General features: G+C 69.8%; 114 protein-coding genes and 3 tRNA genes (2 of these 117 running past the window's edge). 73 read left to right on the plus strand and 44 right to left on the minus strand.

Features of this window, described 5'->3' with window-relative positions; genetic code table 11:
• The 3 genes in view from Q9R19_RS05335 to ffh are tightly spaced (at most 13 nt apart) and all read left to right on the plus strand, a layout consistent with a single transcriptional unit that may run on beyond the window.
• Positions 1-105, plus strand: the final stretch of a protein-coding gene (locus tag Q9R19_RS05335) for a TetR/AcrR family transcriptional regulator (RefSeq protein WP_311255292.1). The gene continues 480 nt to the left of window position 1, outside the view; only the last 105 of its 585 coding nucleotides appear in the window; its start codon lies beyond the left edge, outside the window; it ends in the stop codon at positions 103-105.
• A gap of 3 nt (positions 106-108) precedes the next feature.
• Positions 109-1,140 (plus strand): acyltransferase, encoded by a 1,032-nt coding sequence (locus Q9R19_RS05340; protein WP_311255293.1) that lies wholly within the window; start codon positions 109-111, stop codon positions 1,138-1,140.
• A 13-nt stretch (positions 1,141-1,153) separates the two neighbouring features.
• The gene (gene ffh, locus Q9R19_RS05345; protein WP_311255294.1) at positions 1,154-2,704 is read left to right on the plus strand and encodes a signal recognition particle protein; all 1,551 of its coding nucleotides are present in this window, start codon (positions 1,154-1,156) and stop codon (positions 2,702-2,704) included.
• On the opposite strand, the gene glpK is transcribed toward ffh, so the two are convergent.
• From glpK to Q9R19_RS05360, 3 genes are all read right to left on the minus strand, one after another.
• Positions 2,701-4,215, minus strand: a complete 1,515-nt coding sequence (gene glpK / locus Q9R19_RS05350; RefSeq protein WP_311255295.1) for a glycerol kinase GlpK — start codon at positions 4,213-4,215, stop codon at positions 2,701-2,703. The genes ffh and glpK overlap by 4 nt on opposite strands.
• Before the next feature lie 51 nt (positions 4,216-4,266).
• Positions 4,267-5,979: a glycerol-3-phosphate dehydrogenase/oxidase gene (locus tag Q9R19_RS05355; RefSeq protein WP_311255296.1), complete on the minus strand. Its 1,713-nt coding sequence runs from the start codon at positions 5,977-5,979 to the stop codon at positions 4,267-4,269.
• A 139-nt stretch (positions 5,980-6,118) separates the two neighbouring features.
• On the minus strand, positions 6,119-7,267 hold the full coding sequence (locus Q9R19_RS05360) for a glutamate--cysteine ligase (RefSeq protein WP_311255297.1): 1,149 nt from the start codon (positions 7,265-7,267) through the stop codon (positions 6,119-6,121).
• Between the two features lie 209 nt (positions 7,268-7,476).
• Between Q9R19_RS05360 and rpsP the strand changes: the two genes are divergently transcribed.
• From rpsP to trmD, 4 genes are read left to right on the plus strand one after another with little or no spacing between them, the layout of a single operon-like run.
• Positions 7,477-7,917: a 30S ribosomal protein S16 gene (gene rpsP, locus Q9R19_RS05365; protein WP_311255298.1), complete on the plus strand. Its 441-nt coding sequence runs from the start codon at positions 7,477-7,479 to the stop codon at positions 7,915-7,917.
• A gap of 6 nt (positions 7,918-7,923) precedes the next feature.
• Positions 7,924-8,154: an RNA-binding protein gene (locus Q9R19_RS05370; RefSeq protein WP_071644715.1), complete on the plus strand. Its 231-nt coding sequence runs from the start codon at positions 7,924-7,926 to the stop codon at positions 8,152-8,154.
• Between the two features lies 1 nt (position 8,155).
• Positions 8,156-8,776, plus strand: a complete 621-nt coding sequence (gene rimM / locus Q9R19_RS05375) for a ribosome maturation factor RimM (protein ID WP_311255299.1) — start codon at positions 8,156-8,158, stop codon at positions 8,774-8,776.
• Between the two features lie 7 nt (positions 8,777-8,783).
• A complete protein-coding gene (gene trmD / locus Q9R19_RS05380) occupies positions 8,784-9,503 on the plus strand; it encodes a tRNA (guanosine(37)-N1)-methyltransferase TrmD (protein ID WP_311255878.1) in 720 nt (239 codons plus the stop codon).
• Here trmD and Q9R19_RS05385 read toward each other — a convergent pair.
• Positions 9,500-10,093, minus strand: coding sequence for a histidine phosphatase family protein (locus Q9R19_RS05385; protein ID WP_311255300.1), 594 nt, complete (start codon positions 10,091-10,093; stop codon positions 9,500-9,502). The genes trmD and Q9R19_RS05385 overlap by 4 nt on opposite strands.
• A 61-nt stretch (positions 10,094-10,154) precedes the next feature.
• Positions 10,155-10,937, minus strand: a complete 783-nt coding sequence (gene map, locus Q9R19_RS05390; RefSeq protein ID WP_311255301.1) for a type I methionyl aminopeptidase — start codon at positions 10,935-10,937, stop codon at positions 10,155-10,157.
• Between the two features lie 102 nt (positions 10,938-11,039).
• On the opposite strand from map, the gene Q9R19_RS05395 reads away from it, so the two are divergent.
• The 9 genes from Q9R19_RS05395 (at position 11,040) to Q9R19_RS05435 (ending at position 18,098) form a co-directional block, all read left to right on the plus strand.
• Complete coding sequence (locus tag Q9R19_RS05395; protein WP_311255302.1) at positions 11,040-11,531, plus strand: MFS transporter permease; 492 nt, start codon at positions 11,040-11,042, stop codon at positions 11,529-11,531.
• A gap of 170 nt (positions 11,532-11,701) precedes the next feature.
• Entirely contained in the window at positions 11,702-12,049 is a 348-nt protein-coding gene (gene rplS, locus Q9R19_RS05400) for a 50S ribosomal protein L19 (protein WP_311255303.1), read from the plus strand.
• A 138-nt stretch (positions 12,050-12,187) separates the two neighbouring features.
• Positions 12,188-12,922 carry a signal peptidase I gene (lepB, locus tag Q9R19_RS05405; protein WP_311255304.1) on the plus strand — a complete coding sequence of 245 codons (735 nt, stop codon included), beginning with the start codon at positions 12,188-12,190 and terminating at the stop codon, positions 12,920-12,922.
• Positions 12,919-13,584, plus strand: a complete 666-nt coding sequence (locus Q9R19_RS05410) for a ribonuclease HII (RefSeq protein WP_311255305.1) — start codon at positions 12,919-12,921, stop codon at positions 13,582-13,584. The genes lepB and Q9R19_RS05410 overlap by 4 nt, the downstream gene beginning before the upstream one ends.
• A gap of 47 nt (positions 13,585-13,631) precedes the next feature.
• Complete coding sequence (locus Q9R19_RS05415; protein ID WP_311255306.1) at positions 13,632-13,958, plus strand: DUF2469 family protein; 327 nt, start codon at positions 13,632-13,634, stop codon at positions 13,956-13,958.
• 97 nt (positions 13,959-14,055) lie between these two features.
• On the plus strand, positions 14,056-14,418 hold the full coding sequence (locus Q9R19_RS05420) for a YraN family protein (protein WP_311255307.1): 363 nt from the start codon (positions 14,056-14,058) through the stop codon (positions 14,416-14,418).
• A complete protein-coding gene (locus Q9R19_RS05425) occupies positions 14,415-15,944 on the plus strand; it encodes a YifB family Mg chelatase-like AAA ATPase (RefSeq protein WP_311255308.1) in 1,530 nt (509 codons plus the stop codon). The genes Q9R19_RS05420 and Q9R19_RS05425 overlap by 4 nt, the downstream gene beginning before the upstream one ends.
• Positions 15,941-17,116, plus strand: coding sequence for a DNA-processing protein DprA (dprA, locus tag Q9R19_RS05430; protein ID WP_311255309.1), 1,176 nt, complete (start codon positions 15,941-15,943; stop codon positions 17,114-17,116). The genes Q9R19_RS05425 and dprA overlap by 4 nt, the downstream gene beginning before the upstream one ends.
• Positions 17,117-17,195: 79 nt before the next feature.
• Positions 17,196-18,098, plus strand: a complete 903-nt coding sequence (locus Q9R19_RS05435) for a tyrosine recombinase XerC (protein WP_311255310.1) — start codon at positions 17,196-17,198, stop codon at positions 18,096-18,098.
• 17 nt (positions 18,099-18,115) lie between these two features.
• Here the strand turns inward: Q9R19_RS05435 and Q9R19_RS05440 are convergent, their stop codons facing one another.
• A complete protein-coding gene (locus Q9R19_RS05440; RefSeq protein ID WP_311255311.1) occupies positions 18,116-18,619 on the minus strand; it encodes a M23 family metallopeptidase in 504 nt (167 codons plus the stop codon).
• A 401-nt stretch (positions 18,620-19,020) separates the two neighbouring features.
• On the opposite strand from Q9R19_RS05440, the gene rpsB reads away from it, so the two are divergent.
• The 8 genes from rpsB to Q9R19_RS05480 all read left to right on the plus strand — a co-directional run bounded on the left by rpsB (position 19,021) and on the right by Q9R19_RS05480 (position 24,936).
• Positions 19,021-19,917 (plus strand): 30S ribosomal protein S2, encoded by an 897-nt coding sequence (gene rpsB / locus Q9R19_RS05445; RefSeq protein ID WP_311255312.1) that lies wholly within the window; start codon positions 19,021-19,023, stop codon positions 19,915-19,917.
• Positions 19,918-19,963: 46 nt separating this feature from the next.
• Positions 19,964-20,791, plus strand: coding sequence for a translation elongation factor Ts (tsf, locus tag Q9R19_RS05450; protein ID WP_311255313.1), 828 nt, complete (start codon positions 19,964-19,966; stop codon positions 20,789-20,791).
• Between the two features lie 101 nt (positions 20,792-20,892).
• Positions 20,893-21,609: a UMP kinase gene (gene pyrH, locus Q9R19_RS05455; protein ID WP_311255314.1), complete on the plus strand. Its 717-nt coding sequence runs from the start codon at positions 20,893-20,895 to the stop codon at positions 21,607-21,609.
• Between the two features lie 74 nt (positions 21,610-21,683).
• Entirely contained in the window at positions 21,684-22,238 is a 555-nt protein-coding gene (gene frr / locus Q9R19_RS05460) for a ribosome recycling factor (RefSeq protein WP_311255315.1), read from the plus strand.
• Between the two features lie 5 nt (positions 22,239-22,243).
• A complete protein-coding gene (locus Q9R19_RS05465; protein WP_311255316.1) occupies positions 22,244-23,335 on the plus strand; it encodes a phosphatidate cytidylyltransferase in 1,092 nt (363 codons plus the stop codon).
• Positions 23,335-23,922, plus strand: a complete 588-nt coding sequence (locus tag Q9R19_RS05470) for a DivIVA domain-containing protein (RefSeq protein ID WP_311255317.1) — start codon at positions 23,335-23,337, stop codon at positions 23,920-23,922. Before Q9R19_RS05465 ends, Q9R19_RS05470 begins: the two co-directional genes overlap by 1 nt.
• A gap of 63 nt (positions 23,923-23,985) precedes the next feature.
• Entirely contained in the window at positions 23,986-24,639 is a 654-nt protein-coding gene (locus Q9R19_RS05475) for a transglycosylase SLT domain-containing protein (RefSeq protein WP_311255318.1), read from the plus strand.
• A 9-nt stretch (positions 24,640-24,648) separates the two neighbouring features.
• Positions 24,649-24,936, plus strand: a complete 288-nt coding sequence (locus Q9R19_RS05480) for a hypothetical protein (protein WP_311255319.1) — start codon at positions 24,649-24,651, stop codon at positions 24,934-24,936.
• A 13-nt stretch (positions 24,937-24,949) separates the two neighbouring features.
• Here Q9R19_RS05480 and Q9R19_RS05485 read toward each other — a convergent pair whose 3' ends face one another.
• Positions 24,950-26,029, minus strand: a complete 1,080-nt coding sequence (locus Q9R19_RS05485) for an AI-2E family transporter (protein WP_311255320.1) — start codon at positions 26,027-26,029, stop codon at positions 24,950-24,952.
• Between the two features lie 164 nt (positions 26,030-26,193).
• On the opposite strand from Q9R19_RS05485, the gene Q9R19_RS05490 reads away from it, so the two are divergent.
• Both Q9R19_RS05490 and Q9R19_RS05495 read left to right on the plus strand, forming a co-directional pair.
• Entirely contained in the window at positions 26,194-27,996 is a 1,803-nt protein-coding gene (locus Q9R19_RS05490) for a glycosyl transferase (protein WP_311255321.1), read from the plus strand.
• Positions 27,993-28,925: a tetratricopeptide repeat protein gene (locus Q9R19_RS05495; RefSeq protein ID WP_311255322.1), complete on the plus strand. Its 933-nt coding sequence runs from the start codon at positions 27,993-27,995 to the stop codon at positions 28,923-28,925. The genes Q9R19_RS05490 and Q9R19_RS05495 overlap by 4 nt, the downstream gene beginning before the upstream one ends.
• Before the next feature lie 28 nt (positions 28,926-28,953).
• On the opposite strand, the gene glgB is transcribed toward Q9R19_RS05495, so the two are convergent.
• The 3 genes from glgB to glgX all read right to left on the minus strand — a co-directional run bounded on the left by glgB (position 28,954) and on the right by glgX (position 35,405).
• Positions 28,954-31,161, minus strand: a complete 2,208-nt coding sequence (gene glgB / locus Q9R19_RS05500) for a 1,4-alpha-glucan branching protein GlgB (protein ID WP_311255323.1) — start codon at positions 31,159-31,161, stop codon at positions 28,954-28,956.
• Positions 31,158-33,260 (minus strand): maltotransferase domain-containing protein, encoded by a 2,103-nt coding sequence (locus tag Q9R19_RS05505; protein ID WP_396653447.1) that lies wholly within the window; start codon positions 33,258-33,260, stop codon positions 31,158-31,160. The genes glgB and Q9R19_RS05505 overlap by 4 nt, the downstream gene beginning before the upstream one ends.
• A gap of 75 nt (positions 33,261-33,335) precedes the next feature.
• Positions 33,336-35,405, minus strand: a complete 2,070-nt coding sequence (gene glgX / locus Q9R19_RS05510) for a glycogen debranching protein GlgX (RefSeq protein WP_311255324.1) — start codon at positions 35,403-35,405, stop codon at positions 33,336-33,338.
• Between the two features lie 104 nt (positions 35,406-35,509).
• On the opposite strand from glgX, the gene Q9R19_RS05515 reads away from it, so the two are divergent.
• The 6 genes from Q9R19_RS05515 to Q9R19_RS05540 all read left to right on the plus strand — a co-directional run bounded on the left by Q9R19_RS05515 (position 35,510) and on the right by Q9R19_RS05540 (position 42,516).
• Complete coding sequence (locus Q9R19_RS05515; protein ID WP_311255325.1) at positions 35,510-36,712, plus strand: cysteine desulfurase family protein; 1,203 nt, start codon at positions 35,510-35,512, stop codon at positions 36,710-36,712.
• A gap of 60 nt (positions 36,713-36,772) precedes the next feature.
• The gene (gene mnmA, locus Q9R19_RS05520; protein WP_311255326.1) at positions 36,773-37,867 is read left to right on the plus strand and encodes a tRNA 2-thiouridine(34) synthase MnmA; all 1,095 of its coding nucleotides are present in this window, start codon (positions 36,773-36,775) and stop codon (positions 37,865-37,867) included.
• Positions 37,868-38,003: 136 nt separating this feature from the next.
• A complete protein-coding gene (locus Q9R19_RS05525) occupies positions 38,004-39,062 on the plus strand; it encodes an OmpA family protein (RefSeq protein WP_311255327.1) in 1,059 nt (352 codons plus the stop codon).
• The gene (locus Q9R19_RS05530) at positions 39,059-39,649 is read left to right on the plus strand and encodes a hypothetical protein (protein ID WP_396653448.1); all 591 of its coding nucleotides are present in this window, start codon (positions 39,059-39,061) and stop codon (positions 39,647-39,649) included. Before Q9R19_RS05525 ends, Q9R19_RS05530 begins: the two co-directional genes overlap by 4 nt.
• A 40-nt stretch (positions 39,650-39,689) precedes the next feature.
• Positions 39,690-42,008 (plus strand): NAD-dependent DNA ligase LigA, encoded by a 2,319-nt coding sequence (gene ligA, locus Q9R19_RS05535; RefSeq protein ID WP_311255328.1) that lies wholly within the window; start codon positions 39,690-39,692, stop codon positions 42,006-42,008.
• On the plus strand, positions 42,001-42,516 hold the full coding sequence (locus Q9R19_RS05540; RefSeq protein ID WP_311255329.1) for an AAA family ATPase: 516 nt from the start codon (positions 42,001-42,003) through the stop codon (positions 42,514-42,516). The genes ligA and Q9R19_RS05540 overlap by 8 nt, the downstream gene beginning before the upstream one ends.
• A 9-nt stretch (positions 42,517-42,525) precedes the next feature.
• Here the strand turns inward: Q9R19_RS05540 and Q9R19_RS05545 are convergent, their stop codons facing one another.
• Both Q9R19_RS05545 and Q9R19_RS05550 read right to left on the minus strand, forming a co-directional pair.
• Entirely contained in the window at positions 42,526-44,406 is a 1,881-nt protein-coding gene (locus Q9R19_RS05545) for a DEAD/DEAH box helicase (RefSeq protein WP_396653449.1), read from the minus strand.
• A gap of 45 nt (positions 44,407-44,451) precedes the next feature.
• Complete coding sequence (locus Q9R19_RS05550) at positions 44,452-46,152, minus strand: long-chain-fatty-acid--CoA ligase (protein ID WP_311255330.1); 1,701 nt, start codon at positions 46,150-46,152, stop codon at positions 44,452-44,454.
• 46 nt (positions 46,153-46,198) lie between these two features.
• On the opposite strand from Q9R19_RS05550, the gene gatC reads away from it, so the two are divergent.
• The 6 genes from gatC to Q9R19_RS05580 all read left to right on the plus strand — a co-directional run bounded on the left by gatC (position 46,199) and on the right by Q9R19_RS05580 (position 51,783).
• Positions 46,199-46,498 (plus strand): Asp-tRNA(Asn)/Glu-tRNA(Gln) amidotransferase subunit GatC, encoded by a 300-nt coding sequence (gene gatC, locus Q9R19_RS05555; protein ID WP_311255331.1) that lies wholly within the window; start codon positions 46,199-46,201, stop codon positions 46,496-46,498.
• Positions 46,495-48,009 carry an Asp-tRNA(Asn)/Glu-tRNA(Gln) amidotransferase subunit GatA gene (gene gatA, locus Q9R19_RS05560; protein ID WP_311255332.1) on the plus strand — a complete coding sequence of 505 codons (1,515 nt, stop codon included), beginning with the start codon at positions 46,495-46,497 and terminating at the stop codon, positions 48,007-48,009. The genes gatC and gatA overlap by 4 nt, the downstream gene beginning before the upstream one ends.
• Entirely contained in the window at positions 48,009-49,535 is a 1,527-nt protein-coding gene (gene gatB / locus Q9R19_RS05565) for an Asp-tRNA(Asn)/Glu-tRNA(Gln) amidotransferase subunit GatB (RefSeq protein WP_311255333.1), read from the plus strand. Before gatA ends, gatB begins: the two co-directional genes overlap by 1 nt.
• A gap of 73 nt (positions 49,536-49,608) precedes the next feature.
• Positions 49,609-50,862: a DNA polymerase IV gene (gene dinB, locus Q9R19_RS05570; RefSeq protein WP_311255334.1), complete on the plus strand. Its 1,254-nt coding sequence runs from the start codon at positions 49,609-49,611 to the stop codon at positions 50,860-50,862.
• Between the two features lie 38 nt (positions 50,863-50,900).
• Positions 50,901-51,218 (plus strand): hypothetical protein, encoded by a 318-nt coding sequence (locus Q9R19_RS05575; protein ID WP_311255335.1) that lies wholly within the window; start codon positions 50,901-50,903, stop codon positions 51,216-51,218.
• Positions 51,202-51,783, plus strand: a complete 582-nt coding sequence (locus Q9R19_RS05580; RefSeq protein WP_311255336.1) for a hypothetical protein — start codon at positions 51,202-51,204, stop codon at positions 51,781-51,783. The genes Q9R19_RS05575 and Q9R19_RS05580 overlap by 17 nt, the downstream gene beginning before the upstream one ends.
• 33 nt (positions 51,784-51,816) lie before the next feature.
• Here Q9R19_RS05580 and Q9R19_RS05585 read toward each other — a convergent pair whose 3' ends face one another.
• From Q9R19_RS05585 to orn, 5 genes are all read right to left on the minus strand, one after another.
• A complete protein-coding gene (locus Q9R19_RS05585; protein WP_311255337.1) occupies positions 51,817-52,305 on the minus strand; it encodes a DUF2017 family protein in 489 nt (162 codons plus the stop codon).
• Positions 52,302-52,592: an ATP-dependent Clp protease adapter ClpS gene (clpS, locus tag Q9R19_RS05590; RefSeq protein ID WP_311255338.1), complete on the minus strand. Its 291-nt coding sequence runs from the start codon at positions 52,590-52,592 to the stop codon at positions 52,302-52,304. The genes Q9R19_RS05585 and clpS overlap by 4 nt, the downstream gene beginning before the upstream one ends.
• Positions 52,589-52,933, minus strand: a complete 345-nt coding sequence (locus tag Q9R19_RS05595; protein WP_311255339.1) for a metallopeptidase family protein — start codon at positions 52,931-52,933, stop codon at positions 52,589-52,591. Before Q9R19_RS05595 ends, clpS begins: the two co-directional genes overlap by 4 nt.
• 88 nt (positions 52,934-53,021) lie before the next feature.
• Positions 53,022-53,097: transfer RNA gene (locus tag Q9R19_RS05600), tRNA-His, on the minus strand.
• A gap of 36 nt (positions 53,098-53,133) precedes the next feature.
• Entirely contained in the window at positions 53,134-53,760 is a 627-nt protein-coding gene (gene orn, locus Q9R19_RS05605) for an oligoribonuclease (protein WP_311255340.1), read from the minus strand.
• A gap of 48 nt (positions 53,761-53,808) precedes the next feature.
• Here orn and Q9R19_RS05610 point away from each other — a divergent pair.
• Positions 53,809-53,880, plus strand: a tRNA-Arg gene (locus tag Q9R19_RS05610).
• A gap of 2 nt (positions 53,881-53,882) precedes the next feature.
• On the opposite strand, the gene Q9R19_RS05615 is transcribed toward Q9R19_RS05610, so the two are convergent.
• The gene (locus tag Q9R19_RS05615; protein WP_311255341.1) at positions 53,883-54,146 is read right to left on the minus strand and encodes a hypothetical protein; all 264 of its coding nucleotides are present in this window, start codon (positions 54,144-54,146) and stop codon (positions 53,883-53,885) included.
• Between the two features lie 67 nt (positions 54,147-54,213).
• On the opposite strand from Q9R19_RS05615, the gene Q9R19_RS05620 reads away from it, so the two are divergent.
• Positions 54,214-55,116, plus strand: coding sequence for an alpha/beta hydrolase (locus Q9R19_RS05620; RefSeq protein WP_311255342.1), 903 nt, complete (start codon positions 54,214-54,216; stop codon positions 55,114-55,116).
• Here the strand turns inward: Q9R19_RS05620 and Q9R19_RS05625 are convergent.
• Positions 55,088-55,561 carry an Lrp/AsnC family transcriptional regulator gene (locus Q9R19_RS05625; protein WP_311255343.1) on the minus strand — a complete coding sequence of 158 codons (474 nt, stop codon included), beginning with the start codon at positions 55,559-55,561 and terminating at the stop codon, positions 55,088-55,090. The two genes, Q9R19_RS05620 and Q9R19_RS05625, sit on opposite strands and share 29 nt — an antisense overlap.
• Positions 55,562-55,725: 164 nt before the next feature.
• Between Q9R19_RS05625 and pdhA the strand changes: the two genes are divergently transcribed.
• Genes pdhA through Q9R19_RS05640 form a run of 3 tightly spaced genes read left to right on the plus strand, consistent with a single transcriptional unit; the run spans position 55,726 to position 59,220 of the window.
• Positions 55,726-56,838 carry a pyruvate dehydrogenase (acetyl-transferring) E1 component subunit alpha gene (pdhA, locus tag Q9R19_RS05630; protein WP_311255344.1) on the plus strand — a complete coding sequence of 371 codons (1,113 nt, stop codon included), beginning with the start codon at positions 55,726-55,728 and terminating at the stop codon, positions 56,836-56,838.
• A 1-nt stretch (position 56,839) separates the two neighbouring features.
• A complete protein-coding gene (locus Q9R19_RS05635; RefSeq protein ID WP_311255345.1) occupies positions 56,840-57,859 on the plus strand; it encodes an alpha-ketoacid dehydrogenase subunit beta in 1,020 nt (339 codons plus the stop codon).
• Positions 57,856-59,220: a dihydrolipoamide acetyltransferase family protein gene (locus Q9R19_RS05640; protein ID WP_311255346.1), complete on the plus strand. Its 1,365-nt coding sequence runs from the start codon at positions 57,856-57,858 to the stop codon at positions 59,218-59,220. The genes Q9R19_RS05635 and Q9R19_RS05640 overlap by 4 nt, the downstream gene beginning before the upstream one ends.
• Before the next feature lie 56 nt (positions 59,221-59,276).
• Here the strand turns inward: Q9R19_RS05640 and Q9R19_RS05645 are convergent, their stop codons facing one another.
• Positions 59,277-59,870, minus strand: a complete 594-nt coding sequence (locus Q9R19_RS05645; protein WP_311255347.1) for a TetR/AcrR family transcriptional regulator — start codon at positions 59,868-59,870, stop codon at positions 59,277-59,279.
• A 97-nt stretch (positions 59,871-59,967) separates the two neighbouring features.
• Between Q9R19_RS05645 and Q9R19_RS05650 the strand changes: the two genes are divergently transcribed.
• Genes Q9R19_RS05650 through Q9R19_RS05670 form a run of 5 tightly spaced genes read left to right on the plus strand, consistent with a single transcriptional unit; the run spans position 59,968 to position 65,892 of the window.
• The gene (locus Q9R19_RS05650; RefSeq protein WP_311255348.1) at positions 59,968-61,521 is read left to right on the plus strand and encodes a carboxyl transferase domain-containing protein; all 1,554 of its coding nucleotides are present in this window, start codon (positions 59,968-59,970) and stop codon (positions 61,519-61,521) included.
• Positions 61,522-61,526: 5 nt separating this feature from the next.
• Positions 61,527-63,443, plus strand: coding sequence for a biotin carboxylase N-terminal domain-containing protein (locus tag Q9R19_RS05655; RefSeq protein WP_311255349.1), 1,917 nt, complete (start codon positions 61,527-61,529; stop codon positions 63,441-63,443).
• On the plus strand, positions 63,440-64,603 hold the full coding sequence (locus tag Q9R19_RS05660) for an acyl-CoA dehydrogenase family protein (RefSeq protein ID WP_311255350.1): 1,164 nt from the start codon (positions 63,440-63,442) through the stop codon (positions 64,601-64,603). Before Q9R19_RS05655 ends, Q9R19_RS05660 begins: the two co-directional genes overlap by 4 nt.
• A gap of 9 nt (positions 64,604-64,612) precedes the next feature.
• Positions 64,613-65,089 (plus strand): MaoC family dehydratase, encoded by a 477-nt coding sequence (locus tag Q9R19_RS05665; protein WP_311255351.1) that lies wholly within the window; start codon positions 64,613-64,615, stop codon positions 65,087-65,089.
• A complete protein-coding gene (locus tag Q9R19_RS05670) occupies positions 65,089-65,892 on the plus strand; it encodes a CoA ester lyase (RefSeq protein ID WP_311255352.1) in 804 nt (267 codons plus the stop codon). The genes Q9R19_RS05665 and Q9R19_RS05670 overlap by 1 nt, the downstream gene beginning before the upstream one ends.
• 114 nt (positions 65,893-66,006) lie before the next feature.
• Here Q9R19_RS05670 and Q9R19_RS05675 read toward each other — a convergent pair whose 3' ends face one another.
• Complete coding sequence (locus Q9R19_RS05675; protein ID WP_311255353.1) at positions 66,007-66,591, minus strand: histidine phosphatase family protein; 585 nt, start codon at positions 66,589-66,591, stop codon at positions 66,007-66,009.
• A gap of 9 nt (positions 66,592-66,600) precedes the next feature.
• The gene (locus tag Q9R19_RS05680) at positions 66,601-67,413 is read right to left on the minus strand and encodes a Sir2 family NAD-dependent protein deacetylase (protein WP_311255354.1); all 813 of its coding nucleotides are present in this window, start codon (positions 67,411-67,413) and stop codon (positions 66,601-66,603) included.
• A gap of 38 nt (positions 67,414-67,451) precedes the next feature.
• Between Q9R19_RS05680 and Q9R19_RS05685 the strand changes: the two genes are divergently transcribed.
• A complete protein-coding gene (locus Q9R19_RS05685) occupies positions 67,452-68,267 on the plus strand; it encodes an RNA methyltransferase (RefSeq protein WP_311255355.1) in 816 nt (271 codons plus the stop codon).
• A 9-nt stretch (positions 68,268-68,276) separates the two neighbouring features.
• Here the strand turns inward: Q9R19_RS05685 and Q9R19_RS05690 are convergent, their stop codons facing one another.
• Positions 68,277-69,107: an SGNH/GDSL hydrolase family protein gene (locus Q9R19_RS05690; RefSeq protein WP_311255356.1), complete on the minus strand. Its 831-nt coding sequence runs from the start codon at positions 69,105-69,107 to the stop codon at positions 68,277-68,279.
• A gap of 115 nt (positions 69,108-69,222) precedes the next feature.
• On the opposite strand from Q9R19_RS05690, the gene Q9R19_RS05695 reads away from it, so the two are divergent.
• Both Q9R19_RS05695 and Q9R19_RS05700 read left to right on the plus strand, forming a co-directional pair.
• Positions 69,223-70,962 carry a DEAD/DEAH box helicase gene (locus Q9R19_RS05695; RefSeq protein WP_311255357.1) on the plus strand — a complete coding sequence of 580 codons (1,740 nt, stop codon included), beginning with the start codon at positions 69,223-69,225 and terminating at the stop codon, positions 70,960-70,962.
• A 167-nt stretch (positions 70,963-71,129) separates the two neighbouring features.
• Entirely contained in the window at positions 71,130-72,212 is a 1,083-nt protein-coding gene (locus Q9R19_RS05700) for a VIT1/CCC1 family protein (RefSeq protein WP_311255358.1), read from the plus strand.
• A 15-nt stretch (positions 72,213-72,227) separates the two neighbouring features.
• Here the strand turns inward: Q9R19_RS05700 and Q9R19_RS05705 are convergent, their stop codons facing one another.
• The 8 genes from Q9R19_RS05705 to Q9R19_RS05740 all read right to left on the minus strand — a co-directional run bounded on the left by Q9R19_RS05705 (position 72,228) and on the right by Q9R19_RS05740 (position 79,091).
• Entirely contained in the window at positions 72,228-73,103 is an 876-nt protein-coding gene (locus Q9R19_RS05705; protein WP_311255359.1) for a carbohydrate ABC transporter permease, read from the minus strand.
• A complete protein-coding gene (locus Q9R19_RS05710; protein WP_311255360.1) occupies positions 73,100-74,056 on the minus strand; it encodes a sugar ABC transporter permease in 957 nt (318 codons plus the stop codon). Before Q9R19_RS05710 ends, Q9R19_RS05705 begins: the two co-directional genes overlap by 4 nt.
• Positions 74,057-74,059: 3 nt before the next feature.
• Entirely contained in the window at positions 74,060-75,349 is a 1,290-nt protein-coding gene (locus Q9R19_RS05715) for a sugar ABC transporter substrate-binding protein (protein ID WP_311255361.1), read from the minus strand.
• A 43-nt stretch (positions 75,350-75,392) separates the two neighbouring features.
• Positions 75,393-76,613, minus strand: a complete 1,221-nt coding sequence (locus tag Q9R19_RS05720; protein WP_311255362.1) for a Gfo/Idh/MocA family oxidoreductase — start codon at positions 76,611-76,613, stop codon at positions 75,393-75,395.
• Complete coding sequence (locus tag Q9R19_RS05725) at positions 76,610-77,806, minus strand: ROK family protein (protein WP_311255363.1); 1,197 nt, start codon at positions 77,804-77,806, stop codon at positions 76,610-76,612. Before Q9R19_RS05725 ends, Q9R19_RS05720 begins: the two co-directional genes overlap by 4 nt.
• Positions 77,807-77,881: 75 nt before the next feature.
• Positions 77,882-78,400 (minus strand): SRPBCC family protein, encoded by a 519-nt coding sequence (locus Q9R19_RS05730; protein ID WP_311255364.1) that lies wholly within the window; start codon positions 78,398-78,400, stop codon positions 77,882-77,884.
• Positions 78,401-78,436: 36 nt separating this feature from the next.
• Complete coding sequence (locus Q9R19_RS05735; protein ID WP_311255365.1) at positions 78,437-78,877, minus strand: MarR family transcriptional regulator; 441 nt, start codon at positions 78,875-78,877, stop codon at positions 78,437-78,439.
• A gap of 129 nt (positions 78,878-79,006) precedes the next feature.
• Positions 79,007-79,091: transfer RNA gene (locus Q9R19_RS05740), tRNA-Leu, on the minus strand.
• 110 nt (positions 79,092-79,201) lie between these two features.
• On the opposite strand from Q9R19_RS05740, the gene Q9R19_RS05745 reads away from it, so the two are divergent.
• Both Q9R19_RS05745 and Q9R19_RS05750 read left to right on the plus strand, forming a co-directional pair.
• A complete protein-coding gene (locus tag Q9R19_RS05745) occupies positions 79,202-80,497 on the plus strand; it encodes a M20/M25/M40 family metallo-hydrolase (protein WP_311255366.1) in 1,296 nt (431 codons plus the stop codon).
• 48 nt (positions 80,498-80,545) lie between these two features.
• Complete coding sequence (locus Q9R19_RS05750; protein ID WP_311255367.1) at positions 80,546-81,376, plus strand: undecaprenyl-diphosphate phosphatase; 831 nt, start codon at positions 80,546-80,548, stop codon at positions 81,374-81,376.
• Positions 81,377-81,399: 23 nt separating this feature from the next.
• Here Q9R19_RS05750 and Q9R19_RS05755 read toward each other — a convergent pair whose 3' ends face one another.
• Positions 81,400-82,242, minus strand: a complete 843-nt coding sequence (locus tag Q9R19_RS05755) for a PAC2 family protein (RefSeq protein WP_311255368.1) — start codon at positions 82,240-82,242, stop codon at positions 81,400-81,402.
• Between the two features lie 97 nt (positions 82,243-82,339).
• Between Q9R19_RS05755 and Q9R19_RS05760 the strand changes: the two genes are divergently transcribed.
• The 9 genes from Q9R19_RS05760 (at position 82,340) to lnt (ending at position 92,028) form a co-directional block, all read left to right on the plus strand.
• Positions 82,340-83,017: an HAD family phosphatase gene (locus tag Q9R19_RS05760; protein ID WP_311255369.1), complete on the plus strand. Its 678-nt coding sequence runs from the start codon at positions 82,340-82,342 to the stop codon at positions 83,015-83,017.
• Positions 83,014-84,024, plus strand: a complete 1,011-nt coding sequence (locus tag Q9R19_RS05765) for a tRNA (adenine-N1)-methyltransferase (protein ID WP_311255370.1) — start codon at positions 83,014-83,016, stop codon at positions 84,022-84,024. The genes Q9R19_RS05760 and Q9R19_RS05765 overlap by 4 nt, the downstream gene beginning before the upstream one ends.
• Positions 84,025-84,034: 10 nt before the next feature.
• Complete coding sequence (locus Q9R19_RS05770) at positions 84,035-84,946, plus strand: hypothetical protein (protein WP_311255371.1); 912 nt, start codon at positions 84,035-84,037, stop codon at positions 84,944-84,946.
• Positions 84,943-85,938, plus strand: a complete 996-nt coding sequence (locus Q9R19_RS05775; RefSeq protein WP_311255372.1) for a WYL domain-containing protein — start codon at positions 84,943-84,945, stop codon at positions 85,936-85,938. Before Q9R19_RS05770 ends, Q9R19_RS05775 begins: the two co-directional genes overlap by 4 nt.
• Entirely contained in the window at positions 85,935-86,921 is a 987-nt protein-coding gene (locus Q9R19_RS05780) for a WYL domain-containing protein (RefSeq protein ID WP_311255373.1), read from the plus strand. The genes Q9R19_RS05775 and Q9R19_RS05780 overlap by 4 nt, the downstream gene beginning before the upstream one ends.
• A gap of 30 nt (positions 86,922-86,951) precedes the next feature.
• Entirely contained in the window at positions 86,952-87,209 is a 258-nt protein-coding gene (gene tatA, locus Q9R19_RS05785) for a twin-arginine translocase TatA/TatE family subunit (RefSeq protein ID WP_311255374.1), read from the plus strand.
• A 3-nt stretch (positions 87,210-87,212) separates the two neighbouring features.
• Positions 87,213-88,028, plus strand: a complete 816-nt coding sequence (gene tatC, locus Q9R19_RS05790) for a twin-arginine translocase subunit TatC (RefSeq protein ID WP_311255375.1) — start codon at positions 87,213-87,215, stop codon at positions 88,026-88,028.
• Positions 88,025-90,499 (plus strand): DEAD/DEAH box helicase, encoded by a 2,475-nt coding sequence (locus Q9R19_RS05795; protein ID WP_311255376.1) that lies wholly within the window; start codon positions 88,025-88,027, stop codon positions 90,497-90,499. Before tatC ends, Q9R19_RS05795 begins: the two co-directional genes overlap by 4 nt.
• A gap of 89 nt (positions 90,500-90,588) precedes the next feature.
• Complete coding sequence (lnt, locus tag Q9R19_RS05800; RefSeq protein WP_396653463.1) at positions 90,589-92,028, plus strand: apolipoprotein N-acyltransferase; 1,440 nt, start codon at positions 90,589-90,591, stop codon at positions 92,026-92,028.
• A 1-nt stretch (position 92,029) separates the two neighbouring features.
• On the opposite strand, the gene Q9R19_RS05805 is transcribed toward lnt, so the two are convergent.
• The 4 genes from Q9R19_RS05805 to Q9R19_RS05820 all read right to left on the minus strand — a co-directional run bounded on the left by Q9R19_RS05805 (position 92,030) and on the right by Q9R19_RS05820 (position 94,692).
• Positions 92,030-92,413, minus strand: a complete 384-nt coding sequence (locus tag Q9R19_RS05805) for an RNA polymerase-binding protein RbpA (protein ID WP_311255378.1) — start codon at positions 92,411-92,413, stop codon at positions 92,030-92,032.
• Positions 92,414-92,531: 118 nt separating this feature from the next.
• Positions 92,532-93,299, minus strand: coding sequence for a glycerophosphodiester phosphodiesterase family protein (locus Q9R19_RS05810; protein ID WP_311255379.1), 768 nt, complete (start codon positions 93,297-93,299; stop codon positions 92,532-92,534).
• Positions 93,296-94,222, minus strand: coding sequence for an SPFH domain-containing protein (locus Q9R19_RS05815; protein ID WP_311255380.1), 927 nt, complete (start codon positions 94,220-94,222; stop codon positions 93,296-93,298). The genes Q9R19_RS05810 and Q9R19_RS05815 overlap by 4 nt, the downstream gene beginning before the upstream one ends.
• An 8-nt stretch (positions 94,223-94,230) precedes the next feature.
• Entirely contained in the window at positions 94,231-94,692 is a 462-nt protein-coding gene (locus tag Q9R19_RS05820; RefSeq protein WP_311255381.1) for an NfeD family protein, read from the minus strand.
• Positions 94,693-94,808: 116 nt separating this feature from the next.
• On the opposite strand from Q9R19_RS05820, the gene Q9R19_RS05825 reads away from it, so the two are divergent.
• Positions 94,809-95,573, plus strand: coding sequence for an SDR family oxidoreductase (locus Q9R19_RS05825; protein WP_311255382.1), 765 nt, complete (start codon positions 94,809-94,811; stop codon positions 95,571-95,573).
• Here Q9R19_RS05825 and Q9R19_RS05830 read toward each other — a convergent pair whose 3' ends face one another.
• Complete coding sequence (locus Q9R19_RS05830) at positions 95,574-96,164, minus strand: DUF308 domain-containing protein (RefSeq protein ID WP_311255383.1); 591 nt, start codon at positions 96,162-96,164, stop codon at positions 95,574-95,576.
• A gap of 134 nt (positions 96,165-96,298) precedes the next feature.
• Here Q9R19_RS05830 and Q9R19_RS05835 point away from each other — a divergent pair, with 134 nt between their 5' ends.
• From Q9R19_RS05835 to Q9R19_RS05860, 6 genes are all read left to right on the plus strand, one after another.
• Entirely contained in the window at positions 96,299-96,745 is a 447-nt protein-coding gene (locus Q9R19_RS05835) for a helix-turn-helix transcriptional regulator (RefSeq protein WP_311255384.1), read from the plus strand.
• Positions 96,746-96,755: 10 nt separating this feature from the next.
• Positions 96,756-97,355 (plus strand): glyoxalase, encoded by a 600-nt coding sequence (locus tag Q9R19_RS05840; protein WP_311255385.1) that lies wholly within the window; start codon positions 96,756-96,758, stop codon positions 97,353-97,355.
• 103 nt (positions 97,356-97,458) lie between these two features.
• Positions 97,459-97,869: a VOC family protein gene (locus Q9R19_RS05845; protein ID WP_311255386.1), complete on the plus strand. Its 411-nt coding sequence runs from the start codon at positions 97,459-97,461 to the stop codon at positions 97,867-97,869.
• A 2-nt stretch (positions 97,870-97,871) separates the two neighbouring features.
• Positions 97,872-100,217: an excinuclease ABC subunit UvrA gene (locus Q9R19_RS05850; protein WP_311255387.1), complete on the plus strand. Its 2,346-nt coding sequence runs from the start codon at positions 97,872-97,874 to the stop codon at positions 100,215-100,217.
• Positions 100,210-100,731 (plus strand): GrpB family protein, encoded by a 522-nt coding sequence (locus Q9R19_RS05855; RefSeq protein WP_311255388.1) that lies wholly within the window; start codon positions 100,210-100,212, stop codon positions 100,729-100,731. Before Q9R19_RS05850 ends, Q9R19_RS05855 begins: the two co-directional genes overlap by 8 nt.
• Positions 100,728-101,528 (plus strand): class I SAM-dependent methyltransferase, encoded by an 801-nt coding sequence (locus Q9R19_RS05860; RefSeq protein WP_311255389.1) that lies wholly within the window; start codon positions 100,728-100,730, stop codon positions 101,526-101,528. Before Q9R19_RS05855 ends, Q9R19_RS05860 begins: the two co-directional genes overlap by 4 nt.
• 8 nt (positions 101,529-101,536) lie before the next feature.
• On the opposite strand, the gene Q9R19_RS05865 is transcribed toward Q9R19_RS05860, so the two are convergent.
• The gene (locus Q9R19_RS05865) at positions 101,537-102,460 is read right to left on the minus strand and encodes a zinc-binding alcohol dehydrogenase family protein (protein WP_311255390.1); all 924 of its coding nucleotides are present in this window, start codon (positions 102,458-102,460) and stop codon (positions 101,537-101,539) included.
• Positions 102,461-102,518: 58 nt separating this feature from the next.
• On the opposite strand from Q9R19_RS05865, the gene Q9R19_RS05870 reads away from it, so the two are divergent.
• Positions 102,519-102,965, plus strand: a complete 447-nt coding sequence (locus Q9R19_RS05870) for a MarR family transcriptional regulator (RefSeq protein ID WP_311255391.1) — start codon at positions 102,519-102,521, stop codon at positions 102,963-102,965.
• Between the two features lie 42 nt (positions 102,966-103,007).
• Here the strand turns inward: Q9R19_RS05870 and Q9R19_RS05875 are convergent, their stop codons facing one another.
• On the minus strand, positions 103,008-103,244 hold the full coding sequence (locus Q9R19_RS05875) for a hypothetical protein (protein ID WP_311255392.1): 237 nt from the start codon (positions 103,242-103,244) through the stop codon (positions 103,008-103,010).
• 242 nt (positions 103,245-103,486) lie between these two features.
• On the opposite strand from Q9R19_RS05875, the gene Q9R19_RS05880 reads away from it, so the two are divergent.
• The 3 genes from Q9R19_RS05880 to Q9R19_RS05890 all read left to right on the plus strand — a co-directional run bounded on the left by Q9R19_RS05880 (position 103,487) and on the right by Q9R19_RS05890 (position 106,303).
• Complete coding sequence (locus Q9R19_RS05880; protein WP_311255393.1) at positions 103,487-103,930, plus strand: GNAT family N-acetyltransferase; 444 nt, start codon at positions 103,487-103,489, stop codon at positions 103,928-103,930.
• Between the two features lie 44 nt (positions 103,931-103,974).
• The gene (locus tag Q9R19_RS05885) at positions 103,975-104,526 is read left to right on the plus strand and encodes a GNAT family N-acetyltransferase (RefSeq protein WP_311255394.1); all 552 of its coding nucleotides are present in this window, start codon (positions 103,975-103,977) and stop codon (positions 104,524-104,526) included.
• A gap of 451 nt (positions 104,527-104,977) precedes the next feature.
• Positions 104,978-106,303, plus strand: a complete 1,326-nt coding sequence (locus tag Q9R19_RS05890; protein ID WP_311255395.1) for an MFS transporter — start codon at positions 104,978-104,980, stop codon at positions 106,301-106,303.
• 3 nt (positions 106,304-106,306) lie between these two features.
• Here the strand turns inward: Q9R19_RS05890 and Q9R19_RS05895 are convergent, their stop codons facing one another.
• From Q9R19_RS05895 to polA, 5 genes are all read right to left on the minus strand, one after another.
• Positions 106,307-107,035 carry an SUMF1/EgtB/PvdO family nonheme iron enzyme gene (locus Q9R19_RS05895; protein ID WP_396653464.1) on the minus strand — a complete coding sequence of 243 codons (729 nt, stop codon included), beginning with the start codon at positions 107,033-107,035 and terminating at the stop codon, positions 106,307-106,309.
• An 18-nt stretch (positions 107,036-107,053) separates the two neighbouring features.
• Positions 107,054-107,710 (minus strand): hypothetical protein, encoded by a 657-nt coding sequence (locus tag Q9R19_RS05900; RefSeq protein ID WP_311255397.1) that lies wholly within the window; start codon positions 107,708-107,710, stop codon positions 107,054-107,056.
• Entirely contained in the window at positions 107,707-108,462 is a 756-nt protein-coding gene (locus Q9R19_RS05905; protein WP_311255398.1) for an SGNH/GDSL hydrolase family protein, read from the minus strand. The genes Q9R19_RS05900 and Q9R19_RS05905 overlap by 4 nt, the downstream gene beginning before the upstream one ends.
• Positions 108,463-108,504: 42 nt before the next feature.
• A complete protein-coding gene (locus tag Q9R19_RS05910; RefSeq protein ID WP_311255399.1) occupies positions 108,505-110,178 on the minus strand; it encodes a DUF885 domain-containing protein in 1,674 nt (557 codons plus the stop codon).
• A gap of 74 nt (positions 110,179-110,252) precedes the next feature.
• Positions 110,253-112,107, minus strand: partial view of a DNA polymerase I gene (polA, locus tag Q9R19_RS05915; protein WP_311255400.1) — the 3' portion only. Its footprint extends 779 nt past the window's final position; only the last 1,855 of its 2,634 coding nucleotides appear in the window; its start codon lies beyond the right edge, outside the window; the stop codon is at positions 110,253-110,255.

The following is a 112,107-nucleotide window of genomic DNA, read 5'->3' on the forward strand; positions in this document are numbered from 1 at the left end:
CTGTCGTCTCTGCGCGTGTGGGCGGAGCAGGGCGCCGGACAGGCGTCGCTGGAGGTGCAGTTCGACGAGGCGCTGCGCAGCATCCACGACCTTCCGTGGGAGTGACGGGTGACCGGCCACGACCGCGCCCGTCCGCACAACAACTTCGACGTGCTGCGGATCATCGCTGCATCGATGGTCGTCATCGGGCACGCGTGGCCGCTGACCGGCCACGTCGGGGTCCCGCGCCTGGGCGGCATCTCGATCCACCACCTCGGGGTCTACGTCTTCTTCGCGATCAGCGGATTCCTGCTGGCGACCTCCTGGGCGCGGGATCCTCGCGCAGGCGCCTTTCTGCTGCGGCGCGCGCTGCGGATCCTCCCCGCGCTGATCGTCGTGGTCCTCGTCAGCATGCTCGCGATCGGGCCGCTGATCACGACTGCGACCGCTGATGAGTACTGGCGATCCTCCACGACCTGGACATACCTGATCAACATCGTGCTGCTCGCGCAGTACGACCTCCCCGGGGTGTTCACCGGCAATCCGACATCGGCGGTGAACGGCTCGCTGTGGAGTCTCGGGCCGGAGTTCAGCAGCTACCTCATGCTGGTCGTCGTCGGCATGATCGGCATCCGCGCCTCGCGCTGGCTGCGCGGCGCACTCGGAGCCGGTATCGCCGGTCTCACCCTGCTCCTGCCGCTGCACGGCGCGCTGCGCACGACCGCGGCAGCGGTGATCTTCTTCATCGTGGGGAGCCTGATCGCGGAGCTGCCCCGCGCCTGGCGGCTGCCGATCTGGCCGGCGGTCCTCGGTCTGGTGGCTCTGACACCCTGCTCCGGGACGCTCGGCCTCGCGATCTCCTGGCTGGTGGTGCCGTACGCGGTGATCGTGATCGGGACCCGGTCCGCCCCGATCGCCGCATGGACGAGGCGCATCGGCGACCCGTCCTACGGAATGTACCTCTGGGCGTTCCCCGCGCAGCAGCTGCTCGTGATGTGGTGGCCGGACGTGCCGATCGCCCTGTGCATCGTCATCCTCATCCCGGCCACCGCAGCGATCGGCGCGCTGTCCTGGCACCTGATCGAGCACCGGGCTATCCGCCTCGGATCCCGCTTGAGCGCGAGGCGACGACGACGCGAGACCCTCTGCGGCGTCCCGTAGAATCGGAGGCACCATGGCTACCTTTGGCACGCTCTCCGATCGGCTCACCGAGACCTTCCGCAACCTGCGCACGAAGGGCAAGCTGAGCCCGGCCGACGTCGACGGCACCGTCCGCGAGATCCGTCGCGCCCTGCTCGACGCCGACGTCGCACTCGCCGTCGTGAAGGACTTCACCGCGAAGGTGCGCGAGCGCGCCCTGGGCGACGAGGTCAACAAGGCGCTGAATCCCGCGCAGCAGGTCGTGCAGATCGTGAATGAGGAGCTCGTCGCGATCCTCGGCGGCGAGCAGCGTCGGCTCGAGTTCGCGAAGACCCCGCCGACCGTCATCATGCTCGCCGGCCTGCAGGGATCGGGAAAGACCACGTTCGCCGGCAAGCTCGCTCGCCAGCTCGAGGCCGACGGGCACACCCCGCTGCTGGTCGCCGCCGACCTGCAGCGCCCCAACGCCGTCACCCAGCTGCAGGTCGTCGCCGAGCGCGCAGGGGCTGCGATCTTCGCGCCGGAGCCCGGCAACGGCGTGGGAGACCCGGTGCAGGTCTCGAAGGCCGGGGTGGAGCACGCGCGCCGCCAGCAGCACGACGTCGTCATCATCGACACCGCGGGCCGCCTCGGCGTCGACGCGGAGCTGATGAAGCAGGCATCCGACATCCGCAGGGCGACCAGCCCGGACGAGGTGCTGTTCGTGATCGACGCGACGATCGGCCAGGATGCCGTGAACGTCGCCAAGGCGTTCCAGGAGGGCGTGGACTTCACCGGAGTCGTGCTGTCCAAGCTCGACGGCGACGCCCGAGGCGGAGCAGCGCTGTCTGTGGCGTCCCTCACCGGCAGGCCGATCATCTTCGCCTCCACCGGCGAGAACCTCGAGGACCTCGAACCGTTCCACCCCGACCGCATGGCGAGCCGCATCCTCGACCTCGGCGACATCCTCACACTCATCGAGCAGGCCCAGCAGGCCTTCGATGAGGAAGAGGCCACGAAGATGGCCGAGAAGCTCGCCAACGAGGCCTTCACGCTGGAGGACTTCCTCGAGCAGATGCAGCAGATGCGCAAGATGGGCTCGATGAAGAAGATGCTCGGCATGCTGCCGGGCATGGGCCAGATGAAGCAGCAGCTGGACGACTTCGACGAGCGCGAGGTCGACCGCACCGAGGCGATCATCCGCTCGATGACCCCCGCTGAGCGCCGCAACACGAAGATCCTGAACGGCTCGCGCCGGCTGCGCATCGCGCGTGGATCCGGCATGACCGTCACCGACGTGAACCAGCTCGTGCAGCGCTTCGAGCAGGCCGCCAAGATGATGAAGACGGTCGCCCGCGGCGGCACCCCGCAGATCCCCGGCATGGGCCCGATGGGCAAGCCGGGGGCTTCGGCCAAGCGCGGCAAGAAGAGCGGCAAGAGCAAGGGCGGCTCCCGCTCCGGAAACCCGGCCAAGCGCGCTGCGGAGAACGCGGGCCTCGCCACCACGAATGCCAACCCGAGCGGATCCGGCTTCGGGCTCGGCGGGCAGAAGGCGCCGACCGAAGCCGACATGGCCGAGATCCAGAAGCTGTTCGGCAAGAACTAGCGCACGTCGTCGTCGACCCAGTCCATCGACTTGGTGACGGCCTTGCGCCACAGGCGCAGCAGGCGACCGCGTTCCGCGGCGTCCATCGCCGGCTCCCAGCGCCGGTCCTCCTGCCAGTTCGCCGACAGTTCGTCGAGGTCGTTCCAGAACCCTACGGCCAGGCCTGCGGCGTAGGCGGCGCCCAGCGCCGTCGTCTCGGCGACCATGGGACGCACCACCGGAACGCCCAGCACGTCGGCCTGGAACTGCATGAGCGCGTCGTTGGACACCATTCCGCCGTCCACCTTCAGCTCGGCCAGCGTCAGGTCGGCGTCGGCATTGACCGCATCCAGCACATCCGCCGTCTGGAACGCCACCGCCTCCAGCGCCGCCCGGGCGATGTGGTTGCGGTTGGCGAAGCGGGTGAGCCCCACGATCGCCCCGCGCGCGTCCGGTCGCCAGTACGGGGTGAACAGACCTGAGAATGCTGGCACGATGTACACGCCGCCGTTGTCGTCGACCTGTGAGGCGAGCTTCTCCACCTCGGGTGCGGAGGAGATCAGGCCGAGCTGGTCGCGCAGCCACTGGATCAGCGAGCCCGCCACGGCGATCGAGCCCTCGAGGGCGTAGTGCGCGGGCGCGTCGCCGAGCTTGTAGCCGACCGTCGTCAGCAGACCGTTGTTCGAGCGGACGATCTCCTCGCCGGTGTTGAAGATCAGGAAGCATCCGGTGCCGTACGTGTTCTTGCTCTCGCCGGCGCCGAACGCGGCCTGGCCGAAGGTCGCCGCCTGCTGGTCGCCGAGGATTCCGGCGATCGGCGTCTCCCGCAGCAGCGACCTGCTCTCGGCGGTGCCGTACACCTCGGACGAGGAGCGGATCTCCGGCATCATCGAGCGCGGCACCCCGAACGCGTCCAGGATGTCGTCGCGCCACTGCAGGGTCTCCAGGTCCATGAACATGGTGCGCGACGCGTTGGTGACATCCGTCGCGTGCACGCCGCCGTCGACGCCGCCGGTCAGGTTCCACAGCACCCAGGTGTCGGTCGTGCCGAACATCAGCTCACCGGCATCCGCCTTCTCCCGCGCACCGTCCACGTTCTCGAGGATCCAGACGATCTTCGTGCCGGAGAAGTACGTCGCCAGCGGCAGGCCGACGATGTCGGCGAACCGTTCCATGCCGCCGTCGGCGGCCAGTCGGTTCACGATCTCCTGCGTGCGGGTGTCCTGCCAGACGATGGCGTTGTACACCGGCTCTCCCGTGCGCCGGTCCCAGACCACGGCGGTCTCGCGCTGATTGGTGATGCCGACGGCGGCGATGTCGTGGCGGGTCAGGTGCGCACGGGTGAGCGCGAGACCGATCACCTCCTGCACGTTGCGCCAGATCTCGGCGGCGTCGTGCTCGACCCACCCGGCGCGCGGCAGGACCTGCTCGTGCTCCTTCTGGCCGGATGCCACCACCTTGCCGGCGCGATCGAAGATGATCGCCCTGCTCGACGTGGTGCCCTGATCGATCGACAGCACATACTCGGCCATACGGCCCTCCTTCAGCGGATCCTCGGCGACCCGCGCCTCACCAGTGTGCCGTCAGCCGCGGACCGGCACGGCGAGCGACAGGCCGTGCGCGTCGTTCAGCAGCTGCACGGTCGCCTCCACCTCGGCATCCCGCCGATCATCGTCCCATCCCCGCAGGGGCGCCAGCGCGTCGGCCAGCTCTGCCAGCAGCTCGCCGGTGACGTCGCCGACGAACGCGATGTTCGAACGGCGCAGCACCACATCGGCGAGCCGGACCACGAGCTCGTGCTCGACCATCCACTCCAGCTCGCGCACCGACAGCGCGCCTCCGGCCAGCGGCCGGTCCTCCTGCTGCGCGATGTGCGCCCACACCTGGGCGGCGCGGGTGCCGTAGCGCGTCAGCAGCGCGTCTCCGCGAGCCGGGTCGGCACCGGGAAGGTTCGCCTGCTTCCAGGCCGCACGGGCCCGGGTGGTGCGCGGGAATCCCTGACCGCCGCCGATCGGCAGACCGGCCGTGGACACCGATCGGGGGCGCCCGAGCAGGTCGAGCACGCGGTTCGCGAGGTGCTCGCCCAGCGCGCGGAACGTCGTCCACTTGCCGCCCACCAGACTCAGCTGCGGTGTCGTGCCGCTCTCGTCGAGCTCGATGCGGTAGTCGCGCGAGACGAACCCGGGAGCGGTGTCCTCGTGACGGGGGAGCGGACGGATGCCCGAGAAGCGGTAGACGATCTGATCACGATCCACCGCGATCCCGGGGAACACGTGGTGGACGAGGTCGAAGAAGTAGTCGACCTCCTCCTCGGTGCAGCGCGCCGGTTCGCGCGGATCTGCCTCGATGTCGGTCGTGCCGACCATCACCCGGCCGCGCAGCGGGTAGATGAGCACGATCCGGCCGTCGGAGTGCTCGAAGAAGATCTCCCGTCCTCCCGTGGCCGCCAGCAGTTCGGCGTGGTCGAGCACGATGTGCGAGCCCTTGGTGCCACCCATGAATCGCGTGGCATCGCCGAGCGCGTCATTGGTGAGATCCGTCCACGGACCGGAGGCGTTGACGATCACGTCGGCGCGCACGGCGAAATCCTCAGCGCTCTCCCGATCGCGCAGGACGACCGCGTCGCCGTCGCGTCCGACCGCCTCGACGTAGTTGAGCGCGTGCGAGCCGGGGTTGGCGGAGCGGCCGTCCTGCAGCACGTCCAGGGCGAGACGCTCGGGATCGTGCATCGACGCGTCGTAGTAGGTGGCCGTGTACTTGACCGCCGGATCCAGCTGTGGCAGCTCGCTCAGCGACGAGGAGCGCCCCAGGAAGCGGTGTCGGGGCACCGAGCCGCCATCACGGGAGAAGAGGTCGTAGATGGTCAGACCGAGCTTGATCAGCACGGCGCCGCGCTCCTGCGGCCTGCCGCTGCGATGGGTCAGGAAGCGCAGGGGAGCGGACAGGATGCCCGAGAAGGTCGAGTAGATCGGGATGGTGGTGCGCAGCGGCTTGACATAGTGCGGTGCGACGCGCAGCAGTCCGTTGCGCTCCTGCACGGATTCCCGCACCAGCCGGAACTCTCCGTTCTCCAGGTAGCGGATGCCGCCGTGGATCATATGGCTGGATGCCGACGAGGCGCCGCCCGCGAAGTCGCCGCGGTCGACGATCACCGCATCCACGCCCTGCAGGGCCAGGTCGCGGAACAGCGAGATGCCGTTGATCCCCGCGCCGATGATCAGCACTGTCGTGCGCCCGGTCTCCCGGACCGATGCCAGCTCCGCCTCGCGTCGCGTGCCTCGCGTCTGCGCAACCATGGTGCCCCCTTCGTACCGAGTCCAGTACGTGCCGACTTCCAGCATCCGACCTCTGACGGGATCATGCAAACGCGGTGCCGCGTCTGCTCGTCCACGCAGGGGGACGCGGCGCTCACGCGTCCGCGCGACGAGGACGGACTCAGTCCGCCGTCCCGTTCTCCGGACCCTCCCGGAACTCGCGGATGAGATGCTGGACGACCTCTCGCAGGTCGCCTCCGGCAGCATCCGCCGCCGCCAGCTGACGCGCGTAGCTCGCCCCGCCCCGCAGAATCGCCTCCACTCCGCCGAGCTCCCGCTCGCAGGACAGGTCGGCGGCGATGGGCCGCAGGTCGTCCAGCACCGCTGCGAGATGATCGCGCACGGGGACCTGCGAGCCTGCGGAGTCGACGATGATGCGGGCGTCGAGCCCGTAGCGGGCCGTGCGCCACTTGTTCTCGCGGTGGAACCAGGGCTGCAGCGCGGGCAGCTCGCGATCCTCGTCCAGCTCGCGCGAGAAGAACTCGACCAGGCACTGGGTGAGGGCGGCGACCGATGCCAGCTCGGTGAGCGTGGACATCCCGTCGCAGGCGCGCACCTCGATCGTGCCCCAGCGCGGGGCCGGACGGATGTCCCACCGCACCTCAGACGCGTCGCGCATCACGCCCGTGCGGACCATGTCGTCCAGGTACCCCTCGAAGTCCCGCCAGGTGCGGATCGGCCAGGGCAGGCCAGCGGTCGGCAGCTGCTGGAACACCAGCGAGCGGTTGGAGGCGTACCCGGTGCGCTCGCCCGCCCAGTACGGACTGGATGCCGAGAGTGCCTGCAGATGGGGGAGGAACGCCGACAGCGCGCCGATGATGGGAATCACCTTGTCGCGATCCTCCACGCCCACGTGCACGTGGATGCCCCAGATCATCATGTTCCTGCCCCACCACTGCGTGCGCTCGATCAGCTGGCGGTAGCGGGTCTTCTCCGTCACGCGCTGGTCGAACCACTGCGCGAACGGATGGCTGCCGGCCGAGAGCAGCTCGATGCCGGCCGGGTCGGTGGCCTGCCGGACAGCGGCGATGGCCGCGGCGATGTCGTCCACGGCATCCTTCACCGACGAGCCGACGCCGCTGGTGACCTCGATCGTGTTGGTGAGCAGCTCTCCGGTGACGGTGTGCCGCTCGGAGGCGCTCTGCGCCTCGAGCAGACCGAGCAGCTCGGGCGCGCGCCCGACCAGATCGCCCGTCTCGGGATCGGCGAGCATGACCTCCCACTCCAGACCGACGGTGGAGCGGTCCGAGGGCGCGAATTCGATCGGCACGCGCACAGTCTGACACGCCTTCGGCCCTCGGCGCGCGACACGTGCCCGCGGGTTTCGCGCCGGGGCCGGTGATCTGGCAGAATAGAGGGTCGGACGGCTGCTCGACCCTCTATCCAGCATCCGTTCCCCCATTCAGAGCGTCCACCGGGTTGTGCACCCCACTCTCCAGGTGATCAGTTCGTCTTCCTTTCCACACATTCAGGAGAATCGTGGCTGTCAAGATCCGTCTCAAGCGCTTCGGCAAGATCCGTGCGCCCTACTACCGCATCGTCGTCGCCGACTCGCGCACCAAGCGCGACGGTCGTGTGATCGAGGAGATCGGCAAGTACCACCCCACCGAGCAGCCCTCGTTCATCGAGGTCGACTCGGAGCGCGCGCAGTACTGGCTGTCCGTCGGCGCTCAGCCCACCGAGCAGGTCGCCGCGCTGCTGAAGCTGACCGGCGACTGGGGCAGGTTCAAGGGCGACAAGAACGCCAAGTCCACCGTTCAGGTCGCCGAGGCCAAGGCGGGCTTCGAGGCCGACTCGTCGAAGAAGTCGGTCATCAAGCCCAAGGCCGAGAAGAAGGCCGAGGAGCCCGCTGAGGCCCCCGCCGAATCCGATCAGTCGGTTGCTGAGCCTGTCGAAGCACCCGCCGCCGACGCAGAGTAATCCGCTGTGCTCGCCGCCGCGCTCGAACACGTCGTCAAGGGGATCGTCGATCACCCGGACGACGTCCGCATCACCGCATCCGCGTCGCCCCGGGGCGACCTGCTCGAGGTGCATGTGCACCCGGATGACCGTGGTCGCGTGATCGGGCGCGGCGGCCGCACCGCCAAGGCGCTGCGCACCCTCATCTCCGCCCTCGCCGACGGGCGCCGCGTCCGCGTCGACGTGGCGGACGACTGACGTGGCGACCGAGAGGAACCAGCTTCGCGTCGGCCGCCTGCTCAAGGCGCACGGTCTCAAGGGCGCGTTGAAGCTCGAGCTGTACACCGACAACCCCGAGCGCCGCTTCGTGCCCGGCGCCGAGTTCACGCTGCAGGTGCCCGAGGCATCGGCCTGGCACGGCAAGACCGTCACGATCCGCGACTACCGCGTGATGAACGGCAGTTCCGTGGTCTTCCTCGAGGGCGTCGACGATCGCACCGCGGCGGAATCCCTCGTCAAGGCCATCCTCTGGATGGATGAGGACGACGAGGTCGAGGACGACGCGTGGTACGCGCATCAGCTCGCCGGTCTGGATGTCGTCCGAGACGGCGAGGTCATCGGGCATGTGGTGCGCGTGGAGCACCTGCCCGCGCAGGACTTGCTGATCGTGAAGACCGAAACGGCCGAGGTCATGGTGCCGTTCGTCTCTGCGATCGTCCCCACGGTGGACATCGCCGCCGGCCGAGTGATCGTGACCCCGCCGCCCGGCCTCTTCGAGGAGCTGCCGCCGGCAGCGGATGCCGCAGAAGAAGCGGATGCCGCAGAAGAAGCGGATGCCGCAGAAGAAGCGGATGCCGCAGGCGAGTCCGCCTCCGAGTGAGCACGTCATGCGCATCGACGTCGTCTCGATCTTCCCGTCGTACTTCGACGGCCTGACCCTTTCCCTGCTGGGGAAGGCGCGGGACTCGGGCATCCTCGATCTGAACGTGCACGACCTGCGCGACTGGACCCACGACCGGCACCGCACCGTGGACGACACGCCCTACGGCGGCGGCGCGGGCATGGTCATGAAACCCGAGCCCTGGGGCGAAGCGCTGGATGCCCTGACCTCGCCTCCGGTCGTCGAACGAGCGCAGCGAGACGAAACGCAGGCGACCCCCACCATCATCTTCCCCTCACCCGCCGGCGAGGTCTTCACGCAGGCCACCGCCCGCGATCTCGCAGCCCGCGAGCACCTGATCTTCGGCTGCGGTCGCTACGAGGGCATCGACGAGCGCGTCTTCGAGTACGCCGCCGACCGCGGCGAGGTGCGGCTGATCAGCCTGGGCGACTACGTGCTCAACGGGGGAGAGGTCGCCGTCATGGCGATGGTCGAGGCGATCGGCCGGCTCATCCCGGGCGTCGTCGGCAACCCCGAGAGCCTCGTGGAGGAGTCGCACGAGGACGGGCTGCTCGAGTACCCCTCCTACACGAAGCCCGCTCTCTGGCGCGACCGGGAGGTGCCGCCGATCCTGCTCAGCGGCAACCACGGCGCCATCGCCGCCTGGCGCCGCGACCAGCAGCTCGAGCGCACCCGCGACCGGCGCCCTGACCTGCTGGGCGGCTAGAGGATCCGCTCGACGCCGCGCTCGATCTCGAACACGACGCCGTGCGGATGCCGCAGCGCGAGCGCCTGCCCGGCGTCCAGACCGCGCAGCTCGGCGCGCAGCATCCGCCCGATCATCTCGTGCGTGACCAGCAGCGGGGCAGAGTCCGTGGCCCAGCCGCAGGCGGACAGGGCCTCGCGTGCGCGGCTCCGCGCCTGCGCGTAGCTCTCACCGCCGGGGAAGGACCAGCCGTACCTGTTCTCCGCACGCTGCTCACGTGCACCGGGATGCAGCTGGTCGACCTCGTCCCAGGTGAGGCCGGCCATCTCGCCGTGGTGCACCTCCGCCAGCTCGGGCACCTGGACGAGCTCGGCGCCGATGCGGTCGGCGATGATCACGGCGGTGCGCAGCGCGCGGCCGAGCGGGCTCGAGCACACCACGGAGATCCCTCGGCCGTGCAGGCGCTCGGCGGTCTCGCGCGCCTGACGGATGCCGTCGGTCGTCAGCGGGGAGTCGAGCTGGCCCTGCAGGCGGTGCTCGACGTTCCACTCCGTCTGCCCGTGCCTGGCCAGCAGCACGCGCTCCGGGACGTGACGGTCGCGCGGGATCATGCAGTCAGGATGCCACAGCGGGCGCGGCGCCGGAACGGCTCAGCGCCGGAGCATCGCCGGCTCAGTCGACCCCGAGGAAGCTCCGGTCGGTGAGCACGATCGGGCCATCCTTGGTGACCGCCACGGTGTGCTCGGAGTGCGATCCGCGGGAGCCGTCGGCGCTGCGCAGCGTCCAGCCGTCGGCATCCGTCCGCAGCTCGTCCGTGGTGGCGAGCAGCCACGGCTCCAGCGCGAAGACCAGGCCCTCGCGCAGCGGGAAGCCTCGCCCTGCGCGACCGTCGTTGGGCACGTGCGGGTCGCCGTGCATGATGCGCCCGACGCCGTGTCCGCCGAACTCCGTGTTGATCGAGTAGCCCTCGCCGTGTGCGACGGCGGCGATGGATGCCGAGATGTCGCCGATCCGATTGCCGACCACGGCCGCGGCGATCGCGGCGTCCAGGGACCGCTCGGTGGTGTCGATCAGCCGCAGGTCCTCATCGCGCGGCGTGCCGACCACGAAGGACACCGCCGAGTCCGCGACCCAGCCGTCGACGGAGACCGCGAAGTCCAGCGACACGAGGTCGCCGTCGCGCAGGGCGTAATCGTGGGGGAGGCCGTGCAGCACGGCGTCGTTGACCGAGGTGCAGATGACCTTGCCGAAGGGGCCGTTTCCGAACGAGGGCGCGTAGTCGATGTAGCAGGACTCCGCCCCCGCCTTGCGGATCAGATCGTGAGCGTGGCGGTCGATGGCCAGCAGGTTGGTGCCCACCTTCGTCTCCGCGCGCAGGGTCGCCAGGGTCTCGGCGACGAAGCGGCCGGCGGCTCGCATCTCGTCGATCTCGGCGGGCGTGCGCAGTTCGATCATGGGGAGGTCCTCTCGTCGGCATCCATTCTCTCCGATCCCGGGCCGGGCATGCTCACAGCGAACACCTCCCGACAGGAGGACGCGCCGACGTACGATCGGAGCATGTGGTTGCGTGAGGCGTTCTTCCGCTGGCTTCTGCCGGCGGCCTTCCTGCTGCCGCTGTGGCTGTTCGTGGGATGGGCGATCTTCGGCCGGAGCGCGGGGAGCCTGCTGTGGGTGCTGCTGATGGCGATGCCGACGGTGTTCGCCGGCCAGCTGATCCTGACCCTGCTCACCCGCTCGCGTCCTTCGGTGCGAGCCGAGCGCGCGCTGTCCTGGTGGGATGTCGTCGGGTTCGCCGTGTGGCACCTCCTGACGATCGGCGTGGGACTCTTCCTCGACGGTGCGTTCGGCTGGCTGCTGACCGGTGCGATCATCGCCGCGATCGCGCTGTTCTGGCTGCAGCTGTGGCAGCTCTGGAACGAGGCGCGGGGCACGGGCATCCGCTTCCGCGAGACGGTGGGCTGGCGCACGGCGGCGCGCTCGGACGACGACCGCGCGGCGCGGGCGCAGCCCGAGGTCGTCGTGATCGAGGAGAGTCGCACCAAGGACTGAGCGCACCGGTTTTGAGGCGGCCCGGGTTCATGGCAGAATGGATGCTTGTGCCGTGAACCGGTTCTGCCCCAGGGGAACCCGCGGACGCTCTGCGCGCCGCTCGACACACACCCGTTCTCATTCCTTTGAATCATGCACGCGACCTGAGGCGAGTGCAGAGAGAGACGATCATGCAGATCCTCGACGCCGTCGATGCGGCTTCGCTCCGTTCCGACATCCCTGTCTTCAACCCCGGTGACACCGTCAAGGTGCACGTGAACATCACCGAGGGTTCGCGTTCGCGCATCCAGGTCTTCCAGGGCGTCGTCATCGGCCGCCAGGGCGATGGTGTGCGCGAGACGTTCACCGTCCGCAAGATCAGCTTCCAGGTGGGCGTCGAGCGCACCTTCCCAGTGCACTCCCCGGTGATCGACCACATCGAGGTCGTCACCCGCGGTGACGTGCGTCGCGCCAAGCTGTACTACCTGCGCAACCTGCGCGGCAAGAAGGCCAAGATCAAGGAGAAGCGCGACAACTGACGCGCAGCTGATCACGCAGAACCCCGAGACACTCCCGTCTCGGGGTTCTGTCGTCTGTGCGGCGATGTGCGACCCTTGTAGATGCCGCGTCTGCGCGGATGCCGCGTCTGCGCGACGACCCGGAAGAAGAGAGAGCACATGAGTTCTGAAGCCGCCGAATCCGCGGAGCAGGCGCCACGGCGGCGAAGCGCATGGGTCTTCCTGCGCGATGTGCTCGTGATCGTGCTCATCGCCGCGCTGGTCTCGTTCGTGGTGAAGACCTTCGTGGTGCGCTCGTTCTACATCCCCTCCGGTTCGATGGAGCGCACCCTGCTCATCAACGACCGCATCCTCGTCGACGAGCTCACGCCGCGGTGGGCGGGATACGACCGCGGCGACGTGGTGGTGTTCGAGGATCCCGGTGGCTGGCTCCCGCCCGCACCGCAGCACCCCGCGCGACCGTTCATCGTCGAGGCGGCGGACTGGGTGCTCACCTTCGTGGGCCTGTCCACCACCGATGCGCAGGATCACCTGGTCAAGCGCCTCATCGGTCTGCCCGGCGACCATGTGGTGTGCTGCAACACCCTCGGTCAGATCACCGTGAACGGCTCGCCGATCGATGAGCTCTCCTACCTGGATCTGCCCTCGGGGGATACGGCCGCCTCCAACGTGGACTTCGATGTGACCGTGCCCGCCGGCTCGATGTGGGTGATGGGGGACAACCGCGATCGCTCCCAGGACTCGCGTGCGCATCAGGAGCTCCCCGGCGGCGGATTCGTGCCGCTGGACGACGTCGTGGGGCGCGCGTTCCTGACCACCTGGCCGCTGGATCGCTTCGGTCTGATCGACACCCACGACGAGGTGTTCCGCTCGGTCCCGGAGCCGGAGAAGTGACGGTCGTCGCGCCCACCCTCCGGCTGGAGCGCCGTCTGCTCAAGGAGGACTTCGAGCTGATCATCGCGCTGGACGAGGTCGGCCGGGGGGCGCTGGCGGGACCCGTCGCGGTGGGGGCGGCGGTCATGGATGCCGCGGGCTCGCGCCGCCGGGTGCCGGATGGCCTGCGCGACTCCAAGCTGATCCCCGAGCGGCGGCGGCCGGAGATGGCAGCCAGGGCGGCGGACTGGGTGCTCGCCTCGGCCGTGGGCTGGGCGAGCGCAGCAGAGGTGGACGAGGTCGGCATCATGCGCGCGCTCGGGCTGGCGGCCTCTCGCGCCGTGCAGGCGGTGGTGGAGCTCGGCGCCTCGCTGGAGCGCACCCTGGTGATCCTGGACGGCAACCACGACTACGTGTCGCGCGTGCACCCGGATCGCCTCGCCGTGCGCACCATCGTGAAGGGTGATCGCGACTGCGCCTCGGTGTCGGCGGCGTCGGTGATCGCCAAGGTCGCCCGCGACGGGCTGATGGCTGAGCTGCATCCTGACCATCCCGTCTATCAGTGGGACCGCAACAAGGGCTACGCGAGTCCGGAGCATCGGCTGGCCATCCGCGAGCAGGGTCTGTCTCCGCTGCATCGCGCGTCGTGGGCGATCGCCGACGCGGCACCGACCCTGTTCTAGGCTGCCGCTCCGCCCTGGCGCCTGGTCTCTCCTAGGATGGAGTCATCATGGATGAGGATGCCTTCGACGACTACGACCGCGAACTCGAGCTCGCGCTGTTCCGCGAGTACCGCGACGTCGTCGCGCAGTTCCAGTACGTCGTCGAGACGGAGCGGCGGTTCTACCTGGCCAACGAGGTCAACGTCGTCCGACGCGACACGGAGACCGACTTCTACTTCGAGATCTCGATGAACGACGTGTGGGTGTGGGACATCTACCGCGCCGACCGCTTCGTGAAGTCCGTGCGGGTCCTGACCTTCAAGGACGTGAACGTCGAGGAGCTGCAGCGGCGCGAGTTCGAACTGCCCGACGAGCTCTCCCTCGACGGCAGGTGAGCCGACTGGTTTCCACACTCCGCTGATCCGGACGGGCTCTGCACAGGTCGCGTGATTCGGGTGCTCGGGCGTCCGTGCGCGCCGTCAGGCTGTCGTCATGGCAGCGAAAGACGAACTCGGGCGCGCGGGTGAGACGCGCGCGGCACGGCACCTCCGTTCCCGCGGATACGTCATCCTGGATCGCAACTGGCGGTGCGATCAGGGTGAGATCGACATCGTCGCTCTGAGTGACGACCGGCTCTGCGTCGTGGAGGTGAAGACGCGGCGCAGCGACCGGTTCGGGCATCCGTTCGAGGCGATCGACGAGCGCAAGCGCCGGCGGCTGTGGCGCCTCGCGTTCGCCTGGGCGGCCGCGCATCCCGACACCGCGCGGCGACGGGAGATCCGGCTGGAGGCCATCGGCCTGACCGGCGCGGATGCCGAATCGGCGCGGCTCGAGCATCTCGTGGACCTGCTGTGAGCACGGCGCGCACCTGGGCGGTGGCTCTGACCGGCGTGGACGGGCATCTGATCGAGGTCGAGGCGGACTTCACCTCGCAGACACCGGAGTTCAAGATCATCGGACTGCCCGACAAGGCTCTGGGCGAAGCGGTGCAGCGGGTGCGCAACGCATCCAGCAACGCGGGTCTCGACGTGCCCAGGCGCAGGCTGACGGTGAACCTGTCCCCGGCGAGTCTGCCCAAGCACGGCTCCGGATTCGATCTCAGCATCGCGATCGCGACGGCTGCCGCAAGCGGGGCGCTGCCCGCGGACGCGATCAGATCCACGGTGCACATCGGCGAGCTCGGACTGGACGGGCGGCTGCGGCCCGTTCCCGGTGTGCTTCCCGCGGTGTACGCGGCCGCCCGGGCCGGTTTCGGACGGGTGATCGTTCCGCACGCGAATGCCGCCGAGGCGGGGCTCGTGCCCGGGATCGAGGTGCGTCCCGCTGCGTCGCTGGCCGAGGTGGCGGCCCTGCACGGCGCCGACGTGGAGGTGGAGGAGGTCGACCCCGTCGAACTCGCGGCACCGGCGGCCGAGGACGCGTCGAGCCTGGACCTGGGGGATGTGATCGGGCAGGACGAGGCGGTCAACGCCCTGATCGTCGCGGCCGCAGGAGGGCACCACCTCATGCTGAGCGGCCCGCCGGGAGCGGGCAAGACGATGCTCGCCCGGCGGCTCCCCGGCATCCTGCCGCTGCTGAGCGAGGACGAGGCGCTCGAGGTCGCGGCGATCCGCTCGCTGGCCGGCGACCCGATCGACAGCCTGGATCGCATCGCGCCGTTCGTGGCGCCGCACCATAGCGCCTCTCCTGCGGCGATGGTGGGCGGCGGAAGCCGCGTGGCGCGCCCCGGTGCGATCGTGAGGGCGCATCGTGGCGTGCTGTTCCTGGATGAGACGCCCGAGTTCCAGCGCGGCGCGCTGGACTCCCTGCGACAGCCGCTGGAGTCCGGGCGGATCGAAGTGCATCGCGCAGGATTCACGGCGAGCTATCCCGCCCGCTTCCAGCTGGTGCTGGCGATGAACCCCTGCCCGTGCGGGAATTACGGCGTGCGCGGGGCCGAGTGCACCTGTCCGCCGATGGCGATCCGCCGGTACGCGGGCAGACTGTCGGGGCCGCTGCGGGATCGCATCGACATCGACCTTCAGGTGGCGCGCGTCGCCGCCGCACGCGCGACCTCGGGGGAGCGCTCCGGACTCACCTCCGAGGTGGCGCGGGCCCGGGTGGTCGCAGCGCGCGGCGCGGCCGCCGAGCGGTGGCGGAAGACCCCGTGGCGGGTCAACGGCGAAGTGCCGGGCGACCGGCTGCGACTCGGGTCCTTCCGCCTGCCCCCGGCGGTGCGCACTCCGCTGGACCGCGCACTCGAACGCGGCACCGTGACGCTGCGCGCCTATGACCGGGTGCTGCGCACGGCGTGGACACTCGCTGACCTCGCCGGGCTGGCGACGCCCGGCGCCGACGAACTGGGCACCGCTCTGTTCCTGAAGAAGGGGTTGCTGGCATGAGGAAGACGATGGAGGGGATGCTGGACGACGCGCGACTGATGCGGGCCGCCGAGCGCCTGCGACCGGATGCCGATCCGGCCGAGGTGGCGGCTCGCGCCGCGTGGTCGGTGCTGGTCGAACCCGGTGACGGCGTGGCCGGGGCGCTGGTGGCCGCGCACGGCGCGCAGGAGGCGCTGGGGCTCGCCCTCGACCCGCATCGTCTGCTGACTCCCGGCGTCGTGGACGCGAAGCTCCTCGCCGAGGCTCAGGAGCGCTGGCGGCCACGCGCCCGCAGTCAGTCGGTGGTGGATGCGATGGACTCCTGCGCAGAGGTCGGCGGACGGCTCCTGCTGCCCGGCGACAGCGGGTGGCCGGCGGGGATCGACGACCTCGGGCCGCATGCGCCGCTGGTGCTGTGGGCCCGCGGCGACCTCGACGCCCTCGTCGACCGCCCCGCCGTCGCCATGGTCGGCGCACGCGCGGCAACGCCGTACGGGGAAGCGGTGGCGGCCGAGATCGGCGGCGACCTCGCGCGCGACGGCATCGTCGTGGTGTCCGGCGGTGCGTACGGGATCGACGGCTCCTCCCATCGGGCCGCCCTGGGCGTCGGCGGCACGACGGTGGCCTTCCTGGCAGGGGGAGTGGATCGCGCGTATCCGGTGGGGCATCAGCAGCTGTTCGATCGAATCCGCCGAGGCGGTGCCGTGCTGGCCGAGGTGCCGTGCGGAGGCGCGCCGACGAAGTGGCGGTTCCTGCAGCGGAACCGGCTGATCGCCGCCGCGAGTCTCGCGACAGTCGTCGTGGAGGCCGGATGGCGCAGCGGAACGCTGAACACCGCCGGGCACGCCGCAGCTCTGGGCCGCCCGCTCGGCGCAGTGCCGGGACCGATCACCTCGGCAGCATCGTCGGGATGCCACCGGCTCCTGCGGGAGTACGACGCCGTCTGCGTGACCAGCGCTCAGGAGGTGCGCGAGCTGTGGGGCGCAGCGCCTCTGACGGCATCCCCGTCGGAGCGGGAGAGCCCCGAGCAGGTGCGGCTGCGGGATGCGATGAGCACGCGCACCGCGCGCGAGCCCGCCGACCTCGCCGCGCGCTGCGGACTCGCGGTCGATCAGGTGCGCGGCCTGCTCGGACTGCTCGCTCTGGAAGGAGCGGTCGTGCAGACGCCGGAGGGCTGGCGGCGCACCTCGTAGCGCGGGCTGTGCCGCGGCTTCCCCGCCCTCCGCGGCGCGGGACGGCGCAGGCGGGCCGGCGGCGGTGCATGCTGAGTGGATGGAGTACGCCGAAGCGGTCGACGGATTCGTCAGGCAGCTGGCGCTGGTGCGCCGGCTGTCGCCCGCGACCGTGCGCGCCTACCGCTCCGACCTGGCGGACCTCGGTCGGGTGATCGGCGAGGAGCCGCTCGAGAGCGTCGACCTGGAGACGCTGCGCGACTGGCTGTGGCAGGCCACGCAGCGCGGCGACGCCCGCTCCACACTCGCCCGCCGGGCGGCCGCCGTGCGCTCGTTCTTCGGCTGGGCCCACGAGAACGAGCTCATCCCGCTCGACCCGAGTCTGCGGCTGGTCACCCCGCGCCGCCCCAAGACGCTTCCGGTCGTCGCGTCCGCCGACGGCATGGGGCAGGTGCTGGATGTCGCGCGCGACGCGGCGGTCGAAGGCGATCCGATCGCCCTGCGGGACCATGCGATCCTCGAACTGCTCTACGCCGCGGGCATCCGCGTCTCCGAGCTGTGCGGCATCGACGTCGACGACGTCGATCTGCACCGTCGCACCGTGCGAGTGCTCGGCAAGGGAGCGAAGGAGCGGGTGGTGCCGTTCGGCGGCCCGGCGGCCGACGCGCTCGCGGCGTTCCTCACCCGTGCTCGCCCCGCGCTGCTGGCCCGCGCAGCCAGACCCGCGCCCGCGCTGTTCCTGGGCGCCCGCGGCGCCAGGATCGGATCGCGCACCGTGTACGCGCTGGTCGCACGCGTGCTCGGACCCGTCGTGGGCTCCGAGCATGTCGGTCCGCACGCGCTGCGTCACTCCGCGGCCACCCACCTGCTCGATGGAGGAGCCGATCTGCGGGCGGTGCAGGAGATCCTGGGGCACGCGAGCCTCGGCACGACGCAGATCTACACACATGTGTCCGCCGAGCGACTCACCGCCACGTATCGGCTCGCCCACCCGCGAGCGTGACTGATCGCCCGGACGCGTCAGTCCCGGCAGCAGGGCAGCAGCACCGCGCGGGGCGCGAGTCCGAAGAAGCCGCGCGGGTTGACGTACTCGCCGTCGATCCGGACTCCCACGTGCAGCGAGCCGCGCACGGCGTGCCCTCCGTGAGACACGCTCCCGACGACGTCGCCCGCCTTCACCGGCTGCCCTGGACGCAACTCGGATGCCACCGGCTCGAGCGTGCTGACGTGGCCGCCGCCGTGATCGATGGTGATCAGCGGACGGTCGACCACCACGCCGCGGAATGCCACCACACCATCGGCGGGGGAGCGCACCGGGGCATCCGGCGCCGCGGCGACATCCATCCCGCGGTGACCGGGACCGTAGTCGTGCGTCGGCATGCGGAACGGCTCGACCACCTCGCGCGCTCCGTTCACCGGCCACTGCCAGGGGTGACCCGGCGCATCCGCCCGCGCCGTCGGGGCGCGCATCGCGCGCTCCGCTCCGGACGCGCTCGGCCCGGCAGGCGCCACGAGAGACAGCATGCCGAGCATCGTGCACGTCAGCGCGAGCGCGCGGACGCGACGTCGTACCCGAGCCTGAGATCGCACCGCCATACGCCCACCCTGACACGCTGCCCTTCCGCCGCGACCGCCGATTCCCGCGACCGGTGGAGAACCGCCCGAGCCCCGGCAGATGTGCAACGCAGTCGCAGGCAGGCGGCGATGCTCGGCCGCCGCCGCATCCTGTATGCTGGAGGGGCATCCCGGCATCGGGATGACTACGCGTGCCCAGAGCGACCTCGCCGTCAGGCGCAGGACGCGGCATCCACTCCCACAGGTCCCTTCTCACCGAGGGCGGGTGTGCGCCGGGCACCAGGGCAGCCGATCACCTGATCGGCGAGACAACCTCAACGACGCGAGAGCGTCAGAATCAGGAGACGACCATGGCTGTGGTCACCATCCGCCAGCTGCTCGACAGCGGTGTGCACTTCGGACACCAGACCCGTCGGTGGAACCCGAAGGTGAAGCGCTTCATTCTCACCGAGCGCAGCGGCATCCACATCATCGATCTGCAGCAGTCGCTGTCGTACATCGACAAGGCCTACGACTTCGTCAAGGAGACCGTCGCGCGCGGCGGCACGATCCTCTTCGTCGGCACCAAGAAGCAGGCGCAGGAGGTGCTCGCCGAGCAGGCGACCCGCGTGGGCCAGCCCTTCGTCAACCAGCGCTGGCTGGGCGGTCTGCTGACCAACTTCTCGACCATCGCGAAGCGCCTGGCCCGCATGAAGGAGCTCGAGGAGCTCGACTACGAGAACCCGGCCGCTTCGGGCTTCACCAAGAAGGAGCTGCTGCTCAAGAAGCGCGAGCTCGACAAGCTGCACAAGTCGCTGGGCGGCATCCGCAACCTGTCGAAGACCCCGTCGGCACTGTGGGTCGTCGACGCCAAGCGCGAGCACCTCGCGATCGACGAGGCCAAGAAGCTCGGCATCCCGGTGATCGGCATCCTCGACACCAACGCCGACCCGGACGACTTCCAGTATCCGATCCCCGGCAACGACGACGCCATCCGCTCGGTTTCGCTGCTGACGCGCATCATCGCCGACGCCGCCGCCGAGGGCCTGCAGCAGAAGCACAACCCCGAGGGCGACGCCGAGCCGCTCGCCGAGTGGGAGCAGGAGCTTCTGCAGGGTGACGCCGCCGAGGCTCCGGCCGCCGCCGAGGCTCCGGCCGCCGCCGAGGCTCCGGCCGCCGCCGAGGCTCCGGCCGCCGAAGAGGCGCCCGCCGCCGAGGAGGCTCCCGCCGCCGACGAGGCGCCCGCCGAGGCCGCCGACGCCAAGTAAGCAACCAGCACACAACGCACAGACACGAAGCAAGGAGCCACCACACATGGCCAACTTCACCATCGCCGACATCAAGGCGCTGCGCGAGCAGCTCGGAACCGGAATGGTCGACACCAAGAAGGCGCTCGAGGAGGCCGGCGGAGACGTCGAGAAGGCCACCGAGATCCTGCGTCTGAAGGGTGCCAAGGGCAACGCCAAGCGCGCTGACCGCTCCACCAGCGAGGGCCTGGTCGCCGCTCGCGAGACCGAGGGCGCTGTGACGCTCATCGAGCTCGCCTGCGAGACGGACTTCGTCGCCAAGAACGAGCGCTTCATCACGCTCGCCGACAAGGTGGCCGACGCCGTCGCCGCCGTCGGCGCGGACTCGCTGGAGGCGGCCCTGGCTGCCCCGGCCGGCGACGCGACCGTCGAGCAGCTCATCTCGGACGAGGCCGCCATCATCGGCGAGAAGGTCGAGCTGCGCCGGGTGCGCACCGTCACGGGCGACGCCCTGTCGGTGTACCTGCACCGCACCAGCAAGGACCTGCCGCCGCAGATCGGCGTCGTCGTCGCGTACTCCGGTGCCGACGCGGACACCGCTCGCAGCATCGCGCAGCACATCTCGTTCGCCAACCCCTCCTACCTGACGCGCGAGGACGTCCCCGCCGCCGAGGTCGAGAAGGAGCGCGAGATCGTCACCGAGATCTCCCGCAACGAGGGCAAGCCCGAGGCGGCGCTGCCGAAGATCGTCGAGGGTCGCGTGACCGCGTTCTTCAAGCAGGTCGCCCTGCTCGAGCAGGACTACGCGAAGGACAACAAGCTGTCCGTCGCGCAGGTCGCCAAGGATGCCGGTATCACCGTCACCGACTTCGCCCGCTTCAAGGTCGGCGCGTAACACCTCGGAAGGGGTTCGGATCCACAGGGTCCGAACCCCTTCTGCATGCCCGGGCCAGGCCGAGGCACTATCTTGAAACCGGACGAGAGGACACCACACCCATGACAGAACGCAGCGGACGCCGACGCGTCCTCCTCAAGCTCTCCGGCGAGGCCTTCGGGGGAGGGCAGCTGGGTGTGAACCCGGACGTCGTCAGCGGCATCGCCAGGGACATCGCCGCAGCCGTCGACCGCGTCGAGATCGCCGTCGTCGTCGGCGGCGGAAACTTCTTCCGCGGCGCCGAGCTGAGCCAGCGCGGCATGGACCGCGGCCGTGCGGACTACATGGGAATGCTGGGCACCGTCATGAACGCGCTCGCCCTGCAGGACTTCCTCGAGCAGGCCGGAGCCGCGACGCGAGTGCAGTCCGCCATCTCGATGACGCAGGTCGCCGAACCGTACATCCCGCTGCGCGCCGAGCGGCACATGGAGAAGGGGCGCGTGGTGATCTTCGGCGCGGGTGCGGGCCTGCCGTACTTCTCCACGGACACCGTCGCCGCCCAGCGCGCGCTGGAGATCGGCGCGCAGGAGGTGCTCGTCGCCAAGAACGGCGTCGACGCGATCTACACGGCCGATCCGAACAAGGACCCGGAGGCCGAGCGCATCGACCGCGTGACCTACCGTGACGCGCTGCAGCGCGGACTCAAGGTGGTCGACTCGACGGCATTCAGCCTGTGCATGGACAACGCGATGGACATGCGCGTGTTCGGCATGGAGCCCGCGGGCAACGTGACACGCGCGCTGCTGGGAGAGACGATCGGCACTCTCGTCACCGCCTGACGGCTCCGCTACTCCCAGCCCGGTGGACGACGCCGGATAGAATCGACCCAAACCCCTGAACCGAAGGAGCCCCCGTGATCGCGGATGTCCTCTCTGAAACCACCGGACGCATGACCCGCGCGGTCGAGGCAGCCAAGGAGGACTTCGCCACGGTCCGCACCGGGCGCGCGAACCCGCAGATGTTCCAGAAGGTGCTCGTCGACTACTACGGCACGCCCACGCCGCTCGCGCAGCTTGCCTCGCTGGCGAACCCCGAGGCGCGCTCGCTGGTCATCACGCCCTACGACAAGTCGGCGCTGAAGGCGATCGAGCAGGCCATCCGCGACATGCCGAACCTGGGCGCGAACCCCAGCAACGACGGCAACATCGTACGCGTCACCATGCCCGAGCTCACCCAGGAGCGCCGCAAGGAGTACGTCAAGCTCGTGCGCTCCAAGGGCGAGGACGCCAAGGTCCACGTGCGCGGCATCCGCCGCAAGGCGAAGGACGAGCTGGACGCGCTCAAGGCCGAGATCGGCGAGGACGAGATCGCGCGCGGCGAGAAGGAGCTGGATGCTCTGACGCGCCAGTTCGTCGACGCCATCGACGACGCCCTCAAGCGCAAAGAGGCCGAGCTCCTCGAGGTCTGATCGGCATGTCCGGCGAGAATCACTCCGATCGGCCGCGGGCCGGCATCCCCGCGCCGGGGGAGTCGGGCGTGCCGCTGAGCGATGATGCCTTCCCGGGATTCGACGCCTCCCAGGTGCCGCCGCGACCACAGCTGCCCGTCCAGGACACGGGTGAGCACAGCGCGATCCGGGAGCAGTGGCGCACCAAGCGCGGCGAGATCGAGACGCACGTCTCCCAGGCGCGAGACCACTTCGACCAGGCGAACGAGCGCATCAAGCAGCGCACCGGGCGCGACCTGATCCTCGCGATCGTGATCGGGGTCGCCTTCGGTGCCGCGCTGGTGGCCTCGCTGCTGTTCATCAAGTGGCTGTTCGTCCCGATCGCACTGGCAGCGGGTCTGCTGGCCACCTACGAGCTCTCCCGTGCGCTGCGGGCCGGAGGCCGGCGCGTGGACGTCGTGCCGCAGCTGATCGCTGCGACGGGCGTGCTGCTCGCGGCGGCGTCCGGCCAGCTGTGGACCAGCTGGGTCACCCTCGTCGTCGCCGTGTCCTTCATCGCCGTGTGGCGGATGATCGCGCAGATGGTCGTCAAGGACGGGCGCACGTACGGCGATGTGCTCTCGGACGTCGTGGTCGGTGCGTTCGTGCAGATCTACGTGCCGTTCCTGACGTCTGTCGCGATCATGCTGCTCTTCCAGGAGAACGGCGAGTGGTGGGTACTGTCCTTCGTCTCGATCGCCGTCGCCGCCGACACCTGTGCGTATGCCGCCGGGCTCGCGTTCGGCAGGCATCCGATGGCGCCCAGGATCAGCCCCAAGAAGACCTGGGAGGGCTTCGCCGGCGCCGTGGCGGGCTCGCTGATCGTTGGTGTGCTGCTGTCGGTGTTCCTGCTGCACCTGGTGTGGTGGGCGGGGCTGATCCTGGGGGCGGCCGTCCTGATCTCCGCCACGCTCGGCGATCTCGGCGAGTCCATGCTCAAGCGCGACCTCGGGATCAAGGACATGAGCTCCTGGCTGCCGGGCCATGGTGGCCTGCTCGACCGGCTGGACAGCATCCTCCCCTCCACGATTCCGGCGCTCGCCCTCTTCTTCCTGCTCTCCCCGTGGATGGTTTCGTGATGACTGACGCAGCTCCGGATGTGCTCGACCCCGAAGACCGCCGTGAGACGGCCGCGTTCCCGCTGACGACCGGCCGCACGCGCGGCTATCATCGCGCTGCCGTGGACGCCTTCCTCGACGCGGCGCGTGGCGCGTTCGAGGACGAGCGGGACGACTTCAGCGCAGAGGACGTGCGCCGGGCCTCGTTCCCCCTGGTGCGGCACGGCTACCAGATCGCGAAGGTGGATGCCGCGCTCGGCCGGGTGGAGGACGCCTTCGCCGCCCGCGCGCGCGAGCGCGCCGTGCGATCACTCGGCGTGACGCAATGGGTCGCGCAGGCGCGCGCCGACGCGCAGGTCATCCTCGACCACCTCGGCCGCCCCGCGCACCATCGCTTCGCGCGCACGAGCCGCCTCACGTTCGGATACCGGATCGACGAGGTCGATCACGTGGCCGAGCGCATCAGGGACTACCTGCGGGACGGCGACGCGCTCACGGTCGACCAGGTCCGCGACGCCGCCTTCCGGATGCAGCGCGGCGGCTATCGCGAGGAGCAGGTGGATGCACTCCTGGACGCGACAGTCGAAGTGATGCTGGCGGTGCGATGAGTTCCGCCACGCGGACCGCTCTCATGGACGTCCCAGCTACTCCGGCATAGAATGGCCAGCATCGTGACTCCCGATAACGAATCGATATCGAACTCGGCGCGCCCGAACGCCGCCGGTTCGACGCAGAAGCATCCCTGGCGACGTCGGCTCAGTGCCGTCGGCGCGGGTCTCGCCGTCATCGGCTTCTCGGCCGCCCTGCTCGCCCCGACGGGCACCGCGGTCGCCGATCCGAGTGCGGGCGATGAGTCCGTGACCGCGTTCTCGCTCGCCGCGCAGGACACGCAGGATCTGACCGTGACGGTCGAGGGGGCCTCGATGGACCCCGTCGACCGCGGCGCGTTCGACATCTACGTCAAGCCCAAGCCCAAGCCCAAGCCCGAGCCCAAGGCGCAGACGGCGTCGGGGGGCGGCTCCTCGTCGCGGCCGAAGTACACCGGCGGCGGCAGCAAGGAGCAGTGGATGGCCGCGGCCGGGATCGCGGCCAGCGACTACGCGTACGTCGACTACATCGTGCGCCAGGAGAGCGGCTGGAACCCGAACGCGACCAACCGCTCCTCGGGCGCCTGCGGACTGGTGCAGGCGCTGCCGTGCAGCAAGGTGCCGGGCAACGGCTACAACCCGGTCGACAACCTGCGCTGGGGAACCGGCTACGCGAAGGGCCGCTACGGCAGCTGGGCAGGAGCGTACGCGTTCTGGACACGCAACCACTGGTGGTAAGACGTCAGCATGGCACGATCACGCCGTCGGCGTCCTGAGCCGTCCCGCGCCGACGATTCGCTCGACCGCCTGATCGCGGGCTGGAAGCGCACCGAGACGCGTCGCGGACGCGAGTGGACCGTGCAGCCGATCTCGGCCGCGCAGGCCGCGAAGGAGTACCGCTGTCCGGGGTGCGGCCGCAGCATCCAGCCCGGCGTCGCGCATCTGGTCGCCTGGCGCGCCGATGGCGTGATGGGGGATTCGGCCGATCTCGACGCCCGCCGGCACTGGCACACGTCGTGCTGGCGGCTCGGCTGAGCGCGCGGCGGGGCTACTGCTCGTTCATCCTCGGGATCACGACCTGACGGTAGATGATCAGGATGCTGGCGGCGACCGGGATCGCGATCAGCGCGCCCAGCAGGCCCAGCAGCGCGCCGCCGGCGAGTGCCGCGATCACGACCACGGCACCCGGCACCGCCACGGCGCGGCTCATGATGCGCGGCGAGATGAAGTACGCCTCGATCTGCATGTAGATCAGGTAGTAGATCGCTGCGGCGATCGCGGTGCCGGGCGAGCCCACCCCCGGGAGCAGGCAGGCGAGCACGATGATGGTCGACCCGGTGAGGGTGCCGACCAGCGGGATCAGCGAGAAGAAGAAGGCGACCACGGCCAGCACGGCGGTGAACGGCGCGTGGATGATCGACAGGTAGACGAAGCTGAGGATGCCGTTGATCACGCCGAGCGTGACCTGGCCCATGACGTAGTGGCCGACGGAGTTGGTGATCTGGTCGGCGATGTCGATGAACCGCTCGCGGCGCGACGCCGGCACCAGCTGGTAGACCGCGCGCTTGAGCGAGGGCGTGGACGCGGTGAGGTAGATGGTCAGCACCAGCACGATGAAGGCGCCGAACAGGCCGGTGAGCACCGCGCCGCCGACGACCAGCACGCCCTGCCCGATGGACCCGCCCCACTCGGTGACGTTCTTGGCCCAGTCCTCCTTCGAGAGCCAGTCCTCCACGTAGGCGAACACGTCGTCCACGCGCAGGGTGGGGAAGGTGTCGGTCATCCACTCCTTGAGGCTCTGGATCGTCTGATCGCCGTTGACGATCAGATCGGTGATCTTGCTGACCAGCTGCGAGACCTGGTCGATGACGACCGGCAGCACGATCAGGACGATCGCTGTGAACGCGCCGAGCACGCCGACGATCGTGGCCACGACCGCCGCCCAGCGCGGCAGACCGCGGCGCTCCAGGAACGACACGAGCGGATCCAGGCCCAGGCTCAGGAACAGCGCCGTGCCGATGTACAGGAGCACGGTGGAGAGCATCTGCACGCTGGTGAGCAGCATGATGCCCAGGCCGACGCCGAGGGTCGCCACCAGGGCGGTGCGGAATGGGCTGTGTATCTTCATCGTTCTCCCGATCGGATGCGAGCAAGCCTAATCGTCCGCGGCTCATCGGCCGGTCACGACGTGCGGGCCGGCAGCTCGTGGTCAACGCACAGGAGCTTTCGATAGTCTGGAACGTCGAGCGGGGACCGTCGACGTGCGTCCGCGGTCACGTAAGGAGTTGATTCGTGCGATTCGTCTGGGCCGTCGTGGCCTTCGTGCTGGCCACGGTTCTCATCGGAGCGGGACTCGCTCAGCGGACCATCTTCATGGGGCCCGCCGAGCAGCGGATGGAGCTTTCGGTCGACGAGCCCGCGCCGTACGTGGTGGTGGACGCCGACGTGCTGCGCGCGCACACCGGCCTGCAGACGCTGCTGGTGCGCGGCGAGGGCGACGTCTTCGTCGCCTACGGCCGCACGGCGGACATGACGGCGTGGCTCTCGGACACCGCCTACGACCACGTCTCGCTCACCAAGTCGCACAAGCCGAAGACGCAGCGCGTCGCCGCCCGGCAGCCTCCCGCTGACGGGGGAGAGACCTCGGGCCGCTCCCCGGTCGGCGCCGACCTGTGGCTGGACTCCTTCGCCGACAAGGACGCCCTGGTGGCGAAGTTCCAGTTGACTGAGGGCAACAGCGTGCTGATCGCGCGCGACGGCGTGCAGCCGGCGCCGGACGACATCCTGGTCTCCTGGGCGCTCGACACGCGCACGCCGTGGGCCGGACCGCTGATGGCCGCGGGTGCGCTGATGCTCGCCGTCGGCATCGTGCTCTACATCCTCGGCATCCGGCATCAGCGGCGCGGCCGCGGGCCGCGACGCAAGGGACCGGCGCCTCTCCCGGAGACCCAGCCGATCACCACGCTGCCACAGCGCGATGAGATCGAGCAGCAGGCGGATGCCGGCACCGCCCGGCGCACTCCGCGCGCGCGTCGGCGGCTGATGGTCGCCGCGCCCGCCCTCGTCCTGACCGGTCTGCTCGCCACCGGCTGCACCGCCGACTCCTGGCCGCAGTTCGGCTCCGACACGCCGTCGCCCTCTCCGACACCGACGGTGGTCACTCCTGAGAACCAGAAGCAGCCCGTGGTGACCGAGAAGCAGGGGCAGCGCATCGTCGGCGAGATCGCCGCGACACTCGCCAAGGCGGACAAGGGCCTGGATGCCGAGCTGGCCGGGTCCCGGCTCACCGGCGCGGCTCTGGATGCCAGGAAGACCGAGTACACGCTGCGCGGCGCCATCGCCGGCCGCACCACCGCCCTGGTCTCACCCCTCGACAAGGTGAAGGTCCTGCTGCCGGAGGCGACGGACGGCTGGCCGCGCACCGCGCTGGCGCTGACGGTGGACGGCGCCGACAACACCAAGCCCCCCGTGCTGCTGACGATGACCCAGATCGACCCCTGGGCGAACTACCACGTCACGTCGATGGCCGAGATGCCGGCATCGGGTGAGTTCCCGAACGTCGCACCTGCCTGGCTCGGCACGACGCGCGTGCCGGCCGACACGGCATTCCTCTCGCTCGCACCTGCCGCGGTGGCGGACGCCTTCTCGGACTTCGTCGATGCCGGTGACAAGAGCCAGTACGCCGACCGGTTCGACGAGCTCGCCCAGAAGTTCGCCCAGTCGGTGCGCGACAGCCGCCAGGCCATCGTCGACGGTCTCGCGAAGGCGAACGCCTCGAAGACGTCGAAGGCCGCCTTCGACATGGCACCGGCGACCTACCAGCCGCTGTCGCTGGCCACGCTCGGCAGCGGCGCGGTCGTCTCGGTGAGCGTGCTGGATGATCAGAAGATCACACCGACCGCGGAGGGCGCCATGGTGCGCTTCGGCAAGAACCCCGAGGTCAAGGCGCTCACCGGTGTGAGCGAGTCGGCCAAGGGCGTCGAGGTGGTCTACGGCATCCAGCTGTTCTTCGCCGTGCCCGCCCAGGGCTCCACGGAGCAGATCCGTCTGCTCGCCTACAAGCAGGACCTCTTCAACGCAAAGGTGATCAAGTGACCGAGATCTCAGCCGCCGCGCTCCGCGGCGCCGTCGACCTCTCCTCGCTGCGCGGACCGGCCACGCAGGCGGCCGCGCCTGCACAGACATCCGCCGCTGACGGCGGCGGGGGCGTCGTCGTGGATGTGACCGATGCGTCCTTCGGCGAGATCCTCGAGCTGTCCCGGACGGTGCCGGTGGTCGTCGACCTGTGGGCCGAGTGGTGCGGGCCGTGCAAGCAGCTGAGCCCCATCATCGAGAAGGTCACCAGAGAGCTGAACGGCCGCGTCGTGCTGGCCAAGGTCGACGTCGACGCCAACCCGCAGATCGCCCAGGCGTTCCGGGCGCAGTCCATCCCGATGGTGGTCGCGCTGCTCGGCGGCCAGCCCGTGCCGATGTTCACCGGCGCGGTTCCCGAGGAGCAGGTGCGCGAGGTGTTCGGCAAGCTGCTGGAGGTGGCGGCGCAGAACGGCGTCACCGGATCGGTGCCGACCGGAGACGCCGAGCAGCCGGCCGAGGAACCGGAGGAGCAGCCCCTGCCACCGCTTCACGCCGAGGCGTATGCGGCGATCGAGGCCGGCGATTACGCGCGCGCGATCGACGCCTATCAGCGGGCGCTCGCAGAGAACCCTCGCGACGTCGATGCCAAGGCGGGCCTCGGACAGGTGCGGTTGCTGGACCGGGTGCAGGGTCTCGATCTGCAGCAGGTGCGCGAAGCGGCCGCCGCGGCGCCGCTCGACCTCGAGGCGCAGTTCCGGGTGGCGGATCTCGACCTCGCCGGAGGACACGTCGACGACGCGTTCTCCCGGCTGCTGGAGCTGTTCAGCGCGGTCGACGCGGAGCAGCGCACCCCGGTGCGCGAGCGCCTGATCGAGCTGTTCGAGCTGGTCGGCCCGGCGGACGCGCGAGTGGCATCCGCGCGCACACGCCTGGCGTCGCTGCTGTTCTGACCGCTCCGCGATGCCGGCCGCTGTGCGGTCAGCCCCGCGCGACCGTCGGGACGTGCGGATCGGGCTGATGGCGCAACCAGATCGTGGACAGGGCCGGGAGCGTCATCGACGCGATCGCGGGCGCGTCGTCGTCGGCGCGCACTGCCTGGACCACCCCGAGGTTCCCGGCCCCGGATCCGCCGTACTCCGCGGCATCCGTGTTGAGGACCTCGATCCAGGTGCCCTCCTGTGAGAGCTCCAGGCGATGGCCGGTGCGGGTCACGCCGGCGAAGTTGCTGACCACCACGATCCGCCCGCCGTGCGCGTCACGGCGCTCGAACGCGACCACGTTCGGGTCCCAGGTCGGCGCGCCCAGCCGGTGGAACGCCCTGGCGTCGTTGTCGCGCTCCCACAGCGGAGCCTGGCGGCGGTAGACGGCGTTCAACGCGCTGACGAAGTGCAGCAGCTGCGCGTGGGCGGGCTGGTCGAGCAGCCACCAGTCCAGCTCGCGGTCCACGGACCACTCGCCGATCTGCCCGAACTCCTGCCCCATGAACAGCAGCTTCTTGCCCGGGTGCCCCCACATGTAGCCCAGATACGCACGCACGTCCGCGAGCTTGTGGAAGTGATCGCCCGGCATGCGCGAGACGAGCGTCCCCTTGCCGTGCACGACCTCGTCGTGACTGATCGGCAGCACGTAGTTCTCGCCGAAGCCGTACACGAACGAGAACGTGATCTCGCCCTCGTGGTGGGACCGGTGCAGCGGGTCGCGCTTCATGTACTGCAGCGAGTCGTTCATCCACCCCATGTTCCATTTGAACCCGAAGCCCAGACCCGCTGCCGAGGTCGGCGCCGTGACGCCCGGGAAGGCGGTGGACTCCTCGGCGATCATGACGATGCCCGGCTGCAGCCGGTAGGCCGTCGCGTTCACCTCCTGCAGGAATCGGATCGCTTCGAGGTTCTCCCGCCCGCCGTGCACGTTCGGCTCCCACTCGCCGTCCCTGCGGGAGTAGTCGAGGTACAGCATCGAGGCGACGGCGTCGACGCGCAGACCGTCCACGTGGAACTCGCTCAGCCAGTACAACGCGTTCGCCACCAGGAAGTTGCGCACCTCGTTGCGCCCGTAGTCGAAGATGAGGGTGCCCCAGTCCTGGTGCTCGCCGCGCCGGGGATCCGGATGCTCGTACAGCGGAAGACCGTCGAAGCGAGCCAGCGCGAAGTCGTCCCTGGGGAAGTGCGCGGGCACCCAGTCCATGATCACGCCGATCCCGGCCTGATGCAGCCGGTCGATCAGATGCCGCAGGTCGTCGGGCGAGCCGTACCGGCTGGTCGGCGCGTAGTAGCCGCTGACCTGATACCCCCAGGAGCCGCCGAAGGGGTGCTCCGCGAGCGGCATGAACTCGACGTGCGTGAAGCCGGTGGCGATGACGTGCTCGATGAGCTCGTCGGCGATGTCGCGATATCCCAGCCCCTCGCGCCACGAGCCGAGGTGCAGCTCGTACACCGACAGCGGCTGGGCCACCGCGTGCGTGGCGGCGCGGCGGGTCATCCACGCGCCGTCCGCCCACGTGTAGGCGCTCTGCGTGACGATGGATGCGGTGGCCGGCGGCACCTCGGCGGCTTGAGCCATCGGATCGGCCTTGAGGATCCAGTGCCCGTCGGGTGTGAGTATCTGGTACTTGTACCGCGCGCCCGCCCTCACATCGGGGATGAACAGCTCCCACACGCCGCTGGCGCCCATGGAGCGCATCGCGTGCGCTTCGCCGTTCCACCCGTTCCAGTCGCCGCACACCCGCACGGCGCGGGCATCCGGAGCCCAGACCGCGAAGTCCACGCCGACGTCCCCGTCGCGCACGCGCGCGTGCGCGCCCAGCACCTCCCACAGCCGCTCGTGGCGTCCTTCCGAGATCAGATGCAGGTCGAGTTCGCCCAGGGACGGCAGATGGCGGTAGGGATCTCCGGCGATCGTCTCGTTCCGGCCGGTGTACACGGTGGCGATGCGGTAAGCCGACGGCGGCCCCGCATGGCGGCCCTCCCAGATGCCGTGCGCCACGTGCTCGAGCGGCAGCCGGTCGCCGTCGAGGAACACGGCCGTGACCGATTCGGCGAGGGGTCTGCGGGTGCGGATCACAGTGACGGTGCGCCCCACCGCGTCGGTGGTCGGGTGCGCGCCGAGCAGCATGTGGGGGTTGTGATGCGCGCCGTCGGCGGCCTTCTCCCAGTGCTCTGATGCGGAGACGTCCTCGATGCTGCTCATGATCGCTCCCTCACCCTCAGGATGTGCACCGGCTCGGCGAAGGCGTCGAGCCGCACGTAGTTGTGATCGGTCCAGTTCCACACGGCTCCCGTCAGCAGATCCTCCACCTCGAAGCCGTCACCGGGCTGTACACCCCAGATGCGCGTGTCCAGGTGCACCGTCGTCTCGCGCACCGAGTGCGGGTCGAGGTTGACCACGATGATCAGCGTGTCGTCGCGGCCGGTGCCGGTGAAGGCGGCATCCAGGTGCTTGGAGTACACCAGCACGGCGTCGTCATCGCTCCAGTGGAACGAGATGTTGCGCAGCTGGCGCAGGGCCGGATGCTCGGCGCGGATCGCGTTCAGGCGGCGGAGCAGCGGAGCCAGGGACTCGCCGCGCTGCTCCGCGCCCTCCCAGTCCCGCAGCTTGAACTCGTACTTCTCATTGTCGATGTTCTCCTCGGAGCCCGGTCGCGCCACGTTCTCGATCAGCTCGTAGCCCGCGTAGACCCCCCAGGTCGGCGCGGCGGTCGCGGCGATGCACGCGCGGATGCGGTAGGCGGCGCGGCCGCCGTACTGCAGGTACTCGGTGAGGATGTCGTGCGTGTTCACGAAGAGATTCGGGCGCATGTAGTCAGCGGTCTCCTGCGACACGCTGGTGAGGAACTCCTCGAGCTCGGACTTGGTGTTGCGCCAGGTGAAGTACGAGTAGCTCTGCTGGAACCCGACAGCGGCGAGCGCGCGCATGACGGCGGGGCGGGTGAACGCCTCGGCGAGGAAGATCACGTCAGGGGCGGCCGCGTTCACCCGGGCGATCAGCCACTCCCAGAACTGCAGCGGCTTGGTGTGCGGGTTGTCGACGCGGAAGATCCGCACTCCGAGCCCGACCCAGTGCATGACCACGCGCAGCATCTCGGCGTAGATGCCCTCGGGATCGTTGTCGAAGTTCAGCGGGTAGATGTCCTGGTACTTCTTCGGCGGGTTCTCCGCGTAGGCGATCGTGCTGTCGGGGAGAGTCGTGAACCACTCCGGATGCTCGGTCACCCACGGATGGTCCGGAGAGGCCTGCAGGGCCAGATCGAGAGCGACCTCGAGGCCGTGCTTCTGCGCCGCGCGCAGCAGTGCACGGAAGTCCTTCTCGGTGCCCAGCTCCGGGTGCAGCGCGTCGTGCCCGCCGTCGCGGGAGCCGATCGCGTACGGCGAGCCGGGATCGCCCGGTTCGGCGACCAGGGTGTTGTTGCGTCCCTTGCGGTTGGTCTCGCCGATCGGATGCACGGGCACCAGGTACAGCACATCGAAGCCCATTCCCGCCACGCCCGGGAGCCGCTTGACGGCCGTGCGGAAGGTGCCGCTGCGCACGCTGCCGTCCTTGCGGCGCACGGCGCCCTCGGAGCGGGGGAAGAACTCGTACCACGAGCCGACGCCGGCTCGTGCCCGCTCGACTGTCAGCGGCATCCACTCGGTGGCGGACCCCAGCGACGCGCGCGGGCGCAGCGCGAACGCCTCGGCGAGGGCGGCATCCGCCGACACAGACGCCAGCTGCGCGGCATCCGATGCGCCCGGCGTCTTCGCGTCAAGCCTCTTCGCTCCCAGTCTCTTCGCGCCGTCGCGCAGCAGCCTGCGCTCGGACGCGGGACGATCCTCCTCGGCGGCGGCTGAGCTGAGCAGCGCGGCGCCGAGGGCGCTCATCACGCCGACGTCGACCTCGGCCTCCGCCTTGACCCGGGCCGCGTGCGCCCAGGTGGCGAAGTCGTCGGCGAAGGCCTCGAAGCGGTACTGCCAGTTGCCGGTCCGGTCGAGCGCGACGTCGGCGGACCAGCGGTCGGAGCCGTCCTGCAGGGGCGTCAGCCGATGCAGGCTCTCCTCGCCGGCCGGATCGATCAGCCGCAGATGCGCGCCGATCCGGTCGTGGCCCTCGCGGAACGCGACCACGCCGAAGGGCACCACCTCGCCGGCGAACGCCTTCGGCGGGTACCCCTGCGGCACGTGCGGCGTGGGCGAGAAGAGCGGGATCCGGCCGGCCCTGACGCCTTCGGGCGAGCCGGTCTCGGCGGCGGGCCGCAGGGGAATCCGTGCGGGGCTTCTCAGCGCCGCGGGTTCTTGAGCGGTTCGTGCTGCCACACCTTGAATGTACCGCTCAGGACGATATCCGCCACCCCCTCGACATGCGGGTCGCGGCCGGTGCGCACACAGGCGTCACTCCACGCGGAACAGCCGCATCGAGGTGCCGGGGATCGGCAGCACGTCGCCGGGGGAGTACCGCGCGTGCGCCTGCGAAGGGGTCTCCTCCGCGCTGGACCACAGCTCGACGAAGCCGCCCGCACCCTCGATCGAGTCCGGCAGGCGCACGTCGATCGGCGCCTCCGTGCCGTGCACGATCAGCAGGATGCGGTTGGCCGCACCGTTCTCGGGGATGCTCGCCGCGACGTACTGCAGCGTGCGGTTGCGGGGGTCGTTCCACTGCTCGACCTCCATCGTCTCGCCGTGCTGGTCGAACCAGTCCATGACGGAGGAGTCGGGGATGTGCTCGCCCAGCCGGGCGTATCGCCCGGGGCGCAGGGCCGGGTTCTCGGCACGCAGCCGGGTGAGCAGCGACACATGCGCGGTGAGGTCGCGCTGCCACTGATCACGCTCCCAGTTCAGCCAGCTGAGCGGCGAGTCCTGACAGTAGGCGTTGTTGTTGCCGCGCTGGGTGCGACCGAACTCGTCGCCGGCGGTGATCATCGGCACCCCCGCGGACAGCAGCAGCGTGCCCAGCAGGTTGCGCATGGCCTTGCGCCGCTGGGCGAGGATCGCCGGGTCGTCGGTGGGGCCCTCCACGCCGTGGTTGAAGGACCGGTTCATCTCCGCGCCGTCGCGGTTGTTCTCGCCGTTGGCCTCGTTGTGCTTGAGGTCGTAGGAGACGAGGTCGTGCAGCGTGAAGCCGTCGTGCGCGGTGACGAAGTTGATGCTCGCGAGCGGGCCGCGCTCCTCGCTGTAGGTGTTCGCCGAGCCGGCGAGCCGGTTGGCGAAGCCGCCGATGCCGACCGGCGCCGAAGCGCGGCGCGCGTAGTCGATGTCGCTGAGCCAGAAGTTGCGGACGCGGTCGCGGTAGCGGTCGTTCCACTCGCTCCAGCCGTCGGGGAAGCCGCCGGTCTGCCAGCCGCCCAGGCCCACGTCCCACGGCTCGGCGATGATCTTCACATCCTGCAGCAGCGGATCCTCCCTGATCGCGGTCAGCAGCGGGTGCTCGCGGTCGAACTCGTGATTCGCGTCGCGGCCGAGGGCGGCGGCCAGATCGAAGCGGAAGCCGTCGATCTGCATCTCGGTGGCCCAGTAGCGCAGCGAATCCAGCACCAGCCGCGAGGCGGCGTCGGTCGAGGTGTTCAGCGTGTTCCCCACGCCCGTGGTGTCGATGTACGTGCCGTCGGGCTGCTGACGGTAGTAGGACGCGTTGTCGATGCCCCGCAGGCTGGATCGCGGACCGCCGATGCCCTCCTCGCTGGTGTGGTTGTAGACGACGTCCAGGATGACCTCGATGCCGGCCTCGTGCAGCAGCTTGACCATCCCCTTGAACTCGGCGAGCACGGCCTCGGGCCCGCCCTTGCGCGCCGAGTCGCTCGCGTAGGCGTTGTGCGGGGTGAAGAAGTTCAGGGTGTTGTAGCCCCAGTAGTTCGTCAGGCCCTTCTCGAGCAGCCGCGGCTCGGGCACGAACGCATGCACCGGCAGCAGCTCGACGGCGGTCACGCCGAGGCTCCGGTAGTAGGCGATCATGGCCGGATGCGCGAGTCCCGCATAGGTGCCGTGCAGCGCCGCCGTCACGTCGGGATGACGCTTGGTGAGGCCTTTGAGATGGCCCTCGTAGATGATCGTCCTCTCCAGCGGCGTCTGCGGCTTGGGCACTCCGCCCCAGTCGAACCCGTCCTCGATCACGACCGAGCGCCACTGCTCGTAGCCGTCTCCCTGGGCGAGTCCGCGGCCGTAAGGATCCAGCAGCAGCGTCTCGGAGTTGAACACGTTGCCGGGACCGTGCGGGCCGTCCACGCGCAGCGCGTACCGCGTGCCAGGCTCGAGCAGTTCGGTGGTGACCTCCCAGACGCCGCCGGGCTTGCGCTCCAGAGGCACTTGGGCGGTCTCCCAGTCCAGGTCGTCGGCGTCGAAGACGACGAGTTCGACGGAGGAGGCGTGCTGCGACCAGACGCGAAGCGTGCCGAGGCCGTCGTGCAGGCGCACGCCGAGGTCGTCGAGAGCGGAGCCGCCGAGGGCTGGCGTGGACTGCGCGGGCATGAGCACCAGCCTAAACGGCGGACCGCGGCTCGGTGAATCGCGGTGCCGCGCCCGGCGGGCCTCGGTCCTGCACCGCGAGACCGGGAGCGGGTGAGAATGGAAGGATGCGGTTCTATCTGGATCATGCGGCCACCACGTCGCTGCTGCCGGCGGCGCGCGACGCGTGGCTGGCGGCGGCCGAAGTGATCGGCAACGCGTCGTCGACTCACGGCGCGGGGCAGGATGCCCGGCGTGTGCTCGAGGAGTCCAGGGAGCGTGCGGCCGCGATGCTGGGATGCGACTCCATCGAGGTCGTGTTCACCTCGGGCGGCACCGAGTCGATCAACACGGCGCTGCGCGGACTGTGGGCGTCCCGCGTCGCGGGGGCGGACGGCATCGTGCTGCCGGACGCCGAGCACCACGCCACGACGGACACGGTGGCCGCGCTCGAGGCGGAGGGGGCGGTCGTCCATCGGGTGCCGGTCGACGCGCGGGCGATGATCGACCTCGGGGAGTTCGCCGCCGCGCTGCCGGGCGCGGGTGTCGCGACCGCGCTGGTCGCGAACAACGAGTGCGGCACGATCAACGACTCCGCCGCGCTGGCGCGCGAGGCGGCGCTGGCCGGAGTGCCGCTGCATCTGGATGCCGTCGCAGCCTGGGGGCACGCGCCGCTGTCGTACCGGACGCTGCGCGGCGCAGCGCCCGAGGGCGCCGGATTGGTGGCCCTGAGCGTGGCCGGACACAAGATCGGGGCTCCGGTGGGGACCGGCGCCCTGGTGGTGGACAGGAGCGCCAGGATGGCGCCGCTGCTGCGCGGCGGTGCGCAGCAGCGCGGTCTGCGGGCCGGCACGCAGGACGTGGCCGGCGCCGCGGCGCTGGCCGTCGCCCTCGAGGCGACCGAGGCCGAGCGGCGGAGCGAGTCTCAGCGAACGGCGCAGCTGCGCGACCGGCTGATCGCGGGCATCCTGCGCGAGGTGCCCGGTGCGCAGCTGCTGGGCGACCCCGTGGACCGTCTGCCGGGCAACGTGCACATGCTGTTCCCCGGCGCAGTGGGGGAGAGCCTGCTGTTCCTGCTCGACATGGCCGGCATCGCGGCATCCACCGGCTCCGCCTGCCAGGCTGGCGTCGCCGAGCCCTCGCACGTGGTGATGGCGATGGGTCACGACGAGGAGGACGCGCGCAGCGCGCTGCGGTTCACGCTCGGCCGGACCTCGACGGACGCCGACGTCGACGCGGTCCTCGGCGTGATCGCGGACGTGTACGCGAGAGCTCGTCATCGAGCGGTCCCGGGCTCCGGGCGAGCGCAGCCAGACGCATCCGGGCGCTGAGCCGGCGCCGTCGTGCGACGTGCGGCCCGCAGTCGGCCGTGCGCTCGTAGACTGGAGGTCATGCGTGTGCTGGCGGCGATGAGCGGTGGGGTGGACTCGGCGGTGGCGGCGGCGCGCGCCGTCGAAGCCGGGCACGAGGTCGTCGGCGTGCACCTGGCGCTCTCCCGCGCCGGCGGCACGCTGCGCACCGGAAGCCGCGGATGCTGCACGGTCGAGGACGCGCTGGACGCGCGTCGCGTGGCGGATCTGCTCGGCATCCCGTTCTACGTCTGGGACTTCTCCGAGCGCTTCCGCGACGACGTGATCGACGACTTCATCTCCGAGTACCGGGCCGGCCGCACCCCGAACCCGTGCCTGCGCTGCAACGAGAAGATCAAGTTCGCCGCCCTGCTCGAGCGTGCGCTCGAGCTCGGCTTCGACGCCGTCTGCACCGGGCACTATGCGACCCTCGTGGACGGCGAGGGCGGGCTCGAGCTGCACCGGGCGTCCGACAGCGCCAAGGACCAGTCCTACGTGCTGGGCGTGCTGAACGCGCAGCAGCTCGCGCACACCTACTTCCCGCTCGGCACCACGCCGTCGAAGGCGATCGTGCGGGCCGAGGCGGCCGAGCGGGGCATCACCGTGGCGCAGAAGCCCGACAGCCACGACATCTGCTTCATCCCGGATGGCGACACCCGCGGATGGCTGGCAGAGAAGGTCGGCACCGCGACGGGCGACGTCGTCGACCGCAGCGGCGAGATCGTGGGCTCGCACGAGGGCGCGCACGCGTTCACCGTCGGTCAGCGCCGGGGCCTGCGGCTGGGCGTGCCCGCGCCGGACGGCAAGCCGCGGTTCGTGCTGGAGGTGCGCCCGGTCACGAACACCGTCGTCGTCGGGCCCAAGGAGGCCCTGGCGATCGCCGAGATCTCGGGGGAGCGGTTCTCGTGGGCGGGCCCTGCGCCTGCGGTATCCGAGTTCGCCTGCGAGGTGCAGATCCGCGCTCACGCCGACCCTGTGCCCGCGACCGCGTTCGTCGCGGAAGAGGGCGTGCGCGTCGTGCCCGATGAACCGCTGGACGGCGTGGCCCCGGGCCAGAGCGCTGTGCTGTACGTCGGCACCCGGGTGCTCGGCCAGTTCACGATCGACACCACCGTGTCGGCCGTACCCGTCGGCTGAAGTCCTCGCCGCGTCGATGGGGAGAACGCCCCATCGACAGCGACAGGCTCCGCGATCACGCTGGTGAACGCACGTCGCACGTGCGAGGACCGACGCACACGACCGACGTCGCACCCGTGTCGAGGAAGGAGTTCTCGTGACACGTGGAAAGGTCATCGCCGGTCTCGCACTGCTGGGCATGCTCTCTCTGTCTGGACCGGGCGGAGCCGCGCACGCGGCATCGACGCCGCGCCCGAAGAACCCGTCCGCCGAAGTGCCGTACCAGGCGACCGTTGCGTATCGCACGGTCGGGACAGAGCTGGCCGAGGCCAAGTTCACGGTCCTCACCGTCGCCAGGATCAAGGGCGCGACGGTGGTCTACTACGCGCTCACGGATGCGACCCCCGGTGCGTACGGCTGGCTGCTCACTTCCCGAGTGCACCTGGGAACGCCGTACCGCGCAGGAAGTGCTTTCGACATCGGCCTCGTCGACGCGACAGGTCAGAAGTTCTACATGCCGCTCGAGAAGGACGGCGAGTGCCTGTGCGGCATCCCCGCCGATCTGGAGCCGACGGGCGACGGCACGGATCCGGTCGTGGGCTATGCGGTGATGCCGGAGCTGCCGGCCTCGCTCACCCACGTGAGCGTGCAGATCGGCGGGAACGCCACCATCCCCGACGTGCCGATCGCGAAGTCGCCGCCGAAGGGGAAGACGGTGGCTGCGCCTGTTCCGCTGGGCAACTGGCCGATCCTCCCGCGCGACTCGGAGATCGCGGCCGCGGATCCCGGAATCGTCACTCTCGACCTCATCGAGAACGTCGCCGACAAGCAGATGGCGACCTCGACCGACGCCACCTCGACGACGGTGGCACTCAACTCCGACGTGCTGTTCGAGTTCGGGAAGGCCGATCTCACGCCTCAGGCGTCGAGGACGCTGACTGACGTGGCCGCGGACATCGACAAGAGGGCGAAGGGTCCGGTCGCCATCACCGGGTACACCGACGCGGTGGGCAAGAATGCCGCGAACCAGGTGCTCTCCGAGCGGCGGGCGCAGTCGGTGCTGGCGGCTCTGAGACCGCTGGTCAAGAACCCGGCCGTGACCTTCACGATCGCCGGAAGAGGCGAGCAGGATCCGGTCGCCGACAACGGCACAGACGAGGGCAGGGCGCTGAATCGACGGGTCACGGTCGCCTACATCACGAAGGAGGCGGAGTGATGCGTCGTTCGGCATCCCTCATGGCGGCTGCCCTCCTGGTCGGGGGAGTGCTGCTCGCCGGCTGCACCGGCACCCCTGCGCCTGCGACACCGAAGCCGTCGCCGTCGAGTACGGCGCTCACGGCGAAGGACGTGGCGCAGAAGATCGACGGCACCGAGCTCTCCACGGCATCGCTCGCGCATGTCGACGGCACGGTGACCTCCGCCGGGAAGCAGATCAAGGTGCGCATCGATGTCGAGGAGGTGCGGGCGCTCAGGGACTCGACGATGCTGACGTGGCGGCTGTCGTCGACGTCCGGCCGGCAGGAGGACGTCGCGTCCTTCCAGTTCGCGGTCGCGCCCGACTTGGACACTCGCAACATCGCGCTCGTCGTCGACGGAGGCGACAGGGCGCTGCGTCCGTACACCTACCGCTATCAGAACGTCCCCGGTCGGGGGTCGGTCTGCCTGTGCGCGACCATCACCGGCACCGACGGCACAGGACTGCAGCTGACCGCACTGATGCCGCCGCTGCCGGATGAGGCGAAGAGGGTCGACGTGTCGATGCCCGGATTCGAGCTCATGAAGGCCGTGCCGGTGACTCGCTGAGGTCCCCGCCCATGTCGGCGGGCGCTCGTAGACTTGCGGGGTGCCGGAGAACATCTCACTGGAAGACGCCCGCAGCGAGGCGGAGGATCTGACGACGCGCATCCTCGACGCGAAGGACGCGTACTACGGGCGCGACACGTCGCTCGTCGATGACGCCACCTACGACGGCTGGATGCGCCGGCTCGACGAGCTCGAGCGCATGCATCCCGAGCTGCAGGGGCAGGATTCGCCGACGCAGCTGGTCGGCGCGGCCGAGTCGACCGGACTCGACACGATCGAGCACGCCGAGCGGATGCTGAGCCTGGACAACGTGTTCTCCCTGGACGAGCTCCGGGACTGGGAGACCAAGACGCGCGCCGCCGCCGGCCGCGACGTGGCCTGGCTGACCGAGCTGAAGATCGACGGCCTGGCGATCAACCTGCGCTACGAGAACGGCGTGCTCACCTCGGCCGCCACCCGCGGTGACGGGCGCGTGGGGGAGATCGTCACCGAGAACGCTCTGCGCCTGGACGACATCCCCGAGCGGCTGTCGGGCACCGGGCATCCGGAGATCGTCGAGGTGCGCGGTGAGGTGTTCATCCCCGTCGCCGCCTTCGAGCGACTGAACGCCGCACAGGCGGAGTTCCGCGACCGCGCCTACGGCGACGCGCTGCAGCGATGGCAGTCGCGCAGCGGCGCCAAGCGGCCCTTCGACGAGGAGAAGGCGCGTGCGGCGGCCGCACGGCGCTTCCCGGCGTTCGCGAATCCTCGCAACGCCGCCAGCGGCGGACTGCGACAGCAGCTCGAGAAGAAGAGCGGCCTCGAGCTCGAGGCGGGCCGGCTGCGCACGGCCTCGCTCTCACTGTACGTGCACGGCATCGGCGCGTGGCCGAATCCGCCGGTCGCCGCGCAGAGTCAGGTGTACGACCTGCTCGCGGAGTGGGGCCTGCCCACCAGCCCGCACACGAGGGTGTGCCACTCGACCGACGAGGTCGCGGAGTTCGTGGAGCACTACGGCGAGCACCGCCACGACGTCGAGCACGAGCTGGACGGCATCGTCGTGAAGGTCGACGAGCTCGAGCTGCACGCCGAACTGGGGGAGACCAGCCGGGCACCGCGCTGGGCGATCGCCTACAAGTACCCGCCGGAGGAGGTGCAGACGACGCTGCTCGACATCGTCGTGTCCGTGGGCCGCACCGGACGCGCCACCCCGTTCGCCGTGATGGCGCCCGCGCAGGTCGCGGGATCGGTCGTGCGCCAGGCGACGCTGCACAACAAGGACGTCGTCAAGGCGAAGGGCGTGCTCATCGGCGACACCGTCGTGCTGCGCAAGGCGGGCGATGTGATCCCCGAGGTGCTGGGACCGGTGGTGGAGCGACGGGACGGCACCGAGCGCGAGTTCGTCATGCCCGATCGCTGCCCCGAGTGCGGAACGCCGCTGCGTGCGATGAAGGAGGGCGACATCGATCTGCGCTGCCCGAACGCGCGGTCGTGCCCCGCCCAGGTGCGCGGACGCGTCGAGCACATCGGCTCACGCGGTGCGCTGGATGTCGAGGCGCTCGGTGAGGTGACGGCCGCGGCGCTCACGCAGGCGGAGCCGCCGGCATCCGCGCCCCTGCTCACCGAGGCGGGCCTGTTCGATCTCGTTCTCGAGGACCTGGTGCCGATCTCGGTGGTCGTCCGCGACGCGGAGACCGGCCTGCCCAAGGAGGACGACGACGGCGTCGTGAAGACCCGTTCGCCGTTCCGCCGCAACCCCACGGCCGACGAGAAGAGGTCCGGCATCGTGGGGCCGCAGCCCTCCTCGGCCGCGGTGAAGCTGCTCGCGGAGCTGGAGAAGGCGAAGAGCAAGGATCTCTGGCGCCTGCTGGTCGCCCTGAACATCCGTCATGTCGGTCCCGTTGCCGCACGCGCGCTGGCGCAGTGGTTCGGTTCGCTGGATGCCATCCGCGCGGCGAGCCGCGACGAGCTGGCGGCGGTGGAGGGTGTGGGCGGCATCATCGCGGACTCGCTGCTGAGCTGGTTCGAGGTGGACTGGCATCAGGACATCGTGCGGCAATGGACGGATGCCGGGGTGCGCTGGTCCACGCCCGGGCACCCGGGGCCCGGCGCGGCCACCGCGGGCGGCGGGGTGCTGGAGGGACTCACCGTCGTCGCGACGGGAACGCTGGAGGGCTACACGCGCGAGGGCGCGCAGGAGGCGATCATCAACGCCGGTGGCAAGGCGGCGTCATCCGTCTCGAAGAAGACGGACTTCGTCGCGGCGGGGCCGGGTGCGGGCTCGAAGCTGGCGAAGGCCGAGGAGCTCGGCATCCGCATCCTGGACGCCGCCCAGTTCCACGTGCTGGTGACGAAGGGGCCGGACGCGCTGGATGCCTGACCGCCTCATCGTCCTGAACGGCATGGCCGGCGCGGGCAAGACGACCCTGGCGCGTCCGCTGGCGGCCGAGCTCGGCGTGCCGCTGGTCTCGAAGGACGCGATCAAGGAGGCGCTCGGCGACGCGGTGGATGCTCCGCTGCCGACCCGCGCCCTCGGGGCCCTCGCAGCGGATGCGCTCTGGCGGATCGTCGCGATGCTGCACGGGACGGTGCTCGTGGAGTCGGTGTGGCTGGCCGGCCGCGACGAGGAGTGGTTCCGTCGCGGCTGGGAATCCGCCGGCTCGCCGACCGGGCTCGAGGTGTGGTGCGAGGCTCCGCGCGAGATCATGCGCGAGCGGTTCTTCACGCGTCCGCGGCACGCGGTGCACGACGATCGCGGACGACAGGACGAGTGGGAGCGCTTCGCGGAGCTCGCGCGCCCGATGACAGGTCTGCCCGTGGTGCGGGTCGACACCGCGGGTCCTGTGGATGTGACGGCACTCGCGGCGCGGCTGAATGTCCTGCTCTGACGCTGTGCGTCAGTTCTTGTGGCGTGGCTTGCGCGCGGGACGGTCGTCGCGGTTGTGGCTCCGTTCACGACTTCCATCGCGTCCACGCCGGTCGTCCTGATATCCGCTACGGTGGGGGCCATCGCGCCGGTCGTCCCGCTCGCGCGGCGCACGCCGATTCGGCACGCCGCGATCGGGTCTGATCTCGATCAGGCGGCCGGAGATGCGCGTGTCGCGCAGCTTGTCGAGCACGGCGGGGTCGAGGTTGACCGGCAGTTCCACGATGGAGAACTCCGGCTTGATGGCGATGGCACCGAAGTCGTCGCGGCCGAGGCCGCCCTCGTTCGCCAGCGCGCCGACGATCTGACGCGGTTCCACGCGATGGCGTCGGCCCACCTCGATGCGGTAGGGCGTGTAGTCACCGCGGCCGCGACGCTCGCGCGGGCCGCGATCCGCGCGCTCCGGCCGCTCGCTTCGCTCGCGCGGCGGACGGTTGTCGCGCGCCACAGCCCTGGACAGCTCGTCGCGTTCGGGGTCGAGCAGCAGCGGCGTCTCGCCCTGGGCGACGACGGCAAGGGCGGCGGCCACGTCCGCCTCGGGCACGTCGTGGTGTCGCACGTAGTGCGCGATGATGTCGCGGAACGCCTCGATCCGGCCGGTCTCCTCGAGCGCTGCCGTGATGGCGTCGTCGAAGCGGTTCAGGCGGGTCGTGTTGACGTCTTCGGTGGTCGGCAGCTGCATCTGGGCGGGCTGCTGCCGCGTCGCCTTCTCGATGTGCTTCAGCAGGTAGCGCTCGCGCGGGGTGATGAAGCTGATCGCGTCACCCGACCGACCGGCACGGCCCGTGCGGCCGATGCGGTGCACGTACGACTCGGTGTCGGTGGGGATGTCGAAGTTCACCACGTGGCTGATGCGCTCCACATCCAGACCGCGCGCGGCCACGTCGGTGGCGACGAGGATGTCGAGCTTGCCGTCCTTGAGCTGGTTGACGCTGCGCTCGCGCTGCACCTGCGGCACGTCTCCGTTGATCGCTGCGGCCGAGTAGCCCCGCGCGCGCAGTTTCTCGGCGAGCGTCTCGGTCTCGTTCTTCGTGCGGACGAACACGATCATCCCGTCGAAGTTCTCCACCTCGAGGATGCGGGTCAGGGCATCCACCTTCTGCGCGTAGGAGACGACCAGGTAGCGCTGCGTGATGTTCTGGTTGGTGGTGGTCTTCGCCTTGATCGCGATCTCTTCGGGCACGTTCAGGTACTTCTGCGCGAGCCGGCGGATCGCGGCGGGCATGGTCGCGGAGAACAGCGCGACCTGCTTGTCGTCGGGAGTCTGCGCCAGGATCTGCTCGACGTCCTCGGCGAAGCCCATCTTCAGCATCTCGTCGGCCTCGTCGAGCACCAGGTACTTCAGCTCAGACAGGTCCAGCGTGCCCTTGGCCTGGTGGTCCATGATGCGACCCGGGGTGCCGACCACGATGTGCACGCCCCTCCGCAGCGCCGAGAGCTGCACGCCGTATCCCTGGCCGCCGTACACGGGCAGCACCCGCACGTCCTTCATGCGCGACGAGTACGACTCGAACGCCTCGCACACCTGCAGCGCGAGCTCCCGCGTGGGAGCGAGCACGAGCGCCTGGGGCGTCTTCTGCGACAGGTCCAGCTGCTCGAGCACCGGTAGCGCGAACGCCGCGGTCTTGCCGGTCCCGGTCTGCGCGGTGCCGAGCACGTCGCGCCCCTGCAGCAGCAGCGGGATCGTGGCCGCCTGGATCGGCGAGGGGGTCTCGTAGCCCAGATCGCGGATGGCCTTGAGCACCGGGCCGGTGATGCCGAGCTCGTCGAAGCCGGGCTTCGAGGTCTCCTCGGCGGTCGGCTCGGAGGTCTCGGCGGCGGGCTCGGCAGCGGCGGTGTCGTCAGCAGTCACCAGCTAACGATAGTGCCTGCGCCTGGACGATCGCAGGACGTCCGGTCAGGCACCCGAGGTCAGCGCGATCAGTCTCTCCTTCACCTGACGGCGCAGCACCTTGCCGATCAGCGAGGTGGGCAGCTCGTCGACGACGAAGATGCGACGCGGAACCTTGTACGGGGTGAGGATGCCGCGGGCGAACTCGCGGATCGCCTCCACGTCGACGTCCTTCGCTCCGTCGACCACGATGGCGGCGACGACCTCTTCGCCGGAATGAACGCTGGGCAGGCCCACGACCGCGGCATCCAGAACATCCGGATGCTGGCGCAGGGCGACCTCGACCTCCGTCGGGGCGACGTTGAAGCCCCCGGTGATGATCAGCTCCTTGATGCGATCCACGATGCGCACGAAGCCGGCCTCATCGATCGTGACGATGTCGCCGGTGCGGAACCAGCCGTCGACGAAGACCGCCTCTGTCGCCTCGGGTTTGCCGTAATAGCCCGAGAACACCTGCGGACCGCGCACGACCAGCTCCCCGGCCGAGCCCGCCGGAACGTCCCGGGCGGGGTCCTCAGGATCGACGACGCGGCACTCGGTGCCCGGCAGCGGCAGCCCGACGGTGCCGGCGACACGGTTGCCGGCGACCGGGTTCGCCATGAGCACGGGCGAGCACTCGCTGAGTCCGTAGCCCTCCACCAGGTAGCCGCCCGACGCCTGCTCGAACGGCACGACCAGGTCGTGCGCGAGTGCCATCGCGCCGGAGATCGCGACCTCGGTTCCCCTCAGCGACACACCCTTCTCGTTCGCAGCCTTCAGCAGGCGCTCGGCGATCGGCGGCACGAGCGGCAGGAACGTGGCGGGATGCTTCTTGGTGACCTCGAGCACCAGGTCCGGGTCGAACTTCGGGAAGAGCACCAGCCGGGCGCCCATCGACATCGCGAAGGTCAGGCAGAGCGTGAGCCCGTAGGCATGGAACATCGGCAGCACCGCGTACACGACGCACCCGTTCCCGCGGGTGATCGAGGGCACCCACGCCTGTGCCTGCGCCGCGTTGGCGAGCAGGTTGCGATGCGTGAGCGAGGCGCCCTTGGGCGTGCCGGTGGTGCCGGAGGTGTACTGGATGATCGCCAGATCGTCAGTCTGCGGACGCGGGTGCGAGGAGGGGAGGGGCGGCGACGCCACCAGGTCGTCCCAGGAGAGCGCGCCCCGCACCCTGGTGGTCAGGGCGTCGCGAGACTCGCGGGCCTTCGCGATGGGCAGCCGCAGCAGCATCCGGGTCAGGAAGGGCATCGCCCTGGTGACGTCGACCGAGATCAGCGACGTCACCGCGAGGTCCTCCGGGAAGTCCTGCACGGTCTCGACGACCTTGCTCCACACGATGGCGTGCACGGCGCCGTGATCCTCGAACTGCTTGCGCAGCTCACGCGGCGTGTAGAGCGGGTTGTGCTCGACCACGACGGCCCCCAGTCGCAGCACCGCGTAGAAGGCGATGATGTGCTGCGGGCAGTTCGGCAGCACGATGGCGACCGGGTCGCCCGCCCTGACGCCGAGTTCGCGCAGGCCGTTCGCCGCGCGCTCGATGGCATCCTGCATCTGGCGGTACGTGGTCTCCGCGCCGAAGAACTGCAGCGCCGCGGCGTCCGGGTAGTCCCGCACCGATGCCTCGACGATGTCGATCAGCGAACCGGTCACCGGCGGGAGATCCTCCGGCACGCCTTCGGCATAGCTGGCGGTCCATGGGCGGGGCGGAACGAACTCGGTCACCCGCCCAGCTTACGTGGCGGGGCCCGCGCTCTCGTAGACTGGACGGGTGTCTGAAATCACCCCCGATCTCGTGCGCCATCTCGGCGTGCTCGCGCGCATCCAGCTCTCCGACGACGAGGTGACCCGGCTGACCGGTCAGCTCGACGCCATCGTCGACAACATTGCGAAGGTCTCGCAGGTGGCGACTCCGGATGTCGTGGCCACCAGCCACCCGATCGCGATGAGCAACGTCTTCCGGCCTGATGAGGTGGGAGGGACGCTCACGCACGAGCAGGTGCTGCAGAATGCCCCGGATGCCGCCGACGGCCGCTTCCGCGTGACCGCGATCCTGGGAGAAGAGCAGTGAGCGAGATCATCCGGCTGACCGCCGCGGAGCTGAGCGAGAAGCTCGCCGCGCGCGAGATCTCCAGCGTCGAGGCCACCCAGGCGCATCTGGACCGCATCGCCGCCGTCGACGGCGACGTGCACGCCTTCCTGCACGTCAACGAGAACGCGCTGAGCGTCGCCGCGGACATCGATGAGCGTCGCGCCGCAGGCGAGCAGCTGGGCCCGGTGGCCGGTGTGCCGCTGGCGGTCAAGGACGTCCTGGTGACCACCGACATGCCCTCCACCAGCGGATCGAGGATCCTCGAAGGGTACATGTCGCCGTTCGATGCGACGGTCGTCGCGCGCTCGCGTGCGGCAGGACTCGTCCCGCTCGGCAAGACCAACATGGACGAGTTCGCGATGGGATCCTCCACCGAGCACTCCGCCTTCGGCCCCACCCGCAACCCGTGGGACCTCGAGCGCATCCCCGGCGGATCGGGCGGCGGTTCGGCGGCGGCGGTCGCCGCGTTCGAGGCCCCGCTGGCACTCGGATCGGACACCGGCGGCTCGATCCGGCAGCCCGCGCACGTCACCGGCACCGTGGGCATCAAGCCGACCTACGGCGGCGTGAGCCGGTACGGCTCCATCGCCCTGGCATCCAGCCTGGACCAGGTCGGCCCGGTCACCCGCACGGTGCTGGATGCCGGACTGCTGCACGATGTGATCGGCGGGCACGACCCGCACGACTCCACCTCGCTGCCGCAGGAGTGGCCGTCGTTCGCCGCAGCGGCCCGCGAGGGCGCGACGGGCGAGGCGCTGAAGGGGCTGAAGGTCGGCGTGATCAAGGAGCTGGCCGACTCCGGCTTCCAAGCCGGCGTCGCGGCCTCGTTCCGCGACGCGCTCGAGCTCATGCAGGCGCAGGGCGCCGAGATCGTCGAGATCTCCGCACCGCACTTCGAGTACGGGGTCGCCGCGTACTACCTGATCCTTCCCGCCGAGGCATCCAGCAACCTGGCCAAGTTCGACTCCGTCCGTTTCGGCCTGCGCGTCACGCCCCCCGGCGGCGCCACGGTGGAGGACGTCATGTCCGCCACGCGCGACGCCGGCTTCGGGCCCGAGGTGAAGCGTCGCATCATCCTGGGCACCTACGCGCTGTCGGCCGGATACTACGACGCCTACTACGGCAGCGCGCAGAAGGTGCGCACGCTGATCCAGCGCGACTTCGACCAGGCGTTCGCCCAGGTCGATGTGATCGCCACGCCGTCGGCGCCGACCACCGCATTCCGGCTCGGCGAGAAGATCGACGATCCGCTGCAGATGTACCTGAACGACCTGACCACGATCCCGGCGAACCTCGCCGGTGTCCCCGGCATCTCCATCCCGTCGGGTCTGGCCGCCGAGGACGGGCTGCCCGTCGGCATCCAGTTCCTCGCGCCGGTTCGCGAGGACGCGCGGCTCTACCGCGTCGGCGCGGCGCTCGAGACGGCGCTGGTGGATGCCTGGGGTGCGCCGCTGCTGGAGAAGGCACCGATCCTCGGAGGAGCACGCTGATGGCCGCCGTCACGCTGATGGATTACGACAAGGCGCTGGAACTGTTCGAGCCCGTGCTCGGCTTCGAGGTGCACGTCGAGCTGAACACGCGCACGAAGATGTTCTCCGCCGCTCCCAACCCCGCGAACGACGAGTTCCACGGCGCCGAGCCGAACACCCTCATCGCGCCCGTCGACCTGGGGCTTCCGGGTTCGCTGCCGGTCGTCAACGAGACCGCCGTGCGCTCGTCGATCAGCCTGGGGCTCGCGCTGGGCTGCTCGATCGCGGAGTCCAGCCGCTTCGCCCGGAAGAACTACTTCTACCCGGACCTGGGCAAGAACTACCAGATCTCGCAGTACGACGAGCCGATCGCGTTCGAGGGCTCGGTGGAGGTCGAGCTGGAGGACGGCACGCTGGTGACCATCCCGGTCGAGCGCGCGCATATGGAGGAGGATGCCGGAAAGCTCACGCACATGGGCTCGACCGGTCGCATCCAGGGCGCGGAGTACTCGCTGGTGGACTACAACCGTGCGGGTGTGCCGCTGGTCGAGATCGTCACCAAGCCGATCTTCGGCGCAGAGCACCGTGCGCCCGAGTACGCCAAGGCGTACATCTCGGCGATCCGGGACATCGTGCGCGGACTCGGCATCTCGGAGGCGCGCCTGGAGCGCGGAAACCTGCGGTGCGACGCGAACGTCTCGCTGCGGCGTCGCGTTCCGGCCGGCCGGCCCGCCGAGCCACTCGGCACCCGCACCGAGACGAAGAACGTCAACTCCATGCGCTCGGTCGAGCGCGCGGTGCGCTACGAGATCCAGCGCCAGGCGGCGATCCTCGCCGACGGCGGCACCATCACCCAGGAGACGCGGCACTGGCACGAGGACACCGGCACGACCTCGCCGGGTCGTCCCAAGTCGGATGCCGATGACTACCGCTACTTCCCGGAGCCGGACCTGCTGCCCGTGCAGCCGGCCCGCGAGCTGGTGGAGGAGCTGCGTGCGGCGCTGCCCGAGCAGCCGGTCGCGCGCCGCCGCAGGCTGAAGGCCGAGTGGGGTTTCACCGATCTGGAGTTCCAGGACGTGCGCAACGGCGGGCTGGTCGAGGTCGTCGAGGCCACCATCGCGGCTGGCGCGTCGCCGGCGTCTGCCCGCAAATGGTGGACCGGTGAGATCACCCGGCTCGCGAACGCCGCCGAGAAGGATGCCGTCGATCTGATCGGCCCGGATGACGTCGCCGCGCTGCAGCAGCTGGTGGATGCCGGCACGCTGACCGACAAGCTCGCCCGCCAGGTGCTCGAGGGCGTCATCGCGGGCGAGGGCACCCCGCAGCAGGTCGTGGATGCTCGCGGACTCGCCGTCGTCTCGGACGACGGCGCGCTGATCGCCGCGATCGACGAGGCGCTCGCCGCGCAGCCCGACGTGCTCGCGAAGATCAAGGACGGCAAGGTGCAGGCCGCCGGAGCGATCATCGGCGCCGTGATGAAGGCCATGAAGGGCCAGGCCGACGCCGCACGGGTACGGGAGCTGATCCTGGAGCGCGCCGCGCAGTAGCCGCGCACCGGCGCCGCTGCCGGTGCGCCGGCGCCGATGCGCCGATGTCGGCGCGCTCGGGGACAATGGAGGGATGGGACGCGGAGACGGATCGGGACGGCTCGTCTCGCCGGAGGGCGCTGATGACACCGGCACCGGCATCCTGCACGTCGACATGGACGCGTTCTACGCGTCGGTCGAGATCCTGCACGACCCGTCGCTGCGCGGCCTGCCGCTGATCATCGGCGCACCGGACGGCCGCTCGGTGGTCTCCAGCGCCTCCTACGAGGCGCGCCGCTTCGGCGTGCGCAGCGCCATGCCCGTCTCGCAGGCCCTGCGGCTGTGCCCGCACGCCCGCGTCGTGCCGCCCGACTTCACGAAGTACCGCGCCGCATCCGACGCCGTCATGCAGGTGTTCCACAGCGTGACTCCGCTGGTGGAGCAGCTGTCGATCGACGAGGCGTTCCTCGACGTGCGCGGCGTGCGCCGGCTGTGGGGGAGTCCTGGCCGGATCGCCGAGCTCCTGCGGCGGCGGGTGCGCGCCGAGGTGGGCATCACGTGCAGCGTGGGGGTCGCGGCCACCAAGCACGTGGCGAAGATGGCATCCACCATCTCCAAGCCCGACGGCATGCTGATCGTGCCCGGCGCCCGCACGCAGGAGTTCCTGGACCCGCGGCCGGTCGGTGCGATGTGGGGAGTGGGGCCGAAGGCGGCCGAAGCGCTGGAGCGTCGTGGCATCCACCTGATCCGCGACATCCGCGAGACGCCTGCCGAGGCGCTCGCGCGCGCCGTCGGCCCCGCCCTCGCAGAGCGCATGCAGCAGCTCGCGCGCGGAGAGGACGCCCGCACCGTGCAGACCGAGCGCGTCGAGAAGAGCGTCGGCCACGAGGAGACGTTCGACCGCGACATCACGGATCCCGAGCTGCTGCGCGCCGAGCTGCTGCGGCTGGCCGACCGCGTCGGCTCGCGCCTGCGATCGAGCGGCTGGCAGGCCGGCGCGGTGGCGATCAAGATCCGCTTCGCCGACTTCTCCACGTTCAGCCGCACGCAGTCGCTCCCCGAACCCACCGAGGTCGGTCAGCGCATCGGCGAGACGGCCGTGGCACTGTTCGATCGCATCGCACGACGCGATCCGGTGCGCCTGGTGGGCGTGCGCGCCGAGAAGCTCCTCCCCTCCGGCGCGGGAGCGCTCGCCCTGTGGGACGACGATGCGGATCGGCGCAGGCTGGAGGGAGCGCTCGACGACGCGCGAGCGCGGTTCGGCGTCGGGACGATCACGCGGGCCAGGCACGTGGGCCGCGCCGCCGATCGTTCCGGGGGAGAGCCCCGGTCGTTCGGGAGGGAATGAGCGTCGCGAGCGGCGGCCCGCTCGGCTAGCGTGGAGGGATGCCGAACATCGCTGTCGAACTCGGGAATCAGGCCTCGTCGCTGGGAGCCAGGACCGCTTACGGTGACCCCATCGAGGTGGACGGGATCAGCGTCACGCCGGTCGCGCTCACCGTCGCCGGCTTCGGCGGGGGCACCGCCGATCAGGGCGAGGGCGGAGGGGGCGGCGGGATGACGGTCCCACTCGGCGTCTACATGCGCCGCGAGGAGGGGCTGCGATTCGAACCGAACCCGATCGTGCTGCTGGCGGTCGCGGTGCCGTTCGTCTGCGTGCTCGGTCGCGCGCTCACGCGCATCATCCGTGCACTCAAGAAGTAGCGACCCCTTCGGCGCGGCGCTGGCCGCAGCCGTCGACCGCATCCGCGCGGCCGTGCTCGACGAGCGGACGTCGAACCCGGTGATCCTGATCGATGGACGAAGCGGAGCGGGCAAGAGCAGCCTCGCCGCACGCCTGATCGAGGCGTGGCCGCTGCACACACCCGTGCAGCTGCTGGCGCTCGACTCGATCTACCCGGGGTGGCCGGGGCTCGCACAGGGCGCGCAGACGGCGCTCGACGACGTGCTCGTGCCGCACGCGCGCGGGGCGCGGGGAATGTGGCGCCGCTGGGATTGGGAGCGTGCAGCGCAGGCCGAGGCGCATTCCGTCGACCCGGCGCTGGGGCTGATCGTGGAGGGCTGCGGTGCGCTGACGCCGGCCTCCGCGCGCCTGGCGGATGTCACGGTGTGGGTCGACGGACCGCCGGAGGCCCGGCGCACCAGGGCGCTGGGCCGCGACGGCGACGGGTTCCGTGCGCACTGGGACATGTGGGCGGCGCAGGAGGACGCGCACATCGCCGAGCACGCCCCTCAGCGCCTCGCCGGGATCGCGGTGCGCACGCCGTAGCGGTTGCTCACACTCCGCAGCGGCTGCGGCTGCTCATACTCCGTCGTGACGGTCGGCCAGCTGCACGAGCAGCTCGAGCCGGTAGCCCAGCCAGTCGTAGGCGCCGAACCGCAGGTCGTCGGCGGCGTGCGCGTCGGTGCCGTCGATGCCCAGTCGCGTGGCCAGGACCAGCCTGATCGCGGCCAGAGTGCGCAGCCAGCTGTCGAGCTCGGAGCGCGGGATGCGCAGCGACACCGCCGTGACCCCGGAGCCGTGATCCGCTGCGGGCCGTGCCCCGAGCAGCGCGGTGCGCACCACGGCGGCATCCGCGACGCGACGAGCGGTGAGGTCGTCGCGGGTGCCGCGTCGACACTCCGCGGCAGCGGCGCCATCGTCGGGGTACGGATCCGGGGCGAGCCGCTCCAGTGCCTCGTCCTGCGCATCGGCATCCGTCGCCAGCAGGTCGAGGAAGTCCTCCACGACGGACAGCAGGTACCTGGCCTCCATGTCCGCGAGGTCGACCGGCAGTCCGTCCGCGGTCACTGGCCGGCCTCCTGCACCGTGGCCCACAGGCCGAACCCGTGCATCGCCTGCGCGTGCACCTCCATGGTCTCGCGGGGGCCGGTTGCCACCGTCGCCCGCCCCTCGTTGTGCACGGCCAGCATCAGCCGGTTCGCCCGCTCGGGCGAGTAGCCGAAGTACGTGCGGAAGACGCGGGCCACGTAGGTCATCAGGTTGACCGGGTCGTCCCACACGATCAGCTGCCAGGGCACCAGCGGCGCCGACACCAGCTGCTCGTCCTCGACGGGGGCCAGGGCGGGCGAGCTCATGCCCACCCCAGCTCGTGCAGCTGCTCGTCGTCGATGCCGTAGAAGTGCGCGATCTCGTGCACCAGGGTGGTGTGGATCTCCTCTCGCAGCGCGTCGACGTCCTCGCACGCGGACAGGTGCGCGTGCCGGTACACGATGATGCGGTCGGGCAGCTCGCCCATGCCGTACTGGCCGCGTTCGGTCAGCGCGAACCCCTCGTACAGGCCGAAGAGGTCCTCGCCGCCCTCGGGCGCGTCCTCCACGACGAACACGACGTTGTCGAGACCGTCGACCATGTCGTCCGGAAGCCTGTCGAGCTCGTCGACCACGAGCCGTTCGAACTCCTCGGCATCCATCTGCATACCTCGATGCTATCCAGCGCGCGAAGGATCGGCGCTGATGGAACCGAACGAGAGAGGGCCCCGGCGCGATGGCGACGGGACCCCCTGTTGGGGTGGCTAACGGGGCTTGAACCCGCGACCCCCGCGACCACAACGCGGTGCTCTACCAACTGAGCTATAGCCACCATGTGCCCGCCGGAGCAGGCAACTCCACGAGTCTATTACATGTCTGCGCTGAACTTTGACACGACCGAGGCGGACAGCTCGCGAGCCGCGTCCGAGCTCGGACCGGGCTCATCGACGAAGACCGCCCGGCGGTAGTACTGCAGCTCGCGGATCGATTCCAGGATGTCGGCCAGTGCGCGGTGACCGCCGTTCTTCTCCGGCGCCGCGAAGAACACGCGGGGATACCAGCGGCGGGACAGCTCCTTGATGCTGGACACGTCGACGTTGCGGTAATGCAGGTGCTGATCGATGCGCGGCATGTACTTGGCCAGGAACATCCGATCGGTGCCGATCGTGTTCCCGGCCAGCGGTGCCCTGCGCTCGAGAGGGACGAAGCGCTTGATGTACTCGAGCGTGAGCGCCTCGGCCTCGGCGAGCGGCACGCCGCCGTCGAGCTCTTCGATCAAGCCGGAGGCGCGGTGCATCTCGGTGACGAACTCGCCCATGTTCGCCCGTGCGACAGCGCTGGGCGCGATCACGATCTGGAAGCCCGGGTCGAGGGGGCGCAGCTCGAAGTCGGTGACGACGACCGCGATCTCGACGAGCTCGTCGACCGCGAGGTCGAGGCCGGTCATCTCGCAGTCGATCCAGACGAGCCGATCGTTCTCAGACGCAGAAACCATGCCTCGATCTTATCGACGGGTCCGACACGGTAATCTGGGGAGCATCCCGCCTCCTTAGCTCAGAGGAAGAGCATCGGCTTTCTAATCCGTTGGTCGCAGGTTCGAATCCTGCAGGGGGCACCTCAGAACCGCAGTGCGGCGACCGCATCCTCGGCGTCCCAGAACTCGCCCACCAGCCGGAAGACGCCGGACGGCAGGTGCAGGCGCTCGGCGCGGTAGCGGATGCCGAGCGGGTCGGCGACCACCCGGAGGTGCCCGCGGATGCCTCCGCGCGCGTCGATCACCCGCCACAGGCGGTCGCCGGCGCGCTCCAGTCGTTCGCTGCGCGAGCGCAGCGCCGGGGTGCTCCACCGCAGTGCGGGGAGTGCATCGGAGATGGTGTCCATGGTGTCTCCCTTCATCCTTCGAACATAAGGACGGCCACCGACATCGCGTACCCGTAGACTCGAGGCCATGTCCGCAGCCTCGCCGTACGCCGCCCGACTCGGGAAGATCCCCATCGAGCGACGCGAGGTCGAGGCGCTGGGATCCGTCACGGCGTACTGGGTCTACGGTCCCGCGGACGAGGAGGCTCCGACCGTCATCTCGGTGCACGGATTCCGCGGTGACCATCACGGCCTTGAGCCGGTGATCGCGTATCTGCCCGGCGTCCGCGTGATCTCACCCGACCTGCCGGGGTTCGGCGAGACGCCGCCGATTCCCGGCCGCGACCACGACCTGGGCCTGTACTCCGGATGGCTCACGGCGTTCGCTCGCGCCGTGGCCCCGGATGCCGTGATCCTCGGCCACTCCTTCGGATCGATCGTCTCGTCAGCCGCCGTGGCAGGCGGGCTGCGCACACCGCGCCTGATCCTGATCAACCCGATCGGCGCTCCCGCGCTCGAGGGCCCGAAGGGCGTGCTCACGCGCCTGGCCGTGCTGTACTACGGGCTGGGCGCGCGGCTGCCGCAGCGGATCGGCACGGCGCTGCTGCGGCATCCGTTCATCGTCCGCATCATGAGCATCGCGATGGCGAAGACCCGCGACCCCGCCCTGCGCCGCTTCGTGCACGACCAGCACGACCGCTACTTCTCGCGCTTCTCCGACCGCGATGTGCTGCACGACGCGTTCGTCACGAGCGTCTCGCACGACGTGCGCGCCTTCGCGGGTGTGATCGACGCGCCCACGCTGCTGATCGCGGCGCAGCGCGACGACATCACTCCGATCGAGGCGGAACGGCGCCTGGCGCGGATGTTCCCCGATGCCGAGCTCGTGGAGATCGCCGAGGTCGGCCACCTGATCCATTACGAGACGCCCGCCGAGGCGGCGGGCGCTGTTCGCCGGTTCCTCAGGCTTCCCTTCGCGCCAGGCCGATGAGGCCGGCCACTCGGAAGGGGATCACCTCTCCCATCGCCAGTGAGGTCTCCGTGCGCTCCACGCCCTCGATCGACAGGATGCGGGCATCCGTGTCGAACAGATGACGGGCATCGCGGCAGGCGACGCGCGCGAGCAGATCGATCGAGCCGCTCAGGCCGTGCGCCTGCACCACCTCGGGCACGCGCGAGAGCTCGGCGATGATCCGGGGGAGCTCGGTCTGCCGCAGCCCGATGCTGATGAACGCCTGCAGCGGGAACCCCAGCACCTCGGTGGAGTAGGAGCGCTCGTACGACTCGAACACGCCGGTGCGCTCCAGACGCGCCATGCGCGCCTGGATGGTGTTGCGCGACAGCCTCAGGCGCTCGGCGAGCGCGACGACGGTGATGCGGGGATCCTCGGCGAGGGCGGTGAGCAGTTCGAGATCGACGCGATCAAGGGAGGGCATAGTGCCACACGATATCAGGGCCGAGCGGATGCCTTCTGCGCAACATGCTCAGCATGCGCACGCATGCTTGAGCGAGGTGTCATGTCGACGTAGCCTTCCAGTAAGCCGACGGAGCCGTCGGACTCGTGCACGCCCCACAAGGGCCCCACGCAAGGAGGACGCCGATGTCACCGCACATCTCACCGATCGCCGACACGGAGAGCGATCTCGAGCTCGCCGAGCGGATCATCGCGCCGGACGGTACGCGGGTGGCGAACCCGCAGCTGGACGGGTACATCCAGGACGTCGACTTCTCCGTCCTGAGGGACCTGCATCGCGACATGGTCGTGCTCCGGCGCATCGACACCGAGGGCGTGGCGCTGCAGCGCCAGGGACAGCTCGGCCTGTGGGCGCCCTGCAACGGCCAGGAGGCCACGCAGATCGGCACCGCCCGCGCGCTGGACGAGCGGGACTTCGTCTTCCCCAGCTACCGCGAGACGGGTGTGATGTACAGCCGCGGTGCCGATCCGGGTGACTACGTGCGCATGTGGCGAGGCGAGGAGGGCGCAGCCTACGACCCGGCCGCGCTGCGGATCGCCCCGCTGCAGATCATCATCGGCGCGCAGACCCTGCACGCGGTGGGCTACGCCATGGGCATCCAGCACGACGGCGCCGACGAGGTGGCCGTGACCTACTTCGGCGACGGCGCCACCAGCCAGGGCGACGTCAACGAGGCGATGGTCTTCGCGGCGTCCTTCCGGGCGCCGGTCGTGTTCGTGTGCCAGAACAACCACTGGGCGATCTCGGAGCCGGTCGGGCTGCAGTCGCAGTTCCCCCTCGCCGGTCGCGCGCCAGGATTCGGCATCCCGAGCCTGCGGGTGGACGGCAACGACGTGCTGGCGTGCCTGGCCGCCATGCGCTGGGCGCTCGAGCACGCGCGCTCCGGGCAGGGCCCTGCCTACGTGGAGGCGGTGACGTACCGGATGGGTCCGCACACCACCGCGGACGACCCCAAGCGCTATCGCGACGACGCCGAACTGGAGAAGTGGCGTCGACGCGACCCGATCGCGCGTCTGGAGGCGCATCTGCGTGCTGCCGGCGAGCTCTCCCAGGAGCATCTCGACGCGGTGCAGGCTCAGGCCGACGAGGCCGCTCGTCAGATGCGCGCGGCGTGCCTGGGCATGGTCACCCGTCCGGCGCTGGACGTGTTCGATCGCGTGTACGCCGAGCCGCACTCCGCCCTGGAGCGCGAGCGCGCCGAGTACGCGGCGTACCTGGCGAGCTTCGAGGAGGCGTGAGATGACGCAGCTGACATTGGGCAAGGCCCTGAACGCCGGCCTGCGTCGCGCGATGCAGGACGATGAGAAGGTCGTGCTGCTCGGCGAGGACATCGGCACCCTCGGCGGCGTGTTCCGCATCACCGACGGGCTGAAGGGCGAGTTCGGCGCTCAGCGGGTGATCGACACTCCGCTGGCGGAGTCGGGCATCGTCGGCGCGGCGGTCGGCCTCGCCTTCCGCGGGTACCGGCCCGTCGTGGAGATCCAGTTCGACGGCTTCATCTATCCGGCGTTCGACCAGATCGTCTCGCAGGTCGCCAAGCTGCACTACCGCACGCAGGGACGCGTGAAGATGCCGATCACCATCCGGGTCCCGTGGGCAGGGGGCATCGGGGCGGCCGAGCACCACTCCGAGTCGCCCGAGGCGTATTTCGTGCACACCGCGGGTCTGCGGGTGATCGCGGTCTCCGATCCGCAGGACGCGTACCGCTGCCTGCGGCAGGCGATCGCCAGCGACGATCCCGTGCTCTTCTTCGAGCCCAAGCGTCTTTACCACCACAAGGGCGAGGTCGAGCTGGACGCGCCGCTGGCCGATGCGCCGCCGATGGGCCTCGCCCGCGTGCTGCGGTCGGGCACGGATGCCACCGTGATCACCTACGGTGCGATGGTGCACACCGCGCTCGACGCCGCCGCGGCCGCCGAGGACGAGGGCATCTCGCTGGAGGTCGTCGACCTGCGATCCCTGTCGCCGGTGGATTACGAGACGGTCACCGCGTCGGTGCGCCGCACCGGGCGGGTGGTGGTCGCGCACGAGGCCTCGCGCGAGGCCGGGGTCGGCGCGGAGATCATCGCGAGCATCACCGAGTACTGCTTCGAGTACCTCGAGGCTCCGCCGCTGCGCGTGACGGGTCACGACATCCCGTACCCGCCGGCGAAGATGGAGAGGTTCCATCTGCCCGATCTGGACCGGATCCTGGATGCCGTGGACCGGGTGCTCGACCGGCCCAACAGCCTCACGAAGACGACGGAGGGACAGTCGTGATCGAGGAGTTCCGTCTTCCCGACCTGGGCGAGGGCCTGACCGAGGCCGAGGTCGTGCAGTGGCTGGTGGCGCCGGGCGACCCGGTGACTCTCAACCAGACGCTCGCCGAGGTGGAGACGGCCAAGGCCGTGGTCGAGCTTCCCTCGCCGTACGAGGGCACCGTCTCGGCTGTGCACGCCGACGCCGGTGACACGGTGGCCGTCGGAGCGCCGCTGATCGCCTTCGAAGTGGCCGGCCCAGATCCGGACGAGCCGGCGCCCGCCGCGGATGGCGAGCAGAAGGCGCAGCCGAATCTCGTCGGCTACGGAGCGGCGCCGAGCGACGGAGGCCGTCCCGCACGTCGCGCGCGCCGCGGTTCGGCGGCCGTCGCGGATGCGGAGGACTCCGCCGTGATCGCAGCTGCTCCGCACGACGCGCTGCCGCCGAGTGCGGCCGAGCCCGTGGTGGGGGAGCGGCCGCGCTCCACGCCGCCGGTCCGGGCGCATGCGAAGCGACTCGGCGTGGACATCGCGCTGGTCGCCGCGGAGATCGGCGATCGGGTCGTCACCCGCGCCGATGTGGATGCCTACGCCGACCGCGTGGGCGCGACCGAGCAGCCTGGAACCGGTCAGCGGCAGACACCCGCAGGATCGCCGTCGTTCGCACCGGAGGTCTCAGGCGACCGCCTCCAGACCCGCATCCCCATCAAGGGAGTGCGCAAGGCGACGGCGCAGGCCATGGTGCGCAGCGCCTTCACGGCCCCGCACGTCACCTGCTTCCACACGGTCGACGTGACCGCCACGATGCAGCTGATCGAGCAGCTCCGCGCCGACCGCTCGCTCTCCGAGCACCGGATCGGACCGCTCGTGCTGATCGCGAAGGCGGTGTGCCTGGCGCTCGGGCGCAATCCGTCGCTGAACGCCACCTGGGACGAGGAAGCCGGCGAGATCGTCCAGAACCACTTCGTGGACCTCGGGATCGCGGCGGCCACCGAGCGTGGGCTGATCGTGCCGGTCATCCGTGACGCCGAGCGCCTTCCGCTGACCGGTCTGGCCGACGCCCTGACCCGACTGACGCAGACGGCTCGCTCCGGGCGCACCAGCCCTGCCGAGCTTGCCGGGGGCACGTTCTCGATCACCAACATCGGCGTGTTCGGCATCGATGCCGGCACTCCGATCCTGCCGCCGGGTCAGTCCGGGATTCTCGCCGTCGGCGCCGTGCGCCGCCAGCCGTGGGAGCACGACGGTGAGATCGCGCTGCGCCAGGTGATGACGCTGAGCGTGTCGTTCGATCATCGTCTGGTCGACGGCGCGGAGGGATCGCGATTCCTGAAGGACGTCGCAGATCTGCTCGAGCAGCCCGGGCGCGCGATGCTGTTCTGAGGCTCAGCCCGAAGAGCCGAGGCCCTGGATGAGCCGAGACTCGGGCGAGCCAGTGCTCAGCCCTGGGCGAGCAGCGCGGCCAGTGCCATCCCGCTGAGCACGTGAGCGGTGTCGACGCGTGCCCGCAGTGCGGCGCTCGTGCTGTGCGGAGTGGAGTTCAACAGGCCGAAGCAGGCCTGCACGCGCAGCCGCAGGCTGTCGCGGTCCTCGTCGATGAGTGCGGCCAGCGCATCGATCCACAGCTCGATGTACGCGCGCTGCAGCCGGCGCACGTCGGCCCGCGCCTCGTCGGTGAGGTAGGCGATGTCACGATCCTGCACCCGGATCACCTCGGCGTTGCCGAGCGCGAATCGCACGTGGAACGCGATCAGTGCCTCCATCCGCTCGCGCGGAGATGCTGCCGCCGACGACACGTCCAGTCCGCCGGCGACGAGACGTTCGCTCACCCCGATCAGCAGCGCCCCGAGCAGGGCCTGCTTGCCCGCGAAATGCCGGTAGACGGCCGGACCCGAGACGCCGACGGCTGCGCCGATCTCCTCCAGGCTCACGCCGGGGTAGCCGCGCGCGGCGAACAGCTCCGCCGTGGCGGACAGGATCGCGTCGGTGCGCTCCGCCTTGGCGCGCTCGCGGGCGGTTCCGGGCGTTGTCATTTCGGTTAATCCTCGCTAACCTGAATTGTCGGGTTAGTGAACACTAACCAATTCAGAGCGAAATATCAGCACTGATGGTGAGTCGAGGAGGACCACGATGGCTCTCACCCAGCACGAACTGGCCGCAGAGCTGCGCCAGCGCCTCGCCACTGCGGCGCTGGGCGGTCCTGAACGCTCCCGCGAACGTCACGTGTCGCGCGGCAAGATGCTGCCGCGCGACCGCGTCACGCGCCTGATCGACGAGGGCAGCCCGTTCCTGGAGGTCGCTCCGCTGGCCGCAGACGGGCTGTACGGGGGCGAGGCGCCCGGCGCGGGTGTGATCGCGGGCATCGGCCTGGTGCACGGCCGGCACGTGATGGTGGTCTGCAACGATCCGACCGTCAAAGGCGGCACGTACTTCCCACTCACCGTCAAGAAGCATCTGCGCGCGCAGGAGATCGCCCTGGAGAACCGGCTGCCCTGCCTTTACCTGGTCGACTCCGGCGGTGCCTTCCTGCCCAAGCAGGACGAGGTCTTCCCCGATCGCGACCACTTCGGGCGCATCTTCTTCAATCAGTCGCGCATGTCGGCGGAGGGCATCCCGCAGCTGGCCGCGGTGCTGGGGTCCTGCACCGCGGGTGGCGCCTACGTGCCGGCGATGAGCGATGAGACGGTGATCGTGCGGAACCAGGGAACCATCTTCCTGGGTGGTCCGCCGCTGGTGAAGGCGGCGATCGGCGAGGTCGTCACGGCGGAGGAGCTCGGCGGGGGAGAGCTGCACGCCCGTCGCTCGGGCGTCGTCGATCACCTCGCCGAGGATGACGAGCACGCCCTCGAGATCCTGCGCGACATCGTCGCCACGCTGCCGAAGCCCGCCGCGCCCGCGTGGGATGTCGTCGCCTCCCGCGCTCCGGCGCAGATCGGCAGCCTGTACGACGCGGTCCCGGTCGACGTGAACGCGGCCTACGACGTGCACGAGGTCATCGACCGGCTCGTCGACGCCGAGAGCTTCACCGAGTTCAAGCCCGAGTACGGAACCACCCTGGTCACCGGGTTCGCGGTGCTGCACGGGCATCCGATCGGCATCGTGGCGAACAACGGCGTGCTGTTCAGCGAGTCGGCGCTCAAGGGCGCGCACTTCATCGAGCTGTGCGATCAGCGCGGCATCCCGCTGCTGTTCCTGCAGAACATCACCGGCTTCATGGTGGGCCGGGATGCCGAGGCGGGCGGCATCGCCAAGGACGGCGCCAAGATGGTGACGGCCGTCGCGACCACCCGCGTGCCCAAGCTCACCGTGATCATCGGCGGATCGTTCGGCGCGGGTAACTATTCGATGTGCGGACGGGCGTACTCGCCGCGGTTCCTGTGGACCTGGCCGGCCAGCCGCATCTCGGTGATGGGCGGGGCGCAGGCCGCGTCCGTGCTGGCGACCGTCAAGGAGGACCAGCTCGCAGCCCGAGGAGAAGGGTGGACCTCCGACGAGCGCGCGGAGTTCGAAGCCCCGATCCGCCGGCAGTACGAGGACCAGGGCGAGCCCTACTACGCGACCGCCCGCCTCTGGGACGACGGCATCGTCGACCCCGATCAGACCCGCGACCTGCTGGGCCTCGCGCTCGACGTCGTCTCCCGCAGCCCCCTGCCCGAACCGCGCTTCGGCGTCTTCCGGATGTGATGCACATGATCTCCACGGTCCCTGAGCTCGACGGCGGCTTCGACGCCGTCCTCGTCGCCAATCGCGGCGAGATCGCACGACGCGTCATCCGCACCCTGCGCGAGCTCGGCATCCGCAGCGTCGCCGTGTACAGCGATGCGGACGCCGACGCTCCGCACGTGCGCGAGGCCGACGATGCCGAATGGATCGGCGGCGCCGCGGCGACCGATTCGTACCTGCGGGTGGACGCCATCATCGACGCCGCGCGCCGCGCCGGTGCGCAGGCGATCCATCCCGGCTACGGCTTCCTGTCCGAGAGCGTCGCGCTGGCGCAGGCGTGCGAGGACGCCGGCATCGTGTTCATCGGCCCGCACGTGCGCGCGCTGGAGATCATGGGCGACAAGGCTCGCGCTCGCGACCATGTCTCGCAGCACGGCGTGCCCGTGGTGCCGGGCTTCAACGCGGTCGGCCTGGATGACGCGCAGACCCGCGCCCGCGCCGACGAGGTCGGGTACCCGCTGCTGGTCAAGCCGAGCGCGGGTGGCGGCGGCAAGGGCATGGAGGTTGTGCGCAGCGGCGACGAGCTCGCTGCGGCGCTGGCAACCGCCCGGCGGGTCGCGATGGCCTCGTTCGGTGACGACGCGATGGTGCTGGAGCGGCTCGTCGAGCGTCCTCGTCACATCGAGGTGCAGGTCTTCGGCGACACGCACGGTACCGTGATCGCTCTCGGAGAGCGAGAGTGCACGCTGCAGCGCCGCCACCAGAAGGTGATCGAGGAGGCTCCGGCGGCCCACCTGCCCGACGCCGTGCGACAGCGGCTGCTCGAGGCGGCCGTCGCCGCGGCGAAGAGCGTCGACTACGTGGGCGCCGGCACCGTGGAGTTCCTCGTCGAGGCGGATTCCGTCGACGACATCTTCTTCATCGAGATGAACACCCGACTGCAGGTGGAGCACCCGGTCACCGAGGAGGTCACCCGTCTCGACCTGGTCGCGCTGCAGGTGCGGGTGGCGGCGGGCGATGAGCTTCCGGAGCCGCCCGAGGTGCGTGGCCACGCGGTGGAGGCCCGGGTGTACGCGGAGTCTCCCGAGCGCGGTTTCCTGCCCTCCACGGGGCGCGTGCTGCTGTTCGATGCGCCCCTCGACGTGCGCGTGGACGCCGCTGTGGAGACCGGCTCCGAGGTGACCGGGTTCTACGACCCGATGATCGCGAAGGTCATCGCGTTCGGGCCCGACCGCCAGACCGCGCTGCGCCGACTGGATGCCGCGCTCGCCCGCACCGCCGTGCTGGGCGTGGAGACCAACATCGCCTTCCTGCGCGCTCTCTGCGGACATGAGCGCGTGATCTCGGGAGACCTGGACACCGGGCTCATCGACACGATGCTGCCGTTCCCCGCGGCCCAGCCCACCGAGGCGATGCTCGCGGCCGCAGCGCACGCGCTGACGCCCGCGCGCCCGGCCGGGGCAGCGGCTCTCTGGAGCACGCTGCCCGGATGGCGGATCGGCACGCCGCAGCCGGCACCGCGCGCGTTCTTCCTCACCGACGAGGATGCCGTGGCGGAGGCGCCGGCCGCTTTCACGCACGGCATCCCGACGGCGCAGGACGGCGACGGCGCGGTGTGGGTGTTCGCCGACGGCGTGACGATGCGGCTGCGTCCGCTGTCGCGCCGGGCGCGCATGCAGCGCCGGCTGGCGGAGCAGGAGCGGGCGTCGGGACCACGCGACCCGGAGGGCCGCGCGCCCATGCCGGGAGCGGTCGTCGCGGTGCACGTCGCCGACGGCGACAGCGTGCACGAGGGCGACCCGCTGGTCTCGATCGAGGCGATGAAGATGGAGCATCCGGTGCTCGCGCCGCACGACGGCACGGTGCACCTGCTGGTCGCGCTCGGCGACCAGGTGCGGCGCGACCAACCGGTCGCGCGCGTCAGCGAACAGGAGACAGCATGACCGACGACCTCAGCAGCATCGGCCTCAACGAGGAGCAGCGCGAGCTCGCCGCGATGGTGCGCGACTTCGCCGACCAGGTCGTGGCGCCGCAGGCCTACGAGGCCGACCGCACGCACACGCTGAACCTCGACGTCGTCCGCCAGATGGGGGAGCTGGGCCTGTTCGGCCTGCCCTTCTCAGAGGAGTACGGCGGGCAGGGCGGGGACTACCTGGCCCTCGGCCTCGCCATCGAGGGACTGGCCCGTGTCGATCAGTCCATCGCCATCACGCTCGAGGCCGGCGTCAGCCTGGGCGCGATGCCGATCTACCGGTTCGGCACCGAGGAGCAGAAGCAGGAGCACCTGCCCTCGCTGCTGACCGCGGAGCACCTGGCGGGCTTCGGCCTGACCGAGCCGGAGGCGGGCAGCGACGCCGGCGCGACGCGCACCACCGCGCGGCTCGAGGACGGCGAGTGGGTCATCGACGGCTCCAAGCAGTTCATCACCAACTCGGGCACCGCGATCACCCGCTTCGTGACCGTGACCGCCGTGACCGGTGTGAACGACGGACGCAAGGAGATCTCCACGATCATCGTGCCCAACGGCACGCCAGGCTTCACCGTGGAGCCCGCGTACGACAAGGTCGGCTGGAACGCGTCGGACACGCACCCGCTCACCTTCCAGGGGGCGCGGGTCCCCGAGGAGAATCTGCTGGGAGCGCGCGGCAGCGGGTTCAAGAACTTCCTCAGCATCCTCGACGAGGGCCGCATCGCGATCGCCGCGCTCGCGACCGGAGCGGCGGAGGGATGCCTGGAGGCGGCCGTCGACTATGCGAAGAAGCGCACCGTCTTCGGCGCGGCGCTCAGCACGCGCCAGAACGCGCAGTTCACCCTGGCGCGCATGCGCGCGCGTGTGCACACGGCACGCCTCGCCTGGCACCACGCCGCCCGCCTGCGCGACGCCGGCAGGCCGTTCGCGGAGCAGGCCGCGATCGCCAAACTCGTCTCCGGAGACGCGGCGATGGACAACGCGCGCGATGCGACGCAGATCTTCGGCGGCAACGGGTTCATGAACGAGTACCCGGTCGCCCGGCACTACCGTGACTCGAAGATCCTGGAGATCGGCGAGGGCACCACCGAGGTGCAGCTGCTGGTCATCGCCCGCGGGCTGGGCCTGGCGTAGGGTGCCGGCATGACCGATATCGTCCAGCGCGGCCTGTACTACGAGGAGTTCGAGCTCGGCGCGCGCTATCTGCATCGCCCCGGCCGGACCGCGACCGAGGCCGACAACGTGCTGTTCACCACGCTCACCATGAACACGCAGGCGCTGCACCTGGATGCCGCGTTCGCGGCCGCTCAGCAGCCGTTCGCGCAGCGCCTGATGAACTCGATGTGGACGCTGTCGACCATGGTCGGCGCCTCGGTCGCGCAGCTCACACAGGGCACGCTGGTGGCGCAGCTGGGACTCAGCGACATCGGGTTCCCGCATCCCGTGTTCCACGGGGACACGCTGTACACCGAGAGCGTGATAACCGAGAAGCGGCTGTCGTCCTCGCGGCCGGGGCAGGGCATCGTCACGATCGCGCACACCGGTCGCAACCAGGACGGTGTCGTCGTCGCGACCGCCAACCGCGTGGCGCTGATGCACTGCATGCCGGAAGGGGAATGATGAGTTTCGAGCTGGGTCCCGCCCTGCTGTTCTGCCCCGCCGACCGGCCGGAGCGCTTCGCGGGCGCCCTCGCGAAGGCCGATGCGGTGATCCTCGACCTCGAGGACGCCGTGCTGCCGGAGGCCAAGGCGAAGGCCCGCGCGAACCTGCTCGCGGCCGAGCTGGACCCGTCCCGGGTGATCGTGCGGGTGAACGACCCAGCATCCGCGCACTTCGGCGACGACCTCGAGGCCGTCGCGCGCACGCCGTTCCGCACCGTGATGGTCGCGAAGACCGAGGATCCGGCCACACTGGACGCCTTCGGCGAGGAGTACGCGCTGCTCGCGCTCTGCGAGACCGCGGCCGGTGTGCTGCGCGCACCCGAGATCGCCGCGCATCCGCGGGTGGTCGCCCTGATGTGGGGCGCGGAGGATCTGGTCGCCTCGATCGGCGGCACGGCCAGCCGGTTCGCCGACGGAGGCTATCGCGACATCGCGCGCCACGCGCGGTCACGCGTGCTGTTCGCGGCGGCGGCGCACGGCAGGGCCGCGATCGACGCCGTGCACCTGGACATCGACGATGCCGCCGGTCTCGCACAGGAGGCGGCGGATGCCGCGGCCTCCGGGTTCCGCGCGACCGCCTGCATCCACCCCAAGCAGGTCCCGACGATCCGCGAGGCCTACCGCCCGGACGCGGCGACCCTGGACTGGGCGCGGGTCGTGCTCGCCGCCGCTGAGGGCGAGCGCGGCGTGTTCCGCTTCGAGGGGCGCATGGTCGACGAGCCGGTGCTGCGGCACGCCCGGGCGGTGCTCGCCCGCGCCTGACCTTCCCTCGTCGCTCAGCCCGGTTCCCTCCCGGATCGCTCAGCCCCATTCCCTCCTTGGGTCGCTCAGCCCCATTCCCCCCCTGGGTCGCTGAGCCTGTCGAAGCGCGCCCGCTCAGCCTGCGATGGGCTCCAGCAGCCGCAGCACGTCCTGCTCGGCGACGAAGCGGTGCGCCGAGCCGTTGCCCAGCAGGTCTCCCTCGCGTGGCAGCATGCCGCCGGAGACGTGATCGAGGAGCGCGCGGATCACGCCACCGTGCGTGACCACGATGATCGACTCGGCGTCGGACGTGGAACGCCCGTGCGCCTCGCGCGAGATGCGGTGCAGCGCCGCCATGGCCCGGGCGCCGACCTGCTGCAGGGTCTCGGCGCCGGGCACGCCCGCGTGCCAGTCGCCGTGGGTGGCGATGTAGTCGGCCACCAGCATCCCCTCGCCCTCGCCGAACTCCCGCTCGCGCACGTCGTCCACCAGCTCGGGAGCGGCCAGGCCCAGCTCGGCCGCGATGATCTCGGCGGTCTCGCGCGCACGCGCCAGCGGGCTCGCGTAGATCCGGTGATGGGTGCTGCCCGCCAGCCGGCCGGCGGCGTCGCGCGCGTCGGCGCGCCCGGTGTCGTTCAGCGGGATGTCGGTGGTGCCCTGGATCCTCCTGGCGAGGTTCCAGTCGGTCTGGCCATGGCGCACGAGAGTCAGGAGGGTCACGGATCGAGCCTAGACGAGCGCGTCTGCGAGAGCGCCCAGCACGGGGGAGGTTCCGCCGGCGATGACGACATCGGCCCAGGCATCCGCCCGGGTCGGCGCGTGATTGACGATCACCAGCGGGATGCCCCGCCTGCGGGCGCGTTCGATGACGCGGACGCCCGAGTTGACGGTCAGCGATGTGCCGGCCACCAGCAGCGCATCCGAGACGTTCACCACCGACTCGGCGGCGCGGAACCGCCGGGCGGGGACGAACTCGCCGAAGTACACCACCTCGGGTTTGAGCATCCCGCCGCACACCGTGCACGAGGGGATCACGAACCCCTCCGTGCTCTCCGGCGTCACATCGCCGTCGGGGTTCAGCTCGATGCGCTCGGGGCGGCGGACCCACGGATTGAGCTGCTCCAGCTGCTCGGCGATCGCCCGCCGGTCGAAGACCTGGCCGCAGTGCAGGCACAGCGTGCGGTGCATGGTGCCGTGCAGCTCGACCACGCGGGTGCTGCCGGCGCGCAGGTGCAGGCCGTCGACGTTCTGGGTGACGACCCCGGTGACGACGCCGGCGCGCTCCAGGCGCGCGATCGCGCGGTGCCCTTGGTTCGGCTCCGGCGCGGTGAACGCGCGCCAGCCGAGGTGTCCTCCCAGCCAGTACCTGCGCCGCGCCGCCTCGTCGCCGAGGTAGGTCTGGATCGTCATGGGCGCGGCACGCGTGCGTGCGCCCACGCCGCGGTAGGCGGGGATGCCCGAGTCGGTGGAGATGCCGGCGCCGGTCAGCACGGCGATCCTGCGCCCTCTCAGCAGCTCGCAGGCGTGATCGATGCTCGTCACGCTCCGAAGTCTACGAGGCGCCTGGAAGAGTGGGGGGCATGCAGATCACCCGCATCGACGATGCCGCCGATCATCGGCTCGACGACTACCGCTCGCTGACCGACGTGGCGCTGCGGCGCAGGAGCGAGCCCGATGGCGGCCTGTACATGGCCGAGTCGGCGAAGGTCATCGCGCGGGCGGTGCAGGCGGGACACCGCCCCAGATCGGTGCTGACGCAGCCGAAGTGGCTGGATGCCGTGGAGCAGGCGCTGGCCGGCCGCTCCGCGGATGTGGACGTGTACGTGGCGTCGGCTGAGGTCTCCGAGCAGGTGGCCGGCTTCGCGATCCACCGCGGCCCGCTGGCCGCCATGCACCGCCCGGAGCTGCCGACGGTGGCCGAGGTGCTGTCGCGCGCGCGTGCGGATCGCGTCAGGATCGCCGTGCTGGAGGGGCTCGCCGACCACATGAACGTCGGCGCCGTGTTCCGCTCCGCTGCGGCGCTGGGGGTGGATGCCGTGCTGGTGAGCCCTGACTGCGCCGATCCGCTGTACCGGCGGTCGGTGCGCGTGTCGATGGGCACCGTGTTCCAGGTGCCCTGGACGCGCATCCCGGCCTGGCCCGACGGCATCCGCGAGCTGCAGGACGCCGGGTGCACCGTGGCGGGCATGACGCTGGGGGAGGGCGCGATCGAGCTCGACGAGCTCGTCGCCGAGGACCACGAGCGGCTGGCACTGGTGCTCGGCACCGAGGGCGACGGCATCCGCCCCGAGACGGAGCGGCTGCTGGACCGTCGCGTGACCATCCCGATGAGCGGCGGCGTCGACTCGCTGAATGTCGCCGCCGCCTCGGCGGTCGCCTTCTACGCCACCCGGTGAGACCGGCGCTCAGGCATCCGCCTCCGGGAAGCGCACCGGCACGGCCTCGGGACGCTTGGCTGCGACGTGATCCCCGGACGACTGATGGCGCAGCCGGCGCAGCACCCATGGGACCAGGTGCTCGCGAGCCCAGCCGATGTCCTCCGCCCGTGCCGCGCGCCAGGTGCGCACCGGGATCGGATCGGGCTGCATGGCCTGCAGGTCGTTGGGCACGTTCAGCGCACGCAGCACCATGCGCGCGATCTCGTGGTGGCCGAGCGCGTTGTAGTGCAGCCGGTCGTCGTCGAAGAAGCGCGAGTCCTGCACGACCTTCAGCGCCCACTGGTCCGCGACGATGCAGTCGTGCCGGTCGGCGATCGCGCGCACGTTCTCGTTGTAGATCGCGACCTTGCCGCGGAACGGGCGGAACACCGGGGTGAATCCGGTGTCGATGCCCGTGAAGAGCACGACCGCGGCACCGGTCGATGCCAGGCGCGAGACGGCCCCGTCCAGCTGCGCGGCGATCTCGTCGGGATCGGTTCCGGGGCGGATCACGTCGTTTCCGCCGGCGCAGATCGAGATCAGGTCCGGCTTGAGCGCGACGGCGGGCTCGATCTGGTCGGCCACGATCTGCGCGATCAGCTTTCCGCGGACGGCGAGGTTCGCGTAGGCGAAGTCGTCGACATCCTGCGCCAGCACCTCCGCCACGCGGTCGGCCCAGCCGCGCAGCCCACCGGAAAGGCCGGGAGCGGGGTCGCCGACGCCCTCGGTGAAGGAGTCGCCGACCGCGACGAAGCGGCGCCACGGGTGCGGACCGACGTTCTCCACGAACGGGGTGCGGGACGATTCCTGATCGACCATCCGATCCTCCTACGGCTCTCCGGATGCCCTGATGCGGGCGCCTCACAGAGCCTACCCGTGCGTGCGGACCGGGGGTGCGGAACGATGTCCGTCGGCTGGATTATCGTTGTTCCCGATGCTCTCTCCGTCCTTCCCCCAGCGTGCCCCGTGGGGCACCGCCGACAAGCTGAGGGCATGGCAGCGGGAGGCGCTGGACGAGTACTTCCGGGCGGACCAGCGGGACTTCCTCGTCGCCGCCACCCCCGGCGCCGGAAAGACCACGTTCGCCCTCACGCTCGCCGTCGAGCTGCTGCGGATGGGCGAGGTCGACCGGATCATCGTGGTCGCTCCGACCGAGCACCTCAAGACCCAGTGGGCCGATGCCGCCGCGCGGGTCAGCATCCGGCTGGATCCGCGGTTCCGCAACAGCCACTGGGCGCCTTCCCGGCAGTACCACGGCGTCGTCGTGACGTACGCGCAGGTCGCGGCGCGGTCGAGTGTGCATCGGCATCTGACCGAGGGGGCGAAGACCCTGGTGATCCTCGACGAGGTGCACCACGGCGGCGATGCGCTGAGCTGGGGCGACGCGATCCGCGACGCGTACGGGCCCGCTCGGCGCAGACTGCTGCTCTCCGGCACGCCGTTCCGCAGCGACACCGCGCCGATCCCCTTCGTCCAGTACGTTCCGGACGAGTCCGGCGCGCGGATCTCCAGCACCGACTACCGCTACGGCTACGGCCGTGCCCTCGCGGACGGCGTGGTGCGCCCGGTGCTGTTCCACATGTACTCGGGCAAGATGCGCTGGCGCACCAGCGCGGGTGATGAGCTCGAGGCCCACCTCGGGCAGGACAACACCAAGGACGTCAACTCCCAGGCCTGGCGCACCGCGCTGGATCCGGAGGGGGAGTGGATGCCGGCGGTGCTGTCCGCCGCGGATCGTCGCCTCACCGAGATACGGCACCATGTCCCGGATGCCGGCGGGCTGGTGCTCGCGACCGACCAGACCGTCGCGCGCGCGTACGCGAAGATCCTGCACGGATTGACGGGGGAGCAGCCCACCGTGGTGCTCTCCGACGACGCCTCGGCCTCGGAGCGCATCGAGCGGTTCAGCACGAACGACCGCCGCTGGATGGTGGCGGTGCGGATGGTCTCCGAAGGCGTCGACGTGCCTCGGCTCGCCGTGGGTGTGTACGCCACGTCGTCGTCGACTCCGCTGTTCTTCGCGCAGGCGATCGGGCGCTTCGTGCGGGCGCGCCGTCGTGGCGAGGCGGCGAGCGTGTTCCTGCCGAACGTCCCCGTGCTGATGACCCTCGCGAACGAGATGGAGCGCCAGCGCGACCACGCGCTGGACCGCCGCGACAAGGACGAGGACGGCCTGGACGACTCCCTGCTGGAGGCGGCCAACCGCGAGGACGACGCCTCCGACGCGCTCGAGCAGGAGTTCAGCTATCAGGCGATCTCCTCGCTGGCGCACTTCGACCGCGTGGTGTTCGAGGGAAAGGACTTCGGGCAGCTGGCCGAGCCGGGCACGCCCGAAGAGGAGGAGTTCATCGGGTTCCCGGGTCTGCTCGAGCCCGAGCACGTGCACGAGCTGCTCATGCAGCGCCAGGCCAGGCAGAGCCGTCTGCGGCAGGCGCGTGAGGCGGCGGCGCCCGCGGAGACGACCACGCTTCCCGCGCCATTGCATCGCACGCTGCGCGAGCAGCGGCAGCTGCTGAACAGCCTGGTCGGCCTGTATGCCAGGCAGAGCGGCGAGCCGCACGGTGCGGTCCATGCCGAGCTGCGCCGGATGTGCGGTGGCCCGGCGGTCGCCCAGGCCACCGTGACTCAGCTGCAGTCCCGCATCGATCTGCTGCGCAAGCGCGTGCGCACCTGATTCTTGGGTCGCTGAGCCCGCTTCCTGGGTCGCTGAGCCTGTCGAAGCGTCGACCGACAGAATCCCGCTGCTTAGGGCATCCGAAATCCTGTCAATCCGCGTCCCGATGCGCGGCCGCGGATGCTTCCTTCGCTAGCGTGGGAGGCGGATTCAGCAACGGAGGATGCATGTCCGTCCCACCTCACGCCACTGCCGCTGATCGCCGGCAGTGGGCCCGCTATCTCGTCGAGGAACGCGCCGAAGGCGCCGTGTACGCCCGGCTCGCCGCACGCCGCGAGGGCGAGGAACGTCAGATCCTGCTCTCGCTGGCCGAGGCCGAGCGACGCCACGAGCAGCACTGGCTCGATCTGCTCGGAGGGCAGGAGCCGGCGAGGCTGCCCAGGGCGGGCATGCGGTCGCGGCTGCTGGGCTGGATGGCGGGCCGGTTCGGATCGATCTTCGTGCTGGCGCTGGCGCAGAGCGCCGAGGCGCGGTCGCCGTACGACTCCGAGAAGTTCGCGACCCCGGCCATGCGCGCCGACGAGAAGGTGCACCACGAGGTGGTGCGCGGCCTCGCGGCACGCGGGCGCCGGCGGCTGTCGGGGTCGTTCCGCGCCGCCGTCTTCGGCGCGAACGATGGTCTGGTCTCCAACCTCGCCCTGGTGCTGGGCATCGGCGCCACCGGGGTCAGCTCCGGACTGGTGCTGTTCAGCGGCATCGCCGGCCTTCTAGCCGGCGCCCTGTCCATGGGCGCGGGGGAGTTCGTCTCGGTGCGTTCGCAGCGCGAGCTGCTGGCCGCCACCGAGGAGAGCGGCGATGCGGATGCTGCGGCGGCAGACCTGGACATCGACGCGAACGAGCTCGCGCTGGTGTACCGCGCGCGCGGAATGGACCAGGCGGAGTCGCTCGCGCGTGCGCAACGGGTCATGCGCGCCGCGCAGGCAGGCATCCGCCGGGACGCGACCGGTCCCATCGGGGTCGCGCACGACCACGACATCGTCGGCAGCGACTGGACCGCGGCGATCTCCAGCTTTCTGCTGTTCGCCTCTGGGGCGATCGTCCCCGTTCTGCCGTGGCTGTTCGGCCTCACCGGCGTGACCGCGGTCATCGTGGCGCTCGCCCTGGTGGGTGTCGCGCTGCTGAGCACCGGAGCGATGGTCGGCATCCTCTCCGGCGGGCCGCCGCTGCGGCGCGCCCTGCGTCAACTGGCGATCGGGTTCGGCGCGGCCGCCATCACGTACGCCCTGGGACTCGTGTTCGGCGTGGGGTGACCGCGCTGAGCGCTGCTAGCCCTTGAGCCCCGTCGAGGCCAGCCCGTCGATCACGCGGCGCTGCAGGACGATGAACATGATCAGCACAGGCGCCATCGCCATCAGGCTCGCCGCCATCAGGACCGGGTACTGGATCTGGTGGTTGCCGGTCAGGGTCGCCAGCCCTGCCGCGAGCGGCATCTGATCGGCCCTGGTGGAGACGACCAGTGGCCACAGCAGCAGGTTCCACGAGAACAGGATCGTCGTGATCGCCAGCACGCTGATGCTCGGTCCGACCAGAGGCAGCATCACCCGGGTGAAGATCTGCACCGGACCGGCGCCGTCGAGGCGTGCCGCCTCTTCGAGCTCCACGGGCAGGTTCACGAACGCGGTCCTCATCAGGAACGTGCCGAACGCGCTGAACAGGCCCGGCGCCACGATGCCCGCCAGCGTGTTCAGCCAGCCCAGCGACTGCACGATCTGGTACTGCGAGAGCAGATACACCTGCGGCGGGATCAGCAGGATCGACAGCACCACGCCGAACAGCACGGCCCGTCCGCGGAAGCGCATCCGGGCGAAGGCGTAGCCGGCGAAGGTGCACAGCACGATCTGCGCCGCGGTCTGGATGACGGTCATGAGCACGGAGACCTGCAGCTGGTGCAGGAACGGGAGCAGCCGGAACACGTCTGCATAGTTGTGCCATTGCAGCACGGCGGGCCAGAACGTGGGAGTCACGGACTGCACCTCGGCTTGCGTGGACAGCGACATGACGATCTGCCAGAGAAACGGGAACGCCATCACGAAGCCGCCGACGGAGAGCACGAGGTGAACCCACCAGACTCTGCCGTCGCGCGGCTTCCCGGACCGCTCGGCGCGCTGTGTGCGCGGAAGCCGGATCGACGCGTCGGTCATGACCGCACCCACCTCTTCTGGAGTCGGAACTGGATCATCGTGATCACGCCGATGAGCACGAAGATGACCATGGCGGTGGCGGCCGCGAGTCCCTTGTCGTTCTGGATGAACCCGGACGAGTAGAAGTAGAAGACGACCGACATCGTCTTCGGCAGCACGGGGTTGGTGCTGCCGAGCAGGGCGTACAGCAGGTCGAAGAGCTGGAAGCTGCTGATGGTGGTGACGATCAGCACGAAGAAGATGCTCGGGGTGAGCATGGGAACGGTGATGGAGCGGAACTGCCGTGCGCGAGAGGCCCCGTCGACGCGGGCGGCCTCGTACAGCTCGGCAGGGATGTCCTTCAGCCCCGCTCCCAGGATGATCATCGAGAATCCGAGCGACGACCACAGGCCGACGATGGAGACGGCGATCAGCGCGAACCCCGGCGTCGCGATCCAATGCGGACCGGAGACGCCGAACAGGGACAGCCCCCAGTTGAGGACGCCGAAGTCGCCGTTGAAGATGATGCGCCAGACCAGCGCGATCGCCGCAGGCATGGCCACGTACGGCATGAAGAACAGCACGCGGTAGAACTGCGCGAAACGCAGACCCGGGGTCTCGAGCAGGTGCGCGAACCAGATCGCTATCGGTATGCCCAGCAGCACGATGACGGTGTAGATCGCGGTGTTGAGCAGGGACCGGTAGAACTCCGGGTCGGCGAGCATCGACTCGTAGTTCGACAGCCCGGTGAAGGTGGAACCGCCGAAGGCTCCCCACTTCGTGAACGAGAACCAGAACGTCTGCAGTATCGGCCAGACGTAGAAGACGCCGACTCCGATCAGCAGCGGTGCGACGAACAGCCACGGCCACGCGCCGTCGGTCCGTCGGCCGGGGCGCCCGGACCCGCTGCTGCGAGTCCGGGCGCTGGCCAGCCGGCGCCGTGCGTCTGTCGACGCCTCAGCTTGTACGGTCATGTCCTATTCCTTGGCCAGTGCCTCATCCATCTGCGACGCCAGCTCCTTCAGGACCGTGGCGACCGGGGCGCTGCCCGAGAACGCGTCACCCAGGTGCTTGGTCTCCAGCGCATTCCACGCCGCGGTGTTCTTCGAGATCGGCAGTGGCTGCGCGTACTCCAGCTCGTCCAGGAAGATCTGCAGATCGGCATCCGGCATCGACGCGACGAAACCCTGCTGGGTGTCGTGGAAGGCCGGGATGATGGCCCCGAGGTCGCCCTGCTGCTGCTGCGCCTGCTTGCCGGCGAGGTACGACTGCAGCGCCTGGGCGGCCGCCTTGTTCCTGCTGCCGGCCGCGACGACGTTCGAGACGCCGTGGATCACGGTGGCCTGAACCTTGCCCTTCGGCAGCGGGACGGCCACGACATCCTTCTCGAGGTCGGTGCCGACCAGCGCCGCGCGGAACCAGTCGCCGCCCTGATACATCGCGAGCTTGCCGGAGAGGAACCACTGGTCGGCGGTGGTCTCGGTCAGCTGCGCCATGGTCGGCGAGGCGCCCGAGTCGATCAGGTCGGTCCAGAACTGGATGCCTGCCGCGGCGGCGGCCGAGTCGTACCCGGACTTCGTGCCGTCGGCCGTGATGACCTCACCGCCGGCCTGGAGGATCGTGTTGTAGTAGGTGGTCTGCCCGTCCATCCCCGCCGCGGCGCCGTAGTCGCCGTCGGCCTTCAGCTTCTGGGAGATCTCGGCGCCGATCCGCTGGAAGTCGTCCCAGCTCCAGCCGGGCTCGGGCAGGTCGACGCCTGCCCTGGCGAACAGCGCCTTGTTCACCCAGACGCCGATGGTGTCGAAGTCCTTCGGCACGCCGTACTGCACGCCGTCGAACGAGTACATCTTCACCAGCGACTCGGGATAGTTCGCGGGATCGATCTCGCCGGACTTCACCTGGGATCTGATCGGCTCCAGCTTGTCGTTGGAGGCGTACAGCTGGAAGTTCGGCCCGTTCATCCAGAAGAGGTCCGGCAGGGTGTCGCTGGAGGCCTGAGTCTGAAGCTTGGTCCAGTAGTCGCCGTACGGAGTGACGTCGACGTTCACGCTGATGTTCGGGTAGCTCTCGTTGAATCCTTCGAGATTCGCCTTGATCGCCGCCACCTGGTTCTGATCCCAGACGGCATAGGTCAGCTCCGCCTTCGTGTCCTGATCAGCGGGGCCGTTCGAGGTGCCTGGCGACCCGTCGGTCTGCGCTGCGGAGCAGCCGACCAGCATGGCGCCTGCTACGAGCACGGTGCCCGCGGCTAGAATGAGCTTTCGCATCTGATTCTCCTTTGAATGTGTACTGAGGGTGATGCATCCCGGGTCAGCGGATATCGGCCGCTGACCCGGGAATCCTCCCTGACGGCCCGCCTGTCCCCGGATCGGCGGTGGCGGCACCGGCAGGCCGGATCCGGATCGGGACCGATCCGGATCGCAGGGAATGGGTGGCGGCGATGCCGGCGGCGACCGCGTTCCGTGAGGCGAGGGGAGAGGTCACCGTGGGGGTGCCGTGCTCCAGGAAGTCGAGGAACTCGTTGACGGTGCGCTCGTCCGCATCGTCGTGACCGGACGCGTCGCCGCGGATCGGGTACTCGGCATCCCCGTGCGGACTGTACTCGTGGCGACGGTTCCAGACGCGGACGACCCCGCCGTCCGTGTCTCCGAAGTTCTCCAGTCTGCCCTTCGTGCCGATCACCGTGTAGTTGCGCCAGTAGTCGGGCGTGAAGTGGCACTGCTCATAGGAGGCCAGCACCCCGTTGTCGAGCTCCATCAGCATCATGGAGATGTCCTCGACGTCGACCACGGGGTTGAGGCCGGTCTGCGAGGTGGGGGGCCAGTTCTCGAAAGAGAACCACTCCGGCATCAGGCGCCCGGAGTTCTCCCTGCGGTCGCGGATGCCACCGTACACGCTCAGCGCGCCCATTCCGGAGACGAGCGTCGAGTAGCCGCCCGCGAGCCAGTGGATGATATCGATGTCGTGGGCGCCCTTCTGCAGCAGCAGCCCCGTCGTCTTGGTGCGGTCGGCGTGCCAGTCCTTGAAGTAGTAGTCCCCTCCGTTGCCGACGAAGTGCCGGCACCACACGGCCTTGACCTCGCCGATCTCGCCGCGGTCGATGATCTCCTTCATGAGCCGGATGACGGCCATGTGCCGCATGTTGTGCCCGACATAGAGCGGGGTGCGCGTGGCCGCGGCAGTCGCGAGGATCTCGTCGGCGCCATCGAGCGTGGTGGCCAGCGGCTTCTCGAGGTACACCGGGATGCCGGCCCGCAGCAGATCGATGGCGATCTCCGCGTGCGTGTGGTCGGGACTCGTGACGAATGCCGCGTCGATCGGGGTGCCGCCTTCGATCAGCTCGCGCTGGTGGCTATAGCCGGTGAGCGTGTGGCCGAAGATCCGCTCGGCTCTGAGGGCCGCCGACGGATCGGGGTCGACGAAGGCGACGACGCGACCACGACCGGAGTCCACGGCGTGCTGGGCGATCGAGGAGCGCGCCCCGACGCCGACGACGGCCAGGCGCAGCGCTTCGCGCTCACGGCCGGTCATGCTGCCGCCTCCCGCGCGCGGGAGCGGGCATCATCGACGTCGATCGTCGGCTCGGGCAGACCCTCGGCGCCGTAGAGCGATGTCGACACGCTGCCGAAGGCGTGCACGAGCGTTCCCAGTGCGACTGCTTCGGACCCGAGCTCCGATGCGATGATCGTCGGACTGACCGGCACCGGGATCGCCGCGCAGACCGCCTCTCGCAGCGGATCGAGCAGGACGCCGCCCGCGCTCGAGAGTCCGCCCCCGACCACGATGAGATCCGGGTCCACTGTCATCGCCGCGACCGCGACTCCGGTGGCGAGCCCCGCCGTGAACTGCCGCACCTCTTCGAGGGACTCCTCGTCTCCGTCTGCGGCGAGTCGGAACACCCCCTCGCCGGAAGCGGCGGTCCGCCAGCGGAGCTGGTCGTGCTGATCGTCGACGGGCATCGAGAAGGCGATCCCGCCCATCTCTCCGGCCGCGCTGTGCCGCCCGTGTCTGAGCTTCCCGTCGATGATCAGAGCCATCGACACGCGGTGCCCCGCGAACAGGTACAGCACATCGTCGGCCAAGCGCGCGGCACCGAGACGGTGCTCGGCGAGCGCAGCCATCCTGATGTCGTTCTCGATCGTCACGGGGCAGTCGTACACGCGTCCCAGGTGTGCGGCGACGTCGACGCCTTCCCAGTCGGGAAGATTCCGCGAGACGATCAGGCGACCGTCGAGGCCGACCATTCCGGTGACGGCGACGCCCATGCCGACGAGTTCGGAGGCGGCCACGCCGGCCTCCCGCAGGCATTCATCGATCGCGCGCCTGACCCCCGTCATGCGGTTCGGGCCGACGGCGTCGGCGTCTGTCTGCCGATCCAGCCATCCGGCGATGCCGCCGCTCAGATCCGCGAGCGCGACCCGCACGCGATGGGGGCCGACATCGACCGCGGCGAGATACCCGGCCCGGGCCCTGAAGGCATAGATCCGCGCGGGCCGCCCCGCGCCTCTGCCGCCCGCGGTCAGATCGCCGAGGATGGACACGACGCCTCGGCCGGTCATGGCGTCCAGCCCCACCTCGACGGTCGGACGGGACAGACCCGTGCGCGCCGACAGCTCGGCGACGGTCGCCTGTCCGAGTTCACGAAGGGCGATCGCGCATTGGGCGGCGTTCCGAGTGCGCGTCGCCGCCGGCTCGCTGTTCGAGTGTGTCTCTGTACTCGTCACTGATCTGCACCGATCTCCAGGCCCTCGATCCCATACGGATACAATAAAAGGGCATTGCGTTACGTCTGGACTCCATTATGCATGACGGTAACGACGTGTCAACCAGCGTTTAGAAAACCCCCTGCATAAACGGTTCATCCCGCGGTGCGATGCGGGTCGGCGCGTCTGGAGCAGTGCCTTCAGCGTGCCGAGGTTCTCCTGCATGCCGCGCCTGAACAGCGGTTCGGCCAGCGGTCCGAGCAGGTGACCCATTCCGGGCAGGCCCTCCGCGCTGATGCTGCCTTCGAGCTGCAGCCGCGTGCCCCGGCCTGCGGGGTGCATCTCGTAGCGGTAGGCGAACGGCGTCGGGCCCGCGACGGACGCGAAGGTGACGACCCGTCCCTCGGTGTAGTCGGCGACCTCGACCGTGTTGACGGCGGGGCCGGAGGGCAGCCGGCGATGGACTTCGTACTGCGTGCCGGCACCGCCGTTGCCGGTCACGTGCGACACGTGCTGGACGGCGGAGTACCAGCGCGGTGTGCTGGTGAAGTCGGCGACGAAGCGGAAGACCTCTGCCGGGTCGGCCAGCACGTCCAGCTCCAGGGTGAATGTCATCGGTTTCTCCGTGTGGTTCGCAGATGGGTGAGTCGCTCAGGCCGACGCGTGGTCTGGAGTGAGGCGCCTCTGCAGCGCTGCACCGGCCGGTGAGTCGTGGGTCAGCGCGCGGAGCGCGTGGACAAGTTCGTCTGCGTCTTCGTCCGCGAGCGCCCCGTCGATGCTGTCGTAGAGGCGCTCCTCGATGGTGCGGACCTGTGTCGCCCTGGCTGTTCCCGCGGGAGTGAGCGAGAGCTGCACCTGACGCCGGTCCTGCTCGCCGGCTGCACGATCGACGAGTCCTGCGGCAACGAGTCGATCCACGATTCGACTCGGGCTGGTGCCGGTGTCGCAGACGAGCATTTCGCCGAGTTGTCTGAGGGAGAGCGGGCCGTGGTCCTCGATGATGCGCAGCGCCTCGGACTGCGCGGGCGTGACGTCGAGCTCGGACAGCGCCGCTGCGAGCAGGCGGTTGCCTTCGCGTTGGGCGGCCAGCACCAGATAGCGAGTGTGTGTGATTCACGCCGCTGAGTCAAGCGCTGCGATAAGCCGCCGGGATCGCCGGAGAACGATAAAGTCCTGAGCCGCGACCAGTTCGTGAACTGTGTCGCGGCTCAGGACATTCTGTGCGCGAGGGGGGACTTGAACCCCCACGCCCTATGCGGGCACTAGCACCTCAAGCTAGCGCGTCTACCTATTCCGCCACCCGCGCAAGGTGATGGTGATCGTTGCCGACCGAAGAATGACTCTAGCACGCTCGTAAGTGACGCACGAACCGGCAGCGCACCCGGGCGCGCCCCTCGGTTTCGGTAGCCTGGAGCCATGTCGGACACGTCCCTTCCTGAAGTCGCACGGATCGCCCGCGACCTGATCCGCATCGATACGACCAACTACGGGGGAGGCCGCTCCAACGGCGAGCGCGAGGCGGCGGAGTACGTCGGCGCCTACCTGGAGTCGCTGGGGCTGCATCCGGAGTACTACGAGCCGATCCCGAATCGCACGAACGTGATGGCGCGGGTGAAGGGCCGTGATCCTGAGCGCCCTGCCCTGGTGGTGCACGGGCACCTGGACGTGGTCCCCGCGATGGCGGAGGACTGGAGCGTCGACCCGTTCGAGGGCGTGATCCGGGACGGGATGCTGTGGGGCCGGGGTGCGGTGGACATGAAGAACATGGATGCCATGATCCTCACCGCGGTCGCCGAGCTGCTGCGCGCGGGAGAGCAGCCCGAGCGCGACCTGATCCTGGTCTTCTTCGCCGACGAGGAGAACGGCGGCGTGGAGGGGTCCGCGCTGGTCGTGAAGGATCGGCCGGAGTGGTTCGCGGGCGCTGCGGAGGCGATCAGCGAGGTCGGAGGCTACTCGATCTCGGTCGACGACCGCCGCGCCTATCTGCTGCAGGTGGGGGAGAAGGCGATGATGTGGCTGCGGCTCGTCGCCAAGGGGCGCGCCGGGCACGGCAGCCGCTACCACGAGCACAACGCGATCACCCGGCTGGCCGAAGCCGTGGCATCCATCGGGCGCACTCGGTGGCCGATCCGCCTGACATCCACGACGCAGGCCCTCCTGGCGGGGCTGAGCGAGCTGACCGGCCGTCCGGCGGACGATCCCGACGCACTGGCGGCGGCCGCCGGACCCGCGGAGGCGTTCCTGCGCTCCACCTTCCGCACCACGGCGAATCCCACGATGCTCACCGCCGGGTACAAGCACAACGTGATCCCCGAGACCGCCGAGGCGCTGATCGATGTGCGAGTGATCCCCGGCACGGAGGAGGACGTGCTCGCTGAACTGCAGCGCATCGTCGGCGACGACATCCGCATCGAGACCGTCGTGCGCGACATCGGCATGGAGACGCCGTTCGCCGGCGAGCTGGTGGACGCCATGGTCGCCGCCCTCGGACGTCACGATCCGGGCGTCCCGGTGATCCCGTACCTGCTCGGTGCCGGCACCGACAACAAGGCGCTCGCCTCGATCGGCATCACCGGCTACGGATTCGCGCCGTTGCGGCTGCCTGCGGACCTCGACTTCACAGGGATGTTCCACGGTGTCGACGAGCGCGTCCCCGTAGACTCGCTTGTCTTCGGTCAGCGCGTGCTGACCGACCTGCTGCGCTCCTGCTGATCCGTTCTCGGCGCCGGCATCCGACGCGCCACTCCCAGAAAGCACTGCATGAACCTGCTCGAAGCACTCTTCCTCGGCGTGATCCAGGGGCTCACCGAATTCCTGCCGATCTCCTCCAGCGCGCACCTGCGCATCGCCGGGGCGCTGCTGCCGTCTGGCGAGGATCCGGGCGCGGCGTTCACGGCGATCACGCAGATCGGCACCGAGGCCGCCGTGGTCGTGTTCTTCTGGCGCGACATCGTCCGCATCATCGGGCAGTGGTTCCGCTCGCTGACCGGCAAGGTGCCGCGCGATGACCCGGATGCCAGGATGGGATGGCTCATCATCCTCGGCAGCATCCCGATCGTCGTGCTCGGGCTGCTCTTCCAGGACCGGATCGAGACCACCCTGCGGTCGCTGTGGATCGTGGCGATCATGCTGATCGGCTTCGGTCTGCTGCTCGGCATCGCCGACTACGTCGGGGCGAAGCGACGCAAACTGGACGACCTCACCTATCCGCACGGCATCGCCTACGGGTTCGCCCAGGCGCTCGCTCTGGTTCCCGGCGTCTCCCGCTCGGGCGGCACCATCACCATGGGGCTGTTCCTCGGCTACGAGCGCGCAGCCGCCGCACGCTACGCGTTCCTGCTGGCGATCCCGGCGGTGTTCGGCAGCGGCTTCTACCAGCTCTTCAAGCACGGCGGCGACGCCGGGCAGTACTTCAGCCTGGGGGAGACGTTCGCTGCGACGGGCATCGCCTTCGTGGTGGCGCTCGGCGTGATCGCGTTCTTCATGAACTGGATCTCCAAGCGCAGCTTTCTGCCGTTCGTGATCTACCGGGTGCTGCTCGGCGGCACGCTGATCGTGCTGCTGTCCACCGGGCTCCTCGCACCGCGCTGACGCACGGCAGCTCAGGACAGGAGCTACTTCTTGTCCGGACCGTCGCCGCGGCGGCGCAGGTAGCGCTCGAACGCCTGGGCGATGGCGTCTCCGGAGGCATCAGGGGAGTCCCACGTGTCACGAGTGCGCTCCAGCTGGTGGATGTAGTCCGTCATGTCCTCGTCCTCCGCGGCGGCGGCGTCGATGGACGCCTCCCACGCGGCCGCCTCGGTGCGCAGGTGCTCGCGCGCGGGCCCGATTCCGGTCAGCTCCTCCAGGCGGTCCAGCAGCGCCAGCGTCGCCTTGGGCGAGGGCGCGGCCGTGGCCACGTAGTGCGGCACGCTGGCCCACAGGCTCGCCGTGGGGATCTCGGCGCTCTCGGCGAAGTGCTCGAAGACGCTGAGGATGCCCACGGGACCCTCGTAGGTGGACTTCTCGAGCCCGTGCGCCTGGCGGACCAGCTCGTTCTGGCTGGCGGCGAACACCGAGATCGGCCGGGTGTGCGGCACGTCCGACAGCATCGCCCCGATCGTGACGAGCCCTGTCACGTCGTCACGCAGCGCCACGTCGATGAACTCGGTGGCGAAGGCCTGCCACGCGCGAGCCGGCTCCGAGCCGGTGAGCAGCCACAGCTCGGGCCCCTCCCCGGCGCTGGTGGGACGCGACAGGGTGGCCTCGGGCCAGTGCAGCTCGCGCCGGCCGGACGCATCCATGCGAGATGCCGGACGGGTGTACTGGTAGTCGAAGTACAGCTCGGGGTCGACGGAGTGCACCACCTCGTAGGCGCCGGCCTCGCGCAGCGCGGAGATCGCGCCGCTGGCCGCCTCGCCGGCGTCGTTCCACCCGTCGAACGCGGCGAGGATGATGCGTGAGCCCAGAGCGTCCACCGTTCCCCTTTCCTGCGCGGGAACCGACCCGCGAGTGTCCCTCCAGGCTAACGGCACGGCGCCGGCTCGGGGGCCCGGCCCGGCTAGCATGGGTGCAATGAGCAGCAAGCCCCGCGCGGTCCTCTGGGACATGGATGGAACCCTCGTCGACACCGAGCCGTACTGGATGGCCGCCGAGACCGAGCTGGTCGAGTCCTACGGCGGCACCTGGTCGCACGAGCAGGCGCTGGGGCTGATCGGCAACGGCCTTCTCGAGAGCGCGGTGCTGTTCCAGGGGCTCGGCGTCGATCTGGATGCCCAGGCGATCGTCGACCGCCTCACCGACAGCGTGGCTGCTTCGCTGCGCAGCCGCGGCGTGCCCTTCCGGCCCGGTGCCCGCGAGCTGCTGCGGGACCTGCGCGACGCGGGGATCACGACCGCGCTGGTGACGATGTCGCTGCGCCGGATGGCCGCCGATGTGGTCGACCTGATCGATTTCGAGGCGTTCGACCTGGTCGTCGCCGGAGAGGATGCCGTGCGGCCGAAGCCGTTCCCCGACCCGTATCTGCGCGCCGCGGAGCTGCTCGGCGTGGACATCGCCGACACCGTCGCGATCGAGGACTCCCGCACCGGGGTGACATCGGCGGTGGCGTCGGGCGCGGTGACCGTCGGAGTGCCGAATCTCATCGCGCTGGACGGGCTGGGTGCCCACGAGCTCTGGCCGACGCTGAGCGGACGCACGGCCGCCGACGTCGTCGCGCTGCACGCCCGACACGCCGAGGAGAGCGCACGATGAACGCCAGACGGCCCAGCGGACCGTTCCGCGCCGGAGACCGGGTGCAGCTGACCGGACCGAAGGGGCGGATGCACACCATCACTCTGCGCGCGGACGGTGAGCTGCACACGCACCACGGAGTGCTCGCGCACACCCAGCTGATCGGCGAGCCCGACGGCTCGGTGGTCACCAACAGCGCGGGTCACGAGTACCTGGCGCTGCGCCCGCTGCTTCGCGATTTCGCGATGTCGATGCCCCGCGGCGCTGCGATCGTGTACCCCAAGGACTCCGCTCAGATCGTCATGCAGGCCGACATCTTCCCCGGCGCCGTCGTCGTGGAGGCGGGCGTCGGCTCCGGCGCGCTCTCCCTGGCGCTGCTGCGCGCCATCGGCGCCGATGGCACCCTCACCTCCTTCGAGCGCCGGGAGGACTTCGCCGAGGTCGCACGCGCGAATGTCGAGACCTTCTTCGGCGCGACGCCCGACACCTGGGACGTCGTCGTCGGAGACCTGGCCGAGCAGCTGCCAGACCGCTTCCGGCCGGGCACTGTCGACAGGGTCGTGCTCGACATGCTGGCGCCGTGGGAATGCATGGACGTCGTGGCGGACGCCCTGACCCCCGGTGGAGTGGTGATCTGCTACGTCGCCACCGCCACCCAGCTCTCCCGCGTGGCGGAGTACATCCGCGGCACCGGACTGTTCACCGACCCGGATGCATCGGAGACCATGGTGCGCGGCTGGCACGTGGAGGGACTGGCCGTGCGGCCGGATCACCGGATGGTCGCTCATACGGGTTTCCTGCTCACGGCGCGACGTCTGGCTCCCGGTGCGGTCCCGCCCGAGGTGAAGCGACGCGCCTCCAAGTCGAGCTATGGCGACGACGACGTCGAACTGTGGACGCCGGGCGCCGTCGGGGACCGCGAGATCACCGACAAGAACCTGCGCAAGCGGGTGCGCGAGGCGCAGAAGGCGGCGGACGGTGCGCGGACGGCCGCCGCGTCGCGCGAGGGCGACGCGCCTTCGGAATAGACTGGGGCGCGTGCGTAAAACGACCGCTGCCCTCTCCGCTCTCGCTCTGACCGCTCTCGCTCTGACGGGCTGCTCGGCCGCACCCGACTCCGGTGCCGCCGGCTGCGAGCGCAGCGAGTCCGCCGCGCTGTCGATGGTGGTCAAGGCCACCGGAGACATCGGCGCTGCGAAGGTGAGCCTGAGTGCCCCCATGCCCACGTCCGAGGTGGTCTACGACGACCTGATCGTGGGCGACGGCATGGCCGTGCGCGACGGCGAGCAGAACGCGGTCGGCACCCTGACGCTGCTGAACGGCGCCACCGGCCAGGTCATCGACAGCGGTGCCGGCGTCTGGTCCCCGCAGTCGCTGAACGAGCAGTTCGGCGGTGTCGGAGTCGCCTTGAAGTGCGCCACCGAGGGTTCGCGTGTCGCCTTCGCGATCCCCGCCAAGGACCTGCCTGACGGCATGGCAGAGCAGGTGGGTCTGAAGAGCGACGAGAGCATCGTCGGCACCCTCGACGTGCAGGAGGTGCTGCTGCCGAAGGCGCAGGGCCATGATGTCTTCAACGACGCGCACGGACTGCCCACGGTGGTCCGCGCCGCGGACGGTCGGCCGGGCATCATCATCCCGGATGCCGCTGTGCCGAAGAAGACGGTCGCCCAGACACTGATCGAGGGCACCGGCGAGAAGGTCGGCGACGGCCTCGCGATGTTCGAGTACACCGCCGTCGCCTGGTCCGACCGCACGGTCTCCGGCTCGTCCTGGGGCCAGGGCGTCGTGTACGACAAGACCACGCTGCCGGCCGAGGTCATGAAGCGCGTGCAGAAGGCGACGGTGGGATCGCAGCTGCTCGTGGTGGTCCCGGATGACGCCGGCAAGGACGCCACGGCCTACGTGGTGGACGTGCTCGGCATCGTCCCGCCGGAGCTGGTCCAGGGATGACACCCTCGCAGATCCCCGCGGAGGAGCGGCTGACGAATCTCGTCGTGGCGCTGATGGCCACGGAGATCGGCCTGACCAAGCAGCAGATCCTCGACAACATCTCCGGGTACCGTCAGCGCGTCGAGGCCGGCGCGAAGCCGGACTCGCTGGAGAAGATGTTCGAGCGCGACAAGGACGAGCTGCGTGCGCTCGGGATGCCCGTGGAGACCATCGGCGACCCCGCCGACCCGCAGGACCTGCGCGAAGCGCGCTATCGCATCCCGCAGGCGGATTATGATCTGCCGCAGGATCTGGAGTTCACGGATGCCGAGCTGGCGGTGCTGCGCCTGGCGGGGAGCGTCTGGAGCAGCGAATCGGTCTCGGCCGATGCGCAGGCGGGCGTGCGCAAGATCCGCGCGCTCGGCATCGACGGCGATGAGCCGATCATCGGCTTCGCTCCGCGCATCGCCGTGCGCGACGCCGCCTTCCCGGCCGTCCAGGAGGGAATCGAGCGCAATCGGGTCATCGTCTTCGATTATCTCAAGCCGGGTGCGGACGCGCCGACCCGTCGCCGGGTTCGTCCGCTGGCGCAGGTGGAGTACGAGGCGCGCTGGCACCTGTACGGGCGCGATGTCGACGCCGATGCCGAGCGCACGTTCCTGCTCAGCCGCATCGTCAGTGACGTGAAGGTGACCGGGCAGAGCTTCGACGCCGCGGCGCGCGAAGGTGCCGCCGAGCGTGCGCTGGCAGGGCTGGCCGACGTCGCGGCGTCTCAGCAAGCGCTGCTCGAGGTCACGCCCGGCACCGAGGCGGCGCTCCGGCTGGGGCGCCGTGCATCCCCCGCCCCGCAGGGGATGCGCGTCGCTTACGTCGACCGCCACATCTTCGCCGACGAACTGGCCACCTACGGTCCGGAGGTGCGCGTGGTCGAACCCGCCGCGCTGCGCGAGGCCGTCATCCAGCGTCTGCGCGCCATCGCGGACGTGCACGCCGAGCGGGGTGCCGTTTCGTGAGCACCGCACCGCTGCTGGCCGCCGATCGAGTTCGGCTGTACCTGACGCTCGTGCCGTATCTGCTGGAGCGGGGTCAGGTGACGCTCGACGAGGCAGCCGAGGAGTTCGGCGTGACGCCCACGCAGATGCGCTCGATGGTCGAGAAGCTCACCGTGATCGGCCTGCCGGGCGACTCCGGTTACTGGCAACTGCCGCAGGAGATGTTCGACATCGACTGGGATCTGCTCGACGAGCACGACATCATCGAGATCACCCACGATGTCGCCCTGCGGCGTGTACCGCGATTCACCGCCCGCGAGGCGGCTGCGCTGCTGGCAGGTCTGCAGCTGGTGGCCGCCGTTCCCGCCGTCGCGGACTCGGGTCTCGTGTCCGGGCTGATCGCCAAGCTGTCACGCGGTTCCGCGGATGCACCGCCCGACCTGCTGGTCGCGCCGGTGGAGGCCACAGAGGTGCAGAGCGTGGTATCGCGAGCCCTGCATGAGGGGGTCGCGGTATCGTTCCGCTATCAGGCGCCGGATGCCGAGCCCACCACCCGCACGGTGGATCCGCGCCAGATCCTGATCACGAACGGGCAGTGGTACCTGCAGGGCTGGTGCCACCTGCGTCAGGCGATGCGCACGTTCCATCTGGACCGCGTCAGCGACGCGCAGCTGACCGAGATCCCGATCACCCACGCCGACGCGCCGGTGCCGACGGAGTTCGGCGGCGGCACGGTCTCCGATCATGTCACGGTGCGATTGCCGGAGCGGATGCTGCCCCTGCTGGGCGCGTTCCCGCACGAAGAGGTGGAGCGCACGGACGACGGGGTGACCGTGCGGATCGGCATGGCCGACCCTCGTGGCATCAAGCGTCTCGCCGGCCGTTTCGGGGGAGCGCTCGAGGTGCTGGATCCTCCGCTGGCACGGACGGCGACCCGGGAATGGGCATCCGATGCGCTCGAGCTGTACACGACACCCGAGTCCCGACGGACGCAGGTAGACTGAACCGACCCGAGCCAATCCGAGGAGAATCCGATGGCCAACCTTTTCTCAGGACCCCACCTGTGGATCATCCTGATCATCATCCTGCTCCTGTTCGGCGCGGCGAAGCTGCCAGCGCTGGCGAAGAGCCTCGGCCAGTCCGCCCGTGTCTTCAAGGGCGAGATGAAGGCAATGAAGGACGATGACGTAGCGAACGGAGACGCGTCAGACACCACCGGTACATCCACGGGAACCGCGGCATCGACAGTCGAACGTCCTGCTGATCAGGACTCGCCGCCCCGCGCCTCGTAGGTCGTGACAGAGCTGAGCGTCGACGCGCCCTCGGAGGGACGCCGTGATCGACGGATGTCGCTCGGCGAGCATCTCAGAGAGGCGCGTCGACGTCTGATCATCGCGGTACTCGGATTCGTCGTCGGAATGGTGATCGCCGCACTCGTGACGACTCCGGTGATCAACTTCCTCACGGAGCCCATCAACGCGATCAACGCCGAACGCGGGGCTCACTTCGCGGAGTTGGTCTTCGCTAAGATCTCGTCAGGGTTCAACCTGCGTTTACGGATGGCGATGGCCATTGGTCTGCTGCTGTCCGCGCCGGTATGGCTGTGGCAGCTTTGGGCATTCATCGTGCCAGGACTCACGAAGAAGGAGATCAAGTACACGGTCGGGTTCGTCTGCGCTGCGGTTCCACTGTTCTTCACGGGTTGCTACGTGGCGGTCCTTGTTGCACCGCACGTGATCGAGGTCATGTCGAACTTCGTACCGGACGTCGGCAAGAACTTCCTCGACTCCGACTACTACTACGACTTCATTCTGAAGTTCGTGCTCGTGATCGGCATATCCTTTGTCCTCCCCGTATTCATGGTCGCGCTCAATCTGGCCGGCATCATGACGGGAAAAGCGATGCTCAAGGGCTGGAGAGTCGCCGTACTCGTCGCCGCGCTGTTCGCTGCGATCGCGACCCCTGCCGCGGACATCGGTTCCATGTTCCTGCTCGGCGGAATTCTGATCGTGCTGTACTTCGCCGCGGCCACACTGTCGCTGCTGTTCGACCGTCGCAAGGGAAAGCAGCGTCGCGCGGACGGCCTCGACCCTGACGCGCCGGCCTTATGAGTTCCCCGGCTGAGCGCTATGCGGCGGCGCAGGCGGCGTCTCAGCATCCTCAGACGCAGTCGTTCGCGGCAGCTCAGCGCTTCGCTCTCGATCCGTTCCAGCTCGACGCATGCCAGGCGCTCGAACGCGGTCGCAGCGTGCTGGTGGCGGCGCCGACTGGCGCGGGCAAGACCATCGTCGGGGAGTTCGCGATCCACCTGGCCATGCGGACGCCCGGGGACAAGGCCTTCTACACCACCCCGATGAAGGCGCTGTCCAACCAGAAGTTCCGCGAACTGGTCGACGTCTACGGTGCCGACCAGGTGGGCCTGCTCACCGGCGATACCAACATCAACGGCAACGCGCGCATCGTGGTGATGACCACCGAAGTGCTGCGGAACATGCTCTACGCCGACTCCGACGCCCTCCGCGGGCTGCGCTATGTCGTGATGGACGAAGTGCACTATCTGGCCGACCGCTTTCGCGGACCGGTGTGGGAGGAGGTCATCCTGCACCTGCCGCAGGAGGTGCGGCTGATCTCGCTGAGCGCCACGGTCTCCAACGCCGAGGAATTCGGTGACTGGCTCGACACGGTTCGCGGGGACACAGATGTGATCGTGTCCGAGACCCGGCCGGTGCCGCTGGAGCAGCACGTGCTGGTCCGCGACGACCTGCTGCCGCTGTTCGACGACCGAGCCGGAGTGGCTACGGCCCAGGTGAACCAGGAGCTGTTCCGGATCCGCTCGTTCACCGGATCCCGATACGAGAGCAACCGCAGCGCCCAGGAGTACCGCAGCAACAGGCACGCGGGGCGGCAGGCGAAGCGTCCGCCGCGAGGCGGGCGACGCCCCGTGCGCTCGGCCAATGCGCGCCGCATCGAGCGCATGGATCGCCCCGAGGTGGTGCGACTGCTGGAGCGCTCCAACCTGCTGCCCGCGATCTTCTTCATCTTCAGCCGGGTGGGCTGCGACGCCGCCGTGCAGCAGGTGCGACGCGCCGGCATCCGCCTGACCACGCACGAAGAGCGCACGCAGATCCGCGAGATCGTCACCGAGCGCACCCGCTCGCTTCAGGACGAGGATCTGGACGTGCTGGGTTTCTGGGAGTGGCGCGACGACCTCGAGCGCGGTGTCGCGGCTCATCACGCCGGACTTCTCCCGGCGTTCAAGGAGGTCGTCGAGGAGCTGTTCCGGCGCAAGCTCGTCAAGGCGGTCTTCGCCACCGAGACTCTCGCGCTGGGCATCAACATGCCCGCCCGCACCGTGGTGCTCGAGAAGATGGAGAAGTTCAACGGCGAGGCGCGCGTCGCGATCACCTCGGGCGAGTACACCCAGCTCACCGGCCGTGCGGGACGGCGCGGCATCGACGTCGAGGGCCACGCGGTGGTGCAGTGGACCGAGGGAATGGATCCGCAGGCCGTCGCGGCGCTGGCATCCCGTCGCACCTATCCGCTGAACTCCAGCTTTCGGCCCACTTACAACATGGCGGTCAACCTCATCGATCGCTTCGGCCGGGCTCGCGCCCGCGAGATCCTGGAGTCGTCGTTCGCACAGTTCCAGGCCGACCGTGCGGTGGTCGGCCTGGCTCGCAAGGTGAAGGATGCCGAGGAGTCACTCGCCGGGTATCTGAAGGCCATGCACTGCGAGCACGGCGACTTCCTGGACTACGCCGCCATCCGCCGCGAGCTCAGCGACCTGGAGAAGAAGAACCGGCGGGACGGCGGCGGGCCGCGCGCGGCTCGTGAGAAGCGGATGCGCAAGATCCAGGCACTGCGCACCCGCATGCAGCGGCACGCGTGCCACCGTTGTCCGGACCGCGAGGCGCACGCCCGCTGGGCGGAGCGCTACTTCGGTCTGAAGCGGGACACAGACCGCATCCGCCGCCAGATCGACAACCGCACCGGCACGGTCGCGCGCACCTTCGATCGGGTGATCGACGTGCTGCGGGTCGTGGAGTACCTGGACGGCGACGGCGACCAGGTCTCGCTCACCGCGGCCGGCCGCACCATGAAGCGCATCTACGGCGAGCGTGACCTGCTCGTCGCCGAGTCCCTGCGCCAGAATCTGTGGCGCAGCCTGGATGCGCCGTCGCTGGCGGCGATGGCGAGCTGCCTGGTGTACGAGCCGCGACGCGACGAGCAGAACGCGGGGGAGCGCGGCCTGCCCCGCGGCGCCTTCCGCATCGCCTACGACGCGACCATGCGCCTGTGGGCGGAGCTCGACGACGTCGAGCACGACTTCTCGCTGCCGCGCACCGAGCCGCTCGCGCCCGGCCTGGCGGCGGCCATGCACTCCTGGGCACGCGGCGGCTCGCTGGACCGTGTGCTGATCGACGCAGACATGGCCGCCGGCGACTTCGTGCGCTGGGCCAAGCAGACGATCGACCTGCTCGACCAGCTGTCGATCGTCGCCGACGACGGCGACCTGGCGCGCACCGCGCGGCGCGCCCTGGACGGCGTGCGGCGCGGAATCGTCGCCTACGCGGGGGTGTGACGGTGGCCGGCACCCGAACCACGGCCCCCGTGCGCCCGCTCGTCCCGTTGTGGATCGCCGTGGGGCTGTCGGCGGCAGCGGGCATCCTGATGTCACTCGCGTTCCCCTCCTTCGCCATCTGGCCGCTCGCGCTCGTCGCCGTGGCGATCATGCTGGTCTGCCTCGACGGCAGGCGCCTGGGTACGGCCCTGCTGGTGTCGGGCGTGTACGGGCTGGTGTTCTTCTCCCTGCTCGTCTCGTGGACCTCGCGCTACCTCGGGCCCGTGCCCTGGATCGCGCTGAGCGTCGTCGAGGGGGCGCTGACCGCGCTGTCGCTGACGCTCGTCGCGCTGGCCTATCGCTGGCTCCCGCGGGTGATGCCGCGCTCGAGGGCGCTGCTGCTGCCGGCACTGGTCGCGGCGCTGTGGACGACGCATGAGCTGTTCCTGGGCAACTGGCCGTACGGCGGCTTCCCGTGGGCTCGGCTGGGCATGACGCAGGCGGAGGGGCCGTTCGCGCCGGTCGCCTCGTGGGTCGGGGTCAGCGGGCTCGGATTCCTGATGGTCTTCGCCGTCGCGCTGCTGATCGAGGTCGTCCGCGCGGGCTCCTGGCGCCGCCCGCTCACGCTGATCGCCCCGGCGGTCACGGTGATCGCCCTGCTGTTCGCGCCGCTGTTCCCCACCGCACCGGCGGGCAGCATGCGCATCGCCGCCGTGCAGGGCGACGGGCCGACCGGCTACTTCGACAGCCGCGAGCAGTACAGCGTGATCGACGCGCAGCTGACCGCGACGGAGCCGCTCAGGGGCGAGCAGGTGGATCTGGTGGTCTGGCCGGAGGGCGGCGTGGACTACGATCCGTTCCAGGATGCGTCCACGGCGCGACGCCTGACGCGGGTGGCGGCCTGGATGGATGCCCCGCTGCTGGCGAACACCGCCACCGAGCGCGGCGACGACATCTTCAACACCTCTTTCCTGTGGACGACCGACGGCGCGGCCACACAGCTGCATGACAAGCGGCATCCGGTGCCGTTCGGCGAGTACGTGCCCGACCGGGGCTTCTACGAGGCGCTCGCTCCCGACCTGATCGGCCTGATCGGGCGGGAGTACACGCCGGGCACGAACCCACCGCTGGTGAGAGTGGGCGACGTGGGCGTGGGGCTGGCGATCTGCTTCGACGTCATCTACGACGAGGTGATCCGCGAGAGCGTGACGCAGGGTGCCGGTGTGCTCGTCTTCCAGACCAACAACGCCGACTTCCGCGGCACGGATGAGAACCTGCAGCAGCTGGCCTTCGCCCGCATGCGCGCGATCGAGACCGGTCGCAGCGTCGTCAACATCTCCACGGTCGGCACCAGTCAGATCATACGCCCGGACGGCACGACGATATCGTCCCTGGACGCAGCGGAGGCCGGAGCGCTGCTCGACGATGTCGAACTGCGTTCCGGCCTCACGGCTGGGGTGCTGCTGGGCCCGTGGATCCAGCGGGCTCTGGTGGTGCTGGCGCTGGGAGCGCTGGCCGGCGCCGGCGTGCTCGCGCGGCGGCGACGCTGAGTCAGGCTCCGATGCGCTCGCGCGTCGGGTCGTCGCCGGCGCCGCGGCGGGCGCGGACGTAGGCGAGTCGGTCGGCCAGGAGCTCCTCGAGCTCCTCACGGGTACGGCGCTCCAAGAGCATGTCCCAGTGGGTGCGGGCGGCCTTCTCGTCGTTCTCCTCGAGCTTCACGGAGTTCCCGTCGACCTGCAGCAGCGCGTCGGCGCCGCAATTGCGGCACTCCCAGGTCTGCGGCGGCTCGGCGTCGGCCGAGAACATCAGGGTCGTCTCGTGACCGCACGTGTCGCACTTGTAGGTGGTGGCGCGTCGCTCCATGAAGACGACGCCCTCCTCGCTCTGAAGGCTCTGGGCTCCCAGTCGGATGCCGCGAAGGCTACGATCTGCCATTGTGTGGTCCTCTCGTCGCTGTCAGGTATAACGGTCGCGCCTGTGCGCTTCATCCACAGCGGCGGATTCCCGGTCGAACTCACAGGGGAATCCCAGCGCCGGTCGGCGGGGGAGCGCGTCAGATCGTGCGGAGCGCGAGGTCCGCTCGGTCGGTGACGATTCCGTCGGCTCCGGCGGCGACCAGCCTCACCATGTCGCGGGGGTCGTTGACCGTCCAGACATGCACCTCAGTGCCGCACCGGTGCGCTGCGCGGACGAGCGCGGGTGTGAAGAGGGGGATGCCCCGGTGCCGCTCCGGGATCTGCACGGCGTCTACGGCGCGGAGCGCCCGAGCGGGGGAGAGGCGCAGCCAGGACAGCATCCGCAGGGCGAGGATGACCGAGCGCCCTGCCGAGGTCGCAGGGCGGATGCCGGCGCCGGCGCGCAGGACGGACGCCAGCGCCGCGCGCCGGTTGCGCTCGGAGAAGCTGGTGAGCAGCACCCGGTGGGTGTGCGCCGCCAGCAGCGGTCCGATCGGTTCCGCCGCGGCGGGCGTCTTGACGTCGATGTTGAACCGGATCTCGGGGAAGGCGTCGAGTGCATCGGCGACCGTCAGCAGCCCGCCGTGGTCCGCGAAGATGGCGGAGAGCTCGCGCGTGCGCAGCGCGGACACCGCGCGTTCGTCGCCGGTGAGCCGCTGCAGTGTGGAGTCGTGGAAAAGCACCACATCGCCGTCGGCGGTCATCTGGCAGTCGGTCTCGATGTACTCGACGCCGGCGGCGTGCGCTGCGGCGAAGGATGCGGCGGTGTTCTCCCACAGCGGCGCGTCCTCGCCGGCCGCAGGCACCAGCCCGCGGTGGGCGAGGACGCGCGGATGCCGGGCGTCCTGGAAGTACGGGTGCGTCACGCGCCGGGCAGGGAGCTGTCCGCGCCACCGCCGGATCGCGGAGTGAACGCTGTGCCGATGCCCTTCAGTGCCTCGGTCAGCTCGCTGGGGATGATCCAGAGCTTGCTCGACGAGCTCTCGCTGATCTTGGGCAGCATCTGCAGGTACTGGTACGCCAGCAGCTTGTCGTCGGGGCGGCCCTCGTGGATCGAGGCGAATACGTTCTGGATCGCCTCCGCCTCACCCTGCGCCCGCAGGACGGCCGCCTGCTTGTCTCCCTCGGCCTTCAGGATCGCGGCCTGCCGCTGACCCTCCGCCTCGAGGATCTGGGACTGCTTGGAGCCCTCTGCCGTCAGGATCGCGGCGCGGCGATCGCGCTCAGCGCGCATCTGCTTCTCCATCGAGTCCTGGATGGACACCGGCGGGTCGATGGCCTTCAGCTCCACGCGCGAGACGCGGATGCCCCACTTGCCGGTCGCCTCGTCGAGCACGACCCGCAGCTGCCCGTTGATCTCATCGCGGCTGGTGAGCGCCTCCTCGAGGTTCAGCCCGCCGACGACGTTGCGGAGCGTGGTCGTGGTGAGCTGCTCGACGGCGCCGAGGTAGTTGGCGATCTCATAGGTCGCGGCCCTGGCATCCGTCACCTGGAAGTACACGACGGTGTCGATCGACACCACGAGATTGTCCTCGGTGATCACCGGCTGGGGTGGGAACGAGACGACCTGCTCGCGCATGTCGATGAGCGGACGGAGACGATCGATGAACGGCACCAGCAGATTCAGGCCCGGGTCGAGGGTCTTGTGGTACCGGCCGAGCCGCTCCACGATGCCAGCGGTCGCCTGCGGGATGATCCGGATCGATCGGGCGATCGTGACCAGCACGAAGATGATGACGGCGATCGCCAGGATCCAGGCGATCGCTGCGGGGATGAACGAGTCGTCCATCTGTGCTCCTATTCGGTGACGGGGCGGACGATGGCGGTGGCGCCGTTGATCTCCGAGACGGCCACGCGGCTGCCCTGGAGGATCGGGACGCCGTCGGCGCTGCGAGCGGTCCAGGTGTCGCCGTTGCTGAGCTTGACCTGACCGGAGATGTTCGTGATGTCGTGCAGCGCCGTTCCGCGCAGGTCGATCAGCGCTGCGACGTTCGACTTCGCAGGATCCTCGCCGCGGCGCAGCCGGTGCAGCAGAGGCGGTCTGAGGAAGAAGATGAAGAGGGCGGCTGCGGCGGCGGCGATGATGACCTGAGCCCACAGAGGCAGGCCGACCAGGTCGGCGACGAGGCCGAGGACGCTGCCGAACGAGAGCATCAGGAACGTGAAGTCGAGGGTCATCATCTCGATCACCAGGAACACGGCGATGAGCACCAGCCAGCCGATCCAGGCCCACTGCTCGATACCTGCGATGAAGTCCATGCGCCCTCCTGCGGTCAACCTACCACGCGACGGATCCCCCGGCCCGGCGCCCGTCGCGTTGTAGGGTTGGGAGGTCGCCGCACCGGCGACTCTCCGCGCATCACGAGGAGTCAGGAATGACCCAGGTTCTCCCGGCCGGATCCCTCGACGGAAAGGTGGCGCTCGTCACCGGCTCGTCCCGGGGCATCGGCGCCGACACCGTCCGCTACTTCGCCGAGGCGGGAGCGGATGTCGTCATCAACTACCGCAACAAGGCGCCGCGCGCCGAGAAGCTCGCCACGCAGCTGCGCGAGCTGGGGGTGCGCGCGCTGGTCGTCGGCGCCGACCTCACCGATCCGGACTCCGTCGCGAGCATGCTGGAGCAGGTGCGCAGTGAGTTCGGTCGACTCGACATCCTCGTGCTCAACGCCTCCGGAGGCATGGAGTCCGGGATGGGGGAGGACTACGCGCTCACGCTCAACCGCGACGCGCAGCTGAGCGTGCTGAAGACTGCGGAGCCCCTGCTCGGCGACGGCTCGCGCGTGGTCTTCGTCACCAGCCACCAGGCCCACTTCATCCGCACGACGCCGACCATGCCCGAGTACGAGCCGGTCGCGCGCTCGAAGCGCGCCGGCGAGGATGCGCTGCGCGAGCTCATCCCCGGTCTGGCAGAGAAGGGCATCGGCTTCACCGTCGTCTCCGGTGACATGATCGAGGGCACGATCACCGCCACGCTGCTGAACCGACTCAACCCGGGCGCGATCGCCGAGCGTCGCGAGTCGGCGGGCAGGCTCTACAACGTGTCGGAGTTCGCCGCGGAGGTGGCGCAGGCCGCCATCGATCCCGTGCCGGCCGACAATACGCGCCTCGTCGGCGACACCTCGGACTTCACCGCGGAGTGATCAGCTGCTCTCCTCCGAGGGCAGCGGCACAGCGGGCGCGGCATCCCGCCCCAGCATGATCGCCCGGGCGATCTGCAGCGCTCCCAGGGCGACCAGAGCGATGCCGGCGAGCCACCAGAGCGCGATGACGTACAGCGGCGAGAGCACCAGCACGATGCCGGCAACGATGCTCAGGATCGCGTGGACGACGGTCCAGAGCTTCGCGCGGCCGCCCGAGCGCAGCGAGAGCGCGATCACGCCGTCGACGATCCACGTGATGCCCAGCAGCACGCCGAAGAACACCGTCAGCGCGGTGGTGAACGTCAGCAGGCAGACGAAGGCGACGATCCCCGCGACCACGTACAGTGCTCCGAGCACGACGCGGGCGATGCGGGCGCGCCCGCCGTCGCCGGGGGAGAACACCTCAGCGCCGAGGTGGATGAGTCCCTGCACGATGAGGTAGGCGGCCAGGACGCCGGCGAACAGCATCGCCGTGCCGGTCGGGGAGAGCAGGATGAACGCGCCGAGCAGCAGCATGACGACGCCGGAGACGACCAGTGTGCTGCGGACTGCGGAGCGGAGGCTCCTCAGCGCGGGGGAAGCGTGGGACATGTCGGCCCTTTCCTGATTCCTCGGGTGGGATACGCGCAAGCGTAGCGAGTCCGGCGCGCCCGGGTTGTCCCGGCCCCGCAGTGGTCCCGGCCGCGCAGGTGGAGCATGTCGGCGCAGCGTGCGACGATCGTGGGATGGCAGAGGCTTCCTCCCGCAGTGACGACCGGCTCAAGGAATATGTGATCCTCCGGCGTGTGCGCGACCGCATGGACCGCGAGTACGCCCATCCCCTCGACGTGGAGGACCTCGCGCGCGGTGCGCACATGTCGGCCGGGCATCTCAGCAGGCGGTTCAAGCAGGCGTTCGGCGAGTCACCGTACTCCTACCTGATGACCAGGCGGATCGAGCGGGCGATGATGCTGCTGCGTCGTGATGAGCTGAGCATCACCGACATCTGCTTCGCCGTCGGATGCTCATCGCTGGGGACGTTCAGCACGCGGTTCACCGAGCTCGTCGGCGTTCCTCCGAGCGTGTACCGTGAGCGCGGCGCGGAGCACACGGTCGGGATGCCGGCGTGCATCGCCAAGCAGGTGACCAGACCGATCAGGAATCGAGAAGCGCGCACTTCTTCGCGTTTCTAACGTGGAGGTCATGAACGCAATCGAGTACATCACCCTCGAGGTGAACGACCTGTCCGCCGCCCAGAGTTTCTACGACGTCGCCTTCGGAGTGGGCGACCGGCTCCGCCTGACCCAGAGCGACGCCGCCACCGGCGGCTTCCGCGGGTTCACGCTGTCCCTGGTCGCCTCCCAGCCTGCCGATGTCGACGCACTCTTCCAGAGCGGCCTCGACGCGGGCGCCACGGTCATCAAGCCCGCCACCAAGTCGCTCTGGGGCTACGGCGGCACGCTGCAGGCACCGGACGGAGCGATCTGGAAGCTCGCGACCGGGGCCAAGAAGAACGCCGGGCCCGGCGAGGTGCGCTTCGACTCCTTCGTGCTGCTTCTCGGCGCCGCGAGCGTGCCGGAGTCCAAGCGGTTCTACACCGGCCGAGGCTTCGAGCAGGGGAAGAGCTTCGGCAGCTACGCCGAGCTGGGCGGCTCCGAGGATCCGGTTCGTCTCGCGCTGTACAAGCGCGCTGCTCTCGCCAAGGATGCCGGGGTCCCCGCCGCCGGCACCGGATCGCACCGGCTCGTCATCCATCCGGTCAGCGGCGAGTTCGTCGATCCGGATGGGTTCGTGTGGGCGTGATGGTCGACGGCTCATGTGTCTTCCGGGCTGGCGGGACGCGCTCACCCGCGCATACGCCGAATCTGCTCCAGTCGCGAGTCGTTCGAACCGTAGGGTAGGTGTCATGGCGATCTCCATCCACACGACCGCGCTGCCGCACCTCGACCCGGACGAGTCCGTCGCCTTCTATCGTGACGCTCTCGGCTTCGAGGTGCGCAGCGATGTGGGCCAGGGGGCGATGCGCTGGATCACCGTCGGCGAACCGGGTCAGCCGGACGTGTCGATCCTGCTGGCGCCGCCGGTCACCGACCCGGGTGTGACGGACCAGGAGCGGCAGACGATTCTCGAGATGATGGCCAAGGGGACCCACGGCTGGATCCTGCTGGCCGCCGACGACCTCGACGAGGCGTTCGAGAGGGCCGTCGGCGCCGGCGCGGAGGTCGTGCAGGAGCCGGTGGACCAGCCCTACGGATCACGGGACTGCGCGTTCCGCGATCCTGCCGGCAATCTCGTGCGCATCCAGCAGAGGGGTTGACCATGCATGCGGCAGACAGTCACGACAGCATCCGGGTGGAGGGCGCCCGCGAGAACAATCTGAAGGACATCAGCGTCGTTCTCCCCAAGCGCCGGCTGACGGTCTTCACCGGCGTGTCGGGGTCGGGGAAGAGCTCACTGGTGTTCGACACCATCGCGGCGGAGTCCCGGCGCATGATCGACGAGACGTACAGCGCGTTCGTCCAGGGGTTCATGCCCTCGGTGCCTCGACCCGACGTCGACGTGCTGGAAGGGCTGACCACCTCGATCATCGTCGACCAGGAGCGCCTGGGCGCCAACCCTCGCTCGACCGTGGGCACCGTCACCGATGCCAACGCGATGCTGCGCATCCTGTTCTCCAAGCTCGGCGAGCCGTACATCGGCGGGCCGACCGCGTTCTCGTTCAACATCCCCACGCAGAAGGCCAGCGGCGTGATGGTCGGCCCCAGCGGCGAGAAGAAGATCGTGAAGGATGCCATCTACCTGGGCGGCATGTGCCCGCGCTGTGAGGGCAGGGGAGCGGTGTCGGACGTCGACCTGTCCCAGGTCGTCGACGAGTCCAAGTCCTTGGACGAGGGCGCGATCCTCGTGCCCGGGTACACCGCCGACGGGTGGATGGTGAAGGGCTTCTCGCAGTCCGGGTTCTATCCGGCGGACAAGCCGATCGCGGAGTTCACCGAGAAGCAGCGTCACCTGTTCCTGCACGGCGAGGTGACGAAGGTGAAGATCTCGGGGATCAACATGACCTACGAGGGTCTGATCCCCAAGATCACCAAGTCGATGCTCTCGAAGGATCTCGACGCCCTGCAGCCGCACATCCGCCGGTTCGTCGAGCAGGTGGCGACTTTCGCGACGTGTCCGGAGTGCGACGGAACCCGTCTGACCGAAGGCGCACGCTCCTCGAAGATCGACGGCGTGAGCATCGCCGACGCCTGCAGGATGCAGGTCACGGACCTGGCATCCTGGGTGCGCGGACTCGACCTGGCCGGGGCGGGACCGCTGCTGAGTGCGCTGAGCGCCAACCTCGATTCGTTCGTCGCGCTGGGACTGGGGTATCTGAGTCTGGACCGGCCGTCGGGAACGCTCAGCGGGGGAGAAGCGCAGCGCATCAAGCTGCTGCGTCACCTCGGCTCGTCGCTGACGGATGTCACGTACGTGTTCGACGAGCCGACGATCGGCCTGCACCCGCATGACATCCAGCGCATGAACAACCTGCTGCTCGAACTGCGCGACAAGGGGAACACGGTTCTCGTCGTCGAGCACAAGCCGGAGGCGATCGAGATCGCCGACCACGTCGTCGATCTCGGTCCCGGAGCGGGATCCGGCGGCGGGGAGATCTGCTTCGAAGGGACCGTCGACGAGTTGCGCAGCAGCGGAACGCTCACCGGGCAGCACCTCGACGATCGGGCGTCGCTGAAGGAGTCGGTGCGGCAGGCGACGGGCGCTATCGAGGTGCGCGGTGCCGACGCGAACAATCTGCAGCACGTGGACGTCGACATCCCCACCGGTGTCCTCACGGTGGTCACCGGTGTGGCCGGCTCCGGCAAGAGCTCGCTGATCCACGGCTCGGTCGCGCCACGCGAGGGCGTCGTGTCGATCGACCAGAGCGCCATCAAAGGCTCACGTCGCAGCAACCCGGCCACCTACACCGGGATGCTGGAACCGATCCGCAAGGCGTTCGCGAAGGCGAACGGCGTGAAGCCGGCGCTCTTCAGCGCCAACTCGGAGGGGGCCTGCCCCACCTGCAAGGGCGCGGGCGTGATCGTCACCGAGCTCGGATTCATGGACACCATCGAGACCCCCTGCGAGGACTGCGGCGGCAAGCGCTTCCAGTCGGCCGTGCTGGACTTCAAGCTCGGTGGTCTCGACATCACCGAGGTGCTGGACCTGCCGGTCGCGAAGGCGCGCGAGTTCTTCACCGCCGCCGAGACGAAGATCCCGGCCGTGGCGGCGACACTCGGCCGGCTCGAGGACGTCGGACTCGGGTACCTGACGCTGGGGCAGCCGCTCTCGACGCTGTCCGGTGGTGAGCGACAGCGGGTGAAGCTGGCGATCCAGATGGGGGAGAAGGGCGACGTCTACGTGCTCGACGAGCCCACGACAGGCCTGCACCTCGCGGACGTCTCGACGATTCTCGGTGTGCTGGACCGCCTGGTCGATTCCGGCAAGACCGTGATCGTGATCGAGCACCATCAGGCCGTCATGGCGCACGCCGACTGGATCATCGACATCGGTCCCGGAGCCGGACACGACGGTGGCCGGGTGGTGTTCGAGGGCACGCCCGCCGACCTCGTCGCCGCGAAGTCGACACTGACCGGCGAGCACCTGGCCTTGTACGTCGGTGCGTGAGGATCCTGCTGTCGCCCTGGTCGCGCCGAATCCTGCGCACTGGGAGCAGCGTTTCGAAGCGCTACGGGATCGCGTCCTCTCGATCCTGCCCGATGCGATCGTCGAGCACATCGGATCGACCGCAGTTGCTGGCATGTTCGCGAAGGACGTCGTGGATGTGCTCGTCGGCGTCGCGGCGGATGAGCTCTCAACGGCCGTAACGACCCTGAGCGACGACGGACTCGACCTCGAAGGACATCGACCGCACCATGCCTGGTTGAGTCTGCCGTCGCGAAGCGATCGGACCGCCATCGTTCATGTCGTCGCCCTCGACAGCGCTCAGTGGCGCGATCGCCTGGACTTCCGCGATCTGCTGCGCTCATCGCCAGGGGCCCGGGAATCGCACCTCGCGGTCAAGCGGAGTCTCGCCGACGGTGAAACGGGGTGGGGCCGGTACACCGCTGGCAAGGCACGGATCGTGCAAGACCTGCTCGACGAATACCGCGCCGGAAAGACCATATCCTCAAGTGCATGACGACTCCGGAACAGGACGACATCGATGCGCGCATCCAGACGTATTACGGCGAGGCGTTCGATGAGCATGCCCGCCTGACGACCAGGTCAGCGCAGGGTCCGCTGGAGTTCCGGCGCACGCACGAGATCATTCGCGAGCATGTTCCGAGTGGACGCGTGCTCGACATCGGCGGCGGGGCCGGCATCCACGCTCGCGCCCTGACGGACGCGGGCTATGCCGTCGAGATGATCGATCCTGTGCCGCGGCACGTCGATCAGGCGCGAGCCGCGGGTGTGGCCGCATCGGTCGCGGATGCTCGGGAGCTGCCCTTCGTGGACGACGCGTTCGACGCCGCGATCATGCTGGGCCCGCTGTACCACCTGGCGTCGCGTGACGACAGGCTCCGAGCGCTGCGGGAGGCATCCCGCGTGGTTCGGCCCGGAGGTGCGGTGCTCGCCGCAGGTCTCTCGCGTTATGTCGCCTTCGGTGCGACGTCGCTGGGCCGGCCGGTTCCTTCGCCGATTCCGGGGGAGTGGGCCGCGCTGATCGCCGACGGCAGGCCGGGCCCGGGTCTGCGATTCCCTGCCGGCCACTTCCACACTGCCGAGGAGCTGCAGGCGGAACTGGAGGAAGCCGATCTGGAGGTCGTAGACGTCCTCGGCGTGGAGGGACCCGCCGGTCTGTTCCTCGAGCAGGCAGGGGACGTGGGGGAGCAGGTGGCGGGTGCTGCGCTGATCGTGGCACGCGCTGCATCCGCTCTGCCCGCCATCCGCGACCAGAGCGCTCACCTGATCGCGATCGCGCGGGTGCGCGACTGAGTGCGCAGTCAGGGCACGAAGACGATGCGCTCAACGCTGGGGGCGTCCCAGTAGTGCTCGATCTCCCGCAGCGGCACCGCGTGAGCCTGCGTGCGCAGGGCGCCCGAGGACAGCGCTTCGGCGATCGCCGGCAGTTCCGCAATCAGGTCTCGTGCGGGGACCGAGCCGATGCCGCTGCCCACGATCTGCAGACGGGACGAGCGCAGCGCCGCTCCAGGAATCGGAGCCGTGTCGCCGGCCATGGAGCCGATCTGCACCCACGTCAGCGGCGCGGATCGGTCGCGGCGCCGGGTCAGCATGGGGATCAGCGCGGATGCCGCGGGCGCACCCCAGAGATAGTCGAGCACGACATCGGCATCGGCGGCGGCCTCGAACTCGTCCAGGCCGATCAGCTGGTCGGCGCCGAGGTCGCGAAGGTCCTCTAGCCGCTCGCGGTTGCGACCGGCGGCGATGACATGGCCGGCACCGAGCAGCTTCGCGATCTGCACGGCGAGCCGTCCGGACGCTCCGGTGGCGCCGGTGACGAGCACCCGAGCGCCGGCGGGAAACTCGATCCGACGCCGCAGAGCGACCCACGACGACATCGCCGGGTTCATCGCGGCGGCGATGATGACCGGGTCGGTGCCCGCCGGCAGCACCACGCTGCGGTCGGGATCGATCACCGTTCGCTCAGCGAACGTGCCCGCAACGGTGTCGTCGAGCACCACATAGCGCAGCGTGCCGGTCTCGTCGCGCACGACGCCGTCGACGCCCGGGGTGAGGGGGAGTGTCACCCCGTTGCTGTAGTGCTGCCCGGTGGCTCTTCCCCGGGTCAGGTGGTGCAGGCCGGCGGCGAGCACGTCGACCGCGATCTGCCCGGGGCCGGGAGTCGGCTCAGGCAGTGTCGCGTAGACCGGCGGACGATCGGCATGAGTGAGAGTGGCGGCGTGCATGGCTTCTCCAATATAGTTGGGAATACGAACCAGTTAAGAATGGTGGGGGATCCCAACTATGTCAAGTCCTATCGATGACGAGGTGCCGACCGAGGGTGCGAGCACAGACGACGCGCTCGACGCGCTCGTGCAGGTCGCGTTCCAGGTCATGGGAGTGCTCTCGCGCATCGGTGCCGAGAACGAGCTGTCGCTCACGCAGCTTCGCGTGCTCGGCATCCTGCGTGATCGTCGCCCGCGCGTGACGGAGCTCGCCGCACATCTGGGGCTGGACAAGTCGTCCATCTCGGGACTGATCGACCGAGCCGAGCGTCGCGGACTTCTGGCCAGAGAGAGGAACACTGAGGATCGCCGGGCCGTGGACGTGTTCCTGACGCCGGCGGGGCGCGAGCTGACGCACCAGATGTATGACACGGCGCGGCGCGAGCTGATGCCGATGCTCGACGGGCTGGACGCGCCGCAGCGGGAGCAGCTCCGCCGACTGCTGTGGCTGTCGACGCGAGACTGAACGGATCCGATTGCATCATCGTCGCTTCGCCGATAATGCACATTATGTCAGATTGAGGCGGGAGCTGCCCTGCCCCACTCTGGGCGAAGAGGAGATCTCCCGCACGGTCAGCATCATCCGGCCGTGCTCGGTGACCGGATGCCGTGCGCCCGAATCATGGAAGCCCAGCTTCTGCGGCACCCGGCGCGACGCGACGTTCCAGTCCCACACCGATGCCCAGAGCCGACGGTGTCCGAGCTCGCTCGACCACGCCACGACGGCTTCGCCGGCCGGTCGCATACCCGTAGCCGTGACGGCTGCTCAGCAGCTCGAATGCGATCTCGGGCTCCCCTTCGCCGCCTTTGTCGGTGAAGACCAGCCCCGCATTTCCGATGAGTTCCGCGCTCTCGTGAAGCACCACGCTGAGCAGCAACGACGACGTGATACGTCACCCGCGGCGGGCGCCCCACACGCCGGAGAACAACTACACCGCCTGCTGGACCGCGCAGTTCTCGCCGACCGCGGTCGAATAGGATCGCGACATGACGGACGGCATCGAGATCACGGTCGCGCAGCGGCTGTCGAACGACGACCTGCGACGGATCGAAATGCTGCTCCCCCAGTTGTCTGCGACCGCAGTCTTCGATCGCGATCGCGTGCAGGCGATGATTCACACGCCCGGCACGGACCTGTTCCTCGCCCGTGCCGGCGTGCGCGTGCTCGGCATGGCGACCCTTGTGACCTTCCCCCTCGTGACGGGATGGCGCGGGATCGTCGAGGATGTCGTCGTCGACCAGGAGGCACGCGGACGCGGCGTCGCGCGGCTGCTGCTCGAGGCGATCACCGCAGAGGCGGTGCGGCGTCGCCTTCGCACACTCGACCTGACTTCCCGGCCGTCACGCGAGTCGGCGCTGAGGCTGTACGAGGCCGTCGGCTTCCAACGCAGGGAGACGAACCTGCTGCGGTACGTGCCGGCTGGGTCGTAGCCGGCGGAGCATCGGGCTCCGATTCGATGCGCAAAGATGGACGAATGCCTGCCTTCCCCGACGCCATCCTCCACGCCGGTGCGGATCTCACCCTATCCGGGCTGATCGCCGACGATGCACCGCGGTTCGTCGATGTCTTCAGCGACTCGGATCTGCGCCGCTGGCTGCCGCTCCCCTCCCCTTACACGCTCGACATGGCCACCCAGTGGTGCACCACCATCAGCGACCAGCTTCGCGAAGAAGGGCGCGGCTTCGTCCTGGGCGTGCGCGAAGCCGATGAGCTGGTCGGCAGCGTCGATGCCAAGCGGGTCGACTGGCTCTCGAGAACCGCCGAACTGAGCTACTGGACGGCTCCCGACCGTCGCGGTCGCGGGATCATGCCGACCGCGGTTCGAAGGGTCGCGGAGTGGATGCTGGCCGAACTCGCCTTCGAGCGCATCGAACTGCGCATCGCCCCGGCCAACACCGCGTCGCTGCGCGCCGCGGAGAAGGCGGGCTTCCGGCGGGAGGGAACGGCACGCAATGCCGGCTTCACCGACAGCGGCCGCGTCGATCTGGTGGTCTTCTCGCTGATCCGCCCCGACATCGGCAGCTGAACACGTCAACTCCAGGTATCGCGCGCGGAGGGCGGCACGCCGAGCGCGCGGAGCGCCTGCATGCGCACGCGCCGGGTCGGCCGGCGGGCCGATGTGCAGCAGCCCGCGAGCACCCCAGACGCGAGCCCAGTGCTCCGGCCATCCGATCGTTCCGCACAGCCACGCGATGTCCGGATAGTGCGGATCGTCGTCTCGTGCGGTTCCCTGCACGAGAGCTTCGCACCAGTCGACGACGGCGCCGCGGCCGAACAGCTCCAACGCTCGACGCGCATTGCGGGCGGGGCCGAGACGACGATCGGGTATCACTGCGACGGCAACCATTCGTCACAGTCGCCCGGACGGCGCCACAACCGCGTCGACGACAGGAGCATGCGTCCACTCTGTTCCACCGGCGGCTCGGACACAAGACTCACGGCGGGATCCGCGTGGCACGGAGACTAATCTGGTACGAGTGACCGCCCCTCCCCTCCCCCGCGCGACGCCCGGCTGGCGCGCCTGGCTGATCTGGGGCGTCGCGGTCGCCGCGTACGTGCTCGCAATCACCAACCGCAGCTCCCTCAGCGCCGTCGGCGTCGACACCGCGGAGCGCTTCCAGGCCGACGCGGCGACACTGTCGCTGTTCGCGGTCGTGCAGCTCGCGGTGTACGGCGGAGGGCAGATCCCGGTCGGCATCCTGCTCGACAGGTACGGCTCGCGTCCCATCATGGTCGTCGGGATGCTGCTGATGAGCGCCGGCCAGTTCGTGATGGCCGTCTCGCCCAGCATCGGCGTGGCGATCATCGCCCGAGTGCTGCTCGGCGCCGGCGATGCGGCCATCTTCCCCGCCGTGATCCGGCTGGTCGCGACCTGGTTCCCCGCCCAGCGCGGGCCGCTCATGGTGCAGCTGACGGGCCTGGCCGGTCAGAGCGGTCAGCTGGTCGCCCTGCTCCCCCTCGCCGCCCTGCTCCACTCCACATCGTGGACGATCACCTTCGGCGGCGTCGCCGGCCTGGGTGTGCTGTTCGCCGTGCTGGTCTGGGCGCTCGTGCGCAATCGCCCGCCGGAGCGAGCGGAGGATGTCACGGTCAACACTGAGACGGGTGTGATCCGCGTGGTCACGTCCTCCGTCGACACGGGCGTCGGCATCCGCGCGGCGTGGGCGCACCCGGGAACCCGCCTGGCCTTCTGGTCGCACTTCACCACGCCGTTCGCGGGAACGGCCTTCCTGCTGCTGTGGGGCACGCCGTACCTCACCGAGGGCGAAGGGCTTCCGAAGGCCGCCGCGGCCGGGCTCCTCTCGCTGAACGTCGTCGTCGCCATGGTGCTCGGCCCGATCCTGGGCGAGCTCTCCCGCCGCATCCCCACACGTCGTTCACTGGCGCTCGTGCTCCCCAGCATCGGTGTGCAGGTGGTCGCCTGGCTGCTGGTGATCGCATGGCCGGGACCCGCGCCGACCTGGCTGCTGGCACTGCTGGTGGTGTGCCTGGGTGCTGGCGGGCCGGCATCCATGATCGCCTTCGACCACGCGCGCACCCACAACCCCGCGCACCGGCTGAGTACGGCCACCGGGGTGACGAACTCCGGCGGCTTCCTCGCCGCGCTCACCGCCATCTTCCTGATCGGTCTGACACTCGACCTGCAGGGCGCGGGCACACCCGCCACCTATGCGCTCGAGCCGTTCCGCTGGGCGTTCCTCACCCAGTTGCCGCTGTGGATCCTGGGGATCACCATGATCGTCGTGGAGCGCAAGCGCACCCGCATCCGGATGGGGCTGGATCCGGAGCGGCGCCGCGACTGACCGTCAGCGGCGCGGCGTCCACCCGACCGGATGCACATTGCCGCGGCCGCCTCGTTCCAGGTCCGCCCGGGCGGACCAGCCCTGCGCGGCATCCACCGCGTCGAAGCCGCCACGCGCGAGACGCAGCCCGACGTCGTCGTGATGCATGCGCGGGGCGCCTCCGCGCCGCACGCTCGCGCGCACGCTCCAGCTGTCGTCGGCGAAGCCCCCGCCGCGGAACACCCGGTACTCGTCGTAGCGCTCCGGATCCAGCAGGTCCCAGCACCACTCCCAGACGTTCCCGAGCGTGTCGAACAGGCCGTTGAGGTTGGGCAGCTTCAGACCGACGTCCTGCGGATGCTCGACGTGATCGGCGGCTGTCCACGCGACGTCGGCGAGCGGCCCGTACTGCGGGCCGGTCGAGCCGGCACGGCACGCGTACTCCCACTCGGCCTCGGTCGGCAGACGGTAGCCGTCGCTGTCGACGTGCCAGGCGACCTCCTCGCCGTCGAATGTGTACGCGGGCTCCAGCCCCTCCCATTCCGAGGCCGCGTTGCAGAACCGCACCGCCCGCAGCCAGCTGAGGTCGCGCGCGGGCCGGCGAGGGTGGGATGCCGGAATGCCGAGCACCTCGGCCAACTGCTCCTCGGTGACGGCGAAGGCGCCGATCTCGAAGGCCTGCAGGTGCACGGTGCGGTGCTCCTTGCGGCGTGCATCGTGCAGCGTGACGGCGCCGCCCGGCAGTGCGCGCATCTCCCACAGATCCACGGGTCAGCCCTTGATCGCGTCCGAGCGAAGGTCATCATCGGGCTCGGCAGCAGGCGGCACCGGCAGTCGCACCTCGAAGACGCGCATGAAGAACTGGCACATCGGCCCGACGAGCAGAGCGAACGCGACCGTGCCGACTCCGACATTCCCTCCGAGCAGCCAGCCGATCGCCACGACGGTCACCTCGAGCGCCGTGCGCACCAGCCAGATCGGGCGGCCGGTCACGCGGTGCAGTCCGGTCATCAGGCCGTCCCGCGGTCCGGGTCCGAAATGCGCGCCGATGTACAGGCCCGTCGCCGCGGCGAGCACCGTGAGCCCGAGTGCGAACAGGAGAACGCGCAGCCACAGGATGTCCGTCTCCGGGATCACCAGGAATCCGATATCGGCAGACGGGCCCACCAGCAGGGCGTTCAGCACCGTGCCGATGCCCAGCCGCTGTCGCAGCGGGAGCCACATCAGCAGCACGATCCCGCTCACGATGATCGTGATCGTGCCGAAGGTGAGCGGCAGGTGCGTGGCGATGCCCTGACTGAGCACGTCCCAGGGCGCGGCGCCGATCACGCCGCGGATCATCAGCGCGATCCCGAACCCGTACAGGAAGAGTCCGATCAGCAGCTGCGGGATGCGGCGGGCCAGCCTGCGCGCGGTGAATCTGCTCATCGGGGCGTCCGCTCGACCCAGGCGCCGAACTTCGCTTGACGACCATCGCCGGATGACGTGCCGGTCACGCGGCGCTGCACCCACGGCCCCACGAACTGCCGGTAGTACGCGTATCCACTCGGCCCCAGCATGGAGCGCTCCGCGGGCTTCCACCACTCCGCCGGCGGCTCCAGCCCCAGCGCCTCCAGCACGCGCGCTGCCACGCGGTGGTGCCCGTGCGCGTTCATGTGCAGCCGGTCGTCCGACCAGTACGGTGCGCGTGACAGCTCGGAATCAGGCCAGTTCAGGGCACGGACGACGTCGGGCCGATCCTTGATGCGCCGGACGACGGCATCCGAGAGCGCGTCACCGCGTCGCTGCACCATCTTCCCCATCGGCAGGCGCCCGCTCGGATTCGCACCCGAGAGCAGGATCAGGCGCACGCCCTCTTCGTCGCAGCGTCGCAGAACACGGCTGAACGCGTCGGCGATGTGCTCGACGTCGACGCCCGGACGCAGCATGTCGTTGCCGCCGCCGTTGAAGGACAGGTGCGTCGGCCCCAGTGCCAGCGCAGGCTCGAGCTGCTGCTCGACGATCGGCCAGGCCAGCTTGCCGCGGATCGCCAGATTCGCGTACCGGATGCTGTGCCCGGTCGCATCCGCCCAGCCCTGGGCCGCGATATCCGCCCAGCCGCGCACGGTGCCGTCGGGGAGCTCGTCGCCGACGCCCTCGGTGAAGGAGTCGCCGATCGCCACGAAACGCACTTCTGCCATCTTCCCAGCCTAGAACCGCGCGGGCCGGCCGGCCGTCGCAGGTCAGCGCAGGAACACGGAGCGCAGCGTGTCCAGTCCGACGCCGCCGATGTCGAGGGCGCGCTTGTGGAAGTCCTTGAACGAGAAGTCGTCGCCCTGACGGTCTCGCACTGCGTCCCGCACCTGCTCCCAGATGCGCTGGCCTACCTTGTACGAGGGCGCCTGCCCGGGCCAGCCCAGGTAGCGGTTGACCTCGAACTGGCGGAACTCGTCGGACATGTTCACGTTGTGGCGCATCAGCTCCAGTGCGTAGTCGTGGTCCCACACGCCCTCGCCGTCCAGGCGCGGCTTGCCCAGGTGCACGCCGATGTCGAGCACCACGCGCAGCGCACGCAGTCGCTGACCGTCGAGCATCCCCAGCCGATCAGCAGGATCGTCGAGGTAGCCGAGCTGTTCCATGAGCCGCTCGGCGTACAGCGCCCAGCCCTCGGCGTGACCGGAGGTTCCTGCCAGCACGCGCCGCCACGTGTTCAGCTCAGCACGATTGTAGGTCGCCTGTGCGATCTGCAGATGGTGACCGGGAACGCCCTCGTGGTACACCGTGGTCAGCTCGCGCCAGGTGTCGAACTCGGTGACGCCCTCGGGCACCGACCACCACATCCGGCCGGGACGTGAGAAGTCATCGGTGGGGCCGGTGTAGTAGATCCCGCCCTCCTGCGTGGGCGCGATCATGCACTCCAGCTCGCGGATCTGCTCCGGGATGTCGAAGTGGCTGGCGCCGAGCTCGGCGATCGCCCTGTCGCTGGTCTCCTGCATCCAGCGCTGCAGCGCCTCGGTGCCGTGCAGCTTGCGGTCGGCATCGGCCTCGAGGTGTGTGACGGCCTCGTCGACGGTCGCCCCGGGCAGGATCTCATCTGCGATCGCGTTCTGCTCGGCGATCATCCGCTCGAGCTCCTCACGACCCCACTCGTAGGTCTCGTCGAGGTCGATCGTCGCACCGAGGAACCGGCGGGAGTTCAACGCGTAGAGCTCGCGTCCCACGGCATCCTGCTCGGATGCGACCGGTGCGAGTTCCGCACTGAGGAAGGCGCGCAGCTCGTCGTAGGCGACGCGCGCCGCACCGGAGCGGTCGGCGAGCTCCTTGGCGAGCGAGGCGGGAAGCTGCCCCTCCTGAGGAGCGGCCTCGGCGACGAAGGACGCGAAGAAGCCGTCGTCGGCGGTGTAGCGGGCGATCTGGGTGGCGACTTCGGTCACCTGGCGTCGTGCGGGCACGACGCCCTCGCGGATGCCCGCGCGCAGAGTCTCCGTGTAGCCGCGGATGGCCTGGGGAACCGCCGACAGGCGCTCGGCGATCACCGACCAGTCATCGGCGGTCGCCGTCGGCATCAGGTCGAACGACTGCCGGAAGTCCTGCGGCGCGGAGGCGATCACGTTCAGGTCGCGCAGGTGCCAGCGCGCGTCGTGCAGTTCGAGTTCGAGTCGCAGCTCCGCCGAGAGATCGGTCTTGGTGACCCGATCGATCTCGTCGACCGGCTCGAGGGCATCCAGTTCTGCCAGGGTCGCGCGGGTGGCGGCGATGGAGCGCTCATGGCCCTCCGGGCTCAGATCGTCGAGCCTCCCATTCGCCTCGTTCCGGCCGATGTACGTCGCCAGCGTCGGCGACAGCTCCACCAGGGTGTCCACCCAGCGCTCGGCGACCTGGTCGATCGCGGAGGGGGTGCGGGGTTCTGCAGTCATGGGTTCGAGCCTAGCGCCGGCGTGCGCTGCAGACACGGGGCCACTGTGCCGCGCCTGGCCCTGGAAGGCGACTCCTAGTGGGCGGCCTCGTTCCAGTCGCGCCCGCGCCCCACCTGCACGTCCAGGGGCACCGTCAGATCGGCGGCGCCCGCCATCCGACCGCGCACGATCGCCTCGACGGCTTCCCACTCCCCCGGCGCGATCTCCACGACGAGCTCGTCGTGGATCTGCAGCAGCGCCCGGGAACGCAGATCGCTCGCGCGCAGGTCGGCATGGATGCGGAACAGCGCGATCTTCATGATGTCGGCCGCGCTGCCCTGGATGGGGGCGTTCAGAGCGGCGCGCTCGGCGTTCTCACGCAGCACCCGGTTGGGGCTGTTGAGGTCGGGGAACGGGCGGCGGCGTCCGAAGATCGTCTCGGTGTAGCCGTCCTCCTTCGCCTGCAGCACGGAGGCGCGCAGATAGTCGCGCACGGCGCCGAAGCGGGCGAAGTACTCCAGCATGAGCTGCTTGGCCTCGGACTGCTCGATGCGCAGCTGCTTGGAGAGCCCGAAGGCGCTGAGACCATAGACCAGGCCGTACGACATCGCCTTCACCTTGGTGCGCATCGCGGAGGTGACCTCTTCGGGCTCCACGCCGAATACGCGGGCGCCGACGAAGCGGTGCAGGTCCTCGCCCGTGTTGAACGCCTCGATCAGGCCGGCGTCGCCGGACAGGTGCGCCATGATCCGCATCTCGATCTGCGAGTAGTCGGCGGTCAGCAGCGTCTCGTACCCCGCGCCCACCTCGAAGGCGCGGCGGATCCGGCGCGACTCGTCGGTGCGCACCGGGATGTTCTGCAGGTTCGGATCGGTGCTCGAGAGCCTGCCGGTCTGGCTGCCGGTCTGCACGTACGTGGTGCGGATGCGCTGATCCTCACCGATCGCGGTGTCGAGCGACTCGATGATCTGGCGCAGCTTGGTCGCCTCGCGGTGCTGCAGCAGCAGGTCCAGGAACGGGTGCGGGTTCGTCTCCCGCAGGTCCGCCAGCACCGCTGCGTCCGTCGAGTACCCCGTCTTGGTCTTGCGGGTCTTGGGGAGCTGGAGGTCCTCGAAGAGCACCTCCTGCAGCTGCTTGGGAGAGCCGAGGTTGAACTCGCGTCCCACCAGCGCGAATGCGTCGGTGGCCAGGGCGTCGGTGCGGCTGAGGAGCTCGGCGGAGAACGTGGAGAGCACCTCATGCGAGACCGCGACGCCGGCGACCTCCATGTCGGCGAGCGCGCGCAGCGTGGGCAGCTCGATCTCCGCGAGCACGGCGGCGACGGGCTCCGGCATCGCCTCGCGGATGGCCGCGGCGGTGCGCAGCGTGAACCACGCCTCCTGTGAAGGCGTCGCGCCGTCGGTCTCCGGCACGAGCTGCATGGGGTCGGCTTCGGGCAGTTTCTCGTCGAGGTACCGGCCCACGAGGTGGCCGAGTGTCTTGTCCGGGAAGCTCGGGCGCATCAGCCAGCCGGCCAGCAGCGTGTCGTAGACGATCCCGCCCAGACGGATGCCCGAGCGCAGCAGCGCCTTCACCTGCGGCTTGGCGTCGTTCAGCACCTTCGGCGCATCCGAGACCAGCCAGGGGCGCAGCGCCTCGGCAGTGGCGTCGTTCCAGTCGCCCTCGCGCAGCTCGGTCGCCGTGGCGACGCCGACCCGTGTGATGGTCGCGCCGTTGAGCACGAAAGTCACGCCGAGCTCGCCGCTCTGCGCGGCGACCCAGGTCGCGAGCTCGGACGCCGCTCCTTCGACGGGGACCGGCAGCTGAACGGCGGGCTCGTCGTGCACGGGCTCGTCTCCCGCACCGACAGCGTCGAACACCCTCGGCAGCAGCGTGCGGAACTCGAGGCGGGCGAAGATGTCGCGCACGGCCTGCGCGTCGATCGGGGCGACGGCGAGATCGTCGGGACCG

Origin of the sequence: Microbacterium sp. ARD32 (assembly GCF_031844385.1) — a bacterium.
Classification (GTDB): Bacteria; Actinomycetota; Actinomycetes; order Actinomycetales; family Microbacteriaceae; genus Microbacterium.

Coding starts and splice junctions, on each gene's coding strand:
- Q9R19_RS05840 (WP_311255385.1), top strand. CDS start 96,756: ATGAACGCAATCGAGTACATCACCCTCGAGGTGAACGACCTGTCCGCC.
- Q9R19_RS05540 (WP_311255329.1), top strand. CDS start 42,001: ATGCCTGACCGCCTCATCGTCCTGAACGGCATGGCCGGCGCGGGCAAG.
- Q9R19_RS05385 (WP_311255300.1), bottom strand. CDS start 10,093: ATGATCCCGCGCGACCGTCACGTCCCGGAGCGCGTGCTGCTGGCCAGG.
- Q9R19_RS05865 (WP_311255390.1), bottom strand. CDS start 102,460: ATGCACGCCGCCACTCTCACTCATGCCGATCGTCCGCCGGTCTACGCG.
- Q9R19_RS05700 (WP_311255358.1), top strand. CDS start 71,130: ATGTCCGTCCCACCTCACGCCACTGCCGCTGATCGCCGGCAGTGGGCC.
- Q9R19_RS05465 (WP_311255316.1), top strand. CDS start 22,244: ATGTCCGGCGAGAATCACTCCGATCGGCCGCGGGCCGGCATCCCCGCG.
- Q9R19_RS05820 (WP_311255381.1), bottom strand. CDS start 94,692: ATGGACTTCATCGCAGGTATCGAGCAGTGGGCCTGGATCGGCTGGCTG.
- gatB (WP_311255333.1), top strand. CDS start 48,009: ATGGCCGCCGTCACGCTGATGGATTACGACAAGGCGCTGGAACTGTTC.
- pyrH (WP_311255314.1), top strand. CDS start 20,893: ATGACAGAACGCAGCGGACGCCGACGCGTCCTCCTCAAGCTCTCCGGC.
- dinB (WP_311255334.1), top strand. CDS start 49,609: ATGGGACGCGGAGACGGATCGGGACGGCTCGTCTCGCCGGAGGGCGCT.
- Q9R19_RS05825 (WP_311255382.1), top strand. CDS start 94,809: ATGACCCAGGTTCTCCCGGCCGGATCCCTCGACGGAAAGGTGGCGCTC.
- rplS (WP_311255303.1), top strand. CDS start 11,702: ATGCAGATCCTCGACGCCGTCGATGCGGCTTCGCTCCGTTCCGACATC.
- Q9R19_RS05660 (WP_311255350.1), top strand. CDS start 63,440: ATGACCGACGACCTCAGCAGCATCGGCCTCAACGAGGAGCAGCGCGAG.
- glgB (WP_311255323.1), bottom strand. CDS start 31,161: ATGAGCAGCATCGAGGACGTCTCCGCATCAGAGCACTGGGAGAAGGCC.
- Q9R19_RS05830 (WP_311255383.1), bottom strand. CDS start 96,164: ATGTCCCACGCTTCCCCCGCGCTGAGGAGCCTCCGCTCCGCAGTCCGC.
- dprA (WP_311255309.1), top strand. CDS start 15,941: ATGAGGAAGACGATGGAGGGGATGCTGGACGACGCGCGACTGATGCGG.
- lnt (WP_396653463.1), top strand. CDS start 90,589: ATGTCACTCGCGTTCCCCTCCTTCGCCATCTGGCCGCTCGCGCTCGTC.
- Q9R19_RS05655 (WP_311255349.1), top strand. CDS start 61,527: ATGATCTCCACGGTCCCTGAGCTCGACGGCGGCTTCGACGCCGTCCTC.
- Q9R19_RS05665 (WP_311255351.1), top strand. CDS start 64,613: ATGACCGATATCGTCCAGCGCGGCCTGTACTACGAGGAGTTCGAGCTC.
- Q9R19_RS05880 (WP_311255393.1), top strand. CDS start 103,487: ATGACGGACGGCATCGAGATCACGGTCGCGCAGCGGCTGTCGAACGAC.
- pdhA (WP_311255344.1), top strand. CDS start 55,726: ATGTCACCGCACATCTCACCGATCGCCGACACGGAGAGCGATCTCGAG.
- Q9R19_RS05415 (WP_311255306.1), top strand. CDS start 13,632: ATGGATGAGGATGCCTTCGACGACTACGACCGCGAACTCGAGCTCGCG.
- Q9R19_RS05900 (WP_311255397.1), bottom strand. CDS start 107,710: ATGAGCAGATTCACCGCGCGCAGGCTGGCCCGCCGCATCCCGCAGCTG.
- Q9R19_RS05905 (WP_311255398.1), bottom strand. CDS start 108,462: ATGGCAGAAGTGCGTTTCGTGGCGATCGGCGACTCCTTCACCGAGGGC.
- Q9R19_RS05395 (WP_311255302.1), top strand. CDS start 11,040: ATGTGGTTGCGTGAGGCGTTCTTCCGCTGGCTTCTGCCGGCGGCCTTC.
- Q9R19_RS05720 (WP_311255362.1), bottom strand. CDS start 76,613: ATGACCGGCCGTGAGCGCGAAGCGCTGCGCCTGGCCGTCGTCGGCGTC.
- Q9R19_RS05885 (WP_311255394.1), top strand. CDS start 103,975: ATGCCTGCCTTCCCCGACGCCATCCTCCACGCCGGTGCGGATCTCACC.
- Q9R19_RS05710 (WP_311255360.1), bottom strand. CDS start 74,056: ATGACCGTACAAGCTGAGGCGTCGACAGACGCACGGCGCCGGCTGGCC.
- Q9R19_RS05805 (WP_311255378.1), bottom strand. CDS start 92,413: ATGGCAGATCGTAGCCTTCGCGGCATCCGACTGGGAGCCCAGAGCCTT.
- ffh (WP_311255294.1), top strand. CDS start 1,154: ATGGCTACCTTTGGCACGCTCTCCGATCGGCTCACCGAGACCTTCCGC.
- Q9R19_RS05730 (WP_311255364.1), bottom strand. CDS start 78,400: ATGACATTCACCCTGGAGCTGGACGTGCTGGCCGACCCGGCAGAGGTC.
- Q9R19_RS05875 (WP_311255392.1), bottom strand. CDS start 103,244: ATGCGACCGGCCGGCGAAGCCGTCGTGGCGTGGTCGAGCGAGCTCGGA.
- Q9R19_RS05775 (WP_311255372.1), top strand. CDS start 84,943: ATGACACCCTCGCAGATCCCCGCGGAGGAGCGGCTGACGAATCTCGTC.
- Q9R19_RS05760 (WP_311255369.1), top strand. CDS start 82,340: ATGAGCAGCAAGCCCCGCGCGGTCCTCTGGGACATGGATGGAACCCTC.
- Q9R19_RS05645 (WP_311255347.1), bottom strand. CDS start 59,870: ATGACAACGCCCGGAACCGCCCGCGAGCGCGCCAAGGCGGAGCGCACC.
- Q9R19_RS05635 (WP_311255345.1), top strand. CDS start 56,840: ATGACGCAGCTGACATTGGGCAAGGCCCTGAACGCCGGCCTGCGTCGC.
- Q9R19_RS05795 (WP_311255376.1), top strand. CDS start 88,025: ATGAGTTCCCCGGCTGAGCGCTATGCGGCGGCGCAGGCGGCGTCTCAG.
- Q9R19_RS05420 (WP_311255307.1), top strand. CDS start 14,056: ATGGCAGCGAAAGACGAACTCGGGCGCGCGGGTGAGACGCGCGCGGCA.
- Q9R19_RS05690 (WP_311255356.1), bottom strand. CDS start 69,107: ATGGTCGATCAGGAATCGTCCCGCACCCCGTTCGTGGAGAACGTCGGT.
- Q9R19_RS05470 (WP_311255317.1), top strand. CDS start 23,335: ATGACTGACGCAGCTCCGGATGTGCTCGACCCCGAAGACCGCCGTGAG.
- Q9R19_RS05850 (WP_311255387.1), top strand. CDS start 97,872: ATGCATGCGGCAGACAGTCACGACAGCATCCGGGTGGAGGGCGCCCGC.
- Q9R19_RS05670 (WP_311255352.1), top strand. CDS start 65,089: ATGAGTTTCGAGCTGGGTCCCGCCCTGCTGTTCTGCCCCGCCGACCGG.
- Q9R19_RS05620 (WP_311255342.1), top strand. CDS start 54,214: ATGTCCGCAGCCTCGCCGTACGCCGCCCGACTCGGGAAGATCCCCATC.
- Q9R19_RS05440 (WP_311255311.1), bottom strand. CDS start 18,619: ATGCTGTCTCTCGTGGCGCCTGCCGGGCCGAGCGCGTCCGGAGCGGAG.
- Q9R19_RS05895 (WP_396653464.1), bottom strand. CDS start 107,035: ATGCGCGCACTGCCGGGCGGCGCCGTCACGCTGCACGATGCACGCCGC.
- rpsB (WP_311255312.1), top strand. CDS start 19,021: ATGGCTGTGGTCACCATCCGCCAGCTGCTCGACAGCGGTGTGCACTTC.
- Q9R19_RS05685 (WP_311255355.1), top strand. CDS start 67,452: ATGCAGATCACCCGCATCGACGATGCCGCCGATCATCGGCTCGACGAC.
- lepB (WP_311255304.1), top strand. CDS start 12,188: ATGAGTTCTGAAGCCGCCGAATCCGCGGAGCAGGCGCCACGGCGGCGA.
- trmD (WP_311255878.1), top strand. CDS start 8,784: ATGCGCATCGACGTCGTCTCGATCTTCCCGTCGTACTTCGACGGCCTG.
- Q9R19_RS05705 (WP_311255359.1), bottom strand. CDS start 73,103: ATGACCGACGCGTCGATCCGGCTTCCGCGCACACAGCGCGCCGAGCGG.
- Q9R19_RS05480 (WP_311255319.1), top strand. CDS start 24,649: ATGGCACGATCACGCCGTCGGCGTCCTGAGCCGTCCCGCGCCGACGAT.
- glpK (WP_311255295.1), bottom strand. CDS start 4,215: ATGGCCGAGTATGTGCTGTCGATCGATCAGGGCACCACGTCGAGCAGG.
- Q9R19_RS05650 (WP_311255348.1), top strand. CDS start 59,968: ATGGCTCTCACCCAGCACGAACTGGCCGCAGAGCTGCGCCAGCGCCTC.
- Q9R19_RS05695 (WP_311255357.1), top strand. CDS start 69,223: ATGCTCTCTCCGTCCTTCCCCCAGCGTGCCCCGTGGGGCACCGCCGAC.
- Q9R19_RS05815 (WP_311255380.1), bottom strand. CDS start 94,222: ATGGACGACTCGTTCATCCCCGCAGCGATCGCCTGGATCCTGGCGATC.
- Q9R19_RS05515 (WP_311255325.1), top strand. CDS start 35,510: ATGCGGTTCTATCTGGATCATGCGGCCACCACGTCGCTGCTGCCGGCG.
- Q9R19_RS05435 (WP_311255310.1), top strand. CDS start 17,196: ATGGAGTACGCCGAAGCGGTCGACGGATTCGTCAGGCAGCTGGCGCTG.
- tsf (WP_311255313.1), top strand. CDS start 19,964: ATGGCCAACTTCACCATCGCCGACATCAAGGCGCTGCGCGAGCAGCTC.
- mnmA (WP_311255326.1), top strand. CDS start 36,773: ATGCGTGTGCTGGCGGCGATGAGCGGTGGGGTGGACTCGGCGGTGGCG.
- Q9R19_RS05765 (WP_311255370.1), top strand. CDS start 83,014: ATGAACGCCAGACGGCCCAGCGGACCGTTCCGCGCCGGAGACCGGGTG.
- Q9R19_RS05860 (WP_311255389.1), top strand. CDS start 100,728: ATGACGACTCCGGAACAGGACGACATCGATGCGCGCATCCAGACGTAT.
- Q9R19_RS05625 (WP_311255343.1), bottom strand. CDS start 55,561: ATGCCCTCCCTTGATCGCGTCGATCTCGAACTGCTCACCGCCCTCGCC.
- glgX (WP_311255324.1), bottom strand. CDS start 35,405: ATGCCCGCGCAGTCCACGCCAGCCCTCGGCGGCTCCGCTCTCGACGAC.
- Q9R19_RS05485 (WP_311255320.1), bottom strand. CDS start 26,029: ATGAAGATACACAGCCCATTCCGCACCGCCCTGGTGGCGACCCTCGGC.
- Q9R19_RS05715 (WP_311255361.1), bottom strand. CDS start 75,349: ATGCGAAAGCTCATTCTAGCCGCGGGCACCGTGCTCGTAGCAGGCGCC.
- clpS (WP_311255338.1), bottom strand. CDS start 52,592: ATGAGCTCGCCCGCCCTGGCCCCCGTCGAGGACGAGCAGCTGGTGTCG.
- Q9R19_RS05910 (WP_311255399.1), bottom strand. CDS start 110,178: ATGACTGCAGAACCCCGCACCCCCTCCGCGATCGACCAGGTCGCCGAG.
- orn (WP_311255340.1), bottom strand. CDS start 53,760: ATGGTTTCTGCGTCTGAGAACGATCGGCTCGTCTGGATCGACTGCGAG.
- Q9R19_RS05870 (WP_311255391.1), top strand. CDS start 102,519: ATGTCAAGTCCTATCGATGACGAGGTGCCGACCGAGGGTGCGAGCACA.
- Q9R19_RS05845 (WP_311255386.1), top strand. CDS start 97,459: ATGGCGATCTCCATCCACACGACCGCGCTGCCGCACCTCGACCCGGAC.
- Q9R19_RS05745 (WP_311255366.1), top strand. CDS start 79,202: ATGTCGGACACGTCCCTTCCTGAAGTCGCACGGATCGCCCGCGACCTG.
- Q9R19_RS05355 (WP_311255296.1), bottom strand. CDS start 5,979: ATGGTTGCGCAGACGCGAGGCACGCGACGCGAGGCGGAGCTGGCATCG.
- Q9R19_RS05595 (WP_311255339.1), bottom strand. CDS start 52,933: ATGCAGATGGATGCCGAGGAGTTCGAACGGCTCGTGGTCGACGAGCTC.
- Q9R19_RS05835 (WP_311255384.1), top strand. CDS start 96,299: ATGGCAGAGGCTTCCTCCCGCAGTGACGACCGGCTCAAGGAATATGTG.
- Q9R19_RS05615 (WP_311255341.1), bottom strand. CDS start 54,146: ATGGACACCATCTCCGATGCACTCCCCGCACTGCGGTGGAGCACCCCG.
- Q9R19_RS05750 (WP_311255367.1), top strand. CDS start 80,546: ATGAACCTGCTCGAAGCACTCTTCCTCGGCGTGATCCAGGGGCTCACC.
- map (WP_311255301.1), bottom strand. CDS start 10,937: ATGATCGAACTGCGCACGCCCGCCGAGATCGACGAGATGCGAGCCGCC.
- tatA (WP_311255374.1), top strand. CDS start 86,952: ATGGCCAACCTTTTCTCAGGACCCCACCTGTGGATCATCCTGATCATC.
- Q9R19_RS05575 (WP_311255335.1), top strand. CDS start 50,901: ATGCCGAACATCGCTGTCGAACTCGGGAATCAGGCCTCGTCGCTGGGA.